At 50.7% G+C, this 115,343-nt stretch carries 104 protein-coding genes and 1 tRNA gene (2 of these 105 running past the window's edge); 57 read left to right on the top strand and 48 right to left on the bottom strand.

Annotated elements, in window-relative coordinates; translation table 11 throughout:
- The 3 genes from IMY23_RS14500 to IMY23_RS14490 form a co-directional block, all read left to right on the top strand.
- A protein-coding gene (locus tag IMY23_RS14500) for an RNA-binding domain-containing protein (protein ID WP_192822780.1) crosses the window boundary here: on the top strand, positions 1-875 show its 3' portion. It extends 781 nt beyond the left edge of the window; the window shows 875 of its 1,656 coding nt (coding positions 782-1,656); its start codon lies off the left edge, out of view; its stop codon occupies positions 873-875.
- 1,539 nt (positions 876-2,414) lie between these two features.
- The gene (locus IMY23_RS14495; protein WP_192822779.1) at positions 2,415-2,885 is read left to right on the top strand and encodes a hypothetical protein; all 471 of its coding nucleotides are present in this window, start codon (positions 2,415-2,417) and stop codon (positions 2,883-2,885) included.
- Between the two features lie 39 nt (positions 2,886-2,924).
- Positions 2,925-3,206 (top strand): SinR family protein, encoded by a 282-nt coding sequence (locus tag IMY23_RS14490; RefSeq protein ID WP_192822778.1) that lies wholly within the window; start codon positions 2,925-2,927, stop codon positions 3,204-3,206.
- Positions 3,207-3,346: 140 nt separating this feature from the next.
- Here IMY23_RS14490 and IMY23_RS14485 read toward each other — a convergent pair whose 3' ends face one another.
- The 5 genes from IMY23_RS14485 to IMY23_RS14465 are packed head-to-tail and all read right to left on the bottom strand — an operon-like array spanning position 3,347 to position 8,175.
- Complete coding sequence (locus tag IMY23_RS14485; RefSeq protein WP_192822777.1) at positions 3,347-4,060, bottom strand: hypothetical protein; 714 nt, start codon at positions 4,058-4,060, stop codon at positions 3,347-3,349.
- A gap of 27 nt (positions 4,061-4,087) precedes the next feature.
- Positions 4,088-6,334, bottom strand: a complete 2,247-nt coding sequence (locus IMY23_RS14480) for a ThiF family adenylyltransferase (RefSeq protein ID WP_192822776.1) — start codon at positions 6,332-6,334, stop codon at positions 4,088-4,090.
- Positions 6,335-6,340: 6 nt separating this feature from the next.
- Positions 6,341-7,513, bottom strand: coding sequence for a cobyric acid synthase CobQ (locus IMY23_RS14475; RefSeq protein WP_192822775.1), 1,173 nt, complete (start codon positions 7,511-7,513; stop codon positions 6,341-6,343).
- A gap of 7 nt (positions 7,514-7,520) precedes the next feature.
- Positions 7,521-7,982 (bottom strand): lecithin retinol acyltransferase family protein, encoded by a 462-nt coding sequence (locus tag IMY23_RS14470; protein ID WP_192822774.1) that lies wholly within the window; start codon positions 7,980-7,982, stop codon positions 7,521-7,523.
- Positions 7,951-8,175, bottom strand: a complete 225-nt coding sequence (locus tag IMY23_RS14465; protein ID WP_370589910.1) for a DUF2188 domain-containing protein — start codon at positions 8,173-8,175, stop codon at positions 7,951-7,953. Before IMY23_RS14465 ends, IMY23_RS14470 begins: the two co-directional genes overlap by 32 nt.
- Before the next feature lie 184 nt (positions 8,176-8,359).
- Between IMY23_RS14465 and IMY23_RS14460 the strand changes: the two genes are divergently transcribed.
- The 3 genes from IMY23_RS14460 to IMY23_RS14450 all read left to right on the top strand — a co-directional run bounded on the left by IMY23_RS14460 (position 8,360) and on the right by IMY23_RS14450 (position 10,204).
- Positions 8,360-8,725, top strand: coding sequence for a helix-turn-helix domain-containing protein (locus IMY23_RS14460; protein WP_192822772.1), 366 nt, complete (start codon positions 8,360-8,362; stop codon positions 8,723-8,725).
- A gap of 5 nt (positions 8,726-8,730) precedes the next feature.
- Positions 8,731-9,264 carry an ImmA/IrrE family metallo-endopeptidase gene (locus IMY23_RS14455; protein ID WP_192822771.1) on the top strand — a complete coding sequence of 178 codons (534 nt, stop codon included), beginning with the start codon at positions 8,731-8,733 and terminating at the stop codon, positions 9,262-9,264.
- A 73-nt stretch (positions 9,265-9,337) separates the two neighbouring features.
- Positions 9,338-10,204 (top strand): hypothetical protein, encoded by an 867-nt coding sequence (locus tag IMY23_RS14450; RefSeq protein WP_192822770.1) that lies wholly within the window; start codon positions 9,338-9,340, stop codon positions 10,202-10,204.
- Here the strand turns inward: IMY23_RS14450 and IMY23_RS14445 are convergent.
- A complete protein-coding gene (locus IMY23_RS14445; RefSeq protein WP_192822769.1) occupies positions 10,185-10,445 on the bottom strand; it encodes a helix-turn-helix transcriptional regulator in 261 nt (86 codons plus the stop codon). The two genes, IMY23_RS14450 and IMY23_RS14445, sit on opposite strands and share 20 nt — an antisense overlap.
- A gap of 576 nt (positions 10,446-11,021) precedes the next feature.
- Between IMY23_RS14445 and IMY23_RS14440 the strand changes: the two genes are divergently transcribed.
- The 3 genes from IMY23_RS14440 (at position 11,022) to IMY23_RS14430 (ending at position 17,253) form a co-directional block, all read left to right on the top strand.
- Positions 11,022-12,374 (top strand): TlpA disulfide reductase family protein, encoded by a 1,353-nt coding sequence (locus tag IMY23_RS14440; RefSeq protein ID WP_192822768.1) that lies wholly within the window; start codon positions 11,022-11,024, stop codon positions 12,372-12,374.
- A 285-nt stretch (positions 12,375-12,659) separates the two neighbouring features.
- The gene (locus IMY23_RS14435) at positions 12,660-15,860 is read left to right on the top strand and encodes a SusC/RagA family TonB-linked outer membrane protein (protein ID WP_192822767.1); all 3,201 of its coding nucleotides are present in this window, start codon (positions 12,660-12,662) and stop codon (positions 15,858-15,860) included.
- Positions 15,861-15,903: 43 nt separating this feature from the next.
- Positions 15,904-17,253: a RagB/SusD family nutrient uptake outer membrane protein gene (locus IMY23_RS14430; protein WP_192822766.1), complete on the top strand. Its 1,350-nt coding sequence runs from the start codon at positions 15,904-15,906 to the stop codon at positions 17,251-17,253.
- Between the two features lie 101 nt (positions 17,254-17,354).
- Here the strand turns inward: IMY23_RS14430 and IMY23_RS14425 are convergent, their stop codons facing one another.
- The 4 genes from IMY23_RS14425 to IMY23_RS14410 all read right to left on the bottom strand — a co-directional run bounded on the left by IMY23_RS14425 (position 17,355) and on the right by IMY23_RS14410 (position 23,328).
- On the bottom strand, positions 17,355-19,064 hold the full coding sequence (locus IMY23_RS14425) for a hypothetical protein (RefSeq protein ID WP_192822765.1): 1,710 nt from the start codon (positions 19,062-19,064) through the stop codon (positions 17,355-17,357).
- Between the two features lie 164 nt (positions 19,065-19,228).
- Positions 19,229-21,343: an alkaline phosphatase D family protein gene (locus IMY23_RS14420; RefSeq protein ID WP_192822764.1), complete on the bottom strand. Its 2,115-nt coding sequence runs from the start codon at positions 21,341-21,343 to the stop codon at positions 19,229-19,231.
- An 862-nt stretch (positions 21,344-22,205) separates the two neighbouring features.
- Positions 22,206-22,502, bottom strand: coding sequence for a hypothetical protein (locus IMY23_RS14415; protein WP_192822763.1), 297 nt, complete (start codon positions 22,500-22,502; stop codon positions 22,206-22,208).
- Positions 22,503-22,827: 325 nt separating this feature from the next.
- Positions 22,828-23,328: a Crp/Fnr family transcriptional regulator gene (locus IMY23_RS14410; RefSeq protein WP_192822762.1), complete on the bottom strand. Its 501-nt coding sequence runs from the start codon at positions 23,326-23,328 to the stop codon at positions 22,828-22,830.
- A 587-nt stretch (positions 23,329-23,915) separates the two neighbouring features.
- On the opposite strand from IMY23_RS14410, the gene IMY23_RS14405 reads away from it, so the two are divergent.
- The 6 genes from IMY23_RS14405 to IMY23_RS14380 all read left to right on the top strand — a co-directional run bounded on the left by IMY23_RS14405 (position 23,916) and on the right by IMY23_RS14380 (position 30,165).
- The gene (locus tag IMY23_RS14405) at positions 23,916-25,022 is read left to right on the top strand and encodes a hypothetical protein (RefSeq protein ID WP_192822761.1); all 1,107 of its coding nucleotides are present in this window, start codon (positions 23,916-23,918) and stop codon (positions 25,020-25,022) included.
- A 313-nt stretch (positions 25,023-25,335) separates the two neighbouring features.
- On the top strand, positions 25,336-26,214 hold the full coding sequence (locus IMY23_RS14400) for an RteC domain-containing protein (protein WP_192822760.1): 879 nt from the start codon (positions 25,336-25,338) through the stop codon (positions 26,212-26,214).
- Positions 26,215-26,448: 234 nt separating this feature from the next.
- Complete coding sequence (locus IMY23_RS14395; protein WP_192822759.1) at positions 26,449-26,967, top strand: hypothetical protein; 519 nt, start codon at positions 26,449-26,451, stop codon at positions 26,965-26,967.
- A gap of 96 nt (positions 26,968-27,063) precedes the next feature.
- Positions 27,064-27,351, top strand: a complete 288-nt coding sequence (locus IMY23_RS14390; protein ID WP_225986657.1) for a DUF4134 domain-containing protein — start codon at positions 27,064-27,066, stop codon at positions 27,349-27,351.
- Between the two features lie 9 nt (positions 27,352-27,360).
- A complete protein-coding gene (locus IMY23_RS14385) occupies positions 27,361-27,681 on the top strand; it encodes a DUF4133 domain-containing protein (RefSeq protein ID WP_192822757.1) in 321 nt (106 codons plus the stop codon).
- A gap of 3 nt (positions 27,682-27,684) precedes the next feature.
- Complete coding sequence (locus IMY23_RS14380) at positions 27,685-30,165, top strand: TraG family conjugative transposon ATPase (RefSeq protein WP_192822756.1); 2,481 nt, start codon at positions 27,685-27,687, stop codon at positions 30,163-30,165.
- Here the strand turns inward: IMY23_RS14380 and IMY23_RS14375 are convergent.
- On the bottom strand, positions 30,151-30,297 hold the full coding sequence (locus IMY23_RS14375) for a hypothetical protein (protein WP_192822755.1): 147 nt from the start codon (positions 30,295-30,297) through the stop codon (positions 30,151-30,153). The two genes, IMY23_RS14380 and IMY23_RS14375, sit on opposite strands and share 15 nt — an antisense overlap.
- Positions 30,298-30,304: 7 nt before the next feature.
- Between IMY23_RS14375 and IMY23_RS14370 the strand changes: the two genes are divergently transcribed.
- The 9 genes from IMY23_RS14370 (at position 30,305) to IMY23_RS14330 (ending at position 36,978) form a co-directional block, all read left to right on the top strand.
- Entirely contained in the window at positions 30,305-30,874 is a 570-nt protein-coding gene (locus IMY23_RS14370) for a conjugal transfer protein TraI (protein ID WP_192822754.1), read from the top strand.
- The gene (locus IMY23_RS14365; RefSeq protein ID WP_192822753.1) at positions 30,871-31,485 is read left to right on the top strand and encodes a hypothetical protein; all 615 of its coding nucleotides are present in this window, start codon (positions 30,871-30,873) and stop codon (positions 31,483-31,485) included. The genes IMY23_RS14370 and IMY23_RS14365 overlap by 4 nt, the downstream gene beginning before the upstream one ends.
- Before the next feature lie 20 nt (positions 31,486-31,505).
- Positions 31,506-32,168 (top strand): TerB family tellurite resistance protein, encoded by a 663-nt coding sequence (locus tag IMY23_RS14360; RefSeq protein ID WP_192822752.1) that lies wholly within the window; start codon positions 31,506-31,508, stop codon positions 32,166-32,168.
- A complete protein-coding gene (traJ, locus tag IMY23_RS14355) occupies positions 32,165-33,343 on the top strand; it encodes a conjugative transposon protein TraJ (RefSeq protein ID WP_192822751.1) in 1,179 nt (392 codons plus the stop codon). Before IMY23_RS14360 ends, traJ begins: the two co-directional genes overlap by 4 nt.
- A gap of 21 nt (positions 33,344-33,364) precedes the next feature.
- The gene (gene traK / locus IMY23_RS14350) at positions 33,365-33,973 is read left to right on the top strand and encodes a conjugative transposon protein TraK (RefSeq protein WP_192822750.1); all 609 of its coding nucleotides are present in this window, start codon (positions 33,365-33,367) and stop codon (positions 33,971-33,973) included.
- A 12-nt stretch (positions 33,974-33,985) separates the two neighbouring features.
- Positions 33,986-34,207, top strand: coding sequence for a hypothetical protein (locus IMY23_RS14345; protein WP_192822749.1), 222 nt, complete (start codon positions 33,986-33,988; stop codon positions 34,205-34,207).
- Between the two features lie 12 nt (positions 34,208-34,219).
- On the top strand, positions 34,220-35,380 hold the full coding sequence (traM, locus tag IMY23_RS14340) for a conjugative transposon protein TraM (protein WP_192822748.1): 1,161 nt from the start codon (positions 34,220-34,222) through the stop codon (positions 35,378-35,380).
- Positions 35,381-35,441: 61 nt separating this feature from the next.
- Entirely contained in the window at positions 35,442-35,948 is a 507-nt protein-coding gene (locus tag IMY23_RS14335) for a DUF4138 domain-containing protein (protein ID WP_192822747.1), read from the top strand.
- A 46-nt stretch (positions 35,949-35,994) separates the two neighbouring features.
- Positions 35,995-36,978: a hypothetical protein gene (locus tag IMY23_RS14330; RefSeq protein WP_192822746.1), complete on the top strand. Its 984-nt coding sequence runs from the start codon at positions 35,995-35,997 to the stop codon at positions 36,976-36,978.
- Between the two features lie 799 nt (positions 36,979-37,777).
- On the opposite strand, the gene IMY23_RS14325 is transcribed toward IMY23_RS14330, so the two are convergent.
- Positions 37,778-38,755, bottom strand: coding sequence for an SH3 domain-containing protein (locus IMY23_RS14325; RefSeq protein WP_192822745.1), 978 nt, complete (start codon positions 38,753-38,755; stop codon positions 37,778-37,780).
- 9 nt (positions 38,756-38,764) lie between these two features.
- Positions 38,765-39,163, bottom strand: a complete 399-nt coding sequence (locus IMY23_RS14320) for a DUF4236 domain-containing protein (RefSeq protein WP_192822744.1) — start codon at positions 39,161-39,163, stop codon at positions 38,765-38,767.
- Between the two features lie 860 nt (positions 39,164-40,023).
- Between IMY23_RS14320 and IMY23_RS14315 the strand changes: the two genes are divergently transcribed.
- Together IMY23_RS14315 and IMY23_RS14310 are read left to right on the top strand one after the other, a co-directional pair.
- Entirely contained in the window at positions 40,024-40,215 is a 192-nt protein-coding gene (locus IMY23_RS14315) for a hypothetical protein (protein ID WP_192822743.1), read from the top strand.
- Positions 40,216-41,420: 1,205 nt separating this feature from the next.
- Positions 41,421-41,750, top strand: coding sequence for a TfoX/Sxy family protein (locus IMY23_RS14310; protein WP_192822742.1), 330 nt, complete (start codon positions 41,421-41,423; stop codon positions 41,748-41,750).
- 520 nt (positions 41,751-42,270) lie between these two features.
- Here IMY23_RS14310 and IMY23_RS14305 read toward each other — a convergent pair.
- From IMY23_RS14305 to IMY23_RS14295, 3 genes are all read right to left on the bottom strand, one after another.
- Positions 42,271-43,287 carry a hypothetical protein gene (locus IMY23_RS14305; protein ID WP_192822741.1) on the bottom strand — a complete coding sequence of 339 codons (1,017 nt, stop codon included), beginning with the start codon at positions 43,285-43,287 and terminating at the stop codon, positions 42,271-42,273.
- A gap of 150 nt (positions 43,288-43,437) precedes the next feature.
- Entirely contained in the window at positions 43,438-44,094 is a 657-nt protein-coding gene (locus IMY23_RS14300; RefSeq protein ID WP_192822740.1) for a hypothetical protein, read from the bottom strand.
- A 3,458-nt stretch (positions 44,095-47,552) separates the two neighbouring features.
- The gene (locus IMY23_RS14295) at positions 47,553-48,023 is read right to left on the bottom strand and encodes a RadC family protein (RefSeq protein WP_192822739.1); all 471 of its coding nucleotides are present in this window, start codon (positions 48,021-48,023) and stop codon (positions 47,553-47,555) included.
- A 456-nt stretch (positions 48,024-48,479) separates the two neighbouring features.
- Here IMY23_RS14295 and IMY23_RS14290 point away from each other — a divergent pair, with 456 nt between their 5' ends.
- Positions 48,480-50,048, top strand: a complete 1,569-nt coding sequence (locus tag IMY23_RS14290) for a recombinase family protein (protein ID WP_192823788.1) — start codon at positions 48,480-48,482, stop codon at positions 50,046-50,048.
- Here IMY23_RS14290 and IMY23_RS14285 read toward each other — a convergent pair.
- Positions 50,008-50,080 (bottom strand) — tRNA-Met (locus IMY23_RS14285). The genes IMY23_RS14290 and IMY23_RS14285 overlap by 41 nt on opposite strands.
- 73 nt (positions 50,081-50,153) lie before the next feature.
- Entirely contained in the window at positions 50,154-51,950 is a 1,797-nt protein-coding gene (locus IMY23_RS14280) for an outer membrane protein assembly factor (RefSeq protein ID WP_192822738.1), read from the bottom strand.
- An 80-nt stretch (positions 51,951-52,030) separates the two neighbouring features.
- On the opposite strand from IMY23_RS14280, the gene hemW reads away from it, so the two are divergent.
- The 10 genes from hemW (at position 52,031) to IMY23_RS14230 (ending at position 62,665) form a co-directional block, all read left to right on the top strand.
- Complete coding sequence (gene hemW / locus IMY23_RS14275; RefSeq protein ID WP_192822737.1) at positions 52,031-53,167, top strand: radical SAM family heme chaperone HemW; 1,137 nt, start codon at positions 52,031-52,033, stop codon at positions 53,165-53,167.
- Between the two features lie 654 nt (positions 53,168-53,821).
- Complete coding sequence (locus tag IMY23_RS14270) at positions 53,822-54,949, top strand: MBL fold metallo-hydrolase (protein ID WP_225986511.1); 1,128 nt, start codon at positions 53,822-53,824, stop codon at positions 54,947-54,949.
- Positions 54,950-55,041: 92 nt separating this feature from the next.
- Positions 55,042-55,953 carry a bestrophin family protein gene (locus IMY23_RS14265; RefSeq protein WP_192822736.1) on the top strand — a complete coding sequence of 304 codons (912 nt, stop codon included), beginning with the start codon at positions 55,042-55,044 and terminating at the stop codon, positions 55,951-55,953.
- Positions 55,954-56,121: 168 nt separating this feature from the next.
- The gene (locus IMY23_RS14260; RefSeq protein WP_192822735.1) at positions 56,122-57,234 is read left to right on the top strand and encodes an SGNH/GDSL hydrolase family protein; all 1,113 of its coding nucleotides are present in this window, start codon (positions 56,122-56,124) and stop codon (positions 57,232-57,234) included.
- Between the two features lie 36 nt (positions 57,235-57,270).
- Positions 57,271-58,002, top strand: coding sequence for an SIMPL domain-containing protein (locus IMY23_RS14255; RefSeq protein WP_192822734.1), 732 nt, complete (start codon positions 57,271-57,273; stop codon positions 58,000-58,002).
- A 9-nt stretch (positions 58,003-58,011) separates the two neighbouring features.
- Positions 58,012-58,584 (top strand): pentapeptide repeat-containing protein, encoded by a 573-nt coding sequence (locus IMY23_RS14250; protein WP_192822733.1) that lies wholly within the window; start codon positions 58,012-58,014, stop codon positions 58,582-58,584.
- Positions 58,585-58,731: 147 nt separating this feature from the next.
- Complete coding sequence (locus IMY23_RS14245; RefSeq protein ID WP_192822732.1) at positions 58,732-59,592, top strand: LytTR family DNA-binding domain-containing protein; 861 nt, start codon at positions 58,732-58,734, stop codon at positions 59,590-59,592.
- 131 nt (positions 59,593-59,723) lie between these two features.
- Positions 59,724-61,013: an erythromycin esterase family protein gene (locus IMY23_RS14240; RefSeq protein WP_192822731.1), complete on the top strand. Its 1,290-nt coding sequence runs from the start codon at positions 59,724-59,726 to the stop codon at positions 61,011-61,013.
- Positions 61,014-61,091: 78 nt separating this feature from the next.
- Entirely contained in the window at positions 61,092-61,901 is an 810-nt protein-coding gene (locus IMY23_RS14235; RefSeq protein WP_192822730.1) for a cyclase family protein, read from the top strand.
- Between the two features lie 41 nt (positions 61,902-61,942).
- Entirely contained in the window at positions 61,943-62,665 is a 723-nt protein-coding gene (locus IMY23_RS14230) for a hypothetical protein (protein WP_192822729.1), read from the top strand.
- Positions 62,666-62,749: 84 nt separating this feature from the next.
- On the opposite strand, the gene fbaA is transcribed toward IMY23_RS14230, so the two are convergent.
- Positions 62,750-63,817, bottom strand: coding sequence for a class II fructose-bisphosphate aldolase (gene fbaA / locus IMY23_RS14225; protein WP_192822728.1), 1,068 nt, complete (start codon positions 63,815-63,817; stop codon positions 62,750-62,752).
- Positions 63,818-63,868: 51 nt separating this feature from the next.
- Positions 63,869-64,144, bottom strand: a complete 276-nt coding sequence (locus tag IMY23_RS14220) for a 2TM domain-containing protein (RefSeq protein WP_192822727.1) — start codon at positions 64,142-64,144, stop codon at positions 63,869-63,871.
- Positions 64,145-64,997: 853 nt separating this feature from the next.
- On the opposite strand from IMY23_RS14220, the gene polA reads away from it, so the two are divergent.
- Positions 64,998-67,865 (top strand): DNA polymerase I, encoded by a 2,868-nt coding sequence (gene polA / locus IMY23_RS14215; protein WP_192822726.1) that lies wholly within the window; start codon positions 64,998-65,000, stop codon positions 67,863-67,865.
- A 95-nt stretch (positions 67,866-67,960) separates the two neighbouring features.
- Here the strand turns inward: polA and IMY23_RS14210 are convergent, their stop codons facing one another.
- From IMY23_RS14210 to IMY23_RS14195, 4 genes are all read right to left on the bottom strand, one after another.
- Entirely contained in the window at positions 67,961-68,326 is a 366-nt protein-coding gene (locus IMY23_RS14210; protein WP_192822725.1) for a lipocalin family protein, read from the bottom strand.
- A gap of 290 nt (positions 68,327-68,616) precedes the next feature.
- On the bottom strand, positions 68,617-69,030 hold the full coding sequence (locus IMY23_RS14205; protein WP_192822724.1) for a lipocalin family protein: 414 nt from the start codon (positions 69,028-69,030) through the stop codon (positions 68,617-68,619).
- A 222-nt stretch (positions 69,031-69,252) separates the two neighbouring features.
- Complete coding sequence (locus IMY23_RS14200; RefSeq protein ID WP_192822723.1) at positions 69,253-70,539, bottom strand: SGNH/GDSL hydrolase family protein; 1,287 nt, start codon at positions 70,537-70,539, stop codon at positions 69,253-69,255.
- Positions 70,540-70,559: 20 nt separating this feature from the next.
- On the bottom strand, positions 70,560-71,807 hold the full coding sequence (locus IMY23_RS14195) for an OmpP1/FadL family transporter (protein WP_192822722.1): 1,248 nt from the start codon (positions 71,805-71,807) through the stop codon (positions 70,560-70,562).
- Positions 71,808-72,066: 259 nt separating this feature from the next.
- On the opposite strand from IMY23_RS14195, the gene IMY23_RS14190 reads away from it, so the two are divergent.
- Positions 72,067-72,960: an NAD(P)/FAD-dependent oxidoreductase gene (locus IMY23_RS14190; protein ID WP_192822721.1), complete on the top strand. Its 894-nt coding sequence runs from the start codon at positions 72,067-72,069 to the stop codon at positions 72,958-72,960.
- Positions 72,961-73,364: 404 nt separating this feature from the next.
- On the opposite strand, the gene IMY23_RS14185 is transcribed toward IMY23_RS14190, so the two are convergent.
- Positions 73,365-74,186, bottom strand: coding sequence for a cyanophycinase (locus IMY23_RS14185; protein WP_192822720.1), 822 nt, complete (start codon positions 74,184-74,186; stop codon positions 73,365-73,367).
- Between the two features lie 112 nt (positions 74,187-74,298).
- On the opposite strand from IMY23_RS14185, the gene IMY23_RS14180 reads away from it, so the two are divergent.
- On the top strand, positions 74,299-75,825 hold the full coding sequence (locus IMY23_RS14180; protein WP_370589857.1) for a rhodanese-like domain-containing protein: 1,527 nt from the start codon (positions 74,299-74,301) through the stop codon (positions 75,823-75,825).
- A 230-nt stretch (positions 75,826-76,055) separates the two neighbouring features.
- The gene (locus IMY23_RS14175) at positions 76,056-76,832 is read left to right on the top strand and encodes a DUF481 domain-containing protein (RefSeq protein WP_192822719.1); all 777 of its coding nucleotides are present in this window, start codon (positions 76,056-76,058) and stop codon (positions 76,830-76,832) included.
- 69 nt (positions 76,833-76,901) lie between these two features.
- On the opposite strand, the gene arfB is transcribed toward IMY23_RS14175, so the two are convergent.
- Complete coding sequence (gene arfB / locus IMY23_RS14170; RefSeq protein ID WP_192822718.1) at positions 76,902-77,306, bottom strand: alternative ribosome rescue aminoacyl-tRNA hydrolase ArfB; 405 nt, start codon at positions 77,304-77,306, stop codon at positions 76,902-76,904.
- A gap of 344 nt (positions 77,307-77,650) precedes the next feature.
- Between arfB and IMY23_RS14165 the strand changes: the two genes are divergently transcribed.
- On the top strand, positions 77,651-77,815 hold the full coding sequence (locus IMY23_RS14165; protein ID WP_192822717.1) for a hypothetical protein: 165 nt from the start codon (positions 77,651-77,653) through the stop codon (positions 77,813-77,815).
- 81 nt (positions 77,816-77,896) lie between these two features.
- Here IMY23_RS14165 and IMY23_RS14160 read toward each other — a convergent pair whose 3' ends face one another.
- Positions 77,897-78,412, bottom strand: a complete 516-nt coding sequence (locus IMY23_RS14160; protein ID WP_192822716.1) for a hypothetical protein — start codon at positions 78,410-78,412, stop codon at positions 77,897-77,899.
- 262 nt (positions 78,413-78,674) lie between these two features.
- Between IMY23_RS14160 and IMY23_RS14155 the strand changes: the two genes are divergently transcribed.
- From IMY23_RS14155 to IMY23_RS14130, 6 genes are all read left to right on the top strand, one after another.
- Complete coding sequence (locus IMY23_RS14155; RefSeq protein WP_192822715.1) at positions 78,675-79,076, top strand: BlaI/MecI/CopY family transcriptional regulator; 402 nt, start codon at positions 78,675-78,677, stop codon at positions 79,074-79,076.
- The gene (locus tag IMY23_RS14150) at positions 79,051-80,169 is read left to right on the top strand and encodes a M56 family metallopeptidase (RefSeq protein WP_192822714.1); all 1,119 of its coding nucleotides are present in this window, start codon (positions 79,051-79,053) and stop codon (positions 80,167-80,169) included. The genes IMY23_RS14155 and IMY23_RS14150 overlap by 26 nt, the downstream gene beginning before the upstream one ends.
- Positions 80,136-81,134 carry a hypothetical protein gene (locus tag IMY23_RS14145; protein WP_192822713.1) on the top strand — a complete coding sequence of 333 codons (999 nt, stop codon included), beginning with the start codon at positions 80,136-80,138 and terminating at the stop codon, positions 81,132-81,134. Before IMY23_RS14150 ends, IMY23_RS14145 begins: the two co-directional genes overlap by 34 nt.
- 198 nt (positions 81,135-81,332) lie before the next feature.
- On the top strand, positions 81,333-81,851 hold the full coding sequence (locus IMY23_RS14140; protein WP_192822712.1) for a hypothetical protein: 519 nt from the start codon (positions 81,333-81,335) through the stop codon (positions 81,849-81,851).
- Positions 81,852-81,981: 130 nt separating this feature from the next.
- Entirely contained in the window at positions 81,982-83,007 is a 1,026-nt protein-coding gene (locus IMY23_RS14135; protein ID WP_192822711.1) for a DUF3667 domain-containing protein, read from the top strand.
- Positions 83,008-83,121: 114 nt separating this feature from the next.
- The gene (locus tag IMY23_RS14130) at positions 83,122-83,826 is read left to right on the top strand and encodes a head GIN domain-containing protein (protein ID WP_192822710.1); all 705 of its coding nucleotides are present in this window, start codon (positions 83,122-83,124) and stop codon (positions 83,824-83,826) included.
- 167 nt (positions 83,827-83,993) lie between these two features.
- Here IMY23_RS14130 and IMY23_RS14125 read toward each other — a convergent pair whose 3' ends face one another.
- The 3 genes from IMY23_RS14125 to IMY23_RS14115 all read right to left on the bottom strand — a co-directional run bounded on the left by IMY23_RS14125 (position 83,994) and on the right by IMY23_RS14115 (position 85,651).
- Positions 83,994-84,398, bottom strand: coding sequence for a septal ring lytic transglycosylase RlpA family protein (locus tag IMY23_RS14125; protein ID WP_192822709.1), 405 nt, complete (start codon positions 84,396-84,398; stop codon positions 83,994-83,996).
- 4 nt (positions 84,399-84,402) lie between these two features.
- Entirely contained in the window at positions 84,403-85,095 is a 693-nt protein-coding gene (locus IMY23_RS14120; RefSeq protein WP_192822708.1) for an alpha/beta fold hydrolase, read from the bottom strand.
- 124 nt (positions 85,096-85,219) lie between these two features.
- On the bottom strand, positions 85,220-85,651 hold the full coding sequence (locus IMY23_RS14115; RefSeq protein ID WP_192822707.1) for a GNAT family N-acetyltransferase: 432 nt from the start codon (positions 85,649-85,651) through the stop codon (positions 85,220-85,222).
- Positions 85,652-86,347: 696 nt separating this feature from the next.
- Here IMY23_RS14115 and IMY23_RS14110 point away from each other — a divergent pair.
- Positions 86,348-86,659, top strand: a complete 312-nt coding sequence (locus IMY23_RS14110) for an SH3 domain-containing protein (RefSeq protein ID WP_192822706.1) — start codon at positions 86,348-86,350, stop codon at positions 86,657-86,659.
- A gap of 79 nt (positions 86,660-86,738) precedes the next feature.
- On the opposite strand, the gene IMY23_RS14105 is transcribed toward IMY23_RS14110, so the two are convergent.
- The 4 genes from IMY23_RS14105 to IMY23_RS14090 form a co-directional block, all read right to left on the bottom strand.
- On the bottom strand, positions 86,739-87,494 hold the full coding sequence (locus tag IMY23_RS14105) for a hypothetical protein (RefSeq protein WP_192822705.1): 756 nt from the start codon (positions 87,492-87,494) through the stop codon (positions 86,739-86,741).
- A 148-nt stretch (positions 87,495-87,642) separates the two neighbouring features.
- The gene (locus tag IMY23_RS14100) at positions 87,643-88,233 is read right to left on the bottom strand and encodes an Hsp20/alpha crystallin family protein (RefSeq protein WP_225986510.1); all 591 of its coding nucleotides are present in this window, start codon (positions 88,231-88,233) and stop codon (positions 87,643-87,645) included.
- 262 nt (positions 88,234-88,495) lie between these two features.
- Positions 88,496-88,876, bottom strand: coding sequence for an Hsp20/alpha crystallin family protein (locus tag IMY23_RS14095; RefSeq protein WP_192822704.1), 381 nt, complete (start codon positions 88,874-88,876; stop codon positions 88,496-88,498).
- Between the two features lie 253 nt (positions 88,877-89,129).
- Positions 89,130-89,564, bottom strand: coding sequence for a hypothetical protein (locus tag IMY23_RS14090; RefSeq protein ID WP_192822703.1), 435 nt, complete (start codon positions 89,562-89,564; stop codon positions 89,130-89,132).
- 307 nt (positions 89,565-89,871) lie between these two features.
- Between IMY23_RS14090 and IMY23_RS14085 the strand changes: the two genes are divergently transcribed.
- From IMY23_RS14085 to IMY23_RS14075, 3 genes are all read left to right on the top strand, one after another.
- Complete coding sequence (locus IMY23_RS14085; RefSeq protein WP_192822702.1) at positions 89,872-90,306, top strand: STAS/SEC14 domain-containing protein; 435 nt, start codon at positions 89,872-89,874, stop codon at positions 90,304-90,306.
- Positions 90,307-90,612: 306 nt separating this feature from the next.
- Complete coding sequence (locus IMY23_RS14080) at positions 90,613-91,041, top strand: hypothetical protein (RefSeq protein WP_192822701.1); 429 nt, start codon at positions 90,613-90,615, stop codon at positions 91,039-91,041.
- Positions 91,042-91,084: 43 nt separating this feature from the next.
- A complete protein-coding gene (locus IMY23_RS14075) occupies positions 91,085-91,498 on the top strand; it encodes an STAS/SEC14 domain-containing protein (RefSeq protein WP_192822700.1) in 414 nt (137 codons plus the stop codon).
- A 194-nt stretch (positions 91,499-91,692) separates the two neighbouring features.
- On the opposite strand, the gene IMY23_RS14070 is transcribed toward IMY23_RS14075, so the two are convergent.
- Genes IMY23_RS14070 through IMY23_RS14055 form a run of 4 tightly spaced genes read right to left on the bottom strand, consistent with a single transcriptional unit; the run spans position 91,693 to position 94,202 of the window.
- Positions 91,693-92,355 carry a LuxR C-terminal-related transcriptional regulator gene (locus IMY23_RS14070; protein WP_192822699.1) on the bottom strand — a complete coding sequence of 221 codons (663 nt, stop codon included), beginning with the start codon at positions 92,353-92,355 and terminating at the stop codon, positions 91,693-91,695.
- Complete coding sequence (locus IMY23_RS14065) at positions 92,342-93,145, bottom strand: sensor histidine kinase (RefSeq protein WP_192822698.1); 804 nt, start codon at positions 93,143-93,145, stop codon at positions 92,342-92,344. The genes IMY23_RS14070 and IMY23_RS14065 overlap by 14 nt, the downstream gene beginning before the upstream one ends.
- Positions 93,106-93,759 (bottom strand): hypothetical protein, encoded by a 654-nt coding sequence (locus IMY23_RS14060; RefSeq protein ID WP_192822697.1) that lies wholly within the window; start codon positions 93,757-93,759, stop codon positions 93,106-93,108. The genes IMY23_RS14065 and IMY23_RS14060 overlap by 40 nt, the downstream gene beginning before the upstream one ends.
- Before the next feature lie 5 nt (positions 93,760-93,764).
- Positions 93,765-94,202, bottom strand: coding sequence for a hypothetical protein (locus IMY23_RS14055; RefSeq protein ID WP_192822696.1), 438 nt, complete (start codon positions 94,200-94,202; stop codon positions 93,765-93,767).
- Between the two features lie 233 nt (positions 94,203-94,435).
- On the opposite strand from IMY23_RS14055, the gene IMY23_RS14050 reads away from it, so the two are divergent.
- A complete protein-coding gene (locus tag IMY23_RS14050; RefSeq protein WP_192822695.1) occupies positions 94,436-95,239 on the top strand; it encodes a hypothetical protein in 804 nt (267 codons plus the stop codon).
- A gap of 89 nt (positions 95,240-95,328) precedes the next feature.
- Here the strand turns inward: IMY23_RS14050 and IMY23_RS14045 are convergent, their stop codons facing one another.
- On the bottom strand, positions 95,329-96,159 hold the full coding sequence (locus IMY23_RS14045) for a DUF3298 and DUF4163 domain-containing protein (RefSeq protein ID WP_192822694.1): 831 nt from the start codon (positions 96,157-96,159) through the stop codon (positions 95,329-95,331).
- 312 nt (positions 96,160-96,471) lie between these two features.
- Here IMY23_RS14045 and IMY23_RS14040 point away from each other — a divergent pair, with 312 nt between their 5' ends.
- Positions 96,472-97,374 carry an Abi family protein gene (locus tag IMY23_RS14040; RefSeq protein WP_192822693.1) on the top strand — a complete coding sequence of 301 codons (903 nt, stop codon included), beginning with the start codon at positions 96,472-96,474 and terminating at the stop codon, positions 97,372-97,374.
- Positions 97,375-98,387: 1,013 nt separating this feature from the next.
- On the opposite strand, the gene IMY23_RS14035 is transcribed toward IMY23_RS14040, so the two are convergent.
- Both IMY23_RS14035 and IMY23_RS14030 read right to left on the bottom strand, forming a co-directional pair.
- Positions 98,388-100,769 (bottom strand): ribonucleoside-diphosphate reductase subunit alpha, encoded by a 2,382-nt coding sequence (locus IMY23_RS14035; protein WP_192822692.1) that lies wholly within the window; start codon positions 100,767-100,769, stop codon positions 98,388-98,390.
- A gap of 465 nt (positions 100,770-101,234) precedes the next feature.
- Positions 101,235-102,194, bottom strand: a complete 960-nt coding sequence (locus IMY23_RS14030; protein ID WP_192822691.1) for a ribonucleoside-diphosphate reductase small subunit — start codon at positions 102,192-102,194, stop codon at positions 101,235-101,237.
- 874 nt (positions 102,195-103,068) lie between these two features.
- Here IMY23_RS14030 and rplU point away from each other — a divergent pair.
- Together rplU and rpmA are read left to right on the top strand one after the other, a co-directional pair.
- Positions 103,069-103,377, top strand: coding sequence for a 50S ribosomal protein L21 (gene rplU, locus IMY23_RS14025; protein WP_192822690.1), 309 nt, complete (start codon positions 103,069-103,071; stop codon positions 103,375-103,377).
- A 73-nt stretch (positions 103,378-103,450) separates the two neighbouring features.
- Positions 103,451-103,756 (top strand): 50S ribosomal protein L27, encoded by a 306-nt coding sequence (gene rpmA / locus IMY23_RS14020; RefSeq protein WP_192822689.1) that lies wholly within the window; start codon positions 103,451-103,453, stop codon positions 103,754-103,756.
- A gap of 983 nt (positions 103,757-104,739) precedes the next feature.
- Here the strand turns inward: rpmA and IMY23_RS14015 are convergent.
- Positions 104,740-105,555, bottom strand: coding sequence for an FkbM family methyltransferase (locus IMY23_RS14015; RefSeq protein ID WP_192822688.1), 816 nt, complete (start codon positions 105,553-105,555; stop codon positions 104,740-104,742).
- 64 nt (positions 105,556-105,619) lie between these two features.
- Positions 105,620-106,219: a hypothetical protein gene (locus tag IMY23_RS14010; RefSeq protein WP_192822687.1), complete on the bottom strand. Its 600-nt coding sequence runs from the start codon at positions 106,217-106,219 to the stop codon at positions 105,620-105,622.
- Positions 106,220-106,422: 203 nt separating this feature from the next.
- On the opposite strand from IMY23_RS14010, the gene IMY23_RS14005 reads away from it, so the two are divergent.
- Complete coding sequence (locus IMY23_RS14005; protein ID WP_192822686.1) at positions 106,423-108,066, top strand: ABC-F family ATP-binding cassette domain-containing protein; 1,644 nt, start codon at positions 106,423-106,425, stop codon at positions 108,064-108,066.
- A gap of 124 nt (positions 108,067-108,190) precedes the next feature.
- Here the strand turns inward: IMY23_RS14005 and IMY23_RS14000 are convergent, their stop codons facing one another.
- From IMY23_RS14000 to IMY23_RS13980, 5 genes are all read right to left on the bottom strand, one after another.
- Complete coding sequence (locus IMY23_RS14000; protein ID WP_192822685.1) at positions 108,191-108,820, bottom strand: hypothetical protein; 630 nt, start codon at positions 108,818-108,820, stop codon at positions 108,191-108,193.
- Between the two features lie 232 nt (positions 108,821-109,052).
- Positions 109,053-109,748 (bottom strand): SDR family NAD(P)-dependent oxidoreductase, encoded by a 696-nt coding sequence (locus tag IMY23_RS13995; protein ID WP_192822684.1) that lies wholly within the window; start codon positions 109,746-109,748, stop codon positions 109,053-109,055.
- A 158-nt stretch (positions 109,749-109,906) separates the two neighbouring features.
- Positions 109,907-110,632, bottom strand: coding sequence for a hypothetical protein (locus IMY23_RS13990; protein ID WP_192822683.1), 726 nt, complete (start codon positions 110,630-110,632; stop codon positions 109,907-109,909).
- Between the two features lie 210 nt (positions 110,633-110,842).
- Entirely contained in the window at positions 110,843-113,785 is a 2,943-nt protein-coding gene (locus IMY23_RS13985; RefSeq protein ID WP_192822682.1) for a DEAD/DEAH box helicase, read from the bottom strand.
- A 544-nt stretch (positions 113,786-114,329) separates the two neighbouring features.
- A protein-coding gene (locus IMY23_RS13980) for an ABC transporter permease (protein ID WP_192822681.1) crosses the window boundary here: on the bottom strand, positions 114,330-115,343 show its 3' portion. It continues 210 nt past the right edge of the window; the window shows 1,014 of its 1,224 coding nt (coding positions 211-1,224); its start codon lies off the right edge, out of view — the gene reads right to left on this strand; it ends in the stop codon at positions 114,330-114,332.

The following is a 115,343-nucleotide window of genomic DNA, read 5'->3' as shown; positions in this document are numbered from 1 at the left end:
TGTTGGCGGTAGATAAGGTATATGCCAAGATCCGGAATCTTAAGTATAGGTATATGAAAGATGGTACGCTGTTTCCAGATGAGGTAAATCAGTATGAGCCCTATTCTATCAGAGAGGCCATCAATAACTGTATCGCACACCAAGATTATACAAAGCATGGCCGCATCAATGTGGTTGAGATGGATGACCAGCTGATCTTTACCAACTTGGGAGATTTCATACCGGGTAGTGTCGAGCGGGTGGTAATGGAAGATGCCCCTGAAGAGCATTACCGCAACCGGTTCTTAGCAGCTGCTATGTTCAACCTGAAAATGGTAGACACGGCAGGGGGAGGTATCAAAAAGATATTCAACTATCAGCGGGAACGCTTCTTCCCCATGCCAGATTATGACCTGAGTGCCAACAGGGTGAAAGTAACCATTACAGGTAAAGTGCTAGACATTGACTATGCCAGTATGCTTGCCCAGAACAAAGACTTAACCCTTGAAGAGATCATCATGCTTGACAAGGTCCAGAAAAGACAGCTGTTGAGTGCGTATGAGGAAAAGCACCTAAGGTCAAAAAAGCTTATTGAAGGGAGAAAGCCTAACTACTACATTGGTATTAAAGTGGCTCAACAAACCGGGCAAAAAGCAGTCTATTCCAGAAACAAAGGATTTGACAAGGGGTATTACCTTGATTTGATTGAAAGAGCCGTCAAGGAACATGAAAGCCTAAACAGAAGCGATGTAGATGCCCTGCTTTGGGATAAGCTTCCTGACTGGATGGATGAGAAACAACGGAAGATCAAGATAAACAACCTCCTGTCTGAACTCAGGAGAATGGGAAAGATAAAGAACACAGGTACCTTTTCTAAACCTCAATGGACATTATAGATTCTACTTGTGCGAATGCATAGTATAGAGTTTACTATGGGTGGTGCTAAGAAGCCTGTTAGGGATTCTATACATACTTTATAAGCAAATTATTAGAGAGCTTATTAGAGAGATTGCTACAGAAGTGCCTAATAGCGCTCATTAGAGAGGTTATAAAGGTTATTTTATTAGAGAATCTATTAGAGAACTTATTAGAGGAACTGACTTCTGGCGTTAAGGTGATGATTCTCCCTAACCTTGAAGCTTGCTTGGGTCTTCTAAAAGGGAGTATTCTAGTAGCTATCTAAAGGCACCGGTTCTGTTTTAGGGTCTATTTTCAGAAAGAAAGGCAAAAACAGAACTAGTGGAAATGCAAAAGCCATTAAACGGTGACTTCTACCCAGCATACAAATCTGTACAGCTTCATTTTAAGGAGATCAAGTACTATCTACTTTAAGGCTGCTTGTTACAGCTAAGGCACCTTCTTACTAAACTTATATAGATAAACTGTATCAGCCCGGCTATTGACATGAACAGTTATAGAGTTTTGCACCACTACTGGTGGTGTAGGTATTGGTTCTGGCTTCTTCACCAATATAGAAACCAGTTGCGGTGCTACATTAAACAGACTGGGCACAATGGCCAGTATGAGTGCTTGGTTAAATTTTGCGTTTTTCTTCATGTCATTAAAATCAATGCACAAAGATGTAGCAGTACGCAGCTAAAGGAAAGGACATGAAAAACGGCCACTTTTTAACCTTTTATAGTGTATCAAGCGCCGGGATCTAGGAGTAGTACAGTGTTTTTCCTAAAATGTCCCGTGACGAAGTGGGAAATTGCTGTGACGACGTGGGAAATTTAAATTTTTGGCCAAAATTCAGGGGACAAAGTAGCCGGTAATTTATTTACTTAAATTCCTATTTACAAGAAGAGGAGCATTTGCGATACCTTTTTACAATAGCTCATGGCAGAGCATTGTTCTTCAAAATCATAAGCCTTTTGTAGGCTGCTTCTTTGAAGAAGGGTCATAACAGTAATCACTGATTCTTATCCTGGCATACCCTAAAAGTCACTCTACCATATAGAGGAAAACTTATGCGTCATAGAAAGATTAGTGCTTTTTCTTGTGAAAAATCACAGAAGCCCCAACGCTTCCTCAAACACATTTCTGGCTATCTTTGGTAGCCGACCGCACATTTCCCCCTTTGGCCAAGGCAGACGCTGAAACGCACATGCCTTCCCCGCTCAATAAGCGCCTAGGCTTTTGCTTCAGCACAAACCAGTATTGGAAACCAACATTACCCTGCCACTGACAGAGATTGTCTTCATGTAAGATGCTAAAATGATTCAGAAGATAGTGGATGCCGTGAGGGAGAGGATGAACTTTGAAGGGTAAATATTTTACGTTTTAAGTCGCATTTTACAAATAGAGTCCTAAAACGTAAACTCTCGTTATGCTTTTCTATTCTAATTAGTAAATTCAAAAATATTAACATTTTAATGCTACTAAGGTTGGAATTTATTCGTAGGTTTATAATATAAGTAAAAATTATACCTAATATGCAAACTACAACTGCAAACAAACAAGCTTTGGTAAACAAAGCACTCCTACTTCTTGAGGAAGTAGATTTCTCTATGCTCAAGCTGAAACTACAGGACGCGGAAGAAGGCTTAGGCTGGACCCCAGAAGAATGTGACAGCGCGGAGCAGGATTACAAACGATTCTTAGCCCTGAAATACGTGTACCCACAGGAAGAGATAGTACCCAACCAAGTGGTAGATAAGTTCTGGCACTACCACATTCTGGACACCCAGGCTTACGCTCAAGACTGCGAGCGCGTGTTTGGCTATTTTGTACACCACTTCCCCTATTTTGGTATGCGTGGCGAACAGGACATGCGGGATTTACATACAGCCTTTGCTGACACCACTGCTCTTTATAAAAACCATTTTGGCGAAGGATATGATGGAGCTAAACAAGGGGGTAGGGGAAGATGCAGAACCGCATGCAAACCTGTGAAATGTAAATAAGTTAATAATTTTTAATGATTAGACTAAAATCCTTTTTAAATGAAAACTTACCTTATAGGATACGACCTAAGGAAAACTGGTCAAGACTATCAAAATCTATACGACGCAATTAAAGCATTATCTGGAACTTGGTGGCATTGCTTGGATTCAACTTGGATTATAAAGTCCAATTCTTCTGCTTTTAATATTTGCGAGTATTTAAAGGCACATATTGATAATAATGATAAGCTCTTAGTTACACAGATTGCTGATGATGCTGCTTGGATTGGCTTTGACCAAAAATGCTCTGATTGGCTTAAACAAAACATTAGCTTAGTATAACTTTTACTAAGTGATTAATATAAATGACTAATCAATTCTGTTTTTGGCATGTTATTTTTAAAACAAGCCAAAAACAGAATTGATAGTAGCCTTAATGATTTAAAGGAAATGAATATAGTATCTAATTTTCACACCTCTTCTTACATGCTCTCAACAGATTCTAGCAACCTTTCTGCGTAGGAAAAAGCCGGTAGCTTTATCCAATCTTTGCGAACAACAGTAATCCAAAAAATTAGGATCAGTCCTAAAACTACAGCTGTATAGAAGAAGATGTTACTAAATTTAATTGGATTAAATACATCTAACTTATAACACCAAAAGAAGTAGTTTGAAATAATCACAATGCATACAAGACAAATCCCAAAGGGCTTTAACCCCCATAAATTCCGTCTAAACCCATAGCTAGTGTTTTCTTTGAAGAGTAAAGGAAATGCAGATTCATCTCTTGTTTTAGTTATTAGAAATTTTGTCCATGTCTTGTAGATTTCATCTGCCTCTGATGGATTGTTTCTTTCCATTACCTCATCTGGGTGAACTGGTACTGAACATAGATGCAATAATTTACTGTGGTACCTACTTTTAGTATATTTGTCAATAGTTTGGTTCCCGAATCTCATAAGTTGAATGGAGGGAGCACCACCCCAGGATTGCCAAAGCAATTGTTCCAACTTTTTACCCCTATCTCTCCCTAGTTGAGAAAACAAATAGGTCAAAGCGCCGACAACACCAACTGAAGAAAGAAAGTGTAAAATATTTTTAAACTCTATTGAGTAAAAAATCCCTAATACGACTAAAGGGAAAAATAAAATAATAACTGGATAAAGCCGCGCCTTAAGGGTATAATTATCAAACATCTTCTACCTGTTTTAACAAAAGAATATTTATTCAAAAACAAATGGCAGCACTTTCTGATTGGTCACAATAACGGCAAGTGTTGGAATTGGTACATTTCTATTCATTATTACCAATTCCGTTATTGTTAATTCATCTCTAGTGCTAAGTCTCTCTAAATCCATTGGGTGAGTATGCCATTCTCCAATGTATCCAATAATTCCTCCAGTATCAGCTTTTACCGTATTCACATAATCTGGAAGCCCATTCACACCTCTGTTAAAACCAGTACATGTCCCTTTACTATCTTGAGGTTCATCAATTATTTCAAGAACATGAATGGTTTGAGTTTTGTAGTTAGCCACACCCAAAAGTATACCTCCTGTTTCTATGTTGCTCTTCTTCATGCAATGGTTTAGCAGTTGTTGGGTTAAACCATTTTTAAATCTTATTTCCCACTGACTACCAGCATGGCAAGAATAAATTTCAAAAGGCTTAATAAAATGTCCTTTACTGCTTATTGAGGGAATTCCCTTCAATTCTATCACACTCTTAAATATTAGTCCTGATTCTGCAAGGCTTTCTCCTTCTGCGTACAATACCCTTGAGAATGTGGCTGCATGAAATGAAATAGTATCATCTGCCATGACAGTGGTAGTTGAACTGCAACCAAGACCAATGTCAATATTTCTGACTTCTCTTTCAGAGTCTCGAATCCTCCAGCCCTTTATGTCATCATCCACACGGCCATAATAGTATGTTAGATTAATTAGGTCATCGACTCTAGGGTTTCTATCCTTTCCCTCAATATACATTAGCCCTAACCTTCCGTCATCTACAAGTTCACATCTTGCAACATTTAAATTATTTGGCAAACTAGTACTTGCAAGCCAATTTTGAACTTGAAGGCTTGCTGAAGAATCTAGCAGCCATTTATAATTAATTAGCTCATTGATTTCTAAGTTAATCAGGTTGCTATTGAAGGCTTTGAAGTTCTTTTTTGTATCAACAGAAAAGAATTGATCTGCTTCTTCTGTAATTGCAACTGCCTTATTTCTGCCCACTTTATTTTGAAACAGAGAGTGGCGAGCTAAGTTGTGCTGGAGAAAATTATCATCATCTAAGGTGCCTAAGTTCAGGTTCCCTCCTCTTGCACAATGCATATAAATCTTAGACCCTAAAGAACCAGCCCCTATAAAAAATATACTCTCATTACGTTTTTCACCGGTCATCTTTTCGGCTAGACTTTTGCTAAATGGTTCAATATGCGCTTGATTTATAACTTTGGCCGATTCTGGTTGTTGATCATCCTTAAAGTAACTAGCATCTATAACAAAGTTTATAAATTCATTTTTACCATTATAGCCTACCAGCTTTTTTGGCCTCTGAATAGCATGCACTATTGGAATATATTTTCCTTTCAAAAATCCATTTTGCAAGTAGAGATTTACAACTTGAGGTAAATTGATTCCCCTTGATGCAAAATACTTGCTTAATCCTGCATAGTCTGTTGGTAAGTATACATCATATTGATTCTCCACATTGTCTTTACTCCACAATAGAACAGAAACTAATGGAAACGCTATTGGAAATTTTTCTGGTGTACTCTTGGCGCTCCTTAATATATCCAGCATTGCCTTGATATTGATAGCTGTAATTGGGGCAAGACTCTTTATTAAAAAATTTCTATTACCATCATTTTTATCAATTGAGCTGAACAAAAATGCCATTTCATACTCTGGATGGAACCTTAAGTCTTTCGCAACTATTTCATTCAAGAATTCATACTTGTATGAATGGTACCCACTAAAATATTCAAGCCTCAAGGGATCAAACTCCTGGCCATCATCTACTAGCTGGCCAGTAGCTGCTTTATAAAACCACTGTTCTCCAACGGATAAAAGATCAGTCATCCTTTTTCCAGCAAACCACTCATTAGGATTGTTCCTAACTAAACACAGTTTGCTAGGGGCCCCATTTCTTGAAACGTATAGGTGAGGAAGTACTTTCCTTGGAAAATCTTTCCTGTCACTGACTATTGAAGGCATTTGGTCAGGATAGTGCTCTAAGGAAATTAAAATCAGCACAGGTTCATTCTCTCTTATATCAACTCCACCTATTGTTCCAAATGGTGGAATTGATACGTTGTAGGATACCGGCACTAAAATATATGAAGAGCCAAAAGTCAAGACACTCAATTCTTCAACTGAGAAAAACTCTTTAATCTCCTCAAGACATCCTAATACAGCTTGAGAGAACTCCCCTGTGAACTGTTTTAATTCTTTGCTATAGAGCATATAATATTACCCTTGCTTTATTACTGTTGATGCTGCACCTGCGCCACCTGCTGATCCTATTGCTCCTCCATTGTTAATTTTAGGAGGCCTAGCCGGCCCATTGGGAGTTATATCAAAAATAATTGGTTCAGGTCCAGACTCTTTTGGGTCTATGGCTGTATTAAGAAAATTTGAAGCGTTCCCCAAACTTGCAATGTACTGCTGTTTGGCAGGATAATGCGGTGGGTTATCATCATCGTCAAGGATTTTTTTACTTGATGAAATTACTTTTGCATTTGCACTCCTTTTATATTTGAGTACTTCTTTAGAATGGTCTTTAGGATCCGAATTTTCGGAGTAAGGTCTATTGTTAAAGAATGACCAAGAACAATGATGAGGTGCCAGAAACAAATCCCAATCTAATGCCTTTTCTTTACTATCATTGCCATACTTCTTAGTCTTCTGAAGAATAATGTCCCAAGAATAATGGTCTGAATCTCCTCCAAACATTGCTAAACACGAAAACCTGGAATCAGTAGCAGCACCTTTAAAACGAGCTTGGAAAACAATACTGGTTGAATTCTTATCCTTTTCAGCAGATTCTAAATGCTCTTTAAATGGAGAATGGATGAAAACCGAGAATTTATTCTGTTCCTTGCTGTTAAACTTGGTTACAATAGAACCCGGGGTTGCACGCAGGTGGTTGAGATCTTGGTAGTCCTTATTGGCATCATAGCCAATAATCTTGATCCTGTTGCCTGCCAAATCCTTATCAGCATGTTTTTTCCTATGCAACTCTAACCTCCGCTCAGCTTCTTGTTGATATGCATCCTCGTCATCATTAGTATGTTCCTCTGCAATCATTGGAGAAAACCACATTTCATCAATGATAATTTTATCCGCTTTCTTATCCTCATTTGAATACTTTTTCGGGTCTCCTTGGTAGAAGTTTCCCTCAAACCCTCTGCAATGGTCACAGTCTCCGTGGGTAAGGATAAAGACATCAACATAAGGATTCCCTTCACGCTTCCCAATTGATTTGAGCAGGTCCTTTTTGACATCGTAAACTTTAGAGTCCTTACTTCCTATTGAAGCCTGCCTAATATTACAATCAACAATAATGGTTGTGCCGTCGGTTAAGGTAATTAATGACTGATCACCATTGCCAACTGGATAATATTTAATTTCTGGGTTTCTCATAAAATTCTTAATTTCTTAAAACTAGAACTGCCACTATGGCTAATCCAATTAAACTAACAGCATTAGCTGCTTGTATACTTGTTGGCTTCTTAAGTAAAACATCATTAACAAAATGCTCGCAATTGTAATTAAATAAGTCATATGGCTTTCTTAACCTTAACAGAGCGGATTGCACTACTTCTTTTCGCTGCCACACATTCCCGATGAACTTATTGACTTTAGTGATTTGCGAGTATTCACTAAAGAAACTTTCGACTTGAGTTAGCTTTACACCTAGGCCGTAAGCATTCTCGCACATATAGTGCTTGCCATCATGCCCCTTTCCAAGATAAAGCGCATAATGTTGAACTATATTAAAATCACTTTTAGGTGCAATAACTGTATCGCCTGGTTCTAGCCCCAATGCCTTTACAAGAGTATAATCTGTCTTCATTCTATTAGCCTCTAGGTGGATGAGAATCACTTCCATAGGTATTCTTCTCCCTGATCTGACCATTCTTACCATGAATGATAAGTTCCGACCCTTGATTCACGGCTATGCCTCTACCAATGCTTATAGCTTCGGCCTGGGTACTTGTAACCCTCGTAGCTCTTTCATTACCTGCACCTTTTACAGCCCATCCTTCTGGATGCCTAACAATGTGTTGATTCTTCTTCATAATACTTTTGTTTAATTAATTCTTGACAAAGGTATAGATAAAAATTACATATGCAAATGTGCAAACAACAAACAGTGTAGTATTTAGCACATACACACAATTATTGTTGCTATTCACACGTTTGATATTATATTTGTGGATAAAATCCATGCGTTTTGTGGAAAAATTTTATTCTTAATTTGGATATATGGCTGAAAACGAAAGTGAATTCTTTGATTTAGTAGGTCAAAAAATCAAAGAGTTGAGAGAGAGAGCCGGATACAAACAAGAAGAATTTGGCAATCTTTTAGGCCTTTCAAGATCTTCTGTAGTCAATATGGAGAGAGGTAGACAAAACCCAAGCTTTTACCTTATATGGAAACTATCAAAGGTTTTTGATATTAATATGTCATATTTCACAGGAGAGAATCTCTCAAATAGTAATGAAAAGAATATATCATTATCAATAACTTTTGAATCAAAAATTTCAAAATTTGCAGAAAATGATATTAACGTGCGTCCAGAGGCTATAGATAAACTACGCAGTTTTGTCAAGGAAAATATATCTTTCTAATTACTATGTTCAATAAACCTGAAAGAGAAGCCGAAAAAATTTTAAAAGAATTAAATTTTACATCTCCTCCCATTTCAATTGAAATTATTGCTGAAAGCAAAGGTATAGAAATAAAGCCCTATGATTTTGGCGAAGGTGTCTCTGGTGCACTTGTTATAGATGGCAACAAGAGTGTTATAGGCTATAATCCTTTTGAATCACCTGTAAGGAGAAGATTTACAATAGCACATGAACTGGGGCACTTTGTACTACATCAAAATGATTCTCCTCTTTGGATTGACAAAGAAAAGATGCAGTATAGAAGCCAAATTCAATTCAGGGATCAAAAATCTGCAACAGGAGAATTGAAGAATGAGAGAGAAGCAAATCAATTTGCGGCTGCAATTCTAATGCCTGGTTTTATGATTAAAAACGAAATAGAGAAAAGAAACTTAGAATTTATTGAAGAACAAGATGTGAAAGAATTAGCCGATATATTTAAAGTTAGTCAACAAGCTATGACAATTAGACTTTCTAAATTAGATATTTTTTGGTATTAGTTTTTCCCATTCTAAAAAAACAGAAAGTTAAAATATTATTCTTTACTAAAAATTAATTTTGCTTTTGTGCAAAATGGTCAACCTCTTTCCCCACCTTTCTACCACTACAAAACAAGAACTCTCTGGCATCGTTGACAGAATCAAATCTGTTGCACAGCCTGAGAAGATCATCTTGTTTGGTAGTTATGCCAAAGGGAAGAATGTGCAGGACCAGTACAATAAGGGAGAAACAACTTACGAATACGTAAGTGACTATGACATCCTAGTTCTCTACAAGGAAACTGAAAAAGAATACTTTGAAATAGAAGATCAAATTCTTCGCACCTACGAATATAAAGCCCCGCTCAGTCTTATTATTCTTCATATTGATGTAGTCAATAACCAGTTAGCCCACGGTGACTACTTCTTTTCTGAGATTATTAATGAAGGTATTGTTCTCTTCGACGCTGGCACTACTGAGTTAGTTACTCCCAAGAAACTCACAGATCGGGAAAAGAAAGAGAAGGTAAAGGCCAACTTTCAATTTTACTTTGATAATGGCTGTGAATTTTTGGAATTAGCAAAAACAAGTTTGGCAAATTCCACAGCTAGTGGCAAGAAACCTAATCTTGCAGCTTACCTCCTACACCAAGCAACTGAAGCTTTCTACAGCATGCTTTTACTGGTTTACTCTGGCTACAAACCTAAAGCTCATAACCTTGACAAGTTCAGGAAACTTATAAAGCAGCTAGCCATAGAGATAACTGAAGTATTCCCTATTGAAGAAGAAGACAAGAATGAGTTATATCTGTTTGACTTGTTGAAGAGGTCTTATATAGCAGGCAAATACAAAAGAGAGTTTGAAGTTTCTTACAACGAAGTTGAAGAACTGGTTGTAAGATTAACCAAGCTTAAAGAAGTCTCCTATGATTTATGTAAGGCTAAGATTGTAACTCTTTAGGACCTGGATTATAATCATAGCTGAAAAATTCACTTAACGTTAATCCGAACGCTTCAGCAAAAAGTAAAAGTAGATAACTGTTCATGGCATGATGCCCATTTTCAATTCTACTTACGGCTTGCCTTTCCAAACCACCTACTGCATCACCCAAATTTTCTTGAGTCCAGCCCTTTTCAAGTCTTAAAGAAGCTATCCTTTGCCCTACTTTCTTTTGAAATTGATTTTTCCTGGAATCCTCCATTAGCTGTTAGCCTAATGGAGCAATGTTTAGATTAATGGAAATACATTTGTAATCAAATTTGTTGCGTTTAATTTTTATAACTATATTTACTAAAGACATCTACGTCTAAGAATTAAGTCTCCTTGCTGCGCCTGAGAACCACAGTAACCGAGACCATGAAACCCTACTGGCTATATATCAAGACTTTAAGTGCGGGCTCTCCTTTGGCATGTACCGGCAGGTTCTCAGGCCAAAGTAGTGTCAACAGGAGGCCCGCGCTTTTACTTTTCCGTCTAACCTGGCAAGCAATTGTTAGCTGGGCGGCCTTTATCCCTCCAATTTTTCTCTCATTACCCACTGTGATTTTTCACAGTTGCCGCTGTTCATCCTCACTTCTTCCCATCTCGCTCACTGCCGTTTTTGTGCAGAGCTGGGATCTGCTTATCTGCCCACCTGAGTAAGGTCTCCTTCCGGTTCGTTCCAGTTGCGCGTGGCGGTAGCCCTGCGCCTCCTTCCTATTTCCCATTCGTTTAACTCCTCCTTCACATGAACCATAAAAATTGGGGCACAGGCCCACTATTGCCCAAACTTTTCTGTTTGGCAGCTTATCTCCCATTCCTATTAGCGGGCATGCTCTCTGTCTTCCCCGCCTCAGCCCAATCTAAGTTACCTGCTAAGGAGGGGCTAGTGGCAGGCCAATACCTGCCAGAGGTAACCCTTACCAATCTGGTGAACGCCCCAGCCTCCACCGCCAAGCTGTCTGACTACAAAGGCAAGCTGCTTTTGCTGGACTTCTGGTCTACCTGGTGCGGCACCTGCGCCGCCTCATTGCCCAAAATAGACAACCTCCAGCGCCAGTTCACCGGGCAGGTGCAGGTGCTGCTGGTCAACACCCGCTCCACCAGAGATGACCGCGCCAAGGTAATGGCCTATTATGAGAAGCGCCGCCAGCCAGACGGCTCCCGGTACGTGCTGCCCTCGGTGGTGGAAGATACCGTGCTGGACAGTCTCTTCCCGCACACCTTGATCCCGCACGTGGTATGGGTGAGCCCGCAGGGTGAGGTACTGGCCACCACCTCCCATGAACAGGTGACCGCCGCCAATATCCGCCTGGCGTTGGCCGGCAACACCACTGCCCTGCGCCGGAAAAAGGATGTGGACTTAAGTCGTCCGCTTTTTCTGAACGCTGAGGCTCCTACGCGGCAGCTGAGCCACTACGCCATTCTGTTCCAGGGCCAGCTGGAGGGCGTACCCCAGGGCACCCACCTGCGCCGTGACCCGGAGGGCGCCGTGACCGGCACCACCGTCACCAACCAACCGCTCACGCACTACTTCGCGCAGGTGCGGCACGCCCTGTTCCCCGGCCTTACCAGCAGGCAGCTGGTGTTCGCGGTGCGTGACTCGGCGCGGCTCTTTCAAGCCACCTCCCCGCTCACGCCCCTGGAATGGAACCTGCGGCACCTCTATTCCCTGGACCTGCTGGTGCCCCCCAGCCAGGCTGACTCCCTATACTTTCGCCTGCGCGATGCCCTGCACCAGTACAGCGGCTACGTGAGCCGCCTGGAGAATAGGCCCACTGACTGCCTGAGGCTCGTGCGCACCGGCAGGCGGGACTGCCTCCGGAGCAAAGGCGGGCCCGCGCACAACGGCCTGCTGCCCTCCAAAGGCGGCAGCGTGCGCAACGTGCCCCTCTCGGCGGTGGTGGTGCGCCTCAACAGCCCCGGCGGCCCTGGTCCCCTGGTGGTGGACGAGACCGGCTACCCCGGCCCCGTGGACCTGGAACTGAACACACCCCTGCATGACCTGCCCGCCCTGCGCCGCGAGCTCCAGCGCTACGGCCTGGATCTGAGGCCCGCCCGCCGCCAACTGCCTTACCTGGTGGTGCGGGAGGCACATAACCTTAGCAGCGAGAAATCTATTAGCCTCCACCCTAAAGTAATAAAGCCATGAGGACAGCACCTTGCCGCCTTCCCGGCCAGACAGACCTGAAGGGGTAACCACCAGCCCGCCACCTTGCCACGGTAACCGGAAGGGGAGTGGGCTGCGGCTTCTGCCACCCTATGTTTGTAGAGGAAGGCTTTCGGCAGGAGATCCCGGCGCAGCCCGCCCTTTCCCAAGCCCGTTTTCAGGCCCATTTCCGGAAACGGAGCCAAAAACGCCCCTTCATCCCAGCAGCGGATGCCAAGTTTTATAACAGCAACTAACTCCCAACCATTGATAAACCATTGAACTGCAATGAAAAAACTCTTACTGTTCCTGTGCCTCCTGCCATTGACCCATTTGGCACTGGCGCAACGGCAGGTGGCAGGCCGCGTGGTGGCCGCCCCAGACACTTCCCCGTTGCCAGGGGCCTCTATCATGCTCAAAGGCACCCAATTGGGCACCATGACAGATGGGGAAGGCCGCTTCACCTTAGCGGCGGTACCTGACCAAGCCGTGCTGCTGGTGCACTTCCTGGGCTACGAGTCCCAGGAGGTGCCCGTGCCTACCCCTGTGCCCGCCAATTGGACCATCGCCCTGCGGGAGACGGCCAACACCCTGCAGGAGGTGGTGGTCTCCACCGGCTACCAGGAGCTGCCGCGCGAGCGGTCCACCGGCTCCTTTGCCCAGGTGGGCCGGGAGCGGCTGAACGAGCAGGTGGGGCCTGACGTGCTCAGCCGGCTGGCGAGCGTGGCCAACGGCCTCACCGTGGACCGGGCCACCGGCACCGGCGGGCTCATGGTGCGCGGCCTCAGCACCATCCTGGGAACCCGGCAGCCCCTCATCATCCTAGACAATTTCCCCTACGAGGGCGACCTGGCCAATATCAACCCCAATGACGTGGAGAGCGTGACCGTGCTCAAGGACGCGGCGGCGGCCTCCATCTGGGGTGCCCGGGCGGGCAACGGCGTCCTCGTGATCACCACCCGCAGGGGCAAGTTCCAACAGCCCCTGCAGGTGGAGTTCACCGCCAACGGCACCGTGGCGCAGAAACCCAGCCTCTCCCACCTGGAGACCATGTCCAGCAGTGACTACATAGACGTGGAGCAGATGCTTTACGGAAAAGGTTTCTACAATAGCCAGATCAACTCCACGTCCCGCCCAGCCCTCACCCCGGCGGTGGAGGTATTGGTGCAGCGCGCCAACGGCACCCTCTCTGAGGCGGAGGCCAACGCCCGCCTGGACACCCTCCGCCAAGTGGACGTGCGGGACCAGTTCACCGACCACCTGTACCAGGCCGCCAAGCACCAGCAGTATAGCCTGGGCCTGCGTGGCGGCTCTGCCCAGCACCACTGGGCGCTGTCCCTGGGCCATGACCAAGGCACAGACAACCTGGATGCCCGCAGCCAGCGCAACACCTTGCGTTTCCTCAACACCTTCCGGCCGGCAAAAGCAGTAGAGCTTACGGCAGGCCTCACCTACACCCTGAACCAGAACAAAGGAGGGAGGCCCGGCTACGGGGACATCAGCATGGTGAACACTGGCCCCCTCTACCCATACGCTCGCTTCGCGGATGATAATGGGAATCCGCTGCCCCTTTCCAAAGACTACCGGCAGCAGTACAAAAACGCCGCCGCCGGAGGTCGCGTGCTGGACTGGAACTACTATCCACTGGTAGAGCACCTCCACTCGCCCCGAACCAATGTGCTACAGGAAGTACTGGGCAACTTCGGGACCCGCCTGCAATTACCACTGGGCCTGGAACTGGACTTGAAGTACCAGTACCAACGGCAGGAAACGGACGGGGAGGCCCTCCAGACGGAGGAGAGCTACGCCGCCCGTGACCTGGTGAACCGGTTCACGCAACTGAACACCGCCACCGGCGCGCTCACCTATCCTGTTCCCCGCGGAGCCATCCGGGATTTGTCGCAGGGGCTGCTGGAGGCACACAACGGGCGCGGGCAGCTCCACGTCAGCCAGGGCTGGGGAGATCATGCCATAGACGCCCTCGCTGGCCTGGAGGTGCGGCACGCCCGCAGCTCCACCAACAGGTCCCGCCTCTACGGGTTCAGCCCAGACATCTTCACCTTCGGCAACGTGGACATGGTGACCCGCTTCCCCAACAGTGTCACGGGTGGTTTGGGTAATATTCCCAGCGGCAATGGCCTGGATGAGGCCACCAACCGGTTCGTCTCCGTGTATGCCAACGCCGCCTACACCTTCCGGCAAGCCTATACCCTTACCGCCAGCGCCCGCCGCGACGCCTCCAACCTATTCGGTGTAAAGGCAAATGACCGGTGGAAGCCCCTGTGGAGCGCCGGCCTGGGTTGGGAGGTGTCCCGTATGCCTTTCTACCGGCTCACCGCCCTCCCGTACCTGCGGCTGCGCACCTCCTACGGGTTCAGCGGAAACGTGGACCAGCGTCGCGCCGCCGTCACCACCGTCAGCTACTACGCCAATCTTTCGCCCCGCACCCAGGGCCCCTATGCCCAGTTCTCCAACTACGCCAACCCCGAGCTTCGCTGGGAGACGGCGGGCATCTGGAACCTGGGCCTGGACTTCCGGCTCAAAGGCGACCGGCTCTGGGGTAGCCTGGAGTATTACCGCAAGCGGGACAAAGACCTTTTCGGCACGGACCCGGTGGATTACACCACCGGCATCGGCCCCACGGTGGTGCGCAACGTGGCCAGCATGGAGGGGCAGGGGGTGGACGTGGAACTCAATAGCATGAACCTAAAGGTGGGTGCCTTCAACTGGACAAGCCACCTCAATGTCAGCTATACCCAGGAGGAAGTCACGGATTACTACAAGAGCTCGCTGCGCGGCAGCGGCTTCGTCAACAGCGCCGCCATCATCACCGCCGAGCAGGGGAGGCCAGTGTACGGGGTATATTCCTACAAGTGGGCCGGCCTGGACCCGCAGACCGGGGACCCGCAGGGGCTCCTGAACGGGCAGATGAGCAAGGACTACACCGCCCTGATGGGGCCCAACGTGCTGGTCTCCGACCTCACCTTCCACGGCTCGGCGCTGCCCACGGTCTACGGCTCCCTGGGCAACACCCTGACCTACGGACCTTTCTCGCTCACCGCCCGCGTCACCTACAAGCTGGGCTATTATTTCCGGCGCGAGTCCATCCGGTACGGCACGCTCTACAGTACCGGCACGGGCCACTCGGACTATGCGCACCGCTGGCAGAAGCCCGGCGATGAGGCCTCCACCCAAGTGCCCTCGCAGGTGTACCCCGCCGTCACCAACCGCGACACCTTCTATGCCGGCTCCGGGGAGCTGGTGGAGCGTGCCGACCACGTGCGGCTGCAGTACGTGACCGCGGCCTACGAGCTCACCCGCACCGCCTGGAAACGGCTTCCCCTGCAACGGGTGCAGGTGCAGCTTAGCCTGCAGAACCTGGGCCTGCTCTGGCGGGCCAACCGCCAGGGCCTGGATCCGGACCACTATGGGCGCACCACCCTGCTGCCCGCACGCAGCGTCTCCCTGGGACTGCGGGCCACCCTTTAACTTTTAAATACCTAAAAAAATGACTTCCATGAGACCCATCGCCTTGAACACCCTTCTGTTGCTGTGCCTGTCCCTGCTGGGGGGCTGCCAGGACTTCCTGGAGGAGAAACCGGACCGCCAGCTGGTGGTACCCTCCACCCTGCGGGACCTGCAGGCCCTGCTGGACAACCACAACCTCATCACCGCCGGGTTCCCCAACGCCCCGGAGATCAGCGCCGACAACTACTACCTCACCGACACCGATTGGGCGGCCCTGAGCCGGGAGGAGAACCGGCGCATGTACATCTGGGCGAAAGACGGGGTTTTCGCCCCCGGCACTAACGACTGGTCCTACCTGTACCGGCCCGTCTACTACGCCAACACCGTGCTGGAGCATGTGGCAGGCATGCCGCGCACCGCGGCCAACGCCGCCCAGTGGGATGACGTGAAAGGGCAGGCCCTGTTCCTGCGGGCGTCCTATTTCCAGCAGGGGGCCATGCTCTGGGCACCGGCCTATGATGTTGCCACCGCTGGCACTGACCTGGCCATCTCGCTGCGGCTCACCACGGATTTCAACGTGCCCTCGGAACGGGCCACCGTGCAACAGACCTACGGCCAGATCCTACAGGACCTGCGGGAGGCGGTGCGGCTGCTGCCCATTGCCACCGTACACGCCGTGCGCCCCAACCGGGCGGCGGCCTACGGCCTGCTGGCGCGCACCTACCTCTCCATGCGGGACTACCCCACCGCTACCCTCTACGCTGACTCCAGCCTGCAGCTGCACAGCAAGCTGATGAACTACAACACGCTCAGCGCGGCCGCCACCTACCCCATCCCGCAGTTCAACCAGGAGATCATGGCGGAGTTCTCCCTCTCGGGGGCCCAGAACACGCTGGACATCGCGCGGGCCAAGGTGGTGCCGGAGCTGTATACCTCCTACCATGCCAATGACCTACGCAAGACGCTGTTCTTCCGGGCCAACCCCGGCGGCACCTACGGGTTCCGGGGCAGCGCCGACCAGATGGTGGGCGGCATGTTCGCCGGGGTGGCCACCGATGAGGTGTACCTCACCCGGGCCGAGGGGTACGCCCGCCAGGGGAAAGCCGACGAGGCACTGCAGGACCTGAACACGCTGCTGGTGACCCGCTGGAAGACGGGCACGTTCGTGCCCTTTAACGCCGCCACCGCGCAGGACGCCCTCACCCGCATCCTACAGGAGCGCCGCAAGCAACTGCTGATGCGGGGTCTGCGCTGGATGGACCTCAAGCGCCTGAACAAAGAGGGGGCGGGTATCACCCTCACCCGCACGGTACAGGGCGTCACGCACACCTTGGCCCCCAATGACGCGCGCTATGCCCGCCCCCTGCCGGAGGACCTGGTGGAGTTGTCGGGCATGCCGCAGAACCCACAGTAGGCATGAAGCAAAAAAGGGGAGGCTGCCATTGGCAGCCTCCCCTTTAGGATGTGTAGAAGATGGGTTTTCTTTGTTGTCTGTCTGCGCACAAGATAAGGGAATTATTTTGAACGGTTCTTCAGGATGAAAAATGAATAACCAAACTGCTGCTGGCTGAAATGCTGGTGGAGGTTGCCTTTCTCCGAAAACAGCCGCCACCGCACGAAAATCCGGCCATTATCCCCCACACGGGCGTACCCCGCAATCTCGTATGTGTTCACCACCCGTTCCACCTCGCCCGACAGAGCCTTCGTGTACTTGTCGAAATTCGCGGTCTGCACCTCGTCAGAGATGAAGCTGATGTGCTGCGGGCGGTAGGCAAGCGAAAGGCTGAACCGGGCATCCGGCCAGAACTGCACCATCACCTCCGGATAGAAAACCAGGTAATCCAGGTCGTATTCCTTCACCAGTCCGTTCCGGACCACCTTGTTTTCAGGGTTGAGCGCTACCACCGAATCCGCCACGGAGGTGGAGCCGAAGCGGAACCCCGCATTTAGGTAGAGGTGGTAGATCCAGTTGTCCAGGAAGAGTAGGTTCATATCCAGACCCACCGCATATTTCTGGTACCGCAGCACCTGCAGCGGAGTGGCGTACCTGGCGGAGCGCAGGCTATGGCTGGTTACATTGTTCACGGTGGTGGCCACCACCTCATCCTGGGCGTAGGGCACGAGGTATTTGTTTTTCTCCTCCAGCTTGGAGAGCGTCAGGGCGGGCCGGATGAAATGTAAGGCCCCCACCCCCCTCCCGAGCCAGCCGACGAACCGGAAACTCTGCCGCCGGGTGGTCATCAGGTTGATCCTTTTGCTGAACTCGGTCTGTATCAGCCCGTTCGGGTTATCCTCGTCCCATCCTTTCACGTCGGTATAAACAATGGCCTCAAATAGTTTGGAGGTCTCCTCCTTGTATAGTTTGATGGTTTTCCCCCCGGTGGTCTTGAAGGATTGGCTATAGGGGCTGAAGTCGCGGTTCAGCAACTGTATCTCATAGTCATACTGCAACAGGTCTCCCACCTTTATGTACACGGCGTTCTCCCCAGCGGAAACCTGGTCAAACAGGGCGATGCGGTGCAAGGCCCTGAAATTGCCGCGGGAGGCAAACCCGATCCCGTATTTGTTGATGAAGACCAGTTCTAGGGGGCGGGTGACCGCCTGGGGCCTGGGCACGGTGCCCTGGGCAGCTGCAGGGGGGGTGTCCGCTTTCCCCTTGGTCTTTTTCTGGTTCCTCAACGTCTCCAGCTGCCGCACGGCATTCGAATCCTCTATCACCCCGTTGACTTTGACGATCTCCAGAAACCCCTCATGGAACTCAAAGGAGACATCTTTTATCCGGATCCGCCCTACCGGCGGGTCCCCGGCGTCGTTGTTGCCCCAGTACGCCGTGACTTCGGAAGGGATGGTCAGGGTGCCTGCCAGCGGGGCGTCAGACTCATTCCCCGTCAGCATGGCGATGATGAACCCGTTGAAAAGCTCCTGTGACCTGGCCTGGAGTTCTTTCTCCTTGTCCGCGGACAGGGCTCTCTGCCCTTCTGGCAGCAGCAGCTTCAGGTTGGCGGCAAAAAAGGAATTGAACGTCTCCACACTGAGAGGGGTGAGGGTGTAGCTCACCCTGTTGGCGGGGGACTCCTCCAGCACCACCTGGAAGTTCATGTCATCTATTTTGTCGCCTTTGAAATGGAAGGGTTTCCCATCAAAGACGAAAGAGCGGCTGTATCCCTGCCCCAGCACGGTGGAAAGGGTGAGGGCACATATAAGTAACAGTATTGAATGTTTCATAGGATAAGTCATCATTGATTAAAATTGCCTAGGGCTATAGGATCCTGCGGGGGACCGTCAGTGCCGCCCGGCCTCGGCAGGCCGGGCGGCGAAGGGAGTATGAAAGGAGACACCCTTCCCTGAAGAAACAGGCGTCTCCATGTCTTTTGGGCTGGTAGGTCAGGTTATTTCTTTTTTTTGAAAGGCCTCCATCCTTCATTCTGCTGGTGCTGCTGTTTCTGGGGTGACTCCATACCCGGGGTATCTTTGGAGACGGGATCCGGGCAAGTGGTGCCCGGCAACCTTACGGAGGGAAGGCAATAGACGAAGTCCGGAAGGGAGGGCCGGAAGCCCATATTCCCTTTGGGACTCTGCAAGTGGCAGTCCGCAAACCAGGTCTTCCCCCAATTGGTCTGAACGACATAGTCCTTGACCGCCCCCTCCCGTTGTAGCAGGAAGAGGTGCAGGGTGGCGGAGGCCTCGGTGCCGAACTCGATAGCCCCGAAATTCAGGGCGGGGGCACTTATCCTCAGACAGGGCTGCAGGAGCGTGGAGTCACAACTCACCCGCTCTTGGGGCTGGAGGGCCTGCTGGTCCGCCGGGCGCAGGGGCTCGGGCACGGAAAAGTCCGCTTGGCTCCGACGCTGCGCATCGGCGAAAAACTGCAGGTCGTCCTTGAATTTCCTTCGGTCAAGGGAGGCATGGGAAAGACCACTGGCGACGATCTCATAGGCCAACACCTGCGCATCGGCGCTTTTATCACATGAATACCACACCTCGGAGATGGCCCCCTCATGGATATCCCCGCTGAGCAGCAGGGGGCGGATATCTGCCTTGCGCAGCCGGACGAGGTGTTTGACTAGGGCTTGCCGCTGGACGTGGTTCCGGTTGAAACCCGACTCCCACCCGTCGCGGTTATCGTCCTTGGATTCCCCAAACGAGACCACGTTCAATAAGGTGCGGCTGCTGCCTTTGTAGGATTTGAAAAAAGGCATGGACGAGACGATCATTATTTCCCTGCCATGGGCCTCGGGATTCGCCAACAGCCGGTTCACCCACTCTTCGAAGGCTTTCATCTGGTCTTCCCCCATCACCTGCTGGAGCTGGGTGTTGCGCTGGCTGCGCAGGTCAAAGGCGAATCCCCGCACCGGGCCGACCTGGAACTCCTGGTGGAGCGGGGCCGTGTCCCCAGTCCCCGGGCTACCGGGCCCCAGGGCAAACTGGTGCTGGAGATATCCCCGGCGGGCCGCCCGGTAAGCGCCGGCAAGGCCTTCCGCGGAAGAGAGGTGGGTAGGGTTGCCGTCCTGGTACTCATCCCCATGGGACCCCCACCCGTCCCTGATTTCGTGGTCATCCCACACCCCCACGGTCGGCAGCCGGGCGAACACATCCGAAAGGGTGGAGAAGGCCCCGTAAAACCGGTAGGTACTCTCCACATGGCGTTCAAAGGCGATGGAATCTGCCCGCCACCGCGGCTTGGGCCGGTTGTTGAAGTTCCAGCCGGTCAGTGGGTGTTTTTTCACTTTTTTATCATAGCCCGTGTCCATGTACACTTGGTCTCCTGTGCCTATCACCAGCCTTGCCGGGGGGAGTGACAACATAGTGAGGTGCGGGGCGGGTTCATAGTCGGTTGGCCAGGTGGCATAGTTGGCCCTGATGTCCGCCTCGTTCAATTTTCCTACATGCGGGGCCGGTTCCAGGGAGGCGCGGTAACGCCTTGAGGCCTGCTGAACGCGGGCCGCTTGCCCCTCTCCCAAGGCGACCGCCCTGAACACCTCCCTGAGCTCGCGGTTCCTTTCCCCGAAGTCGCCATTCAGCACCAAGGGCTCCCCGTCCTTTCCCACCTTGAACGGCTCGAAGCAGCCGTAGGCCAGAACCGTGAACGGCGTGGCAGGCTCCAGCAGCTTCTCCCTGCCCATCGGCCATACCGCCTTGGCCACGGTCCAGGTGGCTTTCTCAGTGGTGTCCCTCGCGAAGGTCACCCAAAGCTGTGGATGAGCGAACGCAATGGTTTGGGTCGCCGTGAAAAACGGTGGTTCCAGCCGGCGGAATGGGGAAGTAAATACCCCATCGGGGGTCTCTATCCTGAAATAGGGTAGATCGGGTGAGCCTTTGACCCAAATTCTGGGTTTGCCGTCAGCGCTCGGGTAGGCCACCCGCACCTGGCCTCCGGAGGGGTTGTAATCCATGGTGGGCAAGGCGGGGAACCACGTGTCCCTGGTATCCGGCTTTTGGGCGTGGGCGGTCAGCATAGAAAGCAACAGTACAAACGAGGGTAGATAGCGGGATGTCTTTTGCATAGGGTTGGCTTCTTAGGGAACGGACCAGAGAATTATGGGATAGGGCTAGCTCTAAGGTATATATGTGATAGGAGGTATAGCGGTTAAAAGGCTGGGCAAACTTTCCCGGCCAGGATGCGCCTGTCCCCTGGATGAGTACCGGGAAGAAGGCAAACCGGTAGGGTGGCTTTTCTCCCATCCCCGTTCCACCAAAACTGTTCTTCCGGAGCGGGTGCGCACATAATTGAAAAAGTAGGCCGCAGCACCGATCGTAATCCTGCCAGTCCATTCCGCTGGTACGGGTAAGCAATCCCTTTCCCCAGCCAGTACTAATAAAGTGAGCCAACTCCAACCATGTAGAAACAAGGGTGATGCTGCGTACCTAGAAGCCTGGCGGTACCTGAAAAGACCGAATCCGGAGGTTTCTGCTTGGCGGTGACATTTCCTGGCAGACACCTCTTCTAGTTAAGGGCAGGTCCTTCTCCGGGATTGCATTTACAGCGGCGGCTAATCAATGGCGTTGGTTTTTCCGCTGTCCAAAGCCAAGTGGGCAGCCCCTATGGGAACATTGTAAATCAATACTTTAAATTTCAATTATCCAAATAATAGAGATTGTGATTATTCCCATCGGAGCAATCGACACACTAGGCATCTAAAGAATAGAACCAAGGATTTACCCATCCTCCGGCAAGGGCTTCCTAGGTAGGGGCGATTCCCTTTGGTCAATCAGGAAAGGCACACACTTCCAGGTCAATGGATATCAACATATGGGGCCGTTCTGCACTTGGCACGGCCTATGTGTCGGCATCCATTGACATGTGGGTGCCTGGTAAAAAAAGAGGCCATCCTTTCCGGGACGGCCTCTTTCCAAAGCGAGGAAGGGTTAGTTGCGCCGTGCATCCGCCTCCAAGGCCACGCTCTCCTCGTCTTTGCCGGAGAGCCATTGGCTGATGCTCATCTCCGTTTCCACATAGCAGGGCAGCTCCCCGTTGAAACAGCCGGGGGCTGGGTCGTTGATATCCACCTGTTGCCAGTTGGTGGAGTCCAGAGCTTCCTCAAGGGTGCTTCCCTGGAACTGGAACCGCTGAATGGACTGCCGGGAAGGGGTGGAGGAGAGGGTGAAAGCGCTGGCAGCTCCTACCAGGGTCACCAACACGAGGGAATAAAAAATCTTCTTCATAAGGCTTGGGTGCTTTTGTAGATCAAAAAGCAGACGAAAAACTTTAGGTAAGGGAAAATGAATGAATAGTTTGCCTCTTCGGGTACAGGTATAGGCGACCCTGGCCTGCGGCGGGTAACGTTCCAGCTACCGGCCACAGACGGTTTCATTCTTTTTGGGCATGCACCTCCTTCCTTAGCCAAGTGGGATCCTTACCGGGCCAGCTGTTTGGATGGGGTAAAGCTATAGAAGGAAGCCATCGGCCAAAAGGCCCAATGTCGGAGACAGGAAACCACCCATGTCTAGAAATACCAGGGCACATGTCTGGTACGCAGGGCGCAGGACCCTAATTTTTTTCCCTTCCCCCGTGCGCCTCCTCCCGCCGAAGCCGGCTCAGGTGCTTGGGGGAGAGGTTCAGATAAGAGGCCATCATCTCCTGGTTGACCCTGCGCACCACTTCCTGCCTTGTACTCTGCAAGTATCGGTACCGCTCCGCAGCGGAGGCTATGCGGAGCATCTCCTCCCGGCGCCTCCCCTGAAGGGCCTTTTCCTCCAGAAGTTTCAGGAAGAGGTGGGCAACCTGGGGAATCTCCGCCAACAGGCTTTCCATCTGCCGGAGAGGCAGGGCATAAGCCAGGGTTTCCTCCAGCACCTCCACATACTCCGTGGAGGCTGCCCCATGGAAACAGCCGTCCGGCAGCAGAAACTCGCCTTCATGCGCAAACCAACGGGTGTATTCAAACCCATCGCCGCTGGAATATCCCCGCACCAATCCACTCTCAAGGAAGTAAATACTCTGGGACGCATGGCCAGGCACCAGTAAAAGCTGCCCTTTGCGTAGCCGCACCTGTGTAAAAAGGCTGATCAGCCTATCCCTCCCGGATACCGCCCTCAGCCCTTTATTTGCTAATATCTCATCTAATCCGTCCATAAAATTTTGGCCTTAACACGATTTTGTCACTGAAATCACACCTGTCAGGCTGACCTTTTCTTCCCTTGCAAGGGTCGGCAGGGAAGGGCCGCTTGCCTATATTCCCTTTTATAAAGTAGAACTTTTTTAATGTTTTTAGTAATTACCTTAATTTAGATTTTTGCTTATTCATACCCGCAGAAAAGTACTTCCTGCTTAATAAAGCATTTAAGAATCGCCCTATCAAGTCTATTGAAGGGGGAATTTTCCCATGCACCTTGGGAATTATCCCAAACCAATTGCAATTTTTCCCGTCGCCTTGCAAATATCTTATTGAACATTTTGCATATCACCCCCTTAAGGTGATATTTCCACCGCTTGGCCGCTCGCTTCCTCCTTTCCACCGTCAGAGGCGGATTGGAAGGAGGAAGCGAGCGGGCAGGAAAAGACATATGACACGAAATTTGGTTTCCCCCCTCGCCGAATTCATCGAGCGCCACACTTTCACCGGCGCCCCTGCATGCATGGCTGACCCTGGATGGGAGGCATCCCTGGCAGCCATCTGTGACCGTATCCGAAAAGACATGGCGCAGCATCTCTGTGACGCCGGGAACTCACGGCAGACTTCCCAAGCCCCGTTGGTACAACAGATGGAACTGACTTCCTTGGCGGACAGCCTATACCACCGGGGGGCGCACCGGTCAGATGATGAAGCATGGCAATTCCATGTACGCGTGTTGGAGGAGGTGAAAGGGCTGCTGTTCCACCAGCTGCGCCACTTCCCCGGTAGCTTCCACTTCCAACGGGACGCCCCCCTTGCCTGCCGCGACTGGTACGCGGAGTCTCTGGCCTCTTCCCAAAGGCAACTGGTGGGGTACCTGGAGGGGCAGGAATTGGATGCCGGGCTGCGTCACCTTTTGAAGGAATACCTTTTCTGCTGTCAGACCCACAGTGATTGGTTCGCCCCCTCCACCTGGTCGGATTACCTTTACCTGGAGGAGTTCACCGCCTGCCTGCTACGCATCGCAAAGCTGCCACATCCGCACCCGAAGTCCATTTTCCATGGTCTGATGCGTAAGATGTTCTACTTGAATTTCAACTGCGCCCCGTTCTATGGCTTCTGCCTCCAAAAAATACAGGGCCATACCAGGATGTTCCCCGCTTACCGTGACCAGCACCGGGAGCTGCTGTACCTCCTAAAACTGTGCAGACAGGTACCGGAGAAACCGGACACGGGCTTTGACCTGAAGGCTCCCTCCCTACAGGCCAGTGTGGTAAAATTCCTGAAGGAGGAGATACGGTTTATAGTGGAAATGGAAAACCTGCCCGCTCTCCATAGAATGCAGGGCGTCCCCACTGCACCCGCCCGCCCATATTTCACGGTAGGGTGCACCGCCACGCAACTGGCACTTTTCATGCGGCTGTTGGTGGAGACGGGCTTCCTCATGGCCAAAAGGAAGGCTGACGTCCATGAATTCATCGCCAATCACGTCGGCACCAGCAAAAAAGAGAAAATTTCCGGCCATAGCTTTAAAAACAAGACCTATGACCCTTCCCCCTCCGCGGCCCGCAAAGTGAAAGCGCAACTTCACTTGATGCTGCAGCGGCTGAACGAGAAATATTTGTCCTGAATGGTTGTGAGAGCGGGGCAGCGGCCTTCTGGCTGGCTGCCCAAACGGCCCAGGTGTGGAAAAACTTGCCCGCACCCGGGATTTACATTTGTTTCATCAGGCAAGAAGACACCATTTCTGGTGCATAGAGCCCTGGTTTTCAGGCACAAGCCGCCCTATAGTCCCTTTCCGGAGCCACCTTGGACACTTTCAGAAAGAAATAGGGCCTGCTAAATTCCCTGTACAGCCTTCAGCGGACCTATAGCCGTGCCCGGAAACCTGACCCTTTTGCTTTTTAGCGTTTGTCCATTCCCCCACTTAAAATCTGTACGTCATGAAACAGTTTACCGAGACCATGTATGAAGACCTTCTGTCCGACATCGACCAGATGGAACAACGGGCAGACTTAACTCCAGCCATGCGCAGGCTGAACATCCTGGACCTTCTCCACCAACGGCTGGAGGAATTGAAAGCCCAAGTCCTGGCGCAGGGATTCGCCTCCCAGGAGGAGGAAATACATTTCTTCAAGCACCAGAAGCCCAGGATCGCCGGCCTTCTGGTGTACCACGCCCGGGTGGACATGCTGGAATTGATGAGGCCGGAGGGAAGCCTACAGGACATTAGATGCTTTTTTGAGAACGAACTGGCCGCCATCCGGTGGTTCCACCACCTTAACCTGCCCCTTTACCAGTATTACCGGTCGGAGGCGACCTACCTGGACGAGAAATTGTTCCTGCGGGGAGGGGAGGGGATCGTGGGGTGGCACAAATTGCTGGAGGCGGAATCCGATGACCGCTTCTGCACACCGGCCGGCAACCTGTTGGCCCGAATGGTCGCGCACGGGAAGCTGACGGAATTCCTCCATCGGCAGCTCCAGCTTCTGGAAAACAACCGCGGGGCAAACTCCTTCCCTCCCCACCGTGGAAAACAGCTCACGTGGACCGGGGACGCCATCAACCTGGTGGAGATCGCCTACGGGTGGTATTGCACCGGGCAGTTGAATCACGGACAGGCAGGGATCGCCGAAATCGTACGGTGGCTGGAGGAGCATCTGAATATCTCCATCGGAAGGCCATACCGCAGGTTCACCGAGATAAAAAGGCGGAAGCTCCTGAGCCAGACCAAGTATCTGGACCAGATGCGGGAGAGCCTCCTCAAGAAGCTGGACGAGGAGGATGCCTTCGACCCCCGCAGAAGGGGGCCTGGCAGATAAAGCCCACTCCGCTGAAGTGCTGAGGTGCCGGAGCCTGCATAGCCAGGCGACAGTACGCTGTGAAGCCCCATGACCAATTCTTTGAACCGGCCATGGGGCTTTCCCTTTTCCCTGGCGGCGGTAAAAAAATCGTAGGGTAGGCCCCAACACCTTGTCAAGCCTGGACGCCTCCATGAAGCAATTTTGCCCTTGTCATCACCGGTGCAACGGGGCGCCGGTTAAACTTCCGCTGCCATGCTTCACACCTTTACCTGGACCCAGTACTGTCTGACCGTCGGAACGGCACTTTTCCTGTACTATCTGGTTTTCCTGTACAGGTTTTACCGAAGTAGGCTCAGAGAGCGGCTTGCACGGGTCAAGTCATCCCTACAGGGCAGGACTTCCCTGGCCGCCACCCAGCCCCCCTCCGGCCAGGAGGGGGAGGTAATGGGCCCAGCCGCCCCCGCGCCGGGCGTCAGCTACAGCACCTCCGCCCAACTGCGTTTCGCTTTCCCAGGCCAGATGCCCCAGCAAGACCAGCTGCTGACCCAGGTGCCGGAAATCCTCCAGGAGTTCCGCTCCATCGGGGAGGTCCTGGATAAGGAGGCCGGCACGCGAGAAGACCTTCCCTTCCTACTCCAGGCGGTCAAGCTCCGATACCCGGAGATAACTGACAGCCCTCACCTCCCCGCGCTGTTGGCGAATCTGCGGGAACAGCTCCCCTTTGAGGTCTCCGCCCAGGAACTGGAAATCCTATGGCAAACAACGGCTTGATTTTCACGAACCAATAATCCAATACCCATGAAGACACATGTACCTCAAAAACAACGAAAAAGGGCACTCCTGTCCCAGGCATGGGCCACAGCCCTGATGGCCACCTTTCTCCTGGCCTCGGCCCTGCAGGGTATGGCACAGGATGCCGGTGACGGCAATGCCGGCATCATGGAGGCCACCAACAAGGTGCGCGGCTATTTTGACACCGGGGTCAGCCTGATGTATGCGGTGGGGGCCGTGGTGGGCCTCATCGGTGCCGTCAAGGTCTACCAGAAGTGGAATGCCGGGGAGCCCGACACTGGGAAAGTGGCGGGGAGCTGGTTTGGCAGCTGTATTTTCCTGGTGATAGTGGCGACGGTCCTACGGTCCTTCTTCGGTATCTGAGGTTCCACCATGGCCCCCGTGTACCGCCTCAACAAAGGCATTAACCGACCCATTGAGTTCAAGGGGCTCAAAGCCCAATACATCGGGTACCTGGCAGGAGGCCTGGTGGCTCTCCTGCTCTCGTTCACCTTTCTCTATCTCCTTGGGACGCCCCTGTACCTCGTCCTGGGACTCACCCTTATGGGGGGCTCCGGCCTGTTCATCGGCGTTTTCCGGCTAAGCCGCACCTATGGCACCCACGGCCTGATGAAGCGGTGGGCGCGCCACCGCCTACCCCACAGTATCCGTTGCCGCTCCCGGCATGCTTTCCTGCGACTAAAAAATCCGTAAACCATGGCACACTCCGTCGATATCGAACACCTGCTCCCCATCTACAAGGTAGAGCACCACACGCTGCTGTCTTTCCAGGGGGATGTGACGGTGGCCTTCGAGGCTTCCCTCCCGGAGATCTTCACCCTCTCTGGGGAGGACTACGATACGCTCCATCACACCTGGGTCAAGGCGTTGCGCCTCCTGCCGCCGCACACCGTCTTCCACAAACAGGATTGGTACACCCAAACCCGCTTCCAGGGGGATTTCAGCCGGGACGGGGCCAGTTTCCTCTCGGAGGCCAGTGAGCGTTTCTTCCAGGGGATGCCGTTCCTCCGGCACCGGTGCCGCCTGTTCATTACGGGCAGGGCCCCGGGACGCAAGGCCGGGAGCTCCCTGTTCTGCAACCTCCTTCGCCCCTCCCTCATCCCCCGGCATCTGTCCTCGCCGCACTTCCTTCAGGAGTTCCAGGACAGGGTAGGCCAGTGCTGCCAGGTGCTGGTAGACAGCGGATTCCTGCAGGTGAGACAGTTGCAGGATGAGGAGCTCGTGGGCACTCCCACCGAGGCCGGGATACTGGAACAGTATTGTTTCCTGCTGGATAGGCAGTGCCCCCCTTTCCTGCAGGACCTGCGCCTGAAAAACGAACTGCACATAGGGGACAAGGCCTGTCAGCTCTTCACCCTGGCGGACGCCGAGGACTTCCCCTCCCATTGCGGTGCCCGTACCGACTACGCGAAATATTCCACGGACAAGACCCGCTTCAGCCTGGGCTTCAGCCACCCGCTGGGCCTGCTGCTTCCGTGCGACCATGTATACAACCAATATGTGTTCCTGCAGGACACCCCCGCCCTGCTCAAGAAATTGGAGTCCAAGCGGCTGCGGCTGCAATCCCTTGCCGCGTACTCCAGGGAGAACGCCATCGCCCGGGACGCCACCCACGCCTTTCTCCAAGAGGCCATCGCTGACCAGCGGCTTCCGGTGAAGGCCCACTTCAACCTCCTGGCCTGGACGGATGACCCCACCGAAGGCAAGGCCTTGAAGAACATGGTCAGTGCAGCCCTGGCCCAGATGGACGCCACCCCTAAACTGGAAACGGTGGGGGCTCCTCAGCTTTTCTGGGCCGGACTCCCCGGCAACGAGGGTGATTTCCCCATGAATGAAACCATTGACATGTTCCTGGAGCAGGCCGCGTGTTTTTTCACCCTGGAAAGCGGCTACCGCTCCACCGGCGGCGCCGTGGGGATCCGGCTGGGGGACAGGGTATCCGGTACGCCAGTGCAGGTGGATCTCTCGGACGAACCTATGCGGAAGGGCATCATCACCAACCGCAACAAATTCATCCTGGGCCCCAGTGGCAGCGGGAAATCCTTTTTCACCAACCACATGGTGCGCTCCTACCACGAACAGGGCACGCATGTGGTGGTGGTGGATGTCGGCCACAGCTACCAGGGACTGTGCGAACTGGTGGGAGGGTATTACTTCACCTACGGCGAAGCCCAGCCCCTCTGCTTCAACCCCTTCTACATCCAGGATGGGGATTCCCTGGACACCGAGAAAAAGGAGAGCATCAAGACCCTGCTCCTGGCCCTGTGGAAAAAAGAGGACGAAACCTACGGACGGTCAGAATATGTGGCCCTCTCCCATGCCCTGCAGGGGTATTATGAACGATTGAAAGCGGACCCTTCGCTTTTCCCCTGCTTTGACACCTTCTATGAGTACCTGAGCGGGGAGTTCCTGCAGGTGTTGGAACAGGATAAGGTGAAGGAGAAGGATTTTGACGTCACCAACTTTCTGTATGTGCTCAAGCCTTATTACAAAGGCGGCGAGTTCGATTTCCTGTTGAATGCCACCCGGAACCTGGACCTGCTGGGGGAGCGGTTCATCGTCTTCGAGTTGGATACCATCAAAGAGCATCCCATCCTGTTCCCGGTCGTGACCATCATCATCATGGAGGTTTTCATCTCCAAGATGCGCAAGCTGAAGGGCATCCGGAAAATGATCCTCATCGAGGAGGCGTGGAAAGCCATCGCCAAGGAAGGGATGGCGGAATACATCCGCTATCTCTTCAAGACGGTGCGCAAATTCTACGGGGAGGCGGTAGTGGTCACCCAGGAGGTGGAGGACATCATCTCCTCACCGGTGGTCAAACAGGCCATCCTGAGCAACAGTGACTGTAAGATCCTGCTGGACCAGGCCAAGTACCAGAACAAGTTCGATCAGGTACAGGAACTCCTAGGCCTCACGGAGAAGGAGAAGACCCAGGTGCTCTCCCTCAACAAAGCCAACGACCCCACCCGAAAATACAAAGAGGTGTTCATCAGTCTCGGGGGCAGGGTCAGCCAGGTGTACCGCACGGAGGTCTCGCTGGAGGAATACCTCACCTACACCACCGAGGAGTCGGAGAAGCTGGAAGTACAGCGCAAGGCGGCCCGGCATGGCGGCATGGCCCAGGGGGTGGTCGCCCTGGCGGATGAAATCAGAAAGAACCTACACAATAAATAGAACACTTATGGAGAAGAGGTGCACACCCAAACGCTGCTGGCTTCTGGTTCTGGCCATGTCCATGGCCTGGCCGCCCGCCTTCGCCCAACTCCCCGTGGTGGAGGTCATCAAGGCGGGAGTGACCAAAGCCATCAAAGCTATGGACCTGAAAGTCCAACGGTTACAGAATGAGACGCTCCGCCTGCAGACCGCCCAGAAGACGATGGAGTACCAGCTATCCCGCCGGAAACTGAGGGAGATCACTGACTGGGCTGACATGCACCGTACCCAGTATGAACAATATTTCACGGAGTTGCGCCACGTGAAGGAAGCCGTCAGGGCCTCGGTGGCGATGGAGGACATCCTCCGGGACCAGCAGCAACTGATACGGGAGTACCAGAGGGTCTGGGGCCACCTCCGCCATAGCCCCATGTTCTCCCCCAGGGAGTTACGGGACATGGGGCGGGTGTACGCGGCATTGCTGGCCGCCAACCACCAGGTCCTCCGGCAGGTGGAGGTAGTGGCATCCGAGAACACCACCAGTATGGGCGACGCCGGGCGCCTTGCCCTTCTGGCCACCGCGGCGGACCATCTGGCGACGGTCCACCGTGACCTCCAGCGCTTCAACCGCCAGAACATAGGGATAGCCCTGCAACGCGCCAAAAGCACCCGGGAGATCGCTTCCCTCCGCCAGTTGTATGCCCTACCCACTTTAACCCCCAAGCCATGAAAATACTGTGCTTATCCCTGTTGCTGGCCCTTGGCCTGAGGCCTGCACTGTCCCAAACCTGGGATGAGCTCCTCCGGCAGAAGAAAACCCAGTTGGCCTACCTGGAGGACCAAATCCAGGGCCTCAGGCAATACCGGGCCCTCCTGAAAGGAGGCTACCAGATGGTAGGGCAGGAGCTGGACACTCTCCGGTCGGCCGCCGGGGAGGAGACGGACCTCCACCGGGTATATTTCAAGTCCCGCCACTCTGTAAACCCGAAGCTGGCCCGTGCCGAGGTCCTGGCGCATGGCCAACGGCTGCATAGGGCAATTTCAGGCCTATGGGCCAACCTTCCTACCGAAGGCCTCACTCCCCCGCAAGCGGCCCACCTCCGGCAGGTGAGGGAAGGGGTGCTGGCGGGCGCTTCCCTGGACATGGGGGAGCTTCTACGGGTCGCCGTCCCTGGAACCTATCTGATGGACGACACGGAGCGTCTGCGCCAGCTGTGGCTACGGATCGCCCTCCTGGAGGAAAAACGCAGGCATACTCTCCGGTTTGCCCTAGCGGTGCAGGCACTTGTCTACCAGCGAACTATGGCCCTGCGGGAAATATCCCTTCTGCGGCGGCCCTGACACTTTACCCTTGAAAGCTTATGAAAACGTTATCCGATTTGTTAATCCGAAAACTCCTGCTCCCCGCCCTTACGGCTTGCCTCCCGTCCCTTTCCGGCCATGCCCAATCAACGGAGGTGCGGCAGCTTCTGTTGAACGTAGAGAAACTGGGGCAGCTGAGACAGATCCTCTCCGACATGAGGGAGGGATATGACGTCCTCACCCAGGGTTACCAGGGGGTTCAGCACGTGGTGGAGGATAATTTCCACCTGCATAGGGACTACCTCACCGGCTTAACGGAGGTGAGCCCACAGGTGAAAAGGTATTACCTAGTCGCCCAGATCCTACAGCGGCAACGGCTGATCCTTTGGGAATGCAGGCGAAGGCGCCTGCCTGGAGACTCCTCCCTATTCACCCCCGAAGAGCTCTCCTACCTGGAAAGCGTCTATGCGAATGTGCTGCAGGGAAGCGCCCGCCTATTGGGGGAATTGACCACCGTCCTCACCTCCTCCGCCTTGAGAATGACGGATGCGGAGCGATTACGCGCCATCGACACGATCCACCAGGCCATGGGAGACAGGCTTTCCTTCATCCGCCATTTCAGCGACGAGGCAGGGACGCTTTCCCGGCAACGCATGCGGGAGCTCCAGGAAACCCGGTCTGTTCGGCAACTGCACAATTCACCCAAACGGATAAAGCCATGAAAGCAAAAGTGAGCGTCCGGGTATTCCTTTCCATCCTCGGGGTATTACCCCCTGGAATGCTCCAGGCCCAGGGGATGGCGGAGGGGATGCAGGGGATGCACGGGGTATTGGACCAGGTGTACCGGGAAATGCTCCCGCTCTGCGAAGGCCTGATGGCAGCCGGCCGGGGCATCGCGGGTTTTGCCGCCCTATGGTACATCGGCTCGCGGGTGTGGGGGCACATCGCCAGCGCCGAACCCATTGACTTCTACCCGTTGCTGCGCCCTTTCGCCCTGGGCATGGCCATCCTGCTTTTCCCTGCGGTCCTGGCCCTGCTGAACGGGGTGCTGTCCCCCACAGTGGCGGCCACCTCGGCCATGGTGGGCGCCTCGGACAAAGCCGTGGCTGAGCTGCTCAGGCAGAAGGAGGAGGCGGTGCGGGAGTCGGAGGCGCACGGAATGTATGTAGGGGAAGATGGGAAGGGGGACAGCGACGCCTGGTACCGCTACACCCATCCCGAAGATCCGGAGCGGGAGGAGGAGGGGGTTATGGAAAAAGTAAGCAACAGTGTGCGGTTCGCGATGGAAAAAGCCTCCTACAACTTCCGTAACTCCATCAAACAATGGATGAGTGAAGTGCTGCAGGTCCTGTTCATGGCTGCCTCCCTGTGCATCAACACCATCAGGACGTTCTATCTGCTAGTGCTGGCCATCCTGGGGCCGCTGGTTTTCGCCTTTGCTGTTTTTGATGGTTTCCAACACACCCTCTCCCAGTGGCTGGCCCGCTATGTCAATGTGTTCCTTTGGCTCCCGGTGTCCAATATTTTCGGGTGCATCATTGGCAAGGTGCAGGAGAACATGCTTAAACTGGATATTGGGCAGATCAATGAAGCTGGGGATACTTTCTTCAGCCCCATGGACACCGCTTACCTCATTTTCATGGTCATTGGCATTGTGGGATATCTGACGGTGCCCAACGTAGCCAACTATGTGGTATATGCCGGGGGAGGCAACGCCCTGGTGCAGAAAGTTTCCCTGCTCCTGGCGTCCACCGGCTCCGCGGCGGCCTCGGGCGCGGCGCACATGGTCCACGGCACAGGCTCCTTCCTGCACGGAGAGGGTGGTTCCCACGGGACGGGCGCCCCTCCAGGTACCCAGGGAACCTCCCAGCGCGAATACAACCCCGGCCAACGTTAACCCAAACTTCTCTATTGCACCATGTTCAACCAGCTCAAAAATATTGATTCAGCCTTCCGCCTGGTAAGGTCTTTCTGCATCGCCTTGGTGGCGTGCTGCCTCCTGATTACCGGTTTCACCGTCTACAAAAGCCATCAGTTGGTTAGGGACAGCCGGGAACGCATCTATGTGCTCGCCAACGGCAAAGCCCTGGAGGCTTTCTCCTCCTTTCGGAAAGACAATCTCCCAGTGGAGGCGCGGAACCATGTGCGCATGTTCCATTTTTATTTTTTCACCCTGGGCCCGGATGAGAAGGCCATCCAGGACCATGTGTCAAAAGCCCTCTACCTTGCGGACGAATCCGCCAAGAGGCAATATGACAACCTCAGGGAGAGCGGATTCTACACCAATCTGATAACCGCCAACATTTCCCAGGAGATCACTATTGACAGTGTGGCGGTATATACCGCGTCCTACCCATTCCAATTCACCTGTTACGCCACGCAACGGCTGGTCCGCTCCTCCTCCACCCTGACGCGGCGGCTTGTGACCCAGGGGTTGTTGCGGGATGTCCCCCGCAGTGACCACAACCCGCACGGGCTCCTCATCAGCCGGTGGGAGACCCTGCAGAACGATGAGATCAAACCTTAACCGAGTATTCTTATGAAAAAGCCCATTCCCCAAAATCCCCCTTCCGCCAGCCGAGACCGGGTAGCGGAGCAAATATCCGGTGTCATCTTATCTGTGCACCGGAAAGCGGCAGGCTACCTAAACAAGAACGCGCAGTCCCTTCCCCCCAGTGCTTCCAGATGGGGGCTGTTGCTGTACTGCCTCCTGTACGGGGGGACCTGCCTCTACCTTTTGCTGCGTGCCATTCCCAACTAACCGATAGAAGCCATGAAACAGTCACACACCCTTCCCACCGCAGGGCGACGGAACTTCTTCCTGCTGCTGCCCCTTCTCGTCTTCCCCTTCCTGACGCTTTCTTTCTGGGCATTGAAAAGCGGCGGGAATGCCGACCGTACGCTGGCACAAGGTACCTTAGTCGGCCTGCGCACGGAATTACCCGAAGCTGTGCTAAAGGATAAAAACACGGACAAGCTCGGTCTTTACGAACAGGTGCGAAGGGACTCCCCTGACCTTCCGCCCCATCCGGGCAGTTCCCTCCTGGCAAAGCTGGGATTATCCTTGGGGGCGCCGGTACCTGACTCTTTGGAATACACACTGACGCCTGCCACCGTGGCCCCTTCCGCCGAAGAGCAGGAGGAAAGGATCCTCCGGCAAATGGAGAAATTGAACCAAGAACTGAACAGACGGGCGCCGGGCACGGTTTCCGGGCACGCTGCCCCCCCTCTGCGGCCTTCCCCTATTCCCGCCGCCGGGGTTCCGAGGGAAAGCCCCATAGGCAGGGTGGGCGAAGCTGTCCCGACCTCGGAAAGGAGGGAGGAAGACCCCGAACTGCGGCAGTTGGAGGGAATGCTGGAGAAAATATTAGACATCCAGCACCCTGAACGGGTCAGGCAACGGAAAGAAGCCTCAGCCCCCCGAAGTCCTCTGCCCGCCGACCTTCAGGCCATCCGCGACTCAGGAAGCGCTGTTGCTTCTGGCAACACCATCGCAGCGATTATCCACATGGACCAGAAAGTGGTTTCGGGTGACCTGGTGAGACTGAGGCTTTTGGAAGATGTGCTGTTGGACCACAGGACACTGCAGAAGCACAGCTTCCTATTCGGAACCTGCGAGGTGGAGGGCGAACGGCTTAAAATACATGTGAAAACAATCCTTCTTGGAAATGAAATAATCCCCGTCTCCCTTTCGGCCTATGATCTGGACGGGCAAGAGGGGTTGCACATCACAGGCTCCCTCGCCAAGGAGACCTGGCAGGGCGGCAAGGAGGAGGCGGCACAGCACCTCTCCGCTCTGGCACTTGACCCTTCCCCCCCCGCCCAGGTTGCCCGGGCTGGTATCCAGGTGGCCAAGGGCCTGTTCAGGAAGAAAACAAAATCAGTGCGCATCCAATTGAAGGCGGGGCTCCGCCTCCTGTTCCGCCTGTCATGAAATGGGGAATCCCAGACCATAGCTCGTGTCACATTTCTTCAACTTTTAAATTCTCTGACCTATGAAAATCCTTGTTCTCTGCTTGCTTATGGTACTCCACCCACGACCATGGTATTCCACTTCCGGCCAATTAGGCTCCCTGGCACGAAAATGCGCGGCGGTGGCGGCAGCCGGCCTGCCCGCTGTCTCCACCACCCGATGCGGATCGGTCAAGGTATCCTTGCACCGGATCCATACCTCCGGGGATACCATTTTAATCCCCATAGGGTTTAAGAACGGCTCCGTCTTAAGTTTTGAGGTTGACTTTCTCCGTCTTTACACAAAGGACAGCCGCCCGGTGAAGCGGTCGGTACGCCAGGAGGTGGAGATTCTCCCCCTGTACACACACAACCTTCCTCTGCGGGGAATTCCAACAGGAGGAAAACAGACCACTGTGCTGGCCCTTCCCAAGCTTACGCTGACAGATGGAAGAAAGCTAGTGGTGGAGATTTTCGAAAAAGCCGGTACCCGCCATGTGACCCTTGAAGTTACCCACAGGGCAATTGAAAATGCCCGTCCGCTATGGTGATGGCTATGCTGTACCCTATAAAATTTTCACTTTAATATTTCCGGACATGAACGAAAGCAATTTAGAACACCTGAAAAAAGAATTGGAAGACTTGAAATTCGGTTTTCCCGTGCAGGAGGCCCTGGAAAAGAACCTCCAATTGCAACTTCCTGATTTTCAACTGAGACATGCCGTCCCTACTGAAAAGGGACAGGTGGATTTCACGTTGCACTTCAGGAAGTCGAACCAATCCGATTTCTATTTCTTCAATAAGTATGATGCCTCCCTTTCAAAGATCCCCCCACTGGAAAAGGGCCAGAAGTTCATGGTGGTTTCCTCTGACCCGCAGGCCAGGAAATCATCCTTCATCACCTTTCAAAGCCCGGTGGAGGCCATCCGGCATTTCAAAAAGCTGGAGGGGACGCATGAGTTGGCGGTAGGGAGAAATGTAAAGGACAAAACCACCCTTGCCACCAAGCAGGACGGAAAAGTGTCCCTGGTGGAAGAGAATTTCAAACAGACCTTCTACAAACCGGACGTTTCCCATACTTTCTATCTGGACAAAGGGAAAGGGTTCACCGCAGAGCAAGCCTCCAATCTGCTACAGGGGCGGTCCGTCTTCAGGGATGATTTTGTAAGCCTGGAGGGGCAGCGGTACCAGGCATGGACCAGAATTGACTTTGACCAACCCAAAGACCAGCACGGCAATCATGTATTGGCCCAGTACCATCACCCCGCCTACGGGTTTGACCAGGAAAAAGCCCTTGAAAAGTACGCCTTGAAGGAAATGGAGGATCCTGCCGCCAAAGCGGCCCTGCTTCAGGCGCTCAGGCAGGGGGAAAGACCCCTTGTGACAACGATGAAAGACGGGCAGGAAACACAGGTATTCCTGGAGGCGTCCCCCCGGTTTAAGAATTTCAACATTTTCAATACGGAGGGAAAACAGGAAAAGCGGGAGCAATTTGAGAAAAAGCCAGAGGTAGGAATTAGAATGGAGAAAGGCATAACCCACTCCCGTGGGGAAGAAAGTGGGCTGGCGGTCTCAGTTTGACACGCTTCCTCGGGGTGAAGCGTCGGAACGGGGTATAGAACCGACCCTTTGCTTCGCAAAACAGGTGTTTACCGATAACAGCCTGTATTTGGGGATATCCGGCCCTATACGAAGAGCTGTCCATACTTTCAGGAAACGGTGCATATACGGTCCGCCCGGGCATTCCCCCCTGACGGCCTTACGCTCAGTCCCTTTCCCATGACCAGGAAGTTTGGATCGCTGGAGAGGTCTACCCGCCTACGTCAAGGGGAATGTGACTGTGGTCGATATTGCCACAATAACCTCCACAGTGACAGTCTATGACAACGTTCTTCGTGTGACCCGAACTAGGTAGATAGAAAGCCAAGGCGGCCCGTTGGAGAGGAGCCAGGATGTTTCACGCCTCAGTGAAGACCGCTATACCGAGGTAATCCCTATCCCTGAAAGGAGTGTACCCAGACAGGCCGTTTCAAATTATCCTATCTAGACCGACCAAAGAAAGAGCGTCCTGTAGCATGGCGCACTTTCTTTGGGGATGGTGGTGGTGACGCCGCCAATAATGTTTACACGTGAGGAACCTCAATACACGCAAAAAAAGCGAACGTTAAAAAAAGCGAAGGCTGGCCAGAAGGTTCATCATCAAGCTTTTCGCGTCATACAGTGACTTCATATAAGAAAAGCAAAAATTCCGTCATTCACCATCGAGACTAAATCTAATTCATCTTATTCTCATTAAGTTGGAAACCAGAATACCTTTGACAGGCAAACTCTCCAATACATCTTTAAATTTAAAGCCAAGGCTGAATCGCAACCCATGCAATCATGCTTCTTGGTACTCCAGTTTCCGCTGATAATTCCCTACGACCTTGATGAAATCAACGAAGTTGTCCATAGCACCAAGTTTAGAGGTGGTAATGACCTCGTTTATGCCAGCCCCTGACTTGAAGTGATACTCAGAGTATTTGCAGATCGGAAGCTGCCTGTTGTCCCTAAAGCGTTTGTCCGCCCCCCCGCTCTTGTTTGTGTACTTCCAAGTTTGATCTACGACCACTGCATCACTGGGCACCCCCTCATCTTCGATGAAACGTACCGGATAACCCTCAACCTCAAGATTTTTGTAGAAAACAGAGGCGAAGTTCTTACCCCGTCTCAGCAAGAGCCTCTCGGGAAAGAAGAACATATCTGTGTTCTTAAGCGAGATATGGGGAATCTCCACGTTCGTCTTCAGGAAGCGGGCGGGAAGGCTGTCCTTTTCCACCTTCCCCACGTTTTTTCGCTGCACCAGGTTACCGGCCCCGGCATGGTACTTAGCGTTGCTCACCCGCTCGGAGTGCAGTTTCTGCCATATCTTCCTGGACTGGGAGAACTCCCCGTAGAAGCCGAGGAACTTTCGGTACAATTCCTCCAACTGTTCATCCATGGCATAATAGAGTTCTACGGTCAGTCTCTTTTGGTCAACTTTCCTCATGTAGAGACACCATGCCCCCAATGATATTAGGGTGAAAAGCAAGATAAGGGCCCTTGCCCAGGGAGTATCGTCGAACCTACGGGTTTCAATCACTTTTGCCACCTTGGTCACGTTCTCTCCCAGGGCGCTTGATATATAGGCTTCCTTAACGATATCACCCTTCAATGCCACTTTGGTCCATTTGGAATTGGTACTGTCAACTATCAGGAAGGCGTCCCCCTGGTTGCCGTAGAACACGGCGGGGCTTTCCGGGGAAGGTCCGATTCTGATGTTCACCCCCTGTTTTTGAACCTCAAAAAACCTCCCTGGAACCTCGTCCCTCTTTATCACCCCGTTCACCTATGAGAACATTGCCCACAGGATCACCAAGGCAGGAACCCATCCAAGCCACTTGAAATAGGAAACCTTGCCTTCCTTGGATTCAAGTTCCTTGATGAACTCTTGGGAATTGGAGTCGGAAAGGCCATCGAAATTCAGTGTGGTTATAGTGTGTTCCCCTATCTGAGGGGATGTCTCCTCCCTCGGGGTATTGCCATAACCGGGACGGCCGGAGGGTTTTGTATTGGTCCCCAGCCTCTTCTTATAGTAGATGCCGCCAGCCCCCAGATGCACGAAAGTTCCGCTCGGGCCCATGCTTACCCTTGCCCCTTTTACCCCGGCAGATACGCCGATGCCTGACTTTGAGAAGTTAAGCCGAAACGGCCCAACCTTTGCGCTCTTTCTGAAATAGAATCCCATATAGGTTTTTATAGTATATATTATTTTACCAAATATATTGTTTTGCCGATTTAGTAAAATTGATGGACCCTTTAAGCGTTCTTGCTCCCAACATTTTTATCAATTAAGTATCAGGTGAACCTGGGGATGACCATGACTTATTAGTAAGTCCATTTGTTAAATAGGATTTTGGGTGCCTTGAGGCAGGAGAACGTTGCTGAACATTGAAGTCAGCGATGGATGAGGAAACGGTAACCTCGGATTACTGAGTATTGGCTGGACACAGGAAAACTCGCCCTGGTACGGTGGGCATTTATAGTAAAGTATTAAAAAATAAAGACACCCCTAAATAAGAAATGTCTTTACAAAAGATTACAGTTATTTTGATTCACCCGGCTTGTGCTTATGTGGTCTCAAATCTGGGTGTTTCGGCTTTGACTCTGGAGTCACACGCCTTCTTTCGTCTGGTGTTCCATCTTGTTTCTTGGGTTTTGGCCCCGGCTTGATTGCCTGAATAGTTTCCATATTGTTAAGGGTTAGATGTATATATTGAATTTAGGCAATATATACATCTAACCCTATGTTTTTCTAGAGTTGTCTCAAAATAAAGGTTTTTGATTAGGGTACTGTTTGCTGGATGTTAAGACGGGTTATCTAGTTAATTTTTTGTCTCTCAGAAATCATTTGTTTAAAATATTCAAATTTATGAAGCGATTAGCTTTTACATTCTCATTACTGTTATTGGCAGTTCTCTCCTACGGCCAAACTAAGATTACCCCACAGGAAGCCACCAAGCATGTAGGCCAGACGGTCATTCTGTGGTAAGATCTACGGCGGTAAGTTTGTTGAGAACTCCATAGACACAGCCGACATTGTTGAACATGGGCGCGGCCTTTCCCAACCACTTGGTGACGATCATGGTACCCAAGGAACTGCGCGGAAAGTTCAGCGCCAAGCCTGAGGAATTGCTCGCAGGGAAAGAGGTGTGCGTGACTGGCAAGCTTATCGACTTCAAAGGCAAGCCGGAAATCATCATCGAGAAGGTGGAGGACATCACAGTCGAGTCAAAGTAGCGAAAAAAAATTAGAGGACAGAAAGCCCCGCCTGTCGCGGGGGTTTTTCATTCATTAACCTATAATAAGCAGACCGAATCGATAAACCGCAGTGGAAATATTGGATCTCGCAGAAAAAGTACTTTTAATTATCCGTTTAGGGTGGGATTCTTATTCTAAAGGAACTAATATTAGCACTTTGGCTAGCCAAAATGTACTTTATACCATTATCCGTCACCTTTTAAACTCACCAATGGCTTTTTAAGATTCCGAGGACGTAATCATCAAATATTTCGAGCACATCAAGATAGTTTACGTATGCTACCAGGCTATACACCAAGCGAGGAATTAAGCAGGATGCTTTCTCTGATGCTGGACTTTCCACGGAGGATGTCAAACTTGGTTTGAGTGATAGCCGAAACATGAAAGTTACCCGCCCTACCGATCAGGAGCACATAAACACGGTTCGGTTCTTTGAGTTCCTTAAACTCTCCTATATCCGGTGGCCAGCAACGGTCGAATCGACCGATGTCTTTAACCGCATAGCCCCAAAGGGTATCCTGCAGACAATCGGAGACCGGACCCCCTTCGAATTCCAGTATTTCGGCTCTGTGGAGGATGCTTGCAGCTGGTTACGCGTAGACCCCGAAACCTTATTTGAACAGCCATGAATATAGGTTTTAACCAAGCCTGTTCAAAACACATGTTCTTCAGGGCGCGGCGAGGGGTTATCGGCTGGGCAGCGACGCGAATACTGAGAATTTCACCTGCTATCTATCTGAGCTTGGAAGCTTGGTGAACGAACTCGCCTATACCTGATAATCTACACATGGATGAGGTTATGGAATCGGGTTATCTCCAAAACGAGTTAACTTATAAGAGCAAAAACTCATCAGGCTTTGGGGTTTAGACACAGTGAATGACGCGAAACAGCTGTTCACGGACATAGAGGATATTGGGGAGCAGTTCCTTAGCTCCCTCTTCTCACTGGAACAGAGGATCAACAGAAAGTAGACGTTAGATGATTATTGAATTCAAGGCTTATCCTGATGGGCAGCACGGCTTGGTTTTACGCATTCGCACAAGGTGTCGCAATGGGTGGCTTATTGGTTTACCTAGCCTTCAGGAAGAAAATACAAACGAGACACAAATTCATAAAGTATAGATCAAGCGCAGTAAAGATATAGAATCGCGTATCTTGGCACTTCATACCAAATGACCAATTGATGGCATTCGACAAAAATTTCGTATACTTCGTCTTGGGGCAAATCAAAGATGCAGGAGAGATAACCGCCAAAAAGATGTTTGGCGAATATGGTGTCTACTGTGACGGAAAACTATTCGGACTGATCTGTGACAATAAGTTATTTATAAAACCAACCAGTTCGGGACGAAGGTTCATAGGTGAGGTCATTGAAGCCTCGCCATATGAGGGGGCAAAACCGAGTTTCTTAATAGGAGCCAAAATTGAGGACAGGGATTGGCTAAGTGAACTGATCAGAATTTCAGTCAAAGAATTACCACTGCCAAAACAAAAAATAAAGAAAGTAAAGTAGGTGACACCTAAATGGGTTTTTATAAAATAACGGAAATGGTTTATAAAATTGCGGCTTTACATCAAGCCTGCAACTTTAAATCGCTTAACTGTGGGAGTAGTATAAGAAATATACATACATGGTGCATTTATCAAAGTGCTAGCGGTTTGGCTAAAAAAAAGAGATCATGTAGAAGGAATGTCATTTAAACAGAAAGCTTAAGACTTATTCCGTTCAATATTGAAATCTTAAAAGCAGCAATTGAAGGAAACGAAAACTTTGCACAAAAATCAAACGTGGAGGTTAAGGATTAATATTTATCCAGGAAAGAGGATTATCATCTCCTACCATTTGGTGGACTTGCCCATTGCTATGGGAAATCGCAGCTGCCTTATCCCTACCTATGTGTTTTCCAAACTGGACCGCCCGTATCCCGATAACAGCATGTCAGTACTTTACAAAGATACCAGTGCCCCCATCCTAGCCGTATTTGAAAACACCCTTAATAGTCCCCTAAAAAAATAGGTAATTCCCAGAAAATCTAAAAACTCAATTCCGGCCATTTACTCATTATTGCATCTGAGGGGGTGACAGCACTCATTGTGTTATTCCCAGCCACAAGCAAACCAATCATTAAAGAGTTGGAAGTTAGGAATACGGCAGAGCCGGAGTCCCCAGATTGGGAAAAATCCCCTGATTTGCCTATCACCTGAATTAGATTTCTAGCGATTTCCTCAGTGCCATCAAAGTTCTCCAGCTTGGCATTTAAGGTTATACTTTGGATGGTACCTTTTGTAACATCTGTTTTTATGCCGCTTTTACAAACTTCCTCCCCAATCAATTCAGCCCTTATACTAGGAACAAAGCCTAGAATGGGCTTGTCAACCCCGTATACTTTGCCAATGGTTACATTTCTAAACCACCCTTTCCGTGCTACGGCACAGTCAAGCCATGCTTCTATTGATTTGGATTCACGGACATAAGTAACGTTTTCATGGAAATATGCCTTCAGATCAGCACAGTTGTGACAGTAATCTAATGCGGTTTCCCACTTTGACTGCTGACACACGGCTGAGTTTAACAGGGTGTTTGTTCCAGCTAAAACGTGGGCACAGGTTATCAAATAAGGCCGGTCATCTCCGCTTTTATTTACCATAACCCCTAAAGTCCCACGAGTCTTACTTTTCACCCCTGCTACTTCTAACTCATAGTCTGGAGAAATGCTGACACCGCCTATCAGCGGGTCCGTTTTCTCAGTTCTTGAGGTCTCCAATTCACTGAATGATGGCATTAAACTATACTTTGGAATCTCAAACTCAATTACATCAGTTGGAAAGCCATCTATATTGGAAGGCAAGGGCTTCTCAACTTGCCCTTGTGGAAGCTTTTTCCTTACCCCAAATGTAAAACTCAGTCGATCAGTTAACTGACCATCAATTATTTTTATTGAAACACTGACAGAGGTTATATCCGGTCTTGTGAGATACTCTTTTATTAACTCAGGTAATTTATCTGCCATTTCATCATGTAATGCCAGTTCTTCTTTGCTTAGGTTCATGACTCGGTTTTAAACTTAATTTGCAATTACAATACCTTACACGGACTAGGGCAGGCAATGCCTGCCTAACTAAAGTAAAAATTCATCATAAGGATTCATGATGCCGCGTATGACATCATGAATCCTTATGATGCCCTCTGGGACCAGAGGTTAATTTAACTTAATAGTCCCCGAGGAAGGCGCTCCTCCCCCAGTGGGCGGTGGACCACCGGCGTTCGCTTGGTCAGCCAGCATGCGATACTGTGCCGTACCTTTCTCCGTCTTAATCGTTCCGGAAACGGTATAGAGATAAAGATCCCCGCTAACGGAATAGTCGTTTGCCGAATTATTGACATAGAAATCGATTTCCACGGTTGACATACTCTTTGCCCGCTCCAGGAAAGCGTCCATAAGCATTGTAATCTGCGCGTCACTGAGCCCCTTGGATTTCATTGTTTCCTTTGTCTTCTCATACGACGCAGAGGCGCCTCCCCCACCGAAGAACCATGACCAAACGGAGATATTAGCGCTCGCCGAAGTCTTCTCATACTCTTTTATTTCCTCTTTGTAAGAGGCGTCCAGCATGCCCAGTGCCAAATCATTCAGATTTTTCACATCGGCGCTTGACAGTGCAGAAATTTGCAGATTTGCTTTTATCCTGCCTTCAGAATGTGCTGGAACAGTGTAGGAGATCCCAGTCAGTTGGCCTAGGCCAGATACTTCAATAGAAAAGGACTCTGTGGCTTCCCCTTCGATAGGTTGGGAAACAACTGGCTGAAAAGGATCTTTAAAACTTACTTCGGTTTGTGTAATTTGAATAGTTTCCATTGTTTCAATTTTTAAATTCTACATGTAAATACTTTTCAGATTTCACCTCAGCCTTGTTCATAAACCTTCATGTCTAGGGGAGGCGGTGAAACCTATTCCAATTTTTGTTTTGTCACTAAGGGGGGTCAACCCTTTGTCATTCACTGACCTTCTGTTGTTAAAAGTTCCATGATTATTTTATAGGTATCCAGCTCTTTGCTTATTGACAGGCCCCAGGAATCAGCATTATTCTCGGAATTTTCTTCACACTGAATATTCTTCCATTAAAGGAATCATCTTGGAAGATTTGAAATACAGTAACCTGCCTTACAAAATTGTGTCCTTCTTTTGATGGCGCTCCAAATCAAAAAGCAGCCAGAATGATTAGCTTCAAGTAGTTTTGTGGCGTGCATTCCGGTAAGTATGGACTTTGGAGAGGCCTTTCCTTTTATTGAGGAAGCAGGGGCTAATAAAATGACTCTGATACTGGGCCGGGCTCTTGGCGCCCTTACACTCTATGCAATCAAAGGTTAAGTAACTAAAGTGCAGGAGAAGGCAGTAACACCCGGCAGCCTGAATGCATATGTAGCCTTTATGGCTCAGTTAGAGAAAGTGGATAGCATTCAATAGTATGTAAAAAGCTTAAATCCCCTTAAAGTTCTCTATCAGTATCTGACTAGAGCAGTGCAATGAAGTGAATATAAAACCTAGCAGCTTTTTTTTGCCGAAAAAATAAATCACTGGGCAAGAAAAGCCGCTAATAAACATGTCTATGCCTCAAACACCTCCAAATCTGCACACGTTTGGTTCTCCTTTTTTTGGAGGATAGATTTCTCCCTCTGTCAAATATGGGTTTCCTTCGCTTGGCTTGTACGACCACTTTCACCTATTGCAATATCAAATAGACGAAGCTCATGTGAACTATAAGAAGTGCGTTGTTTTTCACAGTTTAATGCGTGATTTTGCCGCCTAGTCATAGCTGTTATTCCTTTATGCGTCCCCCTTTGTTTGCCTTCCAAGATGCCTGCTTGATTTTAAGATAAACCATCCTAATCTTTCCCACTGACACTTTTTATCCACCCCTTCAACATCAACCGCCTCCCTATAGTTAGTAAATACCTATGGTAAAGGTCTGGTCTTCGTATTCAAACCCTACTTTGAGGTTTGCAAAGGAGTTTTTGACCTGGGTAAGGATTCCCCCTAGTTTAGTGATAGCAGATGCTGGAAATGCAAAACTTGGATACAAGGTGGTTAAAAACCCCAAGTGTAAATAAGCAGGTAAGACTCCCTTGCTGAAGTGTTGCGCGGCAGTCTCACCAGAAAGGGCATAGACTCCCAATCGCCGGGTAAACGCATCGTTCAGGTGCACCACCTATGCTTGAATGAAAGCCGTTGCTTCTTTGGGTAAGATATAGTATATTCCTTAAGGTGATTACTATATACCCTTTCCTTGCAACAACATTAGCCAAGAAACTCACGGTAAGCATATCGTTGTAAAGAGAAGGCGCATCCTGAGTAGGTCTACCTCCTGACAATCATTTCTTTCTGTATATACAACAACCAACGGAGGTGATTCGGGGTCTTTATGATTCCTGACTCAAAGAGAACAAGCCATTGGGCTCATCACCGTCGCTAAAAGAGTATTAGGGCGGAAATTAGCACTGTGTGAATTTTTGCATGTGCTTACTAATTTCATCTCAGGACATCAGTTGCCATTGACAAACGGGGTTTTACCTCATTGACAGTTTTGTTCAAGTCATCATGAGGATATTTTTGCACATAATTGGCCCTTGCTATGTTTTTTGCTTGGGTTTGGGTTTCCCCTTCGCACCAATCAGACCTGTGGTCACGATCCACTGTACTTTTCAACATTGCTTCGCACATCTTCTTCTGCTTTTTAAGACCTCCCTACTCATAAGGTTTTTCGGTTTCCACCTCTCGTTGAAACTTCTGAACGAGACCAGTCCGTTTTTTTAGTGGGTACTGCACCACTTTTGCTAGTCACATTAGGTGGTCAGCCCCTTGGCTTCCGCAGACCATGTTAATTCTTGAGCTTGCCTAAACGCCTTATCCAAATAGTGGAACTGGGCATTGAAAAGGAAAAAATGGTTAATCACGGTATCAATGCGCCTCAATGCAATTCCGCCATGCTAATTAGGCCAGGAGAGGAAGTTGATTCGAGGTGTTGCCCAGTTGTCTGAGCTTCATTTGGGAAGTTTAGGAATGAGCTTTGTACTTTCCGAACTGTGTTAGAAAGGGATTTTCCCATTCTGTCCTTGGAAGAAGGTTATTACTTGTGCCTGCAAGAAAGGAATCCTAAACCAAGCAGTAAATTATGTTTTCAACCTGTGGCAATATCTGATAACTGTACCAAAGGTGAAATACTAGAAAGGCGTGAATATTCACTATGAATCAAGTGATTCTGCTCTGGCTGATCTATATATATAGAAATGAAAACCCTTTTAAGGAGTATAAGAACAGTCAGTACCCGTCCACTTGGTTTGGAGAACATATTGTCTCCTGATTTTCAGGAAATCAGATGCATTTTAAGAATAAGTGTCAAACTTAATGGGTTTGAAATTGGCAGGGCCGACAATTTTTGGCGAACTAAACACCTCCATTGCCCAATTGCATAGGAATAGCTAAAGTGGACTCCCTATTCCCACGGCGGCTACCTTCTTGCCGTAAATAGGAAATTATATGGGATGGGTACTTTAGTGCCGTGCCTAACAATGAAAGAGAGAAAGAAATGTGATACTGCATATCTCTTTTGGCCAAGGGTAGTGTTAGGATTTTCAATCCAGAGAATTTCATTTGTTTCTATGTGCAATAGTATGATACTTATGCAGTTGCAATACCTACTTAGCTCAATTTTGAAACCAAATGTAAATACAGAGGCACTCTAGCAAAACTTTAGGCGATACGTTAATCTTACAAGTGAGAAAGAGTTGAAGAGTATATTGATAGTGCCACGGAAAACAACTGATGGAGATTCTATTAAGCCCGCTGGCTACCTGAGTGATGGAATGCATACTCTTTTCCTCACTGACATCAATAAGTTTAAAGCTGAGGATGAGGAGCTTTTCAACCTCATTTAAAAAAAGAAGCTACCGCCACCATGTTGTGGAAATGTTGGAAACCCGCAGAGGGTTTTCCATATTTCCACGGCTACCGCTTGGGTTGGGTAAAAGTAAATGTATGAGAAGGGTAGATGAGCAGCGCTGTTAAAAAAGGTCGCGTAAACATCACGGGGCAGAAGTATTTCCATTGGGCACCCCGATTCATCTAATGAAATTTATGCTATTCAGGAGATCTGAAACCGCAAGTTCCGCAGCGGATTCGACTATGCCCTTGAGGGCAAAGGGCATTTTTGTGGACAAAAATACATCTTGCCGAACACTCCTCGTGTTCGCGAATATCATGCAAAGCTTTAGACCAATGATCACAGGCCATCGACTTAACGGGCAAAAAAGAGGGGCTCATAAGAGCCCCTCGTCAGCGAAGGAGTAATATCCCTCACTGGTAAGGATGATGTGATCTAGGACAGCTATATCCAGAAGGCTGCCTCCCTCTTTTATTTTCTTTGTCAGTTGGATATCAGCTGCGCTTGGCTGCAAGTTGCCGGATGGATGGTTATGACACAGGATAATGGCAGAGGCACATGCTTTTAACGCGGCTACAAAGATGAGCTTAGGGTCAGCTACCGTTCCTGCCACTCCGCCTGTAGAAAGTTCATAAAGACCCAGCACCTTATTAGCTCGGTTAAGCAGCAGAACCTTGAATTGCTCCACAAACTCCAACTTGCCCTTGTCCCAGTTTTGTTCCAGCAACCCATAGATATCAACTGAGCAGGTAATCTTAGTCATGTCGGTCGGTCTCACCTTTGAACGGTAAGTCAATTTTACTTCTGCTACTCTGCAAGGCTCTGATTTTACAATGCGCTTTTCCATAATCGTACAGTTTTAAAGGTAGGAAATTGATTATGGTGCCCTATCAGCCCGCGGGATGGACTGAGGGCAAGGTGGAGACGCAGAAAATGCGGAGGGTCCCCGTCAGGGGATACCCATTTTCTGCGTACAACCTTGGCGCAGAGAACCCGTGTCCGGAACGCGGGCTAACTTCGCACCGGAATGAATGCCCTTCCTTCGCTTGGGAGTCATAGGCATTGACTGCCGGTAACAATGGTCATCCGCTTATTATAAAAACAGACACCACTTCTACTAAGCCGTGGCAATGTGGGACACCCAATCAAGGGTTCTCCACATTGCCACGGTTCTACTTAAGGCAAGCTTAGTTTTGTGTCTTTTGATGTAACTATGGATACCATGCCCATTAAATCGATCTCAACGAATCTGGCAAAACTCCTTTAGGTTTTGTAAATTAGCTGAAGTCCAAATCTTTATCTTATGAAGGCAGCTGATTTATACATAAGGGTAAGCACAGACGAACAGGCTGACAAAGGCTATTCCCAAAGAAGCCAGGAAGAGATTTTGCGTAAGTACTGCGAGTTCAACCAGATCACTATCAGAAAAGTCATCTATGAAGACCACTCTGCCAAGACCTTCCAGAGACCAGAATGGATGAAACTTCTGACCTATCTTAAAAAACACAAACATCAATCAGAGTTAATCCTGTTCACCAAATGGGACCGTTTCAGCCGTAACGCCCCAGATGCCTATCAGATGATTAATACGCTCCGCTCCCTGGGAGTGGAACCACAGGCTATTGAGCAGCCATTGGATACCAGCATCCCTGAGAATAAAATGATGCTGGCCATTTACCTGACCGCACCTGAGATTGAAAATGACCGCCGTGCACTGAACGTTTTCCATGGGATGCGCCGAGCCAGAAAAGAAGGCCGCTGGATGACAGGTGCACCAATTGGATACGCTAACAAAACAGGAGATAACGGTCGCAAACAGATTGTTCCGCAAGAGCCACAGGCGTCTATCATGAAGGGAGTCTTCAAGGACATAGCAGAGGGGATATTTACTGTTGAGCAGGTCTGGAAAAAGGCACTTCGGCTGGGACTGAAATGCAGTAAGACCAATTTCTGGCTCCTCATCCGCAACCCTGTCTATTGCGGGAAGGTGGTAGTCCCTAAATACAGGGACGAAGAAGAACAGCTGGTGCAAGGACAACATGAGCCCTTAATTTCTGAAACCCTATTTTATGAGGCGCAGCAGATGCTAAATGGCAAGAAGAGGGTATTAGCCACTAAAGTGGTTTCCATGGAGATGCTTCCCCTGCGTGGCTTTCTTACCTGCTCAAATTGCACCCGCACCCTTACTGGTAGTGCCTCTAGAGGACGTTATAAGCACTATTACTATTACCATTGTTCTACAGAGTGTGGCTGTCGCCATAAAGCGCCTGAGGTGAACCAGGCTTTTGTTAACGAACTCAAACGCTATATCCTCAACCCAGCGGTGGAGGAACTCTTTAAAATGGTAATTTTAGATACATACCATAACAGGAGCCAATACCAACAGGAAAGTCGCAAACAACACACAGTAGAGCTCGCACATCTCACAAACAAATTAGCCCGAGCGAGGGATTTATTATTGGCTGGAGATTTGGATGGGGCCGAGTACAGGAATATAAAAGCCGATTGCGAGCAGAAAATTAATCTACTAGAAGCACAGTTAGCAGAACTTGCAACCCCTGCATACAAACCTAGCAGGGCGAACCTTGAAACTTTAGTTGAAAAAGCAGTTAAAAACCTTACTCGGTTGGATGAAATCTTTGAGAATGCAGGGACTGAAGATAAAAGGGAGCTGATTGGTTCGATGTTTACGCAAAAATTCACGTTTGAGGATTTACTACATCGAACCACCTGCCCAAGCGATCCTTTCAAACTTACATACCTGATTAATAGCGAGTTAAATAGCAATAAAAAAGGACAAATCAGCAATAAAGCTAATTTGTCCTATAAGGTAGCGGGAACAGGACTCGAACCTGTGACCTTTGGGTTATGAGCCCAACGAGCTACCAACTGCTCCATCCCGCACTGTTTGTAATACAAATGTAGGGGCTTTTTCTATATCCTCCAAACGTTTTTTGCATCATTTTCAATTTAGAGGCTAAAAACGGCCTGTAATCCCGAAGTGAATCTTGCCTCTTGTTAGGCTAAACGGCTCCTGCGGCGTGCGCCCCACCGAGTAAACTAACTGAAACACACCCACTCCCGTGCTGAAGCTAATGCCGCCGCCCACGCCCGTCACCCACTGATAATTTTTTCCCTCCGGCAGGTCTCTTCGCAGATATCCCTGGTCATACAGCAGGAAAACATACGAATCTTCACCGGTATATTGCCGGTACTCCAGCGTACTGATGCCAAAAGACGAGGCGTAAAACGAATAATCATCAAAGCCGCGCAGAGAGGCCAGGCCACCCAGCCGGAACAACTCGTTCAAATACAGGCGTTGGTTCAGGAGCGCCTCGCCACGAAGACGGGTGAGCAGAACGCCGTTCCGGGTCACGGGCCAGTACCGCTCCACCCGCCCGGCCACCGAGAGTTGCGTGGTGCTTAGCTGCAATGTGTCATAGAAACTGCCTTCAATGCGGGCGTTGCGCAGAATCCGTTTCTGGCCCACGGCTCCCTGAAAATACGCCTGCGTGCCCTTGCGCGGAAAAAACAGGTCGTCCAGGTTGGCATAGGCATAAGACAGGCCATACGAAGTGAAGTTGGCGTCAATGGCCGAGGAATCTGAGGTGCGCTGCCGCAAAGCCTCCGGCGACAACAACTGACTGCTCAGCAACTCGCCAAACACCGTGACGCGGCTGGTGGTTGACAAAGGGTAGGCTACCTCTAGCCGCGGGCGCAAATTCAAAAACGAGGTATCTTGTTTATACAGATGGAACAGCGCGGCCACCTCAAAGGGCGTGGAAAAGAAATGCGGGTGCCGGTATTCCACGTCCATGAGCTGCGAATTGCGGTCCACCTTGCGCCAGTGCAGCCCAATCTGCTTGCCGCTGCCGCGCAGGTTGCGCACCTGCAGGTTCACTTCGCCGGTGATTAGCAGCTTGTTCTCTGTGGAGTTGGGGTCTGGCAAAAACCCGATGATGCCGTCAAACTGATTCGATTTTTTCTCTTCCAGGAAGAAATAGAGGCGGGCCTGGTTTTTGGCGAACAACACTTCGGGCTCCCGGCTAACGCGCACGAAGGGCAATTGCCTGAGCGCCCGCGCCGCCGCCTCCAAGCGCTGCTGCGAGAACGGCTGCCCCGGAAAAAGCTGCGTGTACCGGTACAACGCCGTTTGCTGCAACTTGCTTGTGCCAATAATCTGGATGGAATCAATGACCATGTGCGGCCCGCGTACCACGTGCAACACGCCGTCCAGGTGGTCGTCAAAAATCCGGAGGGAGTCTATTTTTACGGTAGCATAAGGGAAACCCGAGTTCTCGGCTTCGCGCAAGATAGCCTGCTGGAGCCGCGCAAATTCCGCCGGGCGGAATGGTGTGTTCTGGTACATCTTTTCCCGGAAACCCACGCTTTCCAGCAGACCTTCGCCTACGTTTCCGTTTCGAAGAGATGCCCACTGGTATTGCTGGCCGGTGTAGGCAAACACGCGCAAAGTGTCTTTTACCAGGCTGAGGCTGTCAATAGAAGCGGTGAGGTAACCTTCCTGGTGCAGTTGCAAGACCCAGTTCTGGAGTTCCTGCCGCGTGCCCAAAGAGTCTTTGGCGGTGAGTTTGGGTTGCCATTTCTTCCAGACGGTCATGGCCTGCGGGGTTTCAGCGAGAATCTGCACCACGCGGCGGTCTTGCTGGGCCTGCGCCAGAAAGCCGCACAGCCATAGGCCCAGAAACAGAGCCGTAATTCTGTATCTTTGCCGAAACTTCTTGTGGACGCAACCGGAACTCAGCCTTGCCTTCATGGTGTCTAAGGTACGGGTTGCCGCTTACATTAGATGGCGCTCCGCTGGAATACAACGTTTAAAAACCCCATTACCGCATTTTGGCCGGAATATATCTGCACATCCCTTTCTGTAAACAAGCCTGCCATTACTGCGACTTCCACTTCAGCACGTCCTTAAAGCTGAAAGAAGCCGTGCTGGCTGCCATGCACCAGGAAATTCGCCTGCAACAAAATTACCTGTCCGGCGAAACCATTGACACTATTTACTTCGGCGGTGGCACGCCTTCCATTTTATCAGTAGCGGAACTGCAAGGCCTGCTGGATACCATTCACCTCGTCTTCCCGATAAATCCAGCCGCAGAAATCACAGTGGAAGCCAACCCCGACGACCTTACGCCCGAAAAACTGCTATTACTCAGCCAATCACCCGTGAATAGATTAAGCATTGGCGTGCAGTCGTTCCACAACCCGCATCTACAGTTGATGAACCGTCCGCACACCGCTGGGGAGGCCGAGGGGTGCATTCAACTGGCGCAGGAACTAGGTTTTGATAACATATCTCTGGATTTGATCTACGGAATTCCCGCCGAAGACGAAGCGCTCTGGGAACAGGATTTGGCCAAGGCCTTCGCGCTGAACGTACAGCACCTTTCCTGCTACGCCCTCACCATTGAGCCCAACACCGTTCTGGGGCACAGGTTGAAAAAAGGAACGTTCACACCCGCCGAGGAAGAAAGCGTGGCGCAGCAGTTTGAACTCTTAATGACCCAGGCCAAAACCCACGGCTTCCTGCACTACGAAATCTCCAACTTCTGCCAGCCCGGTTTTGAAAGCAAGCATAACAGCAGCTACTGGCGGCAGACACCGTACGTCGGCATCGGGCCCAGTGCGCATTCCTTCAATGGCAAAAGCCGGCAGTTCAACGTGGCCCACAACCCACAGTACGTACAGGCACTGAGCCAGGGCCAACTGCCCTGCACCGTAGAAGAACTGACCGTAGAAGACCGCGTGAACGAATATGTGATGACCACCCTCAGAACCAGCTGGGGCTGTGACACGCATTATATAAGGTCGAAATGGAATGTGGATTTAGTAGCCTTGCACGCGTCGTACCTCCAGCAGATTATCGCCAAAGGCCTTATGCAAGAAAACGAAGGCGTGTTGCTTTTAACTGAGGAAGGGAAGTTGCTGGCCGATGAAATCGCCCTGGATTTGTTCTTACTGAAAGAAGAGTAAGATATGGCATTCAGTTTTCGGCTTCATTTCCAGAAACGAGCCCAAAAACGGGAAACCTGATAAATCCCCTCTCCCCCTGGGAGAGGGTTAGGGTGAGGGAGTACTTTAATAATGATTGAGATATATTTAACGCTCTATCACACTTTCAGATTTATCAATCCCCCCGTGCATGTGATTTCCCAATAGACCAGCAACGGGGATTAGTAAATCCCCGACAGAGTGGTTCGGGATTAGAAATCCCGAACAGCATGGGGCACGCAGATCGTCTCCTAAGAAGGCTCAAGATGTTTTTTTTCATTTGCCCACGCATTTCATGTAGGGGCGTATTGCATACGCCCTTGCGGTGGCAGCAGTAATGTTCCAAGTCATTTCTAAAATACAGTTCAATTACGAGCATCAATTGACCGGGAATGCGCAGGGCGTATGCAATACGCCCCTACAGTTTTCTACAAAGGCTCCTTAATTTGTACGCTTTGATAATCTTTGCTTTTCCAAATGCCTTTGTTTCTTGAAATCACCTTTATGCCCCAACTTCTTTAGAGAAAGTCGGAATGCATACAAATAAAAGCCAGCCTTAAAACCAACGTACCTGGTATCTTGCAGGGGGTAAACATTTTGCCTTGCTGCCAGTATGTCAAGAAACATTCAAGTGTAATGAAGAAATTTATGATTATTCTCTTTTCCATACTAGGGTCGGTGGCGGCGGGCGGGGCCTTGTTTATGGCGTTTGCGCCGGAGTTTGGGGCCGCGGCGCAGGGCCAGAGCCTGGATAGAATCAAGAAATCGAAGCAATACAAAGACGGCCGGTTTGAGAATGTGCACTACACGCCTATGATGGACGAGTCGTCGTTTGGGGAGAAGGCCAAGATTTTCGTTTCGTTCATGAAGGGCGTGGAAAATTCATCGCCCATAGACCAATTGCCCATGATGCGGCCCACGCAGGCGGAGTATCTGGCACCTTCTAGTAGTGCAGCGCCTGAGATTACGTGGTTTGGGCATTCGGCAGTGTTGATTGAACTGGACGGGAAACGCATTTTTGCAGATCCTATGCTGGGGAAACGGCCGTCGCCGGTGTCGTTTGTGGGTTCCAAGCGGTTCAGTGACGAATTGCCCATCAAGATAGAAGACCTGCCGCCGCTGGATGTGGTTCTGCTCTCGCATGACCATTATGACCACCTGGACCGCGGCTCCATTCGCAAGCTTAAAGACAAGACCGGCCATTTTGTGGTGCCGCTGGGCGTGAAGGCGCATCTGGTGAAATGGGGTGTGCCCGAAAACAAAATCACGGAGCTGGACTGGTGGGAAAACACCTCGGCGGCAGGCATTGAGTTTGTGGCCACGCCGGCGCGGCATTTCTCTGGCCGTAGCCTCACCGATAGAAACAAGACGCTTTGGTGTTCTTATGTGGTCAAGGGTCAGAACCATTCTATTTACTTCGGCGGAGATTCTGGCTATGACACGCACTTCAAAGAGATTGGCGACAAATACGGGCCTTTTGATTTGACAATGTTGGAGTGCGGGCAATATAATAAAGCCTGGCAGTACATACACATGATGCCCGAGCAGACCGCGCAGGCGCACCTTGATTTGAAAGGAAAAGTCTTAATGCCCACGCACTGGGGCGCTTTCTCCCTGGCCTTGCACCCCTGGAAAGAACCTATTGACCGCCTAAGCAAAGCCGCCGCGCAACAGAACATACAACTGGCCACACCCATTATTGGGCAGCGCTGGGCAGTGGGCGAAGTGACGCTCTTTAAGAAATGGTGGGCTACGCTTGAGTAGAAATTCCTGTTTTAGGCCTTGTTTCTGGAAATGAGCCCCAAAACAGAAAGGCCACAAACCGGTTAACTTTTGCAAACAACAATTAGCTGGCCATGCTTTTATCAGAAAATATCCCCTTTAGGTACATCTTCCAAAAAATACGGGTAGATGTGCTGCGGGTGCTGCTGTTCTCCATAACTTTTCACATTATCAAATCCATCTGGGCCGACAACTGGCCTCCCATTCCCTCGGCGCTGCCATCTGTGTTAGGTACGGGCATTTCTTTGCTGCTGGCCTTTAACCTGAACCAGTCGTACGAGCGTTGGTGGGAGGCCCGCATAGTCTGGGGCGCCATTGTGAATGACTCGCGCGCGCTGGTGCTGGAACTCAAGGCCTTCATTTCACCCGAAGACGCCGAACGGCCGCATATACAGGGCATTTTCAGGGGCATGGCGTTTAGGCAAATGGCGTGGTGTTACAGCCTGGGCCAGAGTTTGCGCAAGCTAGACCCGCTGGAAAACCTGCACCAATTCCTCTCTCCGCAGGAAATTGAGTACATTCAACCCCATTTAAACAAGCCGCTGGCCTTGCAGGTGCTGCACATGGAAGACCTGAACCAGTTGTTTAGGCACAAGGTGCTCAACCACATGCAACAGACCCAGTTGGCCGCCATTATCTCACGGCTCTGTGATTCTATGGGCAAGGCTGAACGCATCAATTCCACGGTTTTCCCGGCCACGTACAGCATGTTCATCCACTTTTTCATCTACCTGTTTCTGGTGATTCTGTCCATCACGCTGGTGGAAACTATTGGTGTGTATGAGATTCCTGTGCTCACGGCGGTGGCTTCCACGTTCTTTCTGGTGGAGAAAACGGCCCGCCACATGCAAGATCCCTTCCGGAACAAACCCACAGACACGCCTGTAACTGCCATCGCCCGCACTATTGAGATCAACCTCAAGCAAATCTTAGGCGAAAAAGAAATACCTGAGCCGCTCAAGCCAGACGGTTATTTCCTGATGTAATTCACTAGCGTTTATACCTTTTACGCAAACCCGTTTTGGGGCTCGTTTCTGGAAATGAGCCCCAAAACGGGTTTCTTTTTCTGAAAATTCTTGGTCATGGCTGCACCGACATGTGGGGAGAATCTGTAGTTTTGAACTGTTGGGTTTCCCTGGCTTTTCCGGTTTCTTATGATTTTTCTCAATTCGAGTTTTAGAAAATACTCCTTGCCGCTGCTGCTTTGGTGCGGCGCGTTTCTTGGCGGGTGTGCAGGCTCTAAATCAGTTTCTGTTTCCGCGCAAGACGAAAGATTAGCCTATATGGGCCGGGTGGGCAAACCAACGGCAGAAACTACGGAACTGTATTGGTCGGGCACGTCTGTCAAACTTAATTTTGAGGGAACAGGCGTGCAGGCGCGCCTGAAAGACAACACCGGCAACAGCTACTACAACGTGATTCTGGACGGCGACAGCATTACTGTTATTCAGCCAGACACCGTGCAGAAACTCTATGACTTGGCCGCGCAGCTACAACCCGGCAAACACACGCTGGAACTGTTCAAACGCACCGAATGGGACAAAGGCACCACCACGTTTTATGGCTTGGAACTGGCGCCCAACACCAAACTGCTGCCCGCGCCTGCCCCGCCCAAACGCCGAATTGAGTTCTACGGCAACTCCATCACAGCCGGCTACGCGGTGCATGACTACTCGGGCAAAGACTCGTGGCGCGGCCTCAACACCGACAATTACGTGAGTTACGCCGCCCTCACCGCCCGCCGCTTTAACGCTGATTACACCTGCATCTGCAAAAGCGGCATCGGTATTACCGTTAGTTGGGAGAAGGATATTATGCCAGAGCTGTTTAACCGCCTCAACCCGTCTGACCCCGCCAGCCAATATGATTTCAGCCGAAACCCCGCGCCAGATATTGTGGTCATCAACCTGCTCCAGAACGATTCTTGGATCATCAACCTGCCCAACAACGCCGAACACAAACGTCGGTTTGGGAACGCGCGGCCTTCGCCTGAAACCGTGGCGGCGGCGTACCAGAACTTCGTGAAGCAGATACGCGCCGTGTACCCCAACGCCCACATCATCGCCGCGCTGGGCAACATGGACATTGTTAAATCTGGCTCGGTGTGGCCAGCCCTGGTGCAGAAAGCCGTGGAAGATTTGCAGGATTCTAAAATCCACACCTTGGTCATGCCTTACAAAAATACGCCGGGCCACCCGCGGGTGGAAGAACAGCAGGCCATGGCCAATCAGTTGATTACCTTTATTGAAGAGAAGATACAGTGGTAAGACCGCTGGTTTTGTTTACATCGTTAAAAAAATCCCATGAAATTTTTTTTGCTAGCCCTGCCATTGTTTTTTCTTACCCTTTCTGCCTTTTGCCAGGCAGATAAAAAGAACCCAACTATTGATGTTATTGGCAGCGCAAAAATCACGGTGAAGCCAGACGTGGGCGTTTTGATTATCAGTATCAAAAACAATCACCTCAACTTCAGTGAAGCAATTACCGGTTTAAATACCAAGACAAAAGACATTACAAGTCAAATTGCCTCCATCGGATTTAAGGAAGACGATATTAAGACCACTGACTTTACTATCAATAAGCACACGGTCTATGTAAAGGAAAAAGAGATGGAAGTGGACAGTGGGTACGTGGCTATGCAGAGAATCAAAGTCGATTTCAAAAACAACAAGGAAACTATTACGAAAATCCTCAATACGTTTGCCAAGAGCAGAACAGACTTCACCCTGAATTTCGACTTTAAGCTCTCTGATGAACTGAGAACAAAAGTTCAGGACGAACTGATAAAACTTGCTATTGAAAACTCTAAACACAAAGCACAATTAATGGCTCAGTCTACCGGAGTTCGGTTAGGCAAAATTATAGACATCAGTTATGGCAACCGCTACTATGGTGGTATGCAGGATTTGGAAGACAAGGCTACTAGCGCAGATATGGTTGAGGCAAATGCTGTAGGAACTGGACCAATGATGGGCTTCACCCCAAATGATTTGGTATTTATTGATAATGTGTCTATCATCTGGTCAATAAAATAGGCTTTCCCCATGAAAGAAATCCTGCACGAAAACAAGGTATTTGAGAACATCACCTACGCCAACCAGGGCATTACCGGCCGCGAGTTTGACGGCTGCACGTTCAAAAACTGTGATTTCTCCCACACAGACCTGTCGCGTAACGGGTTTTCTGAGTGCGTGTTTGAGGCGTGCAACCTGAGCATGGTCAAGTTCGCAGACGCCAAATTGCAAGACGTGCGCTTTCTGAACTGCAAACTGATGGGCGTGGATTTCAGCGGTTGCCATGACTTTCTGTTTTCGGTGGCGTTCACGGGTTGTACGCTGGATTACGCGTACTTCGGGAAGAAGAATTTCAAGAAAACCACGTTCAAAAGCTGTAGCATCAAGGAAGCCAACTTCACTGACACCGACTTGACCAGCGCCGTTTTCCTGGACTGTGACCTGCAGCGCACCGTGTTCCAGCGGAGTAACCTGGAGAAAGCAGATTTCACCTCGGCGATTAACTACGCCCTGGACCCAGACCTCAACCGCATCAAGAAAGCCAAATTCTCCCAACAAGGCGCGCTGGGGTTGCTGGCCAAATATGACATTATCATCAAGTAAAGTTCGTGTACGCTGATTTTTCCGTTTTCGGCTTCATTTCCAGAAACGAGGCCGAAAACGGACATTCAGAAATTAATCCCTGGCCGCAGAAGCCTTTCCCCGCCAGAAACTGCTTATCTTTAACATCTTATTCCTGTAGAAGTTGAGATGATGCTTTCGTTTTTCCGGCAGCCGTACCCTTTGAGTGAATTGACCCTTTCCAGAACCCTGGTGTTGTCGGTGCTGTTTGGGGTCATTATTGCGTTTACCTTGATTGTGTTTCAGCCGTTCGGTTCCTACAACTGGCATGACCCGTCTAAGAACCTGATTCTGGCTGGCTACGGGTTGGTGGCAGCCGTGTCCGTTTTCCTCAATTTCTATGCGCTGCGGCGCCTGTTACCTACGCTCTTTGTGGAAGCCCGCTGGACGGTAGCCAAGGAAATCATCTGGAATCTGGCCCACTTCGGGACGGCCGGATTTCTGTGCACGGCGTACGGCGCGGCCGTGAAGGTGATGCCGTTCTCGCTGGCGCAGATCAGTTACATGACCATGATCGCGTTTTTCATGGGTCTGGTGCCGGCGGTGCTGCTGGTGCTGATCAACTACGTGTTCATGCTGCAGAGATACAAGCCGCTCACGCCGCTTCCGCACAAAGAACCTGCGCCACCGCTGGCCACGCCCGCCCAAGACCTGTTGCTCACCTCTGAAAACGAGAAAGACGCCCTTACCTTGCCTGCGCATAACCTGCTGTTCATTGAAGCCGATGACAACTATTGCACCGTGGTCTACCTGGAGCAGGGCAGCGTGCACAAGAAACTGTTGCGCACCAGCCTGAGCCGACTAGAGAGCCAGACAAGTGCGTTAAACATTGTGCGCTGCCACCGGTCTTACCTGGTGAATTTAGACAAAGTGGAATCGGTGAGCGGCAACGCGCAGGGTTACCGGCTTCACTTCCCGCACACGCCGGGCACGGTGCCGGTGGCAAGGGCATCTTCTGGTGTGGTGAAGGCGGCGTTTGCGCCTATCTAATCGCCCCAAGCGGCGTGCCGTTCGCCCCAAAACGTGCCTATAGCCCCAAAAAAGGCGCATTTTGCCCCATTGCCAAGCGTTGCGTTCTGGGCCGCCGTACTTTTGACGAAACGATTCACCAACCCTTCGTCATGAAAAAAGTACTTAAAAAAATCGCCCTCTTCCTTGTTCTCACCCCCGTTGTATTACTCCTGCTGGCCGGTCTGGCGTACGTGGTCTATGGCCTGGTGGCCGTGGGCGGCGAAAGCACTCCGCACCAAGCCTACCTGAACCAGCACAAGCAAAATGTGTCTTTCTCGGGCACGCCTTCGTTCCCTATTTTTGACGAAGCCTTCTACCAGAACCAGGTTTTCTTTCTGGGTGAGGCCCACGGCACGGCCGCCCCGCAGGAACTGGATTTTGCCTTGCTCCAGCACCTGCACCAGAAAGTGGGCCTGCGCTATTACCTCGCCGAAGTAGACCAAAGTCAGGCTTATTTCCTGAACCAATACCTGCGCACCGGACAGGAAGAAAACCTGCAGCAGGTATTCAACTTCTGGGCGAAGATCAATGCGCAGTGGGGCAATCAGAATTTCTATGACAAAGTCAAAAAGATCCATGCCTTCAACCAGACCCTTCCGCAAGACCAACAGATCCAGTTCCTGGGCATAGATAGAATTCAGGACACCGAAACCCTGCACCTTCACCTGAAAACGCTGTTACCAGAGACGGCTTCACCTGAACTGTCACCCGTAGCCCAACTGATTGATACTGACACGCTTAACCTTGACTCTTTGGTACAAGCCGCCAACCAAGTGCTGCCTGGTTTAACCACCGACACCGCCAACGCCGATCTCAGACACACCCTCCAAAACGTGGTGTACCTAGACCAGAAAGTAAAGCGCGACAGCGTGATGTACCTGAATTTGCACACGTTGGTGCAGGAGCAAGGCTTGCAGCAGGAGAAACTGTACGGCATGTGGGGCATTTTCCATACCATTCCGGTGAAGGTGGAGCGCGGCCTTCCGTTGGCGTATCTGTTGCAACAACCAGAATCTAGCTTCAAAGGCAAAACGGTGTCTATTGGCGTGTACACCCTAGACAGCGAAAGCATGATGCCGGCCGCCGCACTTCCGGCGTTCCTGAGCAAAGGCCAGCGCTTCGTGAACACCACCTGGGCGAACAATGATGGTCCCATGGTCTTTGTGAACGGCATCAAAGACCTGCGCGCCGCCGCCGGGGACAGCCCCATGACCATGTTTAAAACCGACGCTGCCGGTTCTCCTTATTTAACCTCGACACGGCTGGCCAGTTTTGAAGTGTTGATGCCCAACCAAAGCATTGCCTTCGCCGAGGCAAATCCCAGCATCACCAAGGTGTTCCCGTATGTGTGCCTGGTGCAGAAATCAGAGGCCACCACGCCGTACACGGCTAGGCTGTAACCTGAATTTTTGCGGGAGTGGCTGGCGCTGCTCCCGTTTTTGGCTTAGATTCGTGAAATGAGCACCAAAACGACGGCCATGCTTTCAACCTCCGCCACCATCACGTTCAGAGACAAAGTTTATCAGTTCAACCCACTGAAACCGCTGGATATTTCCCTGCCCTTAGCGCCGGGGCCAGAGAACGTAAACTGTTTCTGGGCCGAGCCCGTGAAGGTGGACACCATAGTAGTCGGGGATTTTGTGGGAAGCGTGGCCTTGGGCGGCTCCACCAATTACCAGCGCGTGCACCTTACCCCGCACGGCAACGGCACCCACACCGAGTGCTACGGCCACATCTCGCCAGATCCCGCGGCTACCTTAGACCAATGTTTGAAACGGTTTCTGTTTGCCGGGCAAGTGGTGTCTGTTGAACCTCGAGTTCAGAAGAACGGCGATTTGGTAGTGATGGCATCTGATGTTTTGACCGCATTAGACATTGATTACCTGCCAGAGGCCTTAGTGTTGCGTTCGTTGCCAAACTCAGAAAGCAAACGCACCGCGCAGTACTCCGGCACCAATCCTTGTTATTTAGAACCTGCCTTGGCTGCATTTCTAGCTGTTAATGGCATAGAACATTTGCTCGTGGACTTGCCCTCTGTGGACCGGGAAGAAGACGGCGGGGCTTTGCTGGCGCATCATGCGTTCTGGCAATATCCTGCTGCTACACGGGATTCTGCTACTATTACTGAATTAATTTTTGTGCCAGATGCCGTGGAAGATGGATGGTATTTATTGAACTTGCAGGTGACCAGTTTGGTGATGGATGCGAGCCCCAGCAAGCCCGTGTTGTATGCCTTGCGGCCAGTGCCTGCTGAAGGCGTCGTTTCCTTTGACCAACCTCCGCATTAAGGTTTTTTTGAATAGCTAGCAAAGGCTATAGCTCTGCCTACATGGGGATTCCCCCTTTGAAGAGGGTGAAGGGGATGTTTACACTAAATGGTTTTATGGATTTGCCTTTTGTAAGGCATCTACCATTAAATGATAAAATCATGCCTAAACTACTCACATTTTGCTTCGGGATTTTTCTTCTAATATCCTGCAGTAAAGAGAAGAATGTGGAATTTCATTTGCCATCTAATTCTGACGTTCAAGCAATAATAACAGCTATCATTAAACATGATAGTCTTCCTGTACTGTTAAATCACAAAGATTCTTATGCGCTAAGTTCTGATATATTGGAATTTAAACTTCTTACAAGTGATTCTATTACTCCACCTATCATGCCTGGGACAGGGATTAAATTGAAGGATTTATTGTTAGTCAAAGCTGATTCTTCAGGAAACCATTATCTTTTCTCACACAAGGATTCGACATATTTCAGGTTTCTAGAGAAAGCATGGTTAAGAAAGCGTACGGCTATCACAAACCTGAGAGAAAATGGCGTAAAAGTTGAATCACTTTTGCTTTTGGAAGAAGCATTAAATGAATCACAAGAGAAGGCGAATGCATTCTTCATTTTCTCAAATCCGGTTTTCTCACAAGATCAAACTAAAGCTTATATAGAATTAACTTTTGCTTGTGACAGGCTGTGTGGCTATGGCCATTCCTTTAGCTTAAAAAATGAGAAAGGTAAATGGCGAGTTGTGCATAAGGAAATAACCTATTTTGAATAAAAAAGCCGCTCCCAAAGGATCGGCTTTTTGCTGGCTGAGACTTTTCCATTCGCACATCAGCACATGAAAAAATCAGCACCTGAATTAGGCGTTGCGGTTGATGCAGTTCAAATCCTCGAAGGCTTCTTTCAGGCGGGCGATGAAGGTTTCTTCGCCTTTGCGCAGCCAGACACGCGGGTCATAGTGCTTCTTGTTGGGGCTGTCTTCGCCGTCTGGGTTACCGATCTGGCCTTGCAGGTAATCGCGCTTGCCTTCATAGTAATTCTTGATGCCGTCCCAGAACGCCCATTGCATGTCGGTGTCAATGTTCATTTTGATAGCACCGTACTCAATGGCTTCCTTGATTTTCTCCTTCTCAGAGCCAGAGCCGCCGTGGAACACAAAGTCTACCGGGTTAGGGCCTGTCTTGAATTTCTCCTGAATATATTCCTGTGAGTTACGCAGGATTTCAGGGCGTAATTCAACATTACCAGGCTTGTACACGCCGTGCACGTTCCCGAAAGCGGCGGCCACGGTAAAGCGGTTGCTCACTTTGCCTAATTGCTCGTAGGCGTGAGCCACGTGCTCGGGCTGGGTATAAAGGTGCTCGCTGTCTACGTCTGAGTTGTCCACGCCATCTTCTTCGCCGCCGGTCACGCCCAGTTCAATCTCAATGGTCATGCCCAGTTTGTTCATGCGCTCCAGGTAAGAAACGCAGGTAGAGATATTCTCTTCCAGGTCTTCCTCAGAAAGATCCAGCATGTGCGAGCTGAACAGCGGTTTGCCGTGCTGCGCGTGGAATTTCTCGCCGGCATCTAAGAGACCGTCAATCCAAGGAAGCAATTTACGGGCGGCATGGTCGGTGTGCAGGACCACGGGAACGCCGTAGGCCTCGGCCATCAAATGCACGTGCTGCGCACCGGAGATGGCCCCGGCAATAGCGGCGGCCTGACCGTCATTGTTTAAGCCTTTACCGGCAAAGAACTGGGCTCCGCCTTGAGAGAACTGGATGATAACCGGGGAATTCACCGCTTTGGCTGTTTCCAAGACCGCGTTGATGGAGTTGGTACCAATCACGTTGACAGCGGGCAGCGCAAAGTTATTGTCGTTGGCGTACTTGAACAGGTCCTGTACTTCGTCTCCGAACAGAACCCCAGATCTAAATGTAGGCATGGTTAGCTATTTTGGTCTATGTACAAAACTACCAAAATTACCTTTAGGTTTTCAAGAATTCTTCTTGTTGGTGAGTTTGGCGTATTCACGCTCAGTGGCGTCTTCGCCGTGGCTGTGGTAGGCGTCAAAGTAACTGAACAACACGGCCATGCCCCAGCCAAACGTGCCCCACACCGGCCACGGCACGCCCGCGTTCTGGTTGCCCCAGTCTTTGTTGAAGTACCACACGGCCCACAGGAAAAGATTCACCACCGCGTACGTGAACAGGTGCCGCTTGAACCCCACCCGTTTCTTGGCGATGCGCCACAGCGTTTTGTCTTTTTCCATTTCCATAGCCGAAAGTTTATATAGTGAAGAGTAAATATATAAGAATTTAGGATAAAGTTGTGCGACAGAAAGAAGAATATGGATTTCGTTTTTGGCCTCGTTTCCGGAAATGAGCCCGAAAACGCACCACCCCCAACCCCTCCTAGAACAGGAGGGGAGTTCTCTGGAATACGAGGGTGTGATCGGACACAATGCGTGGGAGACAAGGCGGTGCCTGGTCTCTACACACAATCCTAGTTTCGCCGCCATTTCCAATCCAGAGCCCGAAAACGCACCAGACCTCACAGGTGTCCAAAACCTGTGAGGTCTTTCCTTGCAGACTGCCTGCTAAGCGCGCACCTTTCCAGGCTTTCCCTCGAGCGCCTCGCGGGTTGGCCTTGTAAGGCAGTGCGATGAAACAAATATCAGAGTTGGCCAAGACGGGCAGTGCGAGAGGGGAAGGCGGGGCCTCGCGGCCGTGAGCGCTCGGAGCCCAGCTATGGAACAAGCCGTCTTGTAGAACTCAGGATCAAACTGTTATTTGGAAGGAAGGTGTATTGCGTGCACAAAAGCTGATTGAACCGCAGTTTTGGTTGTTGGTGATAACACCAACAACGGCGAAGGATTGCCTGCACTACTATAGAAATTGCGAAGGTGGAAAGCAAGAATCTTCGTTAGATCCTTCGACAAGCTCAGAATGACATTTTTGGGTTAATTGAAGCTGCTCAGAATAACAGCGGAAAAGAAATTCTCGTTTTCGGCTTCATTTCCGGAAACGAGCCCGAAAATGCAACCCAAACCTTTCCTACAAGCATCAGTTAAAAGAATCAAACCCGTTGCACAGCTTCTGCTTTGCCCGTACCTTCGCTAGCCTATGAGTACACCAGACAAACGCCTTTTTCTCTTAGACGCCATGGCGCTCATCTACCGCGCCCACTTCGCGTTCAGCAAGAACCCCCGCATCAATTCCAAGGGCATGAACACCGGCGCCGCGCTGGGTTTCACCAACACCCTGGTAGACTTGCTCAACCGCGAAAAGCCCACCCACATTGGTGTCTGTTATGATGCGCCCAGCAAGACCTTCCGGCACGACAACTTTGTGGAATACAAGGCCAACCGCCAGGCCATGCCCGAGGATATTTCCATCGCCATTCCGTACGTGAAAAAGATTGTGGAGGCGTTCGGAATCCCCGGCATGATGATGGACGGGTTTGAGGCCGATGACATCATAGGAACGCTTTCCTGTAAGGCCGAGAAAGCCGGGTTTGACGTCTTCATGATGACGCCCGACAAAGACTATTACCAACTGGTCACCGACCATGTGTTTGTCTACAAACCTGCGTTTCTAGGCAATGCCATCGAGATTATTGACAAACCCAAAGTCTTAGAGCGCTGGGAAATCAGTGACGTGAAACAGGTCATTGACATTCTAGGCTTGCAGGGCGATGCGGTGGATAATATTCCCGGAATCCCAGGCATCGGTGAGAAAACGGCCAAGACGTTGATTCAGAAATATGGCTCCGTGGAAAACCTAATTGCGCACTCCCATGAACTGAAAGGCAAGCAGAAGGAGAACGTTGAGACCTTCGCGGAGCAGGGTTTAATGTCCAAGGAATTGGCCACTATTCACCTAGACGTGCCCATTGACTTCGACGAAGACGGCCTGCGCTATGACGGCCCGGATATGGACAAACTGGCCGCGCTGTTTGACGAACTGGAGTTCCGGCAGTTGGCGACGCGCGTGTTGGGCACGGCTTCGCCGGCCGTCCCGAAGCCCATTTCCAACAAACCCACCGTGGGCAAAGGCGTCAAGTCAGACAAACCCATGGGACAAACCTCGCTGTTTGACATGCCTGCCGCCGAGACCGTGGCCTTTGAAGACGGTACCGTAGAGGCTGACAATTCCGGCTACGTCACGGGCACCCGCAAAACCATTGACACCACGCTGCACGAATACCATCTGCTCACCACGCCCGAGCAACGCGCGCAGCTTCTGAAATACCTAAAACTGCAGAAAGAAGTCTCCTTTGACACCGAAACCACCAGCATTGACGCCATTACGGCGCGTTTGGTGGGAATCTCGTTCTGCTATATCCCCGGTGAGGCGTACTATATTCCCGTGCCGGCCGATGATTATGAAACCACCCTGGAGATAGTGCAGGAGTTCAAGGAAGTGTTGGAAAGCCCCAGCATCACCAAGATTGGCCAGAACATAAAGTATGACCTGGTGGTGTTGCAGCGCTACGGCATTGACGTGCAGGGCCCGCTCTATGACACCATGCTGGCGCACTACCTGCTGGAGCCCGACATGCGCCACAACATGGATTTGCTGTCAGAGACCTATCTGCATTACACACCCATTTCTATTGAGACGCTGCTGGGCAAAGGCAAACACCAACTCACCATGGACAAATTGCCGCCGCTGCAGGTCTATGAATATGCCTGTGAAGACGCCGATGTCACCCTGCAACTCAAGAATTACTTTGACCCGCTGCTGGAAAAACAAGGCCTGAAAAAGCTGTTTAACGAAGTGGAAAATCCGCTGCTGCGCGTGCTGGGTCACATGGAGCGCGCCGGCGTAAGCATTGACGCCGAAGCCTTGGCCGAGTCCTCCATTTCCCTGGAAAGCAGCATTAAGGAGATTGAGCAGAAGATTTTTGAGCACGCGGGCATGGAGTTCAACATCGGGTCACCTAAACAACTGGGCGAAGTCTTGTTTGACCGCATGAACCTGGGCGGAAGCAAAATCAAGAAAACCAAGACCGGCCAATACGCCACCGGTGAGGAAATCTTGTCTAAACTGGCCTTTGAGCACGAGATAGTGCAGCTGATTCTGGACCATCGGCAGCTGACCAAACTCAAGAGCACGTACGTAGATGCGCTTCCGCAATTGATTTGCCGCGAGGATAACCGTCTGCATACGTCGTACAACCAAGCCGTAGCCGCTACGGGCCGTTTAAGTTCTACTAACCCCAACCTGCAGAACATTCCTATCAGAACCGAGAAAGGCCGCGAAATCAGGAAAGCGTTTGTGCCCAGGGATGAAAACCACGTGCTGCTTTCCGCGGATTACTCGCAGATTGAATTGAGAATCATGGCGCATTTCAGCAATGACGCTACCATGAAAGAGGCTTTCCAGAACGGGTTGGACATTCACGCCAGCACCGCGGCCAAAGTTTTTCATGTGCCCGTTGACCAGGTAGATTCTGATATGCGCCGGAAAGCCAAGACCATCAACTTCGGGATTATCTACGGTATTTCAGCGTTTGGTTTGGCTGAAAGATTAGCCATTCCGCGCCGCGAAGCCGCGGAGATTATTGAAGCCTATTTTCAGGAATTCCCTGCCGTGAAACAGTACATGGACAGCGCCATCAATGAAGCCCGCGAGCAGGAGTTTGTGGAAACTTTGCTAGGCCGGAGACGCTACCTCAGAGACATCAACAGTCGCAACCAGAACGTGCGCGGCTACGCCGAACGCAACGCCATCAACGCGCCTATTCAAGGAACGGCCGCCGACATCATCAAGATTGCCATGATCAACATTGACCAGTGGCTGAGAGATGAGAAACTGGCCAGCCGCATGATCCTGCAGGTACATGATGAATTGGTGTTTGACGTGCTCAAAGAGGAATTGCCGCTGGTACAGGCCAAAGTGGAGGAACTGATGAAAAACGCCTTCCCGCTGACCGTACCCATGGAAGTGGGCCTGGGCACCGGTGAGAACTGGCTGCAGGCGCACTAGGCGTTTTCGGGCTCATTTCTGGAAATGAGCCCGAAAACAGGAATTACCTAAACAGGAAGAGGCGACCCCAAAGGTCGCCTCTTCCTGTTTGTAAGCTATCTTAATTTCCTGAAAGCAATTCTATACCCATCACTGGAACTTATGTCAAGCTTAGAACTTGTGAGCGTGTTAATGGTGAAGGTTTCCCGGTCTGGCCCGTCTGAGATGGTTAGCTTTTTCCCGCTGATTGAATATTCAAAGGACTCGTCAAAATCTCCGTCATCATACCAGGTCAGTTCGCCGTCATCAAAAACCCAGGTATAGTTGTCAGATTCATCTACCCCGTCGGTTTCCTGGGTGATCAACCATTCGCCTTCAATGGCAGACGCGTTGATGTCATCATCTTCATCATCGTCTTTGCTGCAGGCCGTGAAGACCAGGGCAAACGCCGCTAGCAACATAAAAAGTAAATTCTTTTTCATAGCATAAGTACTTTAAAGTGTGACAGTTTTGGTCTCTTTTGAAGAGAGCCCAAATATGAAATATTTTACAGAAAGCTAAAAAGAACCAAGAGGCAAATGTGCCTGCCCGGCAGCAAAATACCTACTTCTGAGTAATGGAAACGCTAAATATGGTGCCTTTACCATAGCAATGAAAGCCTCCCGTTTTTGGGCTCAATTCTGAAAATGAGCCCAAAACGAGAAAGGTTTTAAACAAAGCGGGGCAACCTGGTGGCTGCCCCGCTTTTATGGGTTGTGTGTAGGCGTGTTGCTTACAGTTTCCTGAAGGTCATTCTATACGTGCCCGTTTGCCCTCCGCCTGACACAATAAAACTGAGTTTTAACGAAGTGCTAGACACGGAGTCAATGGTCCAGGTTTGCGCAGGGCTGCCATCTGTGGGCTTGATGGTGATTTTGTCACCGCTAATGGTGTACGGCGCGGGGTCATCCGGAACGCCCTCATTGTAGATGGTGGCCTTTCCGTTTTTGAATTCAAAGATAACGTCTTCCCCTTCCAGCATGTCTGCGGTGTTGGTTCCCACAGAGAGCGTGAAGGCAGTCATCTGCCAACGGCCTTCAATGTTTGATGTTTTTACATCATCATCCTCGTCGTCGTCATCATCGCCGCAGGCGGAAAACACCAGCGCGAAGGCCGTGAGCAACAAAAACAAGTAGTTCTTTTTCATGGGGTTGCGGTTAATAGGTGAGCAATGTTTCTGAAAGAGTTGTTTGTGTTACAAGATAGAAATCTCTCTCTTTCCCTTCTTAACATAATGCTCCCTTTTTTCATAAATGCCTTAAAAATACCTACTTATAGGTATCCATTCCTCGGTTCTTATTCTGACATAGGCCCATAAAAAAACCCGGCACTGGCCGGGTTTTTATTTGAATAGGAAGTTGGTGTCTGCCTAAGGAATGCGCACCGCTCTGAACTGGGTTACGTCAATGGTAGGCACGGTAGCACCGTATTTGGCATTTATGATTTTCAGCAACTCATTGGCAACAATGGCATAGCCTCTAGGCGTAAGGTGTACTCCGTCTAAAGAGAAGATATTGCCAGTAATGAAAGCCGGTGTATGTCTTACGCCGTTGATTACCAAACCGGGTTTAATGGAGTTAAAATACGCGTTCATGTCTGCGTAGGCTACATTTTTAGCAGTGGCAGCGGTAGAAAGCATGGTATTGAACCGCGTAGTGGCGTTTTTCACGTTGGTCACCTCTGCCGCGTCTAATACCTCGCCGTTGCCTAGCGGGTTGTTTGGCGTGAAACCGTGCGGAACCTGGGTACCTCCTAAGTTGTCTGGCTCTCCCACTCTGGAGGTAAGCAGCACATAATCTTCAGCGGTGGCTGGTCTCACGGCACCGTCACCGGCGGTGATGAACAACCGGGTTCCGGCCGCCTGGGCTTGGGCCATAATGGCAGCCGTGGCTTTGGTGGTAAAGAAAGGAACCGACGTCACATCTGGAATATTGATTACCACGCCTTTGGCAGGAAGCACAGACATGATGGCATTTAAACTTCCCTGGAAATTGGCGTCTGAGGTGATAGCTACTTGTCCACCAGAGGTAGCGTAGCCTAACACGTCATTGTTGCCTAACCACATGGTAAAGAAAGTAGCACCGCTGGCGGCAACTCGCTGCACATAAGATTGCAAAGGGGCCGTAGGATTAGTAGCCGTACCGTCTGCCGTAATTCTCTCAAAATACGGATTGCCCTGTGAACTGCCGTAGCCTGCCACGGTCACGTGCTCCATTCTAATGCCTGGTATGCCTAGATTCTGTACGGGGCCGGTATACTCATCTTTGAAGAAAGGATTGCTGGCAGACTCAGTGGCTAAGTTATTGGTAACCGGCTGCAAAATAGGCAAGCCAGAAGAGGTGAAACCCGAAAGCCGAATATAGCCTGAGCCATTTTCTTGCCCCGCCGAAAACAGCGGCTGCGTAAAGTCGCCGCCGCCAACATACCTGAACTGGTTAGCCAGAATGTTAGGGTAAGACTGCAGCTGTCCTTCTAAATAAAGCCCGTTGTCTTGGTAACCCGCGGTCAGCGAGTTACCGATGGCCACATACTTGCTCAGGTCCAGGGACCCTTGGCTTACAACAACATCGTCTTCAAATTCCGGCTCACAACCGGCAAACAGAAAGGCGGCAGACAGTAAGGTGGCCGTGCCTATTTTATGGAATAAATTTTTCATGGTGTCTTACAGGAAAGAAATTAAAACTTATAGTTCACGCCCAAGCCAGGGATGTACGCCACAGATTTGTAGGTACCCGCCACGCCGCCAGAAAGGTCAGCTCTGTCTGAACGCTCTTTTTTGTTGAGGTACAGGAAAGAAGCGTCAAGGTCAATTTTCTCAGTCAAGGCCAGGGTTAAACCTACAGAAACACCTCTGGAGTCAGCGTCTGGGGTTTCTGGGGTGAGGTAACCGTCTTGTACTGGTGACTGGTCATAATAAGCACCGGCCCGCACAGTAAGCAGGTCAGAAGCCTGGTACTGCACACCACCTCTAAAGATGAAGGCATCTTCATAGTTACGGGCACTGGTGCTGCTGGTCACTCCTTGGCCACCGGCGTTGCCGTTGAACTCAAACGTAAGGGCTTTGTAGGCGCTCCACTCCACGCGTTGCACGTCAAAGGCAAACGTCAATTTGTCGGTTGGTTTAATGCCCACGCCCAAGGTGATATTAGCAGGCATGGGTAGTTCCGCGTTGAATTGGGTAGCGGTGAAGTTAGAAGCCACCGGCGCGGCGCTAGGAATTCTAAACGTCACATCGCCTTCGTCTACTTTCATGTCAACTCTGGAGCGGTAATTCAAACCCACAGAGATTTTCTCTGACGGGGCAAAGTACACCCCCAGGTTAAACCCGATGCCGCTGGCCGAACCGTCCAACTCCAAACCGCCTTCCTGGCCATTGGCCAAATCCAGCGGAATGCTGCGTTGCAGGTTCACGCCGCCCAGGGCGTACACAAACCCGGCGCCAATCCCCAACTTGTCAGAAATGCGGTAACTTACGGTTGGCTGCACAAAAATAGCCTGCAATGTCAGTTCATTCAGACCGAAACGGCCCTGCCAGGAGTCTCCCCAGTTCACAGAAGAACCGTACGGTGTGTACACGCCCAAACCAAAACGCAAAGCGCTCTCTGCCTGCCCAAAGGAGGCATACACCTGAAACGGCGTGCTCAAAGGGTTGTCTGTGTAAGATTGTGCAATGCCGGGGCTAGGCTCGCGGTACGCTATTTTGGCATTCAGCGCACTGATGCCCAGCTGAATACCGTTCTGGCGCAAATGGGCCAACGCCCCAGGGTTAAAGAAGATACTGCTCTGGTCCAAGGCCAGGCCGGTACCTGCGTGGCCCATGCCTATTTGCTTCTGCCCTTGCAGGTTGGCCTGGTAACCGCCGGCGTTCACTACGCCCGCCGTGAGCATTGCGCCCCCTAAAAAGGCTAAAAATTTACTTTTCATGCGCTTATTCTGTTAAAAGATACGTGTTTACAGGTCTTGACAATTTGTTAATCAAATATAGAAAAACGGAATAGATTTTCTAATAATAGTATGCATGGGCACTATCTTTTTTTTGAATTTAATTTTTTACCCGCTTTCCGTCACTGGTGCGCCGGCTGGTCTGCCCCCGCTTATTTCCGTTTTCCTGGAAAAAAAAGAACCGCAGCCCATCTCTTTTAAACCAGTTGCGTTAACCATGGTCTGGTAAAGATGAAAAGGTATGTATGATGTTCTTATTGTAGGGGGCGGACCCGCCGGCCTGAGCGCGGCCATGCTGCTGGGCCGCTGCATGCGCAAAGTGGCGCTGTTTGACACCGGGGTCTATAGAAACTCCTATTCGCACGCTATGAACGGGTTCATTACCCGTGACGGCACCCCGCCCCAGGAGTTCCTGCAACTGGCCCGCGAAGACTTGGTCAAGTACGAGGTGGCTTTCAAGCAGAAGCGCATCATGAAAATCACCAAGGAAGGCGATATGTTCCAGGCTTATGACGAGGACGAACAAGTCTACCTTTCGCGCAAAGTGCTGCTGGCCACCGGCCTCTGCGACCGCTGGCCCAAACTAGAGGGCGCCGAACCTTTTTACGGTACCAGCATTCACCACTGCCCGTACTGTGACGGTTTTGAGTCGAAGAACAAGCCGTTGGCCGCCTACGGCCTTGACCGGAAAGCCATAGGATTGTCTTTGTCCCTGAAAACCTGGAGCAGTGACGTAATGCTCTTCACAGACGGCACCAACAAACTCACCCGCGAAGACCGTGACCTGCTGGCCCGCAACAAAGTAGACATCTGCACCACCGCCATTGAACGTTTAGAGGGCGAAGGCACCGAACTCAAACGCATTGTGCTCAAGAACGGCACCGTAGAAAACCGCGAGGCCCTGTTCTTCGCCACCGGTTCTGACCAGCACTCAGACCTGGCCCGGCAACTCAACTGCGACTTCACCAGCAAAGGCGTAGTCAAAACCTACAAGCACCAGCAGACCAACGTACCCGGCCTCTACGTAGCCGGCGATGCCGCCCGTGACATGCAATTAGTGATTGTAGCCGCCGCCGAAGGCACCAAAGCCGGCGTGGCCATCAACATGGAACTGCAACAGGAATTCAGGTGCTGAGTTTTATAGACTGATGCTTTCAAGGAATTCCCGTTTTCGGCTTCATTTCCAGAAATGAGCCCGAAAACGGGAATTTTCTTTTATTCTTGGCCAGATTCCGCGCAATAGAACATCTTTATTTCCCAGGAATAACACGCATTTCGTCCCCCTTTGAAGGGGGTAGGGGGATGAAAAGGACGCTTGGAAAACCATCAGCTAAAGAAATTCTAAAAGAAAATGATTCTCGGGAAATCCCAACATCTGCAAGAGTCATCATCCCCCTACCCCCTTCAAAGGGGGACGAAATGCGTAAAACTCCCGTTAGGGCAATACTCAAGGGAAAAAGTTGCCATTAGTATTTTGAATTTCAACTTCCCGTTTTCGGGCTCATTTCTGAAAATGAGCCCGAAAACAGGAAATTCAATCTAGGCTTGTACGTTCTTTTTCTGTTGGGAAAGTTTGCGGAAGCTTCGGTCTGTGAGGCAGTATTCGTGGCCTTCCACCAGCAGGTGCATGGTGAGGTTCTCAATGGCAATGGGGTCGCCTTCGTCCACTTCGCTTAAATTAGAGTAGCGCACCTTGGAGCCGTCCATGATGGTGACCACACCGGTACCAAACACCTCTACGTGGTTGCCGTTCTTGATGATGATGCCCGTTTCCTCGCCTAAGCCAATGCCCACAAACTCGGGCCTTTTAGAGACCGCGTGCGCCAACCGGCCAAACCGGCCGCGCTCGGTGAAATGCGTGTCAATAAACACGTTCTCAATAAAAGAGAGGCCGTCGGTGGTTTTTACTTCGCCTTTCATGAGAGAATAAGAACCGTAGCCTTCATAAATCATGCGGTTTGACATGGCCGCCGCGCCGGCGCTGGTACCCGAAATGGTGATTTCCTCTTCCTGGAACCGCTTTTGCATGAGTTGGTGCAGTTGGGTGCCGCTCAAGAATTCCTTTAACCTGAGTTGGTTGCCGCCGGTGAAAAAAATGACTTCGGCGCGGGCTATGCGGGCCAGGTTCTCTGGTTTGTCGGCCAGGTTGTCTTCATCAATGTGCATGAAGCGCACGCTGCTGCAGCCCAGTTCCTCAAAGGCTTCTTTGTAGGCCTGGCCAGATTCCATGGGTTCCAGCGTGGCGGTAGTGATCACTTCTATGTGCGAGTCTATGCTGCAGATCTCTGACCTGATGAGTTGAATCAATCCGTCGTCATCGCCGCCGCCCAGGGCAATGAGGGTTCCTTTGGCATTTTCCATTGTGTCAAACTAAAAATAAAGGTGGGCGCTTCTGAAATTGAAAGAACCACCTGAGGGAAATAAACGGGTCTGGCGCCTGGCACCACCAGGTATAACCGGCAAACAGAGGCGCATGTTACAAAATCATGAAGGAAAACCCACCATTGCTTTCGGCAAGGCCGAAGGTACGAAAACCCTGGCGCACCCACCTCGCCTAAAAAACCAGTGGCAGATGACCATCAAATTTCTGACATTCACGTTTAATGTCCACAGCCAGCCTTACGCGCGGCGCAATCCCCCTACGGTTATGAAAATAGAGCAGTTTGAAGATAAAAACCTGGCCCAGTTCTCTTACATTCTCATGAGCGACGCCGAGATTGCGGTCATTGACCCGGCCAGGGACCCCAAGCCCTATGAGGAATACGCCATGCTGCATGACGCCAAGATCACCGCCATCATAGAAACGCACCCGCACGCCGACTTCGTGAGCGGCCACCTGGAGCTCTCTGAGGCCAAGCAGACGCCCATTTACGTGAGTTCCAAGCTGGGAGCCACCTACAAACACACACCTTTTAACCACGGCGATGAACTGAAGATTGGCAACCTCACGCTGCGCGCCCTGGAAACGCCCGGCCATTCGCCCGACAGCATTTCTGTGTTGGTGCTGGACGAAAACGGAAAAGAACAAGCTGTGTTCACCGGCGACGCCCTCTTGCTGGGTGATGTTGGCCGGCCAGATTTACGGGAAACGGTGGGCCATGAAACCAGCTCACGCGACCAGTTGGCCCGCCAGATGTACCACACCACCCGTGAGATCTTCATGAAACTGCCCGATGACGTGCTGGTGTACCCCGCCCACGGCGCTGGCAGCCTCTGCGGAAAATCCATGAGCAAAGCCAAATCCAGCACCATTGGGGAAGAGAAAGCAACCAACGCCGCGCTGCAACCCATGACCCAAGACGAGTTTGTGACCTACCTCACCTCTGAGCTTCCGTTTGTGCCCAAGTACTTTGGCCACGCCGTGGAACTGAACCGAACCGGCGCGCCCAAATATGACTCGGCTATCAAAAAAGTGCCTATTCTGGGTCCAGACCACAAACTGGAACAAGAGCCTTTGGTCATTGACACGCGGCCCCAGGACCAGTTCAGACAAGGCCACCTGGACAGCTCCATCAACCTGCCAGACGGGCCCAAGTTTGAGACCTGGCTGGGATCAGTGGTGTGGCCAGATGAACCGTTCTACCTTATTGCCAGAGACGAAGACCAGCTGCGCGAACTCATTTGCCGCACGGCCAGCATTGGCTATGAAGGCAACATACGCGGTGCCATTCTCACGCCGCCGGCCGCCGTGGAAACCGCCCCTACTTTAGATTTGGCCCACTTCAAAGCCAACCCAGACCACTACACCATCCTGGACATAAGAAACACCAATGAGGTAAAGGAGAAACCCATTTTTGCCAACGCCCTGGCCATTCCGTTGCCAGAACTACGGGAGCATCTGCAGGAAGTCCCCACCGACAAGCCCATTGTGGTGCACTGCGCCAGCGGCTACCGGTCTGCCGTAGGGGCCAGCATTTTGACCGCCGTGGTAGAAGACGTGTCCGTGTATGATTTAGGCGATGCCGTGACTCAGTTTATGCCTAGCTCGGGCCAAGCGTAACCTCCCTTCACCGGTTTTATAAAAGCTGGAAACAAGTCGGCTGGTTCATCTAGTATTCCATTTTCGTTTTGGGGCTCATTTCTGGAAATGAGCCCCAAAACGGCGCCATGTTGAGCCGCGTTCACAGCGGCTTTTTTTATTCTTGGGCGGCGGGGCGTATCTTTGCGGCGAATCAGTTCCGCCTTCCTCGGCTTTTAGTGCGTATGTCTTTTGCCCGTTTTTGCCTTTTCTTGTTTTGTTTTCTGCTGTTTGTATTTCGGGCGCCAGCCCAGATTCTGAATGTGGAGAAAGTGCGGGTGGAACGGGATTCCTCTAACTATTTCACGGGCAAGCTGGGCGTGAACCTCAACCTGTTCAACCGCCCCGTGGGCCGTGAAGGCCAGACCGATCATTTCATTGGCCTGAACGGCGTGGGCAACATTGGCTACGTGTCTGAGCACAACACGTATCTGCTGTTAGGCTCCTACAACTACGTGCGCCTGCGCGGCGAAACCCAGATAGAAACCGGTTACGTGCACGGGCGCGTCACGTTCCAGCGCAAGAAGCGGCTGTCGTATGAAGCCTTCGGGCAGGTGCAGTATGACTATAACCGGGGCCTGGAACTCAGGGCTTTGGGTGGCGCGGGCATCAGGTTTGCGGTGGTACGAAAAGAGAACATCAGGTTTAACGTGGGCACCGGCCTAATGTACGAGCATGAGCGCTGGCGCAACCTGCAGGAAGATTTCTACCTCAAAAAACACATTCCCAAGCTCTCTAATTACGCCAGCGTGCGGTGGCCGGTGAATCCGTTTCTGGAGGTGAGCACCATTCATTACTACCAGGTGGGCTATGACCAGCCAGACGGCATGATGCGGCACCGCTTCTCGGGCGATGTGTCGGTGACCATGAAGATTAACACGCGGTTCCAGCTGGTGAACACGTTCAGCCATTCCTACGAGAACCGACCGCTGGTGCCCATTCCCAATTACCTCTACAGCCTCAATAACGGCATTCAGGTCAGTTTCTAACGCGGGTTTTTATTGACGTCGAAGTTCTGTTTTCGGGCTCATTTCTGGAAACGAGGGCAAAAACGGCTCTTACTCATCTGACGGCCCGGCGCGGCGGTTGGCTTTCTTCTGGCCTTGTTTCTGTTTGCTAGCCAAACGTTTCTGCACCGCTGACTTAGAAGGTCTGGTTTTCTTTCTAGGTTTGGGCCGATGCAATGCTTTTTCTAGCGTTTCATAGAGCTTGGCTACCACCAATTCTTTGTTGGCGAGCTGGCTTCTATCTTCCTGGCTGGCCAGGTGCAGAAATCCTTCTTTGTTCAATTTTCCGCTCAGTTTCTCCAGCAGCAGGTCTTTCTGTTCCTGGCTCAGCAGCGCCGAGTTCGCAATATGGAACCACACTTCCACGCGGCTGGCCACCTTGTTCACGTTCTGCCCGCCCGGCCCGCTGCTCCTTGATGTCTGGAACGCCAATTCTGTGGTTAAGTCTGGTAGCATAATTTTCTCTGGGCAATTCTCTTTTTCCTGTAGCGGCTTACAAAATACAGGGTGCATTCTGCCCGCACACCTGTTCACTTCTGAACGAATTCTGTCCGACGCTGGACAATTCTACACGCCCCAAATCAGCAGATAAATTTACAATAAACTGAATTTCAATCATTTATAAACGTGGCATGTGTTTGGCAAATATAGTTGGCACAGGAGGCAACGGCTAACGCTTGTTCTGCATCTTTCAAGTGAGGCTGGCAAGGAAGCGAACTTGCCAGTTTAAAAACATAGAAGTGTGGCAGATGCAACCCTTCTAAAACCAGAAAGTCTATCTCTCAAACATAAAACAAGTCATGAAAATCATCGTCCTTTTATTCGCCATTTGTGCTGGAACCGGTTACGCCCTGCAAGATTCTTTGAGCGTGCCCGCGCCCAAGCAAGAAATCATTTACGTGGACCAGTACGGAAATCCGGTGCCTCCTTCTTACGGCATCACCACTTACGTAGAGGCTGCGTAAGCTGAGCGTAACGCTTATTCTGTAGGCGTTTTGGGGCTCATTTCTGAAAATGAAGCCAAAAACGCTTGCCACCCGTCTGGCTTAGTCTTTCTTTTTCTTCTTGCCGGGTGTAAAAATGCCTTTGATGATCTCCAGCGGGGTGGGGGCTTTTTCCTTCACCAGCACGTACCTAATGGAGAACGCCGCGCCCAGATTGAACCACTCCTCGTGCTTTACATGAAAGGCCGGTTTAATGTCGCCGGACAGCAGAAACGGCAGGCCGTTGATTTTGTACTCAATGCCCATGATGCCGTCAAACCCGTAAATGGCGCCGTAGTCTTTCAGTCTTCCGCCGTGCGCGCCGGCGCCCAGGTAATAATTAAACCGCTGCCCCAGCATGGGCCAATGCCGCTGGGCCAGGGCTGTGAGCTTAATCTCGCGCGGAGCCGCCGAGGCAATGCCTTCAATGGTGGTTTTCTCCCAGACCTTTTGCTGCAGCGTGAACCCAATCTCTTCGCCACCCAGGCGTATGCCCGCCGCCGTTTTGTAACGCTGCGCCAGGGCCGGCAAACTGCCCATCAGGCCGCAAAAGAGCAAAACCGCTAATTTCTTATTCATAAAAAAGGGTACGCAGGAACGGGGCACGCAGCCAATGATTCCTGTTGGTTTTCGGTTGGGCAAGTTGGCTAGCGGTGACCACATTTTCATTTCCTTTCGGTTTTTCTTCGTCATAAATAGTTGGGTTGCACGCACTTTTAGAATGGTTGAAGGATTTTTAAACCTCATCTACGAAATATTTCGTGTTAAAATTTTCTTTTTACGAAACTGTTCGTATACTTGCTACGAAACAAGTCGTAGATAACGGAGAGCGCAAGATACCATGGAGAACAAGACCCCATTGAAACCAACGGACACCGAGCTGGAGATATTACAGATTCTCTGGCAGCACGGCCCCTGCACAGTGCGCCTGGTGAACGAAGAACAGAACAAAACCAAGGAAACCGGCTACACCACTACCCTCAAGCTGCTGCAGATCATGTTTGAGAAAAACCTTGTCACCCGTGACGAAGAAAGCCGGTCGCACCTCTACCAAGCCGCCGTCACCGAGGAAGACACGCAGAAACACTTGCTGGACCGCTTTTTAGACACCACGTTCCGGGGATCGGCCATGAAACTGGTCATGCAAGCCCTGGGAAACCGAAAAACCACCTCAGCAGAACTAGACCAAATCAGAAACCTTTTAAAGAAACTGGAAGATGACTCCTCAGAACCTCGTCTTTGATCTGTTGCCGCAGGCCGTCATGCACGCCCTGGGCTGGACCCTGCTGCACTCTTTGTGGCAAGGCGCGCTTCTTGCCGTGGTGCTGGCGGCGGTGTTGGCGCTCATGCACCGGCATTCGGCGGCCACGCGCTACTACGTAGCCGGGGCCGGGCTGGTGGTGTTGCTGGGTCTTGCCGTTATCACATTTCTACAAGTGTATGAACCGAATGGCGGCGCCTATCTGATGAACCACGCCGAAGGTGCTGCGGGAAGTGTTACCGCCACCGTGAGTTTGCCAGATGCTGAGGCTTCCAGCGGCTATTTCGCTTCTGTCTGGGCGCAGAGCCAGGCGTATTTCAACCAGCATTTGCCGGCCGTGGTGGCGCTCTGGCTTCTGGGCATGGTCATGATGGGGCTGCGTTTGCTTGGTGGCTGGGCGTACGTGCAGCGGCTCAAGACCTACAGAACCCGTCCCGTACCCGAGGCCTGGCAGCACAAAGCGCAAGAACTGAGCCGCCAGCTGGGCATTACGCAGCTGGTGCGCGTGGTGGAGTCTGCCATGGTGAAAGTGCCCTTGGTGATCGGTCATTTCAAACCCATTGTGCTGCTGCCCATTGGTGCCTTAACCGGCCTTTCCACGGCGCAGATTGAAGCTGTGCTGGCCCATGAACTGGCCCACGTGCACCGCCGCGACTACCTCATGAACCTGTTGCAGAGCCTGGTGGAAACCTTGTTTTTCTTTCACCCGGCCGTGTGGTGGATCTCAGACTGCGTGCGCACCGAGCGCGAGCACGCCTGTGATGACCTGGCCATTGCTCTCTGCGGCGATTCGCTCACTTATGCCTATGCCTTAACCACCTTAGAAGAACTCACCATGAAAAAGAATGAAAAATCGCCCCGTATGGCTATGGCGTTTTCTGGCCGCCGCCGCTCCCTGCTGAGCCGCATCACCCGCGTGGTGCAGAAATCTACTTTAAGACCTTCGTTTTCTGAAGGCTTTCTGGCCAGCTGCGCCGTGATTGCAGGTGTGCTGGTGTTCTCGGCCAGTGCCTGGGCTAAGTACCCTGCCAAAATGGAGAAGTGGTCACTGAGAAGCAGACTGCCCCCGCCATAAAAGATTCGGCTGCGCCGATAATCACGCAACTTGCGGCAGAACCCCAGGACGAGGATTTAGGGCTGCAAGATTTAGGCGATGGCTTGGTGATTGTGCAGAACAAGAAAGGCAAGGTGGTAGACCTGTACGTGAACGGCCGCCGCGTGCCCAAAGACCAGATCAGCAAATACCAGGACCGCATTGACCGCCAACTGACCGCCGCTAAAAACGCCAAACCGCTGCGCAACAAAGAAGAGATTGAAGAAGCCATGGACCGCGCCGAAGCCTCTCTGGAACGATTGGCCGATGGCACCGCCCGCATGGCACCGCTCCCGCCTATGCCACCCATGCCGCCCATGCACGGCATGGCAGAAGCGCCGCCTGCACCCGTCGCCCCAAATAGGTTGGGAAATCCGCCCACGCCTCCCGTGCCGCCGGTTACGCCGCGCCCCGATGACGAAGACGGCCTTCGGCGGTTCAAGGATTCCATGAAGCGCTACGAAGACCGCATGCAGGACTACCACGCCAGAATGGAGCAATACCATGACCGCCAGGAAGAATTCCATGCCAGGCAGGAGGCTACCCACACCAACCGCCAGGAAGCCCAAATACGCCGCGCCGCCGAGCACGCCCTCCGGATGAAAGACCATGAAAAGCGGCAGGCCGAACATGCCATTAGAATGAAGGAGCACGAGAAACGCATGGTGCTGCACAACGAACGCATGAAAAAGCACGAGGCCATGATGACCGAACTCAAAGCCGCCCTGGCAGCCGACGGACTCATCACTTCGCCGGAGGCAGACTACACGTTCAAGATGGACAAGACCGGCCTGTACGTGAACGAGAAGAAGCAGTCAGAGGCCCTTTTCCAGAAGTACAAAGCCCTCATGCAGCGCACCACCGGCGAAGACGTGGACCTCATGTTCAAGAAAGAAGGCAGCAGTTTCACCATCAGGTCTAACAACAACACCTCCACCAAAAAGTAACGGATTATCCATTACTGCAAAGTCCTTCCGGCCGGGTTTTCTCCTCAACAGAGCAGAACCCCAACCGGAAGGGCTTTTTGCTTTCAGCCCATGTCTAAAAGTGCGTTTTTGGCTTCGTTTTCAGAAATGAGCCCCAAAACGCACGTACGCGCCTACGGGTAAATCTGTACCTTTGCCCTTGGTTTTACAGGAGATTGTATGCGCGAGAACACCTTTCAGGAATTAGAGAATTTACCAGGTTTGCCGTTCACCAAGGCCACCCGCCTGGGCCAGGTCCAGTTTTTCCACTTCGGGCGGGCGCACGTGACCAACGCGCAGGGCCTTATTCTGGATGTAGGCGCCTGGACCCTGGAGGTAGCCTGTTTCTGGCAACTGGAGAAAGCCGGCAAAGTGGCCATTGCCTACCAAGACGCCGCCATTGCCCGTGACGCCCAGGCCCTCGCCAACCCAGACTTTGACCCGCTGGTGCCCGGCAGCAACCTCAGAGACCGAAAACTGCAGGAACTGGTGCGCCAGGGCGAAACCCATGTAAAAGTATCAAAAGTCACCGCCTCGCCCGCTGGGGAGGTTCTGATTTCATTGGGCGCTGATCTGGTGTTGCGCGTTGCCCCCAGCCAAGGCATTCAAAAGGAAACCACCTATTTCTGGCGACTTTTCTCCAACACCGGCACAAACCAAACCTTAGCCTTCGGACTAGACGGCGCCCAGCCTTCCTGATAAGCTACTGCGTTTTTGGCCTCGTTTCTGGAAATGAGCCTGAAAACGGACATAATGAAAGGGGGCTCCTTGCGCCTTGCGCGTGATTAGGTATATTGCTTGTTCTATATATATTGTCATAGATTAAGCCATGGCCAAGCATCGGCGGAAATACCCTGTCTGCACCAATTGCGAATTCGCGTTCACAGAAACCCAACCAGATAATTTCTGCCCCAAGTGCGGGCAGGAGAACCATGACCTGAACGTGCCGTTCCAGCACGTGGCCCTGGAACTGCTGGAAGGCACGGTACACTATGACTCCAAGTTCTGGACCACGGTCAAGTATCTGCTCTTTTACCCGGGCAGACTCACCAATGAGTTCCACCGCGGCCGGCGCATGGGCTACGTGCCGCCCATCAGGCTGTATGTGTTCATCAGTTTCCTGTTTTTCTTTCTGCTGTCTGTGCGCGTTGGCCAGATTAAAGGTGGAGAGCAAGTCTTAGGAAGCCAATTAAGAAAGTTTCCAATGCAGGTAGACAGCCTCATGGTGAAGGCCGGACCTCAAGCGACAGATTCCCTCCGGAGGAACCTGGAACAGAACGATCTCAAGATGGACAGTCTCTTGGTGGCAGATTCACAGGAAGAACTAATTAATTTTTCAACGCTGGACAGCATTCCGCCGCATGCCTCCACCGCTCAGTTAAACGCTGCCCTTACAACGTTTGAGGTTACTAATCACACTTGGTTTACGCGCGGGGTCTTACAGAAATTCGCTGATTTTCAGCGGTTAACTAAAAAAGAACTGGTCTTAAAGGCGCTCAAATATCTGTCAATCATGATGTTTGTGCTTATGCCGCTGTTCGCGCTGGTGCTCAAGCTGGTGTTCTTCAGAGCCCGTCGGTTTTACATGGAGCACCTCATGTTCAGCATTCACCTGCACAGCTTTCTGTTCATGGTCATGAGCGTGTACTTGCTGCTGCAGTTTCTGCACCTGCCGCTGGATCTGGAAGGCTGGTTTTTCTTGCTAGGGCTGCTGTACCTGTTCCTGGGCTTGAAACGCGTGTTTAAGAGAAGCAATCTGCGCACCTTCGGGAATATGGGCCTGGTGCTGTTGTTGTACTCGTTGGTGGGCCTGACCACGTTGACGCTGGGCTTGGTGGTAAGCGTGGCGTTTTAGATAGGCGGCGCGAGGTGGGGTTTTGCCGGCGGTGGCGTGAAAAATTCTTACCCAAGCCAAGCAACCATCTGGTGGTTTCTGCATCTATGAAAGAAAGAACCTAGAAACCAACCCATGAAAAAGACCTTCGCCCTGCTGTTCACCTTGCTCCTCTGCACCTGCGCTTTTACAGGCTTCGCCCAGAATGACAAAATAGAAGGCAACGGAAAAATCTCTACCCAAACCAGGCAAGTGGGCACCTTTACCGTCCTGAGCATTAGTGGCGGCTTTGAGGTGGTGCTCACCCAAGGCAACACCGAAAGCCTGAAACTGGAGGCCGATGAAAACGTGCTGCCCCGCATTACCTCTGAGGTGGAGAACGGCGTGCTGCGCATCAGTTCCAAGAACATCAGAAACGCCAAGCGCCTCAAAGCCTACGTCACCGTGCGCGACCTCAACAGCCTGAGACTGGCCGGCGGCATTAAACTGAGAGGCACCAACACGCTTACCGGCGGTACCCTGAAGTTTGAATTTGCCGGCGGCATAGACGTACAGATGGCCCTGCAGGTGAAAGAACTTGTAGCCGATGTGGCCGGTGGCACCAACATCACCTTAACCGGACAAGCCCAAACCGTGCGCCTGGACCTGGCCGGGGCTTCCACCTTTAAAGCCGCGGACCTCAAAACCGAAGTTTTCACCCTGGACGCCGCTGGTGCCAGCCACGCCGAAGTGCATGTGACCAAGCAACTAAACGTAGACGCCGCCGGCATTGTAAGCGTGGACTACAAAGGATCACCCAAAATCAACCACTCTGGCATGGGCAAAGTGAGACCAATGTAATTCTTGCTTCCTGTAAACTCTACAACAGAAATCCCCGGTACGCGCTGTGCCGGGGATTTTGTTTTCAAGCCGAAGCTGGACATTCCGTTTTGAGCCTCATTTCTGAAAATGAGCCCGAAAACGGGAAATCTTGCGGAGAGAACTTTAGAGGGAATTACGGGATTTGGCTATTTCTTACGTGCGGGTTTGAGCACTTTCATCTCTACGGGGGTGACGCCTGCGCCCATCATGTCCAGTTTTTTGGCGGCATATTTGGAGAGGTCAATGATGCGGCCGCTCACAAACGGGCCACGGTCGGTGATTTTCACTTTCACAGATTTGCCGTTGGTGGGGTTCACCACTTTCACCCGCGTGCCAAAGGGGAGTTTCTTGTGCGCCGCCGTTTTCTTGCCGGGTTGGTAGCGGTCGCCGTTGGCCATTTTGTTGCCTTTGAGTTTGTCTGAGTAGTAAGAAGCCTTACCGGTTTCGGTGTAGCCACGTTCGCCAAAAGCGGGTTTACTGGCGGAGCAAGACGTTAGCCACAACAGTAAGGCCAAGCCAAAAAAGGAGAAAAAGCGGGGGAAAGTAAGCATAGAATTACGCATAATTGAAAAAATGGAGCAGCGCCTGGGCCAACTGCGGCCAGTGTACTTGCTCCAATGGGTGTTTTGTGTCTGGAAAAACCTGCAACTGGGCTTGGGGCAGATTCTGGTAAGCGTGTAGAGTTTCCTCCAGGGTCACCATCTGGTCACGGTCGCCCACGGCTACGCGCACCGGCACCAAAATCTGCTGCAACGCCTCATGGGTAAGCACCGGGTTCTGGCCCAGGTCCAGCATCATCTGCGCCGTTTTCCGCATCACCTCGGCCCAGTCTTGCGGGGCATGCCGGTCTTGGAGCGCCTGGGCAAAGGCGGGCACTTTCTGCTGAAGGACCTCGGGGTTCAGGCGACTGGTTTCATGCCGGGCACTTTCTGGGTACCATGCAAATTTGGTGGCCAGCGTGAAAAGGGCTGCAAACTTGTCTGGCTGCTGCCGGGCGGCCTCCAGGGCAACGTACCCACCCATGCTGTAGCCAAAAACATTCACTGGGGGCAGGTTTTTCTCTTCCAGCCACGCCAACAACTTCGCTACAAACGTCTTCATCTGAAAAGGACCTTCCGGCAAAACAGTGCCACCGTGCCCGGGTAAGTTGAACGTGTACACCGGCAACTGGGCAGGCAACAACGGCAGCAAAGGGTCAAACTGGTTCTGGGCACCCAGCGCGCCATGCAGGAGCAAAAGAGGTTTCATACGGTCAAGTTACTTTTTTCTGGCGGAAGCCGGGTGCGTGCATGCCGTTTTCGGGCTCATTTTCAGAAACGAAGCCAAAAACAGAAATAGCCCTACCGCAGCTGCTGCCTGAGTACAAAACAAGCTAGAGGCTTTTCAGGAAATGGAAGCCTTTGATCACAAACCCTTCACGCAGGTAGAATTTATGGGCGGCGTGGTTAACCACGTACGCATCCAGCATCATGGTTTCACAGCCTTGGTTTTGGGCGTGGGCGGTGAGCCAATCCAGCAAAAGTTTGCCTACACCCTTGGACCGGTACGCCTCATGCACCACAAAATTGTCCACCTCCAGGTAAGGCCCGCTGTAGAGTTTGGTGCCCAGCCAAAACCCCGACAACCCCACGCAGGCATCGGCGGCAAAAACACCCACCATGTGGTAGCGGTGCGGCAGCATTTGCTCCAGCAGTTCCTGGTAGCGGGCCGGCGTCATCTTGGGGTTCAGGTATTGAATAAGCGGGAACTGCGCCAGCATCTGCCGGAGGTCCGTGATTTCATGAATCTGTAAGGAAGGGTGCATGGCAACAACTAATGAAGCAGCAAAGATACACAGAAGAAGGCACGCCCAAAGACCCGCCAAATGTTAAGGAATTTAACAGATTAGGTGCTCAAGGTTAAATAATTGTTAATCAAGCAAACGCCTGCTGTTTTGGCAATTTAGGCCGCTATATTTGTCACGTCAATAACTCCTATTTTCAAGGAATAAGGGATTGATGCAAACAATAATTAACGGCGTGCTATATGAGTTTATTTCATTCAAATACATAAAAATTTTCAGTCCGGTTTTATGTTAAATGGCATGGAATTGAACCAGGAATTTAAAAGCGTTCGGAAGTAAAACAACAGTGTTCACAAATGAACTATAGCTCAACATGACTACAGAGGCAAATTATTGGTTTACAGTTAGTTAAAAACCTGGCACGCGGCTTGTAATCTACTTGAAAGATTCTTTGATTACGTATTCAGTAACCTAAATAAAAATTCAATGCCAAGCGCAGAATATTTTTAGAAGTTTTTTTCTTATGCCAAGCAACTCTTTTAAAATTTCTGCATCTATTAATTAAACTCCTACTACCACATACACTTAAATAGTTACCAGGCAATTATTGCCCTTTATGCGCGCGCCCTTTTCTTTAGTGAAACCTGTTGTGTTTGTCTTTTAGTGCCACTTTCAATTGTTCGTTATTTATTTCTAACCTAATTTATTTTTACCGCTATGAAACGTATTATCCTTCTTTCTGCCATGCTGTTAATGCAAGTAATGTTTGTATTTGCGCAAGAGCCCGCCACCCATGTGAACACCAACAAAGTAGGAATGTACCGTCAGCCAGACGCTAAAGGTGAAGTAATGCGCCTCTTGAACGTGGAAGACGAAATCAAAGTAGTGCGCAAGCTCAACAGTGACTGGTCTTTGGTCCAGATTGACGGCGAAGGCGGGTATGTGCTCAACGCGTATCTCAAAGCCAGGAAAGGCAAGAAAGCCACAGCCGCCAAAGCCGCCGCAGATGCTTCCAGAGCCAGCCTTTAAGCCTACTAAAACTCTCTTACAGCAGAAAGGGCCAGCGCATGCGCTGGCCCTTTCTGCTGTTAAGCAGCATACTTTTTTCTTAGTTGGACGGGGTAAAGTTGTAGACCTCAATGGCCTCGGTGAGCCGGTCCTTCTTCCCGAAGTTGATCAACGTAGGCAGCAAGGTCACGCCCAGGCCCACAAACAGCAACGGCGAAGTGCCGCCGCCATTGCCCTTGAACTGCTGCTGCAACCCGGCAAAGATAAGCCCGGCACCCAGCACGTAGGCGGCCGTCTGTATGTTCTGCCCGCGTTTGTATTGCTGCAGGCTTTCCAGGCTTCCGGGGTTGTCTGCCAGGGCGGTACGCAGGTTGCGGTAATTCATGGGCTCCAGCGGACCATCATCTTTAGAGAAGTAATAGACCCGGCGCTGGCTGGGGTAACCGTAGCCGCCGCCCATTCCTACTCCCACGCCGCCCATGCCCATGCCAAACCCAGGACCCATGCTGTTATACTCGGTGCGCAGCACAAAATAGGTGGAGACTTTACCGGCCCGTTCACGCTGCGCGAAATCACTGTAGCGCCGTCCGGCATTCAGCCGCGCGAAGAAGCCGTCCTGGTTGTAAAAATACTTTACAGACTCCGGGGCGTATTTCAGGGAATCATCTAGCTGAAAGAAATTCTGCTTAAAGACGGGGCTTCGGTACTGTATCTTGCTGGCGTACACGCGCTCGCCGTTGTGCAGTTCCACGTAATAGGGCGTGCCACTGCTGGTGCCAATTTCCTGGGCCCAGGCGCTGCTAACCGCCATTCCCCAGGCTATCATTATGAGTAAAGTGAGTTTTCTCTTGATCATGGTATGTAAACGTACAGGAAGGCCAAACTATTGATAAAACGCCTGAAAAAATCACAGGTTGCCCGCCCACTTATGAGGTAGGCGCTGTAAAAAGCAAAAAAGCAGGCCCGGTATTCCCAAGCCTGCTTTCCTTATAAAGAAGTAGCCGTTACTGGCCGTTTTGAGTGAGCGTCTGCGGCTCTTTCTTTTCGCCGTTCAAAGAAGGGGTGCCGTTCTTTTTAGAGGCGGTGCGCAAGGTGTTGTCTTGCGACAGCTGCACCGTGTGGGCGCTGCCGTCCCGCACCTCAATGCGGCGGGTGGCGGTCTTGCGTTCGTCTTTCGGGACGGTCACATGCAAAATGCCTTCCTCAAAAACCGCTTCTATGCGCTCCGGGTCAATGGTGTCGGGGAGTTGGAAAGACCGCGAGAATGTGCCGTACTGGCTCTCAATAAGGTGGTACTTCTTGTCCTTCTCTTCTTTCTTGAACTGCCGTTCACCGGAGATGGTCAGTTGCCCTTGCCTAACGTCTAGGGTAATGTCTTCTTTCTTGAGACCGGGCAAGGCCACGTCAATCTGGTACCCGTCTTGGGTTTCACAGGTGTCTACTAAAGGCTGGAACCGGTTCATGCGCTCCCTGGAATTCACTGAATCCTGGAAAAAGCGGTCCAACATACTGCTGAAGGATTGCGGCATGAAGTCCTCAAAGCCGCTTCCTGTTCTCTGGATAGCCATAACAACTCCTTTCTTGGTTAAGAGCATGTTTAAATTTGTCTTTTGCGCTGCAAAAAGGCATCACAAGAACCTGACTTTGCCTTTTTCTCGCACCATAGCGCTGCTATGCTGCTCAAAAAACGCTTCGCCAGAACCTTTTGCTACCTTTTTTCGCCTACAAAATCAAAATGTAAACAAGCTCTAAGAGAATTGAATTGAAAAACTGCAACGCCAATGAACACGGGGGCCGCGCGGGCCAGGAGACTTATTTCCCCGCCAGGTTTTGACACCTGGCAGGGAGAAGAATCAATTACAGCTGTTCTATGGGCAACACGCGTGGGCCTTTGGGCAAATACGGCATAATCACCCGCAACTCGGCCCCTGCATGCTCCACCCGCAGCCGCTGATAATCTATGTGCGGCGGCAACAAAAAGTTGTGATGGAACAACGGGATGTGCGTGGCCGGGTTTGGCTCGCTTTGCACAAAAGCCGCCACCGTGAGTTGGTTTTTATCTAAGGTAACCTGGAACTGTTCGGCGTGCACGCCTGGCAGCAAGACTTGCAGCACCGCTCCTTTTTCGCGCTTGTCTACCTTTACCTGGGGTTGCGCAATACCACCACCCAACGTATTGGTGATGTCTATGAACTGCGCTATGTTATGTAAGAACTTTTTATCTTTTATCAGTTTCATGGGGTATCTTCTCTTTCTGGTTGTTCACCTGCGTACCACAAAGCAAAGCGGGTGCCAAGGCAGAGAGCACGCTTTTAAACCACGTTACCCAGACAGATTGACAAACAACCCTACCACCCAAAATGGCATTTTGTCAGGATTTCCGTTTTAGGCCTCAATTCTGGAAATGAAGGCAAAAACAGAAACCCACGCGCCCGCAGGAGCCTGGCCTAGTAAAAGCGAACTAAACATGAAATAAGAAGGAAATTGAGGATTACAGACTGGCCAACCACTCCTCGGCGTCTGCCTTGAATTCAAAGAGCCTAATGGTCACTTTGTCTACCAGGCGGGGTTGCAGGGCTTCCATGGAGAGCTTGCCGTAAAAACCGGGGGCCAGCACGTGGGCCACGTAGCGCATGCCCGCATCAACGGCTCTGGGAGTCCATTCTTCGGCCAGCCAGTCATTGGCAGTGTCCCAGCCACCCACCAGGTTGGAGTTGTCACTGAGGTACTTGGGGGCGCCCGTCTCCTGAAACCACTCCAGCAGCACGCCCATGCCTTTTTGTATGCTCACCAGCGAGTGCACCCCTATCCAATCGGCGTAAATCCAGTTTTGGTTAAGGTTGTAGCTAAGCGTAACAGAGGCTTGGCCATAAGTAAGGGTAGTTGCTTTTTCCTGAAGGTCCATGATGGCAAGAAAGGTACGCAAAGAATTTTAAGGTTGAAAATCTGAAGAGGCGGGTAATACGCCTTTCAAGGGTTTTACAGGCGTTTTTGCCCTCATTTCTGGAAATGAGCCCGAAAACGGAACCACACCTGCCCCCATGCAAAACCGTTGAACGCAGCCATTGTTTTGCGTCTGGCGTCTTTCCAGAATCCGCCTCTGGAATAATTTTGGGCCAATACTTTCTTCAGGCTAAAAAATCTATGGTTTTTTGGAAAAAATTGGTAGTTCTCCTACGTATTTACACGTATACGCAGAAGATCAATCTTTACCCGCTGCCAACCACAGTGCCATGACTATAACCTACTTTCAGAACCACGGGGTAACCATTACCTATGATGAGCAGCAGCAGCTGGGCATTGCAGAATGGAACGGTTTTCTCAATGGCCAGGAATTCAGGGAAGCCATTACCGCCTGCCTGCAACTCATGGAAGAGCACAAACCCCTGCGGTGGCTGGGCGACAACAGAAAGATGAAGGCCATGCGCCAGGCAGACCAGGAATGGTTTGTGACGGAAATCATGCCCAAGCTGCATGCCAGTTCCCTGCTCCGGAACGCGGTGGTGGTGTCTGAGGATTTTTTCAACAGGGCAGCCGTAGAACAGATGTACAAACGCGCCGCCGGCCTGGGAGATCTGGTCACCAGGGAGTTCCAAACCCGGCTAGACGCGCTGCAGTGGCTGTCAGAAGCGGCCTTGCCCCGGGCCCAGGAGCAACAACAAGGCTAAAACCTTCAACTGTGGTATAAATTGAAGGAGGATTTCAGGTGTCTGGTTTTCAATATTTGAACAAATAGCATCATCTGTCCTGCGCTGTCAGGAGCCTTTAGAAGAGTGACTTTTGGCAGCGGAAATTCAGGCAGAACTATCCATCAGACATTTTATACCACCACCAAAATTTCTTAAACTGCTCGCCAGTTCATAATTTAGCAAACCCTACAGGGGTTCCACGGTTCTGCGGAAGACAGTTCTGCCAACCACGGCCCTTGTGAAAGGGCGTTCCGGCGTTTGCCATACACCTTAGTAATCAGCGCTTTGAAACAGACATATTTCCAGAACCATGTACTTGACCTGTCTTTTAACAAAGAGACCGGCACTGCCTACGCCGTCTGGAATGGTTTTCTTTCCACAGATGAGTTCAGGGAGGCTACCCTTGTCTGTGCCAAGCTTCTGCAGGAGCACCACATACAGTTCTGGCTAGCCGACAACCGCAAGATGAAAGCCATCAAGCAGGCCGACCAGGTTTGGTTCATGGAGCACATCTGGCCTATTATCTTCCGGCACCTCAAACGCATGGCCACGCTGGTCTCTGAAGATGTGTTCAACAAAATGGCGGTGGAGCAGATGATCTCACGGGCAGGCGACCTGGGTAATTTAATGCTCTGTGATTTTGAGGACGAAGCCCTGGCCCTGGCCTGGCTGTCGGCGGCACACGCGGTGGACTCGGCTCCTCAGGTTCTCTAAGCAGCGCCGCATTTACCCCAAAATTTTACAAGAACATACTTTTATGCCCTTAACGCTCCCGCAGGTCTATTTTGAAAGCCCGTGCATTACCATTTGTTTTGATGCCGATGAGCGTTTGGGCATGGCAGTCTGGACCGGGCACGTCAATGGCCAGGAACTGCGCGAGGCGCTGCTGCTCTGCACGCACGTGACAGACCACTACAAACTCACCCGCTGGCTAGCCGACAACCGCAAGATGAAGGCCTTCACCCCAGATGACCAGCAATGGATGGCCGACAACATTGTACCCCACATCATAAACAGTTCCTTGCGCCGCATGGCCACCCTGGTCTCTGAAGACGAAGAACAGGTAGCTGCCCTTGAACAACTGGTGCAGCGGGCCGGCACCCTGCCAGACTTGAGCCTGCGCGATTTCACAGATGAGGAAGAAGCCCGCCAGTGGCTTATGCAAGACTAACTTTTACCAACTACTCGTAAGGCAGGAAAGGGGGGAAAGGCGTTTTCGGGCTCATTTCCAGAAATGAGCCTAAAAACAGAAATGCGCCTGGGTTGAACTAAGCACTGTCAGAACTGTGTCTAAACGGTTGCCGTGAAAACTGTTGAACGGGAAGTCTGAACGACCGGGCTGAGAAAAAACGAAAAGAACTTGCCTTAGCTTGAGGACAACGGAAGCTGCTCCACTAGTTTCTGCTGCATGGCCAGTTTCACCAATTCGGCGGTGTTCTTGACCTTGAGTTTCTGGTGAATGTTGCGGCGGTGCGTCTCTACCGTGAACACAGACAGAAACAGCTTGTCTGCGATCTCGCCGCTGGTAAGGCCCTTGATCACCAGTTGCAACACCTCCACCTCACGCTTAGACAGCTTGTAGGCATTCACGAAATCATCTTTAAACGCTTCTTTCTGGGTGTCTGCCGTGGTGGGCAGGTAGTGTTTGAACTGGTAGGTGCCGCCCACCACTTCTTTAATGGTCTGGATCACGGTGTCGGGCTCCTGGTCTTTGAGCAGGTAGGCGTCAATGCCCAGGGAGATGCAGCTCTTGAGCAGGCCTTCATCGGCGTACATGGTGATCACTATTTTCTTGCAGGCAAGGCCCACCTCATTCATTCTGGCCAGCGTGCTTTCGCCGTTGAACAGGGGCATGTTGAGGTCTATGAGCGCCACCTGGGCTTTCTGGTTCTGCAGGTAGTCAATCATGGACCGGCCATCATTGAAAATAGCTTTCACTTCCAGGTCAGGGTCCTTGTTCAGGATGTTGGCCAGGCCTTGGGCAAACAGTTTGTGGTCATCGGCTATGACAATCTCAATTTTGCTCATGTAACGGTGGGGCAGTGGTGGTCTGCTGACACGGGAATCGAACTTCTACACGGGTGCCGCGCTGGAGCCGGGAAACAATCTCTACCTGGCCCTGTATGACCTCCATGCGTTTGCGCATGTTGGTGAGGCCAGAGCCCGCAGACGCCTGCGCCGGCTCAAAGCCCACGCCGTTGTCTGTGATCTCCAAGATACAGGATTCTTCCCCTTCTGCCAAATGGAAATTCACGGTGACCCAGGTGGCCTGCGCGTGCTTGATGCAGTTGTTGAGACTTTCCTGAAACACCCGAAACACAATGAGCTTGTTTTTGCTGTGCAGCGGGCAGTCAAAGCCGTCATAGAGGAACTCGGTTTTGAGCACGTTGCTTTTCTCCAGCTTGTCCAGTTCCCGTGAAAGCAGCTCGGGCAGGGAGATGTCTTCGGCCCAGTCTGTGTTGAGCGTTTTGGAGAGCCCGCGCACGTCGGCAATGGCCCCGGAGAGCAGGTCTTTGGCGTGGCCCACCTGGTCTGGGTTCTGCGAATCATGCAAGTGCAGTTTTACCAGGGAGAGAATCTGGCCAATGTTGTCATGCAGCTCACGGCCCACGTAGCGCAGGGTTTCTTCCTGTATCTCCAGCTGTGACTCATTGATGGCCCGTTCATAGTCCAGCTTGAGCTGCTGTTTCTCTTTGATGTGCAGCAGCTGCCGTTTCTGGTAAATGAACAGGAAAGACACAATGAAAAAGACCAGCAGCAGCAGAATGGCGGTGCCCGCTAGTAAGACGGTGACAACTTCTGAGGGCGTCTCAAGCATAGCAGCGCAATTCCGAAGATAGTGTAAAGCATGATGTTCATGAGCTGCAGGATAATGGCCACCCGCACCAGCCAGTCTGGGCCCAACCGGTGTAAGTAATGCAGAAACCCGAAGTAAAGCAAGGTGCCCGTAAAATACATGATTAGGCCGGTGCTGGCCCAGAACCGCCAGCTTTTTAACAGGTCTTCCTGGGGCGTCTCAAAGCGGCTCTTGAAATACAGCATGCAGAACAGAATAATGAGCGTGGCCCCCAGCAGAATGGTGTAGTTGTTGAACTGCCGCATGCCCTGCAGCACCGCAAAATTAGCCAAACCCGCCAGCAGGAACAGGCCTATCACATACACCGTGAGTTTTCTGTATTTGGCTGGCAGGCTTTCCAGCAACAGCCACAAATAAAGCGGCACAATGGCCAGGTTATACAGGTTATACACCACCAGGTACTTGATCTTGTACCATCTGGCTGCCAAGGCCACTATCTCTACCCCAGCACTTAAAATCAACGCGAACGCCAACAGCTGCCCCCCGTTCTTTCTGATGGTTTTGAATGTAATGAGGGCATAGAGCGTCACTGAAAACAACAGGCAATAGTAGACTGTCTTTAAAATATCATACATTGAGGCTACAGCTTGTCTACTTTGTGCAGGAAGGAATTGGTGTCATGGTCGCCGCAGTCTGGTGGGCAGAGAGAGCCCCAGTCATAGAGCAGATCGGGGTCTTCGTCTTTGCCCGGGTTTTTGACAAGCGCCACGTAGTCATCATCATTGAGGGCGTCTTGCTTGTTTCTGGTGCCCACCAGCATGAGCGTGTGGTAGTACTTGCCGTCTTTCTCCTGCCGAAGGCCGTAATAGGTCCTGATGCCGTCACATTTCTCCAGTATTTTGGCGTACACCTCGGCGGCCAGGTAACAGGTGCGGGCGTCGTTGGGGTTGTTGCCGTGTTTGGCAATGAGGGCGTGCCGGTGGTTGCGGTAGTCCAGGGCCATCTGGATCAGCTCGCCTTCGGTGATTTCGTGGTCCTCGGTGGCGCCGTGGCCCTGCAGGTTTATGAGTTTAGGCATGGGTGTAGGTTGGTGAGTTCAGGCTAAAATTGCAGGAACGTTTGGAGGAAAGCAATACCTGCTTCATGGTATTCTTGAAAGACAAAACAACCGTTCCTGTTTTTGGCCTCCGTTCTGGAAATGAGCCCCAAAACGCGAATCTGTGCGGCCCAAACATGGAGAAAAAACATGCCCGTGCAACCTTTGCCCCCGTTTTAGAATCCTGTTAAGAGATACCTTATTCCTTTTATCACATGAAACATCTTTTCACGGGTGTGTTGCCTGCCTTCTTGGCCGTAGTTCTCTTGACCGGTTGCCTCCAGGACCCCGATCCCCAACCCCAGAAACCGGGCGCCATCTTGCTCCAGAAAGCCACCACCTCATCTGGCGACAGCCGCGAATTTGTCTACAACAACCAGGGCTGGCTCACTCAGATCAAAGGCACGGGCTACCTGGCGCTCAATGAAAACCAGCAGTCTACCAGCACGCCTATCTTTGACAATTGGGGCCGCCTGGCCTACCTGCAAACCGACGGGCCCGACCTGGACACCGAGAACGCCTATTTCTACACCGCAGACAACAAACTCTACCGCCTGGATGAACTCATCAATGACCAGCTCCAGAGTTACCACACCTTTGCCTATGACGCCCAGAAGCGCCTGGCCACCCGCATCAGTTTTTACCCCGGCCCCGCCGCCAACCCCGCCCTGCGCGAAACCAACAAATACACCTATACTTACAACCCAGAAGGCAACGTTACCGAAATCAAAGTCTACCAGAAACCCGATGCCACCCAGGACTGGCAATTGACCCAGACCAGAACATATGAAAACTATGACACCAAGGTCAGCGTGGCGCACCTCACAGACTTTTTGTTCACGCCCACCATCACGCTGCACAAAAATAACCCCGGCAAAGTGACCACCACCAACGTGGGCGGCTCGGTGCACACGGCTACTTACACCTATGACTACAACGCGCAAAACCTGCCCGTAAAGAAAACCACTTCGCCCAGCACGGGCACCGCCTTCACCACCGAGTACACGTATCTGTTCTAAGAAACAGGCATGCATACTAACCAGGAAGCCATTTTAGGGCTCATTTTTAGAAATGAGCCCCAAAACGGCTTTTCCAGGCAGTGTTGATTTTAAAGAGTTAGCTGGAATTCTGGTTTAAGCAAAGCTTGCAAACGGTCATACGGCAGCAGCAGCTTGGTGGCCCCGAAGGCGTAGGCATTCACTTCATAAGCGTTGTAATACAGCAGCAAGCCTTCTTTGGTGAGCGCCGCGTTCTCCGGGAACGGCAACCTACCCGCCTGCGTGTAAAAGCCCTGCGCCTCCAAAGAGGTGGCCTCCAGTTGGCGTTCCTTCCTGAATTCCTGCTCCACCAGTTCCTTCAGGGCCAGCGTATCTGTCACCATTTCGATGACTTTCAGCGCGTGCCCATCAGGAGAAAACGTTTGCAGCGTGGTCATGGCATAGCCGTGCGCGCCGCCGCTGTAGCCTTCGCTCTTGATCTCCAGGGAAACCAATGCCGATGTTTGGTGAAGCACCTGCGAGTTTACGTTCAGGTACCAGCCCGCCCTGGCGCCGGCGTCTGGGTTCTCCCGCAGAAATTTGGCTTGTTCGGTTAGAAAAACCGCTGCCACTAATTCGGCGGCGTTAGGGTTAGGCTGCAGGTTGGCGTCTGGGTTGTTGGTGAGCTGCAGCCTGAGCAAATAGTCTTGCACGTACCGGTTGATGGAATCTCTGAGCACCGCCGGTTCGCCCTGCGCCACCAGATACTGCAAGGCCACCGTAGCGCATGAATCTCCCTGGCAATTGGCCTGCTGCTTCATCACGCTCCTGGGTTGAAACGTAAGCCCTGCCGAAGTGGCGGTTGGTGGTTCTGCCGTAGTGGTAGGGCTCTCTGACTTAGGCTGGCAGGAAAACACAAGGGCGCTCCCCAGCAGAAGCACCGCCGACTGGAATTTGTTCATGGTACGTTGGTGGCGTGGTCTGCGGTTACTACGGAGAAAGGCCGGTTTTCGTGTGTGGCTGGGGAAGGAATTTTGAGGTTGCCGGGCGTTTTCGGGCTCGTTTCTGGAAATGGGGCCGAAAACGGGGCTAGATGTAAGGTGCCTTTGCCTACTTAGGGTATTTGCAGAATTAAACTTTTAAGAAAGCATTACATGAAACATTTTCTACCTTAAATTTGTATTTAAGGAAAGAAAGTTATTCTTTTGAATCAATAATACCTGCCACGCCTCTGACTTAAGCGCACCCGGGCAGGTTTTTTTTTGCCCTTTCCTATGTCTATTCCTTATAATAAACCACCACTGCATATTGCTGACCAGATTCAGAAGTTGCAATCTCGTGGCTTGAAGATTACAGACAGTATCAAGGCAGATCATTGTCTCTCTACAGTTAGCTACTATCGGTTAAGTGCCTATATGTTGCCTTTCCAGGTGAAGGGGGACAACAATCACACATTTCTACCGGGTACTACCTTTGACCAAGTATTTGATTTATATGTATTTGACCGTGAATTACGTCTAATCATCTTTGATGCCATTGAGAAAATAGAAGTGGCTCTACGGACACAGATTATTTACCAGCTTTCTATTGTACATGGCGCATGGTGGTTTGAAGACCTTGCACTTTTTACCAATACAAGTCATCAAACTCAGAACTTACAGAAGCTTGCGGAGGAAGTGAACCGTTCCCATGAAGTCTTCATTGACCATTACCGTAATAAGTACAGTCAAACACAAAGTCCACCGGCTTGGATGTCTTTGGAAGTGACTACCATGGGACTACTCTCTAAAATTTTTAGGAATTTGAAAATGTCACTAGAGAAGAAGGCCGTTGCTGCTTATTTTGGTTTGAGCCCCTATATATTAGAAAGCTGGATGCAAAGCATTACGTATGTGCGAAACAACTGCGCGCATCATAGTAGACTGTGGAATAGAACTCTAACAATTAAGCCTACTCTACCTAACAAGCCCTTGAAGCCTTGGCTGGCTAACGATGATATTCTTTCACACAAACTCTACGCCTTTCTTAGCTGTTTGCTTTATCTCTTGCAGACCATTGCCCCTGAAAATACTTGTGCTGCAAGAATCAAAGCATTAACTGTTTCTTACCCATTGGTACCGTTGAGCAGAATGGGGTTCCATGAAAATTGGGAGCACGAGGTTTTATGGTCTAAATAGTTTTTGGCTTCATTTTCAGAAATGGGGCTGAAAACGTAAAAGTTTTAGATAAATAAAAAGCCCCAAACATAGTCTGGGGCTTTTATCACTTTAGTTAGGAGTTGAACGTTTGTGTTGTCCTACTTTGATTGTTTTACCGTTTTGTCTTCTTGTGTAAGAAGGAACTGAAACAATCTTTTTGCCACCTTGGGTCTTAGCCATAGCTTTAAAAAGTTAAAGGTTCCTGCGCCTAGCCAGTACTAGGAATTTCTCTTTTTAAAACAAACGCGTATATTCGCAAAGGAAGAGCTAGTAACGCGTCCAGAAAGAGTGGAAGTAATTCCAACACCTACTTTCTGATTAGCTGATTTAAGTGTGCGAAACTTCAATCAACTAATTGTTTCTAGTTTGGCAATCCTCTATCCTAGATGGAGAATTGCCTAGGACTTTGGCCTATTTCTTGGGTAATGCGCAAAACCTGAAGAACTTTTTAGATTTTGGATAAATCTTTTTGCCTTTCACGGTTATGAACCGGCAAAAAACTTCCACATATCCTTCAGGACATCCGCATGTCTGACTTTTGTCTTTCATGTGTTTGTAGTAAGAATTACACAGCTAACATAAAGCCAAAGCTGACTTGGCAAGGCCTCGACATTGCCGAGGCTTTTTCATTATTAATAAGTAATAAAACCAAGATGGAATGATAAGCACGAATCGGCTCGAAGAGAGGGAATAAAAGATTAGGATAAGTGACCTAACCTTTTACCTTTGTATCGTATAATACAAAGCCCCAGATATCGAATAGATTCTGGCTTAACATGTGCAACATTGTTAAGAAACTGGAGAGCCGGTGAGTCCCTGAGAAGATTGCCGGCTTTTCTATTTCTTATTGTTTTAAAATTAATAAAAAAACTTCTTTAATGCTAATTTTTATTTAGCTTTTAATACACTGTCACTAAATTAATTAGCCTTCCATTGTTAAAGTATTGATTTAAGTAAAAAGAAAGGGAGGCGAAATCGCCTCCCTTTCTTTTTTAAGATCCACAAGCCTCGCAGGCATCCGGATTATCCAGGCTACACGCCATGTCGCTTTGGTTCTGCTCTACGTTGCTATACATAGGCGCCAGAGTCTCGGCGGCTTGTTTCTCCACGGTGAACTTGATGGCGTCGGCGGCGGCTTTGGTGCGCAGGTAGTACATACCGGTTTTGAGGCCGCGCTTCCAGCTGTGGAAGTGCATAGACGTCAGCTTCCCGAAGTTCACGTTAGACACGTGCAGGTTCAGGCTTTGGCTTTGGCAGATGTACGCGCCGCGGTCGGCAGACATGTCAATGATGGTACGCTGGCTGATTTCCCACACCGTCTTGTACAGGTCTTTGATGTTCTGCGGAATGTTAGGGATGTTCTGCACCGAACCGTTGGCCGAAATGATGGCGTTCTTCATCTGGTCGTTCCAGAGGTTGAGCGCAATCAGGTCATTGAGCAAGTGCTTGTTCACAATCATGAACTCACCGCTCAGCACACGGCGCACGTAGATGTTAGACGTGTATGGCTCAAACCCTTCGTTGTTCCCCAGAATCTGCGAGGTAGAAGCCGTAGGCATAGGCGCTACCAACAGAGAGTTGCGCACACCGTGCTCCAATACTTCATTGCGCAAGGCTTCCCAGTCCCAACGACCGCTTTCTGGCTTCACGCCCCACATGTCAAACTGGAAGATACCGCGGCTGATAGGTGAGCCTTCATACGTTTCATAGGTGCCTTCTACTTTAGCCAAATCCTTAGAGGCCGTCATAGCCGCGAAGTAGATGGTCTCAAAGATTTCCTTGTTCAGGCGGGCAGCTTCTTCGCTTTCAAACGGCATTCTCAACAACAAGAACGCATCTGCCAAGCCTTGTACACCCAACCCAATAGGGCGGTGGCGCATGTTAGACTTCTTGGCTTCAGGCACCGGATAGTAGTTCACGTCAATTACCTTGTTCAGGTTCTTGGTGACGGTGTAGGTAACCTCGTATAGTTTGTCGTGGTCAAATTTCTTAACCCCGTTTTCTTCTTTGATGTAGCGCGGAAGGGCCAGAGACGCCAGGTTACACACCGCAATCTCGTCTGCGTCTGTGTACTCAATAATCTCCGTACACAGGTTAGAGCTCTTGATGGTGCCTAAGTTCTGCTGGTTAGACTTGCCGTTGGCGTGGTCCTTGAACAGCATGTACGGCGTACCAGTTTCAGTCTGTGCTTCTAGAATTGCGAACCACAGTTCCTGCGCTTTGATGGTTTTGCGGGCCTTGCCTTCTTTCTCGTATTTTTCATACAGACGCTCGAAGTCCTTGCCCCAGGTGTCAGAAAGGCCTGGGCATTCGTTCGGGCACATCAGGCTCCAGTCACCGTTGGCTTCCACGCGCTTCATGAACAAGTCTGGCGTCCAGAGGGCCAGGAACAAATCGCGGGCGCGCATCTCGTCTTTGCCGTGGTTCTTGCGCAGTTCCAGGAAATCAAAGATATCGGCATGCCAAGGCTCCAGGTAAATAGCGAAGGCGCCTTTGCGTTTTCCGCCGCCTTGATCCACGTAACGGGCCGTGTCATTGAACACCTTCAGCATTGGTACAAGTCCGTTAGACGTACCGTTGGTGCCTTTGATGTAAGAACCCGTGGCTCTGATGTTGTGGGCAGCCAAACCAATACCACCCGCACTCTGCGAAATCAAGGCACAGTTTTTAAGCGTGTCATAGATGCCCGGAATGCTGTCTTCCTTCATGGTCAACAGGAAGCAGCTAGACAACTGCGGCTTAGGCGTGCCGGCGTTGAAAAGGGTGGGCGTAGCGTGCGTGAACCACTTCTCAGACATTAAGTTGTAGGTGATAATGGCCGCGTCAATATCCTCTTTGTGAATGCCCACGGCCACGCGCATGAGCATGTGCTGCGGACGCTCCACTACTTTGCCATGCAGGCGCAGCAAGTAAGAACGCTCCAGGGTTTTATACCCGAAGTAGTCATAGTTGTAGTCACGGTCATAGATAATGCTGGAATCCAGCGCCGCCGCGTTTTTCTTGATAATGTCGAAAACCTCTTTGGCGATCAATGACGCATTCTCACCCGTCTTGGGGTCTGTGTAGGTGTAGAGCTGCTTCATGGTGTTGAAGAACGACTTCTGGGTCACCTTGTGCAGACTGGAGATGGCAATACGCGCCGCCAGAATAGCATAGTCTGGGTGCTTGGTGGTCATAGACGCTGCCGTCTCTGCCGCCAGGTTGTCCAGTTCCACCGTGGTCACGCCGTCATAAATGCCGTCAATCACCTTCTTGGCCACCTCAATGGGGCTCACGAAGTTCATGTTCAGGCCGTAGCACAACTTCTCAATGCGGGCCGTGATCTTATCAAACTTGACCGATTCCCGACGGCCATCTCTCTTTACTACTAACATACGCTTCTATCTATATGGGTGATGAATGGGGGGAGCCATTCAAATGCTTTTCCTCCTCCGGCTAAAGCCGAAGGCATTTTCATAGGTTTACTCTGTACGGGTTGCCTGGCCAACTGCCAGACGTTTTCGGCTTCGTTTCTGTTTTTGGCCTCATTTCTGAAAACAAGCCCGAAAACGGGGTTTTATTTCTGCTACTCTTTCGTCCCCTTTGAAGGGGGTAGGGGGATGATTTACTCTTGCTGATCAATCACATTCCCGAGAATCAATCTTGCATTCAAAATAGCCTACGCTTTTATCTTCTTGTAACTGCCTTTATCATCCCGGGCCTTCAAAGGGGGACGAGAAAGAAAATACAGTTAGAAAGTAAATACTCTGTCTTAAACAGAAACCCAACCGGTTGCCGGGCGTTTTTGGCTCCATTTCTGAAAATGAGCCCGAAAACGCCTTGGGCCCATGGGGGGATGCCTAAAAATCTTCGTCTAAAGAGAACACGTTAGAATCGCGGTCGCTCATGACGCCAGATTTCTGGTACTCGGCTACGCGTTTCTCAAAGAAGTTGGTTTTGCCTTGCAGGGAGATCATCTCCATGAAGTCGAAAGGATTGGTGGAATTGTAGATTTTGCTGTAGCCCAAAGACACCAGCAGGCGGTCTGCCACAAACTCAATGTATTGCGCCATCAGTTTCGCGTTCATGCCAATGAGGTCAACGGGCAGCGCACTGGTCACAAATTCCTGCTCAATGCTCACCGCGTCTCTAATGATGCTATGTACGCGCTCCTCAGGCAACTTGTTCTGCAACATGCTGTACAACAGGCACGCGAAATCACAGTGCAATCCTTCGTCGCGGGAGATCAATTCATTGGAGAAGGTAAGGCCCGGCATCAAGCCACGTTTCTTGAGCCAGAACAAAGAGCAGAACGAGCCCGAGAAGAAAATTCCCTCCACGGCGGCAAAGGCAATCAGGCGCTCAGTGAAATTCTCAGAGTTAATCCATTTCAAGGCCCACTCGCCTTTTTTCTTTACGCAGTCAATGGTTTCCAGCGCGTTGAACAGGCGGTCTTTCTCCTGCGGGTCTTTGATGTAGGTGTCAATCAACAGCGAATACGTCTCAGAGTGGATGTTCTCCATCATGATCTGGAAACCGTAGAAGCAGCGCGCCTCGGGTAACTGCACCTCCTGCATGAAGTTGATGGCCAGATTCTCGTTCACAATTCCGTCTGAGGCCGCAAAAAAGGCCAGCACGTGGCTGATGAAATGGCGCTCGCCGTCGTTCAGTTTCTCCCAGTCCTTGTTGTCTTGCGTGAGGTCAATCTCCTCGGCGGTCCAGAAGCTGGCTTCGGCCTGTTTGTACATCTGCCACACGGCATCATTCTGGATGGGGAACAGCACAAAGCGGTTGGGGTTCTCTTGTAATAATGGCTCCATAACTCAACGGTTGATTACTCTTAATTATTAACGATGCATAGGCCAGAAAACGCTGGTTCTGCCGGGGGCCTTAGCAAGCACCTTCTCTAGAGGAAGCAGCTGTGCGGCGGGCTTGAGAATTCAAATATAGGCACAAATATGTAGTTCCCTTGAAAGTGGAGGTTGATTTTATACAAACTTTACCCACGCGTAATCCACATTACAACCTATTGATAGTCAGATTATTAAATATTTATCAAAATTAGAAACCCACAATATAGCAAATCTTATATTGTTAAATTCCACCCCGAAACTCGCCTGTGGCGCTGCTGAGGCAGTTGTCAGCAGCGCCCAATTGTTTGCGGGGTTTCAATATAAAAGATGTTTGCGAGAAGCCTCCATTGCCTGGCCGTGTTTTACGGCCCGTTTCTGAAAATGAGGGCAAAAACGGCCTGGCGCGCAGGTATCCTTTGCGTAACCTGTTTTCTTTCTTTCGCCTGGCCGCCGGCTTTTAGTTCGCAATTAATTCAATGCTTCTTTCTCTGAAAAAAATACGCCGCCAACGCTTGACTTTTTACCTGAAAGCCAGTACGTTTATCTCTCTCAACTGGGGGTTGGCCCGTGCCGTTGGTCTTACAAATTGCCCGTCTTTTTTCTGCCCCGTTCTGGGGGAGCTGTCTTTGTTTTGACTTTTCCACGTGTAACTGCCTGAGCATCAGTAGTGATTTGGTTTATCCACATGATTAATCCACAGCCCGTGGAAATCTGGCAACGCGTTCTAAACCAAGCGGCTAGAGGGGCTCACTTCCATTAAAAATAAAAGCAGACGGGGTTGCATCTTACGGCTAAGGTTTTTACCTTTGCGGTTCAATTTTTTAAAAAATATCGTAAGCTGATGTACGCAATTGTAGAAATCGCTGGGGTCCAGACGAAAGTAGAGAGCGGTAAGTTCTTCTACACTAACAAGCTTTCCGGCAATGAGGGTGACGCCGTAGAGTTCGCCAATGTTCTTTTAACTGATGACAACGGTTCTTTATCTGTAGGTGCCCCGTTCCTTGACAACATCAAGGTGACTGGTACTATCCAAGGCCACGCCAAGGGTGACAAAGTGATTGTTTTCAAGAAGAAAAGAAGAAAAGGCTACAAGAAGAAAAACGGTCACCGCCAACAATACACCAAAGTGTTGATCAACACCATTGGTTAATTTTTGAAGGAAGCAGAAAATTATTGTAGAACCTATTTCCGGGGTTTTTGACCGGAATTAAAATAGAAACGAAATGGCTCACAAAAAAGGTGTCGGTAGTTCTAACAACGGCCGCGAATCACATTCCAAACGTCTAGGCGTTAAAATCTTTGGTGGTCAAACCATCATTGCGGGTAACATCATCGTGCGTCAGCGCGGTACTGCCCACCACCCAGGTGCCAACGTAGGCATGGGCAAAGACCATACGCTGTTTGCTATGACAGACGGCGTGGTGGCTTTCAAGAAAGGTGCGAAAAACCGCTCTTACGTATCAGTGCTTCCAAGAGAAGTAGAGGCCGCTCAGGTTTCTACCACTCCTTCTGAAGAAGTGACTGCTTAATTTATTTGCTGGCCGCAAGGCTGGTTCAGATTACAACATAGGCTGCCCCAGGGCAGCCTATGTTTGTTTCAGGGGTTTCTGTCTGTCTCCGGAGTTTTTGGATTTTGGTATTTTACACGAAAGGCGATTGGCAGAAGACACTCGTAGGAGCTTCGCACACTACGAGGTCTTTTGAGTGAGCGATTGTCGGGTCCTCCACCGTAGAGACAAGGCAGTGCCTGGTCTCTACTATGTAATCTGCCGCAAGTTACGCTGTCGCTAAACTTGCGGTAGAGAATGATACTCGCGTTTCCGCCTCCATTTCCAATCCAGAGCCCGAAAACGCAATTTACAGAAAGGCTCCCCTCCTGTTGCAGGAGGGGCTGGGGGTGGTTACCATTTCCAGCCTTTCCTTCGAGCGCCTCGCGGGTTGGCCTTGAATAGCAGGGGCGATGAAACAAACATCAGTTATGGCCAAGACGGGCAGTGCGAGAGGGGAAGGCGGGGCCTCGCGGCCGTGAGCGCTCGGAGCCCAGATATGGAAAAGGCCGTCTTGTAGAACTCGGGATGCAGCGGTCATTTGGAAGGAAGGCAAACTGCATGCACAATGGCAGTTAGAACCGCCGTTTAAAGAAGGTGGTGGTTGCTTATTCGAAAGGTAGTCTTAGTTGTTGGTGAGAACACCAACAACAGCGGAGAAAACGGCGCAGTAAACGAAAGGAAATCAATGCAAAAATCTTCGTTAGATCCTTCGACAAGCTCAGGATGACCGTGAGAAAGTAAATCAGTTTGTGTAAACATCCCCCTTCGCCCCCTTCAAAGGGGGAATCTGCGCGTGGCAAAGGGCTAATCCTGCATTCAGCTTTGGATATTGAAAGCCCAAGCCCTTGCAGACAATCCACATTTAACAACCAGCAAATCCTCTGCAATGCTCTATCAACAATTCTAAAGCAATCCTCCGTTTTCAGCCTCATTTGCCAAAACGAAGCCAAAAACGGAAACCCCTATTCCACCACTGCCAGAAAATCAAAATGCTTCTTGTCTAGCATCTGGGCGGGCGTCTCAATCTTTGTCATAGAATGGCTGAACAAGCCTTCCAGGCGGTAAAGTTGGTAACCCAGGCCGGTGAGCAGGTTAAAATAGTCGGTGCGCTCTTCTTTAGACAAGGCATGGTAGCATTCACCCAGGATGGTGGGGTGGAACTGGGCCAGCAAGGGCTGCAGGCTGCGTACTATCTCCTTGTCATAGCCTTCGGCGTCTACTTTGAGAAAGGTGAAGCGGGGCAAGAGATGCGCATAGTTGGCCTGCAGGTAAGAAAGCAGGTTCTTGCCGGTTACCTCCAGCGTGTAGGCATGCTGCTTCTTGTTGATGCGGCCGGGGTCGCCGCCGTTGCAGAACGAGGCGTCTGAGTAATGGAACACCACGGGTCCGTCTGTGGCAGTAGCGGCGAAGTTAAGTGGAACGATGTTGGTTTTCTCTGGGTTGAGCGCCGCATTCTGCTGCAGAATCTTGAATACGTAAGGGTTGGGTTCCAGCGCCAGCAAGGTGCCGGTTTTCCCGCAGGCCAGCGCCATGGGCACTGCCGTGTCGCCGGTGTGCGCGCCAATGTCAAGGGCAAGATCGCCGGGCTGTATGAATTGCCGGATGAAGGCCACTTCCTGGGCATTGATTTCCTTTTCGCCCTCAAACGGGTGCAGCCACTGGGCGTAGTGCACGGCACCGTCATGGGGGAGTTGGAACGTCTTGACCTGCGCGCCATATTCCTGGAACGTTCTCTTGAGTTGGTGCTTCTGCAGCTTGCGCTTTATAAAGTTGAACATGCGTAGAAAATAAGAAACCGGGCAGAAACCCTAAAGATAACACCCCTGGGTCTAGTTAGTGGTTTTAATACGCTTTGTGCCAGCCCAAGCCAAAAGACACACCTACGCCATAATAACTTCTTCTGGAGATATTCCCGAAGACTTTGATGCCAATGCTTCGGCCAAAACCAATTGGTTTACCAATAGGCACCAAACCGTACAGAATCCTGAACTGCTCTTTTTCGGCTTTGAAAAGCTTAAAGTCCAGTTCTACCGGTAATCCCCAATAGCGCTCATGAAACGTATGCGTTTTATTCTCTTCATCTCGGGCCGTAGCCGTAAACCAAGCATGCGAAACCCCTGCCGAGAGGCTCACAGAAACCGGTCCTTCCGTCAGCCGCAGGCCGTACAGCAGAGATAACTCTTCAACGGTATTGCTGGCTTTGACTAGCGGCAAAGGGACAAAGGGCATTCCCGGAAAGTCAACCGACCAATTGATCAGCCCCAGATACTTACCCGAAAACAGATGTTGCTTGTGCTGCCGGTACAGGCCAAGCCCCGATGCAAAGCCTCCCATTTTACCGGTGGCACCGCCCAAGAAAAAATCGCCGAACAGGACGGGGTTCGTGCGAAGGGAATCTTGCGCTTGGGAAGGCAAAACCAGAAACCCAACAAAGAAGGCCATTCCAACTATTACTTTGGCAAAACATGCACGGGCAGCAAACATTGATATCATGGGAAGGCAGAAGCTACCAAGGAAAGGTACACATCTCCAGCCATGGGCGCAAGTGAACTTGTAGCAGCAGGCAATTGTCTGAAAGAGAGATGCCCATTCCAAAAGATGCGCTCAAATAATCTCGTATCTTTGCCCCCTTATTTCAGAACTACATGATCTCAGTTGACGCAGTAACCGTTGAGTTTAACGGCTCGGCCCTTTTCAGCAACATTGGCTTCAATATCAATGAAACCGACCGCATAGCCCTCATGGGCAAGAACGGCGCTGGTAAATCTACCCTCCTTAAAATCATTGCCGGCGTGAGCAAACCCACGCGCGGCAAAGTGTCAGCGCCCAAAGACGCGGTGATTGCCTATTTACCGCAGCACTTGCTTACCAAAGACGAGAGTACCGTTTTTGAGGAAGCGTCCAAGGCGTTCGGGCAGATTCTGGAGATGAAACGCCAGATGGATGACCTCAACCACCAGCTGGAAACCCGCACCGACTACGAGTCTGACGCCTACATGAAACTCATTGAGGACGTCTCTGAGCTGAGCGAAAAATACTACTCCATTGAGGAAATCAACTTTGACGCTGAGGTGGAGAAAACGCTTCTGGGTCTCGGTTTCCTGCGGTCAGATTTCACGCGGTCAACCAGTGAGTTCTCCGGTGGCTGGCGCATGCGCATTGAACTGGCCAAGATCTTGTTGCAGAAGCCTGATTTGATTTTGCTGGATGAGCCCACCAACCACTTAGACATTGAATCTGTGCAGTGGCTGGAAGATTTCTTGGTGAACAACGCCAAGGCCGTGATTGTGATTTCGCACGACAAGACCTTTGTGGACAACATCACCAACCGCACCATTGAGGTGACCATGGGCCGCATCTATGACTATAAAGTAAACTACAGCCAGTATTTACAGTTGCGCAAAGAACGCCGCGAGCAGCAGCAGCGTCAGTTTGAAGACCAGGCCAAAGAGATAGCTGATATTCAGGGCTTTATTGACCGGTTCAAAGGCACGTATTCCAAGACCTTGCAGGTACAGTCACGGGTGAAGATGCTAGAGAAGATTGAGATTATTCAGGTAGACGAAGTAGATACCAGCGCCTTAAACCTCAAGTTTCCGCCGGCGCCGCGCTCCGGTAATTACCCGGTAATTGTAGAGGAACTCACCAAAAAATACGGCGACCATACCGTGTTCAAAGATGCGTCGCTCACCATTGAACGCGGCGAAAAGATTGCGTTTGTGGGCAAGAACGGCGAAGGAAAATCTACGCTCATCAAAGCCATTATGGGCGAGATTGACTATGAAGGCAAGCTGCAGCTGGGGCATAACTGTATGATTGGCTACTTCGCGCAGAACCAGGCTTCTTTGCTGGATGGCGAGCTCACCATTTTCCAGACCATTGACCAGATTGCCGTGGGCGACATGCGCACGCGTATCAAAGATTTGCTAGGTGCCTTCATGTTCAGCGGCGATGCCGTAGAGAAGAAAGTAAAAATGCTTTCCGGTGGGGAGAAAACGCGTCTAGCCATGATCAAGCTGCTCTTACAACCCGTGAACCTGCTCATTCTGGATGAGCCCACCAACCACCTGGACATCAAAACCAAAGACATACTCAAAGACGCTCTCAAATCCTTCGACGGTACGTTGATCCTGGTTTCCCACGACCGTGATTTCCTGGACGGTTTGGCTACCAAAGTATTTGAGTTCGGGAACAAGCGCATACGGGAGCACTTTGAGGACATCAACGGGTTCCTGCGCAACAAGAAAATGGAGAACCTGCGCGAGATTGAACGTACCGTGGCGAAGTAGAAACTTGCACTGTTTGTTATGAAGAAGGCCCTTGCTACCGCGTAGCAAGGGCCTTCTGTATTTTGGTGGATTCCTGTTTTCGGCTTCATTTCTAGAAATGAAGCCGAAAACAGGAATAGACGGTTTATTTGATGGTATAGCTTTTGAGCGAAACCGTTCCTGAAGATCCTAACTCAGACATGATCTGGCCCACCCCTTTGGCGAAGTAGTAATTGAACGGTTGGTCAAACGGAATCTCCATGCCCTGGAAAAGTACCACCGTCGCCAATTTTACCTGAATCACATTTTTATATTCCTTACCCAACACGGTTTTGGTGAGACCTTTTTTTACAAGTGTATACGTGTACCTGGTAGTAAGACCGTTTATTACAGTAGTGGTGCTCCAGCTACCGCCTTCGGGCTCGTTCTCCTTTAAAACGGTCAACTCAATGTTCCCTACACCAGCGACAGCTGTATAGAGGGTATATGAACCAGCTTCCTTGAAAACATAAATTGTACTAATGGTACCGTTCTGGTTCTGCTCAAACTCAGTATATGATTTGCCATTGATGACTTTTTTAGTGCCCAATGACTTGTAAGAATACGTCAAATCCCCTTCATAAGACCAGGTAGAACCCGCAGTGGTAGGGAAATAGTCCAGTCCGGCCGCGGCAGTAGTGGTTTCTTCAGGCGCGGGGTCTTCTTCTTTGTCTGAGCAGGCCGTAAACACGCAGAGAAAGGCAAGCCACAGCAAGAGGTTTTTGGTGGTGGTCATGGGAGGTGGTTTGAAATGGATGAAGGTGTACCGCGGAATGAAATATAGAATATGTTAAATATGACTGTTTCCTTTCAGAATGCCAAGAGGAGCTAGCCTGTTTAAGTGATTTTATTTATAAAGAAGGGAACGCCAGGAAAACGCAATTCCGTTTTCGGGCTCATTTCTGTAAATGAGCCTGAAAACGGGAAATACCAAAGCGCCTTTATCTGAAAGAATTTTGATTGCGCTGTTATCTGATGCTGGACATGCCGCCATCTATCGCCAGAATTTGTCCGGTCATCCAAGATGATTTATCGGTTAATAGAAACAAGGCGGCCGAAGCCACGTCTTCTGGCGAACCAATTTTCTTGAGCGGGTGGCGCTGGGCATTGGCTTGTTTCTTGTCTTCGGTGTTCAGGAATTTGGCGGCCAGGGGCGTGTCTGTGATAGAGGGCGCCACGGCGTTCACGCGTATAGTGGGCGCTAACTCCGCTGCCAGAGCGCGGGTCAGTCCTTCAATAGCACCTTTAGATGCTGCCACCTGCGCATGAAAGGTAAAGCCTGTCTGCACCGCCACCGTAGAGAAGAACACCACCGAGGCAAAACCGGCTGCCTTTAACCGCGGCAGCACCGCCTGCAACACTTTGATAGCCCCGCCCACCTGCAACTGGAAATCCTGCACAAACGCCTCTGGTTTTATGCGCGCGAAGGGCAGCAAATTCACACTGCCCGGGCAGTACGCCACGCCGTCCAGCGTTTCCGGTAGAAAGGAAAGATCCAGTGTGTCGGCCAATACGTCTAAGGGATGAAAGGTGACACCAGCACTTCCAGTTTGGGGTTCATTTTGGAAATAGGTACCAAAAACGCGGTGTCCTTCTGCAGCCAGTAGTTGGGTTAATGCCTGACCAATGCCGGAGGAGCCGCCTATGATTAAGTAATTTTTCATGCAAGGTGTGTGGTTTGCATGATAACCGGGAAGGTGGCTACAAGTTTGGGAGATGGGTTTATTGGGCTTGCTGATAAAGGGACAATTTATTTTGGAGAATCTGGTCTTTTACCAATGACAAGCAAGGCTATTAATCTATATGGTGTTAGCAGGTCATCTTATTTCATGGCTGTGTCAATGTCAGATCCATTAAGGAATGGCTTGAAACCTTCTAAAGAGTTTAACTGCCATTTGTCGGCTGATTTGATTGCAGTTGCTCTAACTTTATGCTGATTAGGGCTTGACTTCTTATCCCAAGTCCAATAAAAAGAAGCGGTGGTATTTTTGACTGTTAAGCTATCAATAGTAATCAACTCCCAATAATCGTCTGGATAATCTTGGCAAAGACACCAATCATCTGCGCCTGACTCCCATATAGTTATGCCGTCTCGTATGTTTCTGTAAGTGATGTCTGTTTTCTTTATAGAGGAATCAATGCTTACAGCTATGTCTTTGTGATTCAATAGAAATGCCTCTGAAAATAATTGTGTTTTCCTGAATTCTTTTAAGTTCTTATTAAATTCCCCCCAGTCAATTCCAGTGAAAATACTGTCATTCTGTTTTCTGTATTTATAGGGAAAATCGTCTGTCCTTTTAGTCTCATGCCAAGTATATACTGCCCTAACAAGTGCTGTTAATTCCAAACTGTCTTTAGTTTTACCAGTAGCAGGAAATTTCTTTTCGCTGGGTCTAAGGCTGGATGAGATATCGCTACTGTCCACGTTTGACTCCATAGTGGCAAGCGACTTTTCACCGGTCTCCAATTTGGTAGCGTCATTACAAGCAGTCAGATACATTGACACAGCAAAAAGAATGCAGAAGTAATATTTTGTATTTATTGCCAAGTGGTTAAATCTGGTTAAGAGTTATTGATATGTAATTTCTATAAATGACTAACCGAGCAAAAACAGCAATTTCCCCATTAACTACCTATAGATTTCCTATGATGTTTTATAACCAACCTCAAGAATACAACATAAGGAAGAGGATTAGCTGTTAACTAAATCGTTTACTACGTTTTGAGTCTCATTTCCCCAAACAAAGCCCAAAACGCATTACGTCAACAGACTCTCAATATCTTCTTTGGTGAGCTTTTTAATCACGGCTTCATCCGTAGAAATCAAGTCATTCACCAAAGCCAGTTTCTTGTCTTGTAGGGCCAGGATTTTCTCTTCCACGCTGTTCTTAGTGATGAACTTGTAGGTGAAGACGGTGTTCTGCTGCCCAATGCGGTGGGCGCGGTCAATGGCTTGGGCCTCTACGGCGGGGTTCCACCAGGGGTCTAGGATGAACACATAGTCAGCGGCGGTGAGGTTGAGGCCCACGCCCCCGGCTTTGAGCGAAATTAAAAAAATAGGCAGTTTGGGGTCATTCTGGAAGTTGTTGACCTGCGCCTGGCGGTCTTTGGTGGAACCATCCAGATAGGCGTACTTGATTTTACGTTCATCCAGGGCGGCGCGCACAATGTCTAAATGCTTCACAAATTGGCTGAAGATTAACACCTTGTGCCCTTTGCTGACTACGTTCTTGGTCAGACGCAACACCTCGCCCAGCTTCCCAGATTCTGCTTCTGAGTTAGGGTCGGCCATGCGCGGGTGGTTGGCAATCTGCCTGAGTTTCATCAAGCCCTGCAAGAGCATGAACTGACTTTTGGCCGCGCCGTGCTCCTCAATGTTCTTCAGAATCTTGTTGCGGTAGTAAGACTTGGTTTCCTCGTAGGCGTGCTCCTGCTCTTCGGTCATCTTGCAGTAGGTCACGTGCTCAATCTTCTCGGGAAGTTCTTTGGCCACCTGGCTTTTATGCCGGCGCAAAATGAACGGTTTTATCAAGGCGTGCAGTCTTCGGGTTTTGTGTTCGTCTTTCAGCTTTTCAATTGGCCGCAAAAACTCTTTCTTGAAGAAATTCTGCGTACCCAACAAGCCCGGATTGATGAACGACATCTGGCTCCACAAATCCAGGGTGCTGTTCTCCACGGGCGTACCGGTCAAAATCAGGCGGTGCTTGGACTTGAGCTCGCGCATGCTGATGGACGTATTGGAATTGGGGTTTTTGATGGCCTGGCTTTCGTCCAGAATCACGTAGTCAAACACGTATTTCTGCAAGATTTGGTGGTCCAGGCGCACAATTCCGTAGCTGGTCAGAATCAAGTCATAGTGCTTGAACTGCGACACACTTTTGTTGCGGTACGTGCCCGTATAAGTGAGAATACGAAGCTGCGGCGTAAACTTCTGGGCCTCGGCCAGCCAATTGTAAATCAAAGACGTGGGCATGACCAGCAATGAGGCCGTTTGCGCGCCGTTCTCTTTGCGGTGTTGCAGCATGGCCAAGGTCTGCACAGTTTTCCCCAAGCCCATGTCATCGGCCAGACAACCCCCGAAGTGGAATTCCTGCACAAAATGAAGCCAGTTATAGCCTGCTTTCTGGTACGGCCTGAGTTCGCCTTTAAAGCCCAGCGGCATTGGTTTGTCTTCCACGGTCTCAAACTCGCGGAGCTTCTCCAGTTTGCGGCTCATGGTCACGCTGGCGAGGTTTCCGTTTTGCAAATCACTTACCAGAGAAAGGTGGTGCTTGCGAAGCTTCAGTTCATCCTCGCCCTCAGAAAACGCGAAGAGCTCCAGATACTGCGTAAACCATTCCTCCGGGATGATGGCGATTTGGCCGTTGGGCAGCTTGTATTCGCGGCGCTTGGTGAGAATGTGGTTCCGGAGCTTGATGAACGGAATTTCATACGGCCCGAATTTGACCGTTCCGTAAATATCAAACCAGTCGTTACTCTCCGAGATGCCAACGCTCACGCTGGTTTCGCCAATGAAATAGTTCTTGTCGGTTTGGCTCTGCTGCAGCGTGAAGCCCAGTTCTTCCAGCGCCTTGGCGTAAGTATTCAGCCACCCGAACGCCTTGGGCTTGTCTACCACCGCTTTTCCGTTTCTAATTTCCAGGCCACGGCTGGCCAGTTCCCGGTGAAACGAGCGCTCAAGTTCCAGGTCACGGTGCAGGCGGTAAAACACGTAAGAGTCTTCGGTTTTCTCCACGTTCACACTGATTTTCTTAGATTCCTGCGTGCCCAAATTGTAGTCGCCGTACTGGAACTGCAGCTGGAACACAATTTTGTCTCCGTCTGAAGAACCTCTCTTAGGCCTTTCCTCTTCTTCGTCCTCGCCAACGGTAGAAAACAAAACAGGCGCGGGCTCTGCCATGGCCAGTTCAGAAATCAGGAGCTGCGGCTGCGGCACAAAGCGCTGTGATTTTATCAGGAAACCTTTGGCGAACACGTCGAACTGCTCTACCAGCGGGGCCACAAACTTGCGGTAATAGCTTTCCTCCACGTTGCGCGGCACCACAATGAATTTCTTGTTCAGAAACGGCTGTAGTTTCTTGCCATCTACCTGTTTCTCAAAACTGTAGAGCACGTCATTGAGTAGCAGCCAGGCCGGTTCTTTGCAGACCAACACCGCATTTTTATACTGAAACTCCAGCAGTTCACCTTTGTACTTAATAGTGGGGAAATAGTGGGTGTTTTCGTCGTTGCGCCGGAAGTGGAATAAAACCGTGGCTTTTTCAGTGGCCATCTGCAGCTTCTTCCAGGTAGGTTCGCCGTCTTTGCCCATCACAAACACCATTTTGTCCTGCAGCAAATCCAAAATCTTAGACATGCGGCCCTGCACGTAATGCTCTATGCTTTCCTGCAGCAGCTTGTCGCCTTTGGCGGGGTCATAGGTCTTGAAGAAGAAGTCGGCCAGCGTGGTTTTCTTTACGGCAAATTTCTTGAACACCGCGTCCTGCTGAATCTGGTCCATCAGCTCAATGAGTTGATAGTCGGTTTCATTGAGGCGGGCCGAAAACTCAGCGGCGTTTTTGCTGGAGATGTTCTGGTGCTGGAGCGTGAGCTGGCGTTTAGAGTTGACTTGCACCACAAAAGACTCAAACAGATAGCCCAGGTATTCATGCTCAAAGAGCGAATAAACTACTTGAAAAGGCTGCGTGGTGAATACTTTCATGGTAGAGTCTGACTATCCCAATCTTGAAAGTACAACAAAATCTTTGCACGCCCACAAAGAATAGTAAAAATTTTAGCCGATTCTGTTCAAGTTAGCAATACTCGTTTTCGGCCCCGTTTCCGAAAATGAGCCCGAAAACGGGAATGCAAAAAATTCCCTCTCCCTCTGGGAGAGGGCTTGGGTGAGGATGAATTATTCACGCATTCCTGAATTGTAGGGGCGTATTGCATACGCCCAATGCGCTAGCCACCGTAATACTGTCAGCTTAAAGCGAAAGCATTAACACCTGAAATTGAGTGCACAGATTTCTTTGGCCAGCAATGGGAAATGGAATATAATCAGATATGTGTAGGGCGTATGCAATACGCCCCTACAAACCAGGAATGCGCGTGTTATAATATGAATTCGCCCTCATCCTAACCTTCTCCCAGAGGGAGAAGGGACTGCGCTATTCTGGTTTGAAATGGAATGGCTTTGAAGATTGGTTGGAATATAAAATTCCCGTTTTCGGCTTCATTTCTGAAAATGAGCCCCAAAACGGCTTTTACAGATTGTCTCTGATGGAAAGTGCGGCGGCCTTGCGGGCGGGCCTGATGGACACCAGCAGCGTAATCACAATAATAGCCGTGGCCGTGAGCAGAAAGTCAGAAGGGCGCATAAGCACCGGGTACGCTTCTACCACTGAGGTGGTCATGCCCATAGACACAATGCCAAATGTCTGTTGCGCCCAGCAGATGGCTCCGCCCACCACCAAGCCCACTATTGCACCGGTAAAGGCTACAATGGCGCCCTCCAAGAGGAATATACGCCTAATTGTTCCGGCATCGGCACCCAATGAGGCCAGAATGGCGATGTCTTTCTGCTTATCCAGCACCAGCATAGAGAGGCTGAAGAAAATGTTGATAGAGGCGATGAGCAAGACAAAGGTAAACGTCACAAACACAAACAGTTTCTCCACTTTCACGGCGCGCAGCAAACTCACGTGCTGTTCCTCGCTGTTGAGCACCTGAAAGTCGGGGCCCAGGCTTTTCTGCAGGGAGGCTTTTACTTTGTCAATTTGGTCTGGGTTTTTGGTTTTGACTTCAATGGAAGTGCGCTTGTTTTCATAGCCCAGCAATTCCTGCGCGAAGGTCAGGGGCACAAACACGTATTGGTCGTCATACTGCCGCTCAATGGCGAACACGCCGCCCGCCTGAATGCCCAATTGCCTAAACGCGTTCTCTGGGTTGATTACCGTTTTCTTGCCAGCCTTGGGGTACAGAAACTGCAACGGTGAGAATGGGTTCTCTGGCCTGATGGACAATTGGTATTGCACGCCACGGCCAATGAGCGCGTATTGCTGGTTGTCGCGTTTGAGGCGGTAATGGCCGTCTACAATGGCAGAGTCAATCTGGTTCTGCTGAAAGAAATTGTCGCTCACGCCTTTGATTTTAACTACCATCTGGCGGTCATTGTAGCGCAGCAGGCAGTTATCTTCTATGACTTCGGTGTAGAGCGCCACGCCCGGCGTGTTCTTGATCTTGGCCAGAAAATCGGCGTTCGCCTCAAACGATTTGCC

Source organism: Rufibacter sp. LB8, assembly GCF_014876185.1.
In the GTDB taxonomy this organism is placed as follows: Bacteria; Bacteroidota; Bacteroidia; order Cytophagales; family Hymenobacteraceae; genus Nibribacter.
This window is presented reverse-complemented; position numbering and strand designations above follow the sequence as displayed.

Coding starts and splice junctions, on each gene's coding strand:
- IMY23_RS14495 (WP_192822779.1), top strand. CDS start 2,415: ATGCAAACTACAACTGCAAACAAACAAGCTTTGGTAAACAAAGCACTC.
- IMY23_RS14490 (WP_192822778.1), top strand. CDS start 2,925: ATGAAAACTTACCTTATAGGATACGACCTAAGGAAAACTGGTCAAGAC.
- IMY23_RS14485 (WP_192822777.1), bottom strand. CDS start 4,060: ATGTTTGATAATTATACCCTTAAGGCGCGGCTTTATCCAGTTATTATT.
- IMY23_RS14480 (WP_192822776.1), bottom strand. CDS start 6,334: ATGCTCTATAGCAAAGAATTAAAACAGTTCACAGGGGAGTTCTCTCAA.
- IMY23_RS14475 (WP_192822775.1), bottom strand. CDS start 7,513: ATGAGAAACCCAGAAATTAAATATTATCCAGTTGGCAATGGTGATCAG.
- IMY23_RS14470 (WP_192822774.1), bottom strand. CDS start 7,982: ATGGAAGTGATTCTCATCCACCTAGAGGCTAATAGAATGAAGACAGAT.
- IMY23_RS14460 (WP_192822772.1), top strand. CDS start 8,360: ATGGCTGAAAACGAAAGTGAATTCTTTGATTTAGTAGGTCAAAAAATC.
- IMY23_RS14455 (WP_192822771.1), top strand. CDS start 8,731: ATGTTCAATAAACCTGAAAGAGAAGCCGAAAAAATTTTAAAAGAATTA.
- IMY23_RS14450 (WP_192822770.1), top strand. CDS start 9,338: ATGGTCAACCTCTTTCCCCACCTTTCTACCACTACAAAACAAGAACTC.
- IMY23_RS14445 (WP_192822769.1), bottom strand. CDS start 10,445: ATGGAGGATTCCAGGAAAAATCAATTTCAAAAGAAAGTAGGGCAAAGG.
- IMY23_RS14435 (WP_192822767.1), top strand. CDS start 12,660: ATGAAAAAACTCTTACTGTTCCTGTGCCTCCTGCCATTGACCCATTTG.
- IMY23_RS14425 (WP_192822765.1), bottom strand. CDS start 19,064: ATGAAACATTCAATACTGTTACTTATATGTGCCCTCACCCTTTCCACC.
- IMY23_RS14420 (WP_192822764.1), bottom strand. CDS start 21,343: ATGCAAAAGACATCCCGCTATCTACCCTCGTTTGTACTGTTGCTTTCT.
- IMY23_RS14415 (WP_192822763.1), bottom strand. CDS start 22,502: ATGAAGAAGATTTTTTATTCCCTCGTGTTGGTGACCCTGGTAGGAGCT.
- IMY23_RS14405 (WP_192822761.1), top strand. CDS start 23,916: ATGGCTGACCCTGGATGGGAGGCATCCCTGGCAGCCATCTGTGACCGT.
- IMY23_RS14400 (WP_192822760.1), top strand. CDS start 25,336: ATGAAACAGTTTACCGAGACCATGTATGAAGACCTTCTGTCCGACATC.
- IMY23_RS14395 (WP_192822759.1), top strand. CDS start 26,449: ATGCTTCACACCTTTACCTGGACCCAGTACTGTCTGACCGTCGGAACG.
- IMY23_RS14390 (WP_225986657.1), top strand. CDS start 27,064: ATGGCCACCTTTCTCCTGGCCTCGGCCCTGCAGGGTATGGCACAGGAT.
- IMY23_RS14385 (WP_192822757.1), top strand. CDS start 27,361: ATGGCCCCCGTGTACCGCCTCAACAAAGGCATTAACCGACCCATTGAG.
- IMY23_RS14380 (WP_192822756.1), top strand. CDS start 27,685: ATGGCACACTCCGTCGATATCGAACACCTGCTCCCCATCTACAAGGTA.
- IMY23_RS14375 (WP_192822755.1), bottom strand. CDS start 30,297: ATGGCTTTGGTCACTCCCGCCTTGATGACCTCCACCACGGGGAGTTGG.
- IMY23_RS14370 (WP_192822754.1), top strand. CDS start 30,305: ATGGACCTGAAAGTCCAACGGTTACAGAATGAGACGCTCCGCCTGCAG.
- IMY23_RS14365 (WP_192822753.1), top strand. CDS start 30,871: ATGAAAATACTGTGCTTATCCCTGTTGCTGGCCCTTGGCCTGAGGCCT.
- IMY23_RS14360 (WP_192822752.1), top strand. CDS start 31,506: ATGAAAACGTTATCCGATTTGTTAATCCGAAAACTCCTGCTCCCCGCC.
- traJ (WP_192822751.1), top strand. CDS start 32,165: ATGAAAGCAAAAGTGAGCGTCCGGGTATTCCTTTCCATCCTCGGGGTA.
- traK (WP_192822750.1), top strand. CDS start 33,365: ATGTTCAACCAGCTCAAAAATATTGATTCAGCCTTCCGCCTGGTAAGG.
- IMY23_RS14345 (WP_192822749.1), top strand. CDS start 33,986: ATGAAAAAGCCCATTCCCCAAAATCCCCCTTCCGCCAGCCGAGACCGG.
- traM (WP_192822748.1), top strand. CDS start 34,220: ATGAAACAGTCACACACCCTTCCCACCGCAGGGCGACGGAACTTCTTC.
- IMY23_RS14335 (WP_192822747.1), top strand. CDS start 35,442: ATGAAAATCCTTGTTCTCTGCTTGCTTATGGTACTCCACCCACGACCA.
- IMY23_RS14330 (WP_192822746.1), top strand. CDS start 35,995: ATGAACGAAAGCAATTTAGAACACCTGAAAAAAGAATTGGAAGACTTG.
- IMY23_RS14320 (WP_192822744.1), bottom strand. CDS start 39,163: ATGGGATTCTATTTCAGAAAGAGCGCAAAGGTTGGGCCGTTTCGGCTT.
- IMY23_RS14315 (WP_192822743.1), top strand. CDS start 40,024: ATGGGCGCGGCCTTTCCCAACCACTTGGTGACGATCATGGTACCCAAG.
- IMY23_RS14310 (WP_192822742.1), top strand. CDS start 41,421: ATGGCATTCGACAAAAATTTCGTATACTTCGTCTTGGGGCAAATCAAA.
- IMY23_RS14305 (WP_192822741.1), bottom strand. CDS start 43,287: ATGAACCTAAGCAAAGAAGAACTGGCATTACATGATGAAATGGCAGAT.
- IMY23_RS14300 (WP_192822740.1), bottom strand. CDS start 44,094: ATGGAAACTATTCAAATTACACAAACCGAAGTAAGTTTTAAAGATCCT.
- IMY23_RS14295 (WP_192822739.1), bottom strand. CDS start 48,023: ATGGAAAAGCGCATTGTAAAATCAGAGCCTTGCAGAGTAGCAGAAGTA.
- IMY23_RS14290 (WP_192823788.1), top strand. CDS start 48,480: ATGAAGGCAGCTGATTTATACATAAGGGTAAGCACAGACGAACAGGCT.
- IMY23_RS14280 (WP_192822738.1), bottom strand. CDS start 51,950: ATGAAGGCAAGGCTGAGTTCCGGTTGCGTCCACAAGAAGTTTCGGCAA.
- IMY23_RS14270 (WP_225986511.1), top strand. CDS start 53,822: ATGAAGAAATTTATGATTATTCTCTTTTCCATACTAGGGTCGGTGGCG.
- IMY23_RS14265 (WP_192822736.1), top strand. CDS start 55,042: ATGCTTTTATCAGAAAATATCCCCTTTAGGTACATCTTCCAAAAAATA.
- IMY23_RS14260 (WP_192822735.1), top strand. CDS start 56,122: ATGATTTTTCTCAATTCGAGTTTTAGAAAATACTCCTTGCCGCTGCTG.
- IMY23_RS14255 (WP_192822734.1), top strand. CDS start 57,271: ATGAAATTTTTTTTGCTAGCCCTGCCATTGTTTTTTCTTACCCTTTCT.
- IMY23_RS14250 (WP_192822733.1), top strand. CDS start 58,012: ATGAAAGAAATCCTGCACGAAAACAAGGTATTTGAGAACATCACCTAC.
- IMY23_RS14245 (WP_192822732.1), top strand. CDS start 58,732: ATGATGCTTTCGTTTTTCCGGCAGCCGTACCCTTTGAGTGAATTGACC.
- IMY23_RS14240 (WP_192822731.1), top strand. CDS start 59,724: ATGAAAAAAGTACTTAAAAAAATCGCCCTCTTCCTTGTTCTCACCCCC.
- IMY23_RS14235 (WP_192822730.1), top strand. CDS start 61,092: ATGCTTTCAACCTCCGCCACCATCACGTTCAGAGACAAAGTTTATCAG.
- IMY23_RS14230 (WP_192822729.1), top strand. CDS start 61,943: ATGGGGATTCCCCCTTTGAAGAGGGTGAAGGGGATGTTTACACTAAAT.
- fbaA (WP_192822728.1), bottom strand. CDS start 63,817: ATGCCTACATTTAGATCTGGGGTTCTGTTCGGAGACGAAGTACAGGAC.
- IMY23_RS14220 (WP_192822727.1), bottom strand. CDS start 64,144: ATGGAAAAAGACAAAACGCTGTGGCGCATCGCCAAGAAACGGGTGGGG.
- polA (WP_192822726.1), top strand. CDS start 64,998: ATGAGTACACCAGACAAACGCCTTTTTCTCTTAGACGCCATGGCGCTC.
- IMY23_RS14210 (WP_192822725.1), bottom strand. CDS start 68,326: ATGAAAAAGAATTTACTTTTTATGTTGCTAGCGGCGTTTGCCCTGGTC.
- IMY23_RS14205 (WP_192822724.1), bottom strand. CDS start 69,030: ATGAAAAAGAACTACTTGTTTTTGTTGCTCACGGCCTTCGCGCTGGTG.
- IMY23_RS14200 (WP_192822723.1), bottom strand. CDS start 70,539: ATGAAAAATTTATTCCATAAAATAGGCACGGCCACCTTACTGTCTGCC.
- IMY23_RS14195 (WP_192822722.1), bottom strand. CDS start 71,807: ATGAAAAGTAAATTTTTAGCCTTTTTAGGGGGCGCAATGCTCACGGCG.
- IMY23_RS14190 (WP_192822721.1), top strand. CDS start 72,067: ATGTATGATGTTCTTATTGTAGGGGGCGGACCCGCCGGCCTGAGCGCG.
- IMY23_RS14185 (WP_192822720.1), bottom strand. CDS start 74,186: ATGGAAAATGCCAAAGGAACCCTCATTGCCCTGGGCGGCGGCGATGAC.
- IMY23_RS14180 (WP_370589857.1), top strand. CDS start 74,299: ATGTTACAAAATCATGAAGGAAAACCCACCATTGCTTTCGGCAAGGCC.
- arfB (WP_192822718.1), bottom strand. CDS start 77,306: ATGCTACCAGACTTAACCACAGAATTGGCGTTCCAGACATCAAGGAGC.
- IMY23_RS14165 (WP_192822717.1), top strand. CDS start 77,651: ATGAAAATCATCGTCCTTTTATTCGCCATTTGTGCTGGAACCGGTTAC.
- IMY23_RS14160 (WP_192822716.1), bottom strand. CDS start 78,412: ATGAATAAGAAATTAGCGGTTTTGCTCTTTTGCGGCCTGATGGGCAGT.
- IMY23_RS14155 (WP_192822715.1), top strand. CDS start 78,675: ATGGAGAACAAGACCCCATTGAAACCAACGGACACCGAGCTGGAGATA.
- IMY23_RS14150 (WP_192822714.1), top strand. CDS start 79,051: ATGACTCCTCAGAACCTCGTCTTTGATCTGTTGCCGCAGGCCGTCATG.
- IMY23_RS14140 (WP_192822712.1), top strand. CDS start 81,333: ATGCGCGAGAACACCTTTCAGGAATTAGAGAATTTACCAGGTTTGCCG.
- IMY23_RS14135 (WP_192822711.1), top strand. CDS start 81,982: ATGGCCAAGCATCGGCGGAAATACCCTGTCTGCACCAATTGCGAATTC.
- IMY23_RS14130 (WP_192822710.1), top strand. CDS start 83,122: ATGAAAAAGACCTTCGCCCTGCTGTTCACCTTGCTCCTCTGCACCTGC.
- IMY23_RS14125 (WP_192822709.1), bottom strand. CDS start 84,398: ATGCTTACTTTCCCCCGCTTTTTCTCCTTTTTTGGCTTGGCCTTACTG.
- IMY23_RS14120 (WP_192822708.1), bottom strand. CDS start 85,095: ATGAAACCTCTTTTGCTCCTGCATGGCGCGCTGGGTGCCCAGAACCAG.
- IMY23_RS14115 (WP_192822707.1), bottom strand. CDS start 85,651: ATGCACCCTTCCTTACAGATTCATGAAATCACGGACCTCCGGCAGATG.
- IMY23_RS14110 (WP_192822706.1), top strand. CDS start 86,348: ATGAAACGTATTATCCTTCTTTCTGCCATGCTGTTAATGCAAGTAATG.
- IMY23_RS14105 (WP_192822705.1), bottom strand. CDS start 87,494: ATGATCAAGAGAAAACTCACTTTACTCATAATGATAGCCTGGGGAATG.
- IMY23_RS14100 (WP_225986510.1), bottom strand. CDS start 88,233: ATGCTCTTAACCAAGAAAGGAGTTGTTATGGCTATCCAGAGAACAGGA.
- IMY23_RS14095 (WP_192822704.1), bottom strand. CDS start 88,876: ATGAAACTGATAAAAGATAAAAAGTTCTTACATAACATAGCGCAGTTC.
- IMY23_RS14085 (WP_192822702.1), top strand. CDS start 89,872: ATGACTATAACCTACTTTCAGAACCACGGGGTAACCATTACCTATGAT.
- IMY23_RS14075 (WP_192822700.1), top strand. CDS start 91,085: ATGCCCTTAACGCTCCCGCAGGTCTATTTTGAAAGCCCGTGCATTACC.
- IMY23_RS14070 (WP_192822699.1), bottom strand. CDS start 92,355: ATGAGCAAAATTGAGATTGTCATAGCCGATGACCACAAACTGTTTGCC.
- IMY23_RS14065 (WP_192822698.1), bottom strand. CDS start 93,145: ATGCTTGAGACGCCCTCAGAAGTTGTCACCGTCTTACTAGCGGGCACC.
- IMY23_RS14060 (WP_192822697.1), bottom strand. CDS start 93,759: ATGTATGATATTTTAAAGACAGTCTACTATTGCCTGTTGTTTTCAGTG.
- IMY23_RS14055 (WP_192822696.1), bottom strand. CDS start 94,202: ATGCCTAAACTCATAAACCTGCAGGGCCACGGCGCCACCGAGGACCAC.
- IMY23_RS14050 (WP_192822695.1), top strand. CDS start 94,436: ATGAAACATCTTTTCACGGGTGTGTTGCCTGCCTTCTTGGCCGTAGTT.
- IMY23_RS14045 (WP_192822694.1), bottom strand. CDS start 96,159: ATGAACAAATTCCAGTCGGCGGTGCTTCTGCTGGGGAGCGCCCTTGTG.
- IMY23_RS14040 (WP_192822693.1), top strand. CDS start 96,472: ATGTCTATTCCTTATAATAAACCACCACTGCATATTGCTGACCAGATT.
- IMY23_RS14035 (WP_192822692.1), bottom strand. CDS start 100,769: ATGTTAGTAGTAAAGAGAGATGGCCGTCGGGAATCGGTCAAGTTTGAT.
- IMY23_RS14030 (WP_192822691.1), bottom strand. CDS start 102,194: ATGGAGCCATTATTACAAGAGAACCCCAACCGCTTTGTGCTGTTCCCC.
- rplU (WP_192822690.1), top strand. CDS start 103,069: ATGTACGCAATTGTAGAAATCGCTGGGGTCCAGACGAAAGTAGAGAGC.
- rpmA (WP_192822689.1), top strand. CDS start 103,451: ATGGCTCACAAAAAAGGTGTCGGTAGTTCTAACAACGGCCGCGAATCA.
- IMY23_RS14015 (WP_192822688.1), bottom strand. CDS start 105,555: ATGTTCAACTTTATAAAGCGCAAGCTGCAGAAGCACCAACTCAAGAGA.
- IMY23_RS14010 (WP_192822687.1), bottom strand. CDS start 106,219: ATGGCCTTCTTTGTTGGGTTTCTGGTTTTGCCTTCCCAAGCGCAAGAT.
- IMY23_RS14005 (WP_192822686.1), top strand. CDS start 106,423: ATGATCTCAGTTGACGCAGTAACCGTTGAGTTTAACGGCTCGGCCCTT.
- IMY23_RS14000 (WP_192822685.1), bottom strand. CDS start 108,820: ATGACCACCACCAAAAACCTCTTGCTGTGGCTTGCCTTTCTCTGCGTG.
- IMY23_RS13995 (WP_192822684.1), bottom strand. CDS start 109,748: ATGAAAAATTACTTAATCATAGGCGGCTCCTCCGGCATTGGTCAGGCA.
- IMY23_RS13985 (WP_192822682.1), bottom strand. CDS start 113,785: ATGAAAGTATTCACCACGCAGCCTTTTCAAGTAGTTTATTCGCTCTTT.